This is a genomic window from Chryseobacterium sp. YR221 (assembly GCF_900176315.1).
Classification (GTDB): domain Bacteria; phylum Bacteroidota; class Bacteroidia; order Flavobacteriales; family Weeksellaceae; genus Chryseobacterium; species Chryseobacterium rhizosphaerae.
In genome coordinates, this window is record NZ_FWXM01000003.1 from 576,714 (window position 1) to 692,056 (window position 115,343).

Here is a 115,343-nt window from a genome sequence, read left to right on the forward strand (position 1 = left end):
AGCTCAAAAGCGATGGCAAGTGTATTTTTAATGGTTTCAATTTCGTCCGAAATCGTGAATATCTGAGAAACTTTAATGCCTATATTTTTAAGTTCGGAGGCAATAAAATTAGAATTGGTATCTATTGTATTTCCAGAAAGGATTTCATCACCAATAGTAATCAGAACAGCTTTTTCCATAGATCAGTTTGTTGAAAAAAATTCTCCTGCAAATGACGGAAAAATCTATGGCTGCGGCAACATAAAATGATTTTTTCTATTTTTGATGTCGATTATTTAAAACTATAATTCAAATTATGTCTAAATACGATGACGCCTCATGGCATTATGGCGGTGATTTTCCTGAAGGGCTTCCTGAAAAAAATGGAGCTACCCATACGGGAATGTTCCTGAACTGGTGTATTAATAATGATCTTATTTCTGATGATTTAAAAGAAGATGGTAAGGAAGAAATTGAAAAACTAAAACAGCGGGAAATTACAGGTGCCGAATTTATTATGGATTCCTGTGATGGCAAATTTTCTGAGTATGACCTGAATGATTTAGGAAACAGATTTGCAAAAGATTATTATGCAGATGATACCGATTTCGGAAACAGGTTTAGCTCATTTGCTGATGACTATGTTAATATTTTTGATGCGAAGGCTGAAGAGAGTGATTATGAATATGAAACGTTCTACCACATTGAAGATACTTATGAAAACTACGATCTGATGAGACAGGTTATTGATCATCGTTTTGAAGAATGGAAAGACTATTCTAAAAAATAAAGAGAAAAGAGGCCATCACTTGATAGCCTCTTTTTATGTTATTGATTATGTTTTACCCAGATAAGTTCTTCGGTATTATATCCGAGTTTCTTTGCTTTTTCTATAAATCGCTGGCGCATACTTTCAGGAATATTGGGAGTTCGGGATAAAATCCAGAGGTATTTTAAGCTGCTTCCTGCTACCAGGGCATACTGATATTCTTCATCAATATCAATCACATTATAACCCGCCCAAAACGGCTTGAAAAATGCCACTTTCAGCCGGGCTTCTGTTTTATCTTTTACAAATCTGGCTTCACCAATGGCTTCTTTCCATTCTTTTTTCACGTAATTATAGCCCTTATTATTGACCCTTACTGTTCCATCCGGGTTTTCTGAATATTCTGCGGTGACATTATCCATATTCTTCTCGAAACGGTAATCAAAACGGGCTATTTCATACCATCTTCCGAGATATTTTTTGACATCAAAATTCTTTACAACTTTAGCTCCTTTGGGAACTCCTACTGAATAGGAATTGAACATGATCAATCCGAGTGCTCCCAGCGAAACGGGAAGTATAATTTTGTGAAGAGTTTTCATAACAGAAATTTTGTGTGGTTCTTATAAAAACTTCAAAAATAGTGCCTTTACGTTGTTAAAGAGTGGTAAATTCTATGAAAAAACTTTCAGAAAACCATCTTTAAAACTACCGGAAACCTCAATCTCTGTATCATCAGAAAGCATTACTGTTCCACTTTTATGATAAGATTTCACAAAAGCAGTATTGATAATATGGGAACGGTGTACTCTTACAAAAGGATTTTCCAACAAGTCATCAAAGTGTTTTAAAAAACGGCAAACCATTTTTTTGGAACCATCGGTAAGATATACCTGAGTAAAATTGCCATCTGCCTGAAGCCGGACAATATCCTCAGTTTTCACCACATCAAACCCTTGTAAAGTTGGAAGTATGAGCTGTTGCTTCTCGGGTTTCAGTTTTAAATTTTCAAGCAGAATCTTATTCCTGTTGAGCTCATCTTTTTTCTCAAGGCTCTCAACAACTTTGTTTACCGCCAGAATGAGTTCCTGAATATCAATAGGTTTTAAAATGTAATAACTTGCTGACTTATTTAAAGCCTGTAATGAATATTGTGAGAATGCCGTAATAAAAACGGTTTCATAGGAAAATTCTTTAGTTGCTTCCAGAACATCAAAAGCATTTCCAAAAGGCATTTCTACGTCTAAAAATACCAATTCGGGCTGTTTCTCAGCAATCAGAGGAACAGCTTGTTTTATATTTTCTGCTTCGCCAAGAATTTCCACCTGCGGACAATATTTCGTGATATAATTTCTCAGTACTTCTCTGGCTATAAGTTCATCGTCTACGATTACGGCTTTTATTTTCATAGGATAGGTTTTTGGGTAATAGGTGGCAGGTGATAGTTTGAATATCACAACCGCTCAACTGTTTTTAAAACAGATTAATTTTTATAATCACCAGCACTCCACTATTGTTTTCTTTGTCTTTGACAGCACAGGTTATATTTTTTTTATACAGATCATTCAGCAACTGTATTCTTTCCAGTGTATTTTTCATTCCTCTGCCCTCTCTTGTCTTTTGATGCTGAGTTTTCTGTTTTTTACTTTCTTCAATTCCTATTCCATTATCTTCAATGGTTACCTTTAAATACTGCTCTTCTTTTTCAAAACTCAGTTTTAAAAATCCTTTTTCAGTTCTGTAACGTAATCCGTGCCAGATCGCATTTTCAAGGAATGGCTGTACCAGCATTCCGGGTACCTGCTGGCTATGTACATTGAGGTTTTCATCTACATCCACTTCATAATCAAATTTGTCTGCAAACCGTGTTTTTTCAAGCGCAAGATAGTTCTGAAGAAGATCTAGCTCCTGTTGAAAAGGGATAAAATCTTCTGTAGAGTTTTCCATTACCCCCCGCATCAGCTTAGAGAATTTTGTCAGATACTGATTAGCTTCCAGTTCATTATTGGTGGCTATAAAATGGTTTACGCTATTCAGACTGTTAAAAATAAAATGAGGATTCATCTCTCTTCTGAGCGACTGAAGGGCAATTTTTTTATTTTTTATCTGAACTTTTTTCAAGGTTCTGAAAATAAAAATGACAAGTCCGGTCAACAGGATTAAAGCTCCAATCAGTCCATAATTGAATACATTTTTCTTGCGGATCAGCTCATCTTTCAGTTCTCTTTCTTTTTCAAGCTGAGAAATACGCTGTTCTGTATCTTCCAGAATTTTATTGTCTACCAGACTTCTGTCTTTAGAAACCAGATCAGGCAGTTTTCCTAAAAAATCCCTGTACAATGACACTGAAGCATCTGTATTTCCTGATATATTGTAAAGGCTGTCCAGCTTTTTCACACTTCTCTGTGCTTCCAGTGTATGTCCTTTATCTAAAGCAATTCCATAGGCATTTTTTAATAAGGTTACAGCTTCCTCTTTATCGTTCTTCTTTATATAAATATCTGCCAGCTCCTGAATCTGATTAACTTTCTCCTGAGAATCATCTTTTACAAAGTCTTCTTTCATCACCTTCTTTTTGGCTTCTATCGCTTTATCGAATTTTTTATTTTCAACATACAGATTCGCCAATCTCTGATTAATTTCCAATGCCTGCTGTGGGGCTTCTTTTTTTGAAATTTTGTAGGCAGCATTCAGGTTATCTTCTGCTTTAGATACCTCGTTCTGTTGTATATTGACATCTGCCAACTGGCTGTAGCCTTCTGCTAAACCGGTCTGTTCTTTTTCTTTTCTAATGATATTAATATTACTCTGGATGGCTTCAGTTTTCTGCTCAGGTGTAGGAGAAGAAAGCCTGGCTACATCATTGGAATTGACGGCCCTGCTTTTTTCAGAATACCCCACTTGGGCTGCCATACTGTAATTGCTGATGGCAGGTGATATTTTATTCTGCTTTTCCTGAGATTGGGCCAATCTTCGGGTTACTTTTTCAATATTGGGTTTATCATTGACCTTTTCATAGATCTTTTTAGCTTTTGTATAATATTCCTCGCTTTTCGGAAAGTTCCCGTCATTGAAAAACGTTTCCCCAATATTATAGTAAGAATCGGCCTGAGCAGGTTCGTTTTTGGTATCAATAGCTTTTTTCAGCTTCTTGGTTTCTACCTGAACTTCTTCCACAGCCTTAGTACTGCTTTGAGAATAGGTGATATTTCCCAAAATCATGAGTAAAAGGGTCGTAAAAAGTTTAAGTATTTTCATAAAACAAAGATATACATATATACAGTCTGCTCAAAAACTATTCACCAAGTGAAGCTGCCCGTTCACCAAGTTGAGCTTTCTATGGCCACATGACCAGATTAAGTTATTAATAATGCTGATCCCAAGGAATACAGTATATTATGAATCTCAGTGTAAAATATGCTTAACCATCAAGCGATACAGCGTTCATTAAAAAACACAAAACATTATCATTCAATTCAATAAGGCTTTATTATATTTGCACCATCACCTCACCATATAAAGATCATGAAAAAATTTCAAATAGCATTAGCCATTATCCTCTGTTTCAATGGTATTCGGGCCCAGGTCTATATTCAAAATGTTACCATCGCAGATGTCATTCATAAGAAAATGATTCCCGCTCAGACTATTATTATAAATAACGGAAAGATTACCAAAATAAAGCCTAGCAAACAAATCAAGATACCTCAGAATTCTCATGTGATCAACGGTGAAGGGAAGTATCTGATCCCGGGAATGACGGACTCCCATATTCATTTTTTTCAAAGTGGAGGGTTATATACAAGACCTGATGCACTCGATTTGAGAAAGCATGTTCCGTATGAGGAAGAGATCAGCTGGGGACATCATAATATGGAAAATCTTCTTCAGTATTATCTTAAAGCCGGAATAACTTCTGTGATTGATCCCGGGGCCACCTATCATTTTCTTCTTCTCAGGGATTCTTTAAAAAGGAATGAAAGATTACCTTCTGTCTATATGTCCGGACCTCTTATTACCACCTATGAGCCTGAAGTTTTTAAAAACCTCAACAAGGATGAACCTTTCAAGCTGGCGCTAACGGCAGAAGACGCCAGAAAATGGGTACAGGAACAGCTTCCTTATAAACCGGACTTTATCAAGATATGGTATATTGTTTTGGGAGATGCCAAAAAAAAGAAAGAGGAAGCTCAAAAACTTGAACCTGTAATAAAGGCTACTATTGAAGAAGCCCACAAAAACAATCTTAAAGTAGCAGTACATGCTACGGAACGTTTTACAGCAGAAACAGCGGTGATGAACGGTGCTAATTATCTTGTACACAATATAGAAGACGAAGTGGTTTCAGATGATTTTGTAAAACTTTTGCAGTCTAAAAAAGTGATCTTATGCCCTACCCTGACCGTAATGGACAATTATTATGACACCTATGCACAGAAGAAACATTACAATACCTATGAGCTTGAGCATTCCAATCCGAAAAGTATTGGTTCTATGTATGATTTAAAGCATCTGGAAGACACCTCAGATTCTGCAATGATAAAGAAATATAAACTAAGATTCAATTCTCCTCAGATAAAAGCCTATACTTCAAAAACTGATTCTATCAGAAGAATTAATCTCAAAAAACTGACCGATGGCGGAGTAACGATCGCTGCCGGTACAGATGCCGGAAATATTGGAACTCAGCATGGCACTTCTTTTATCACAGAACTTAAAGCTATGAAAGAAAGTGGTATGAACAGCTGGCAAATTCTCCAGTCTGCAACTATCAACCCAGCTAAAATTCTGAACAAAGAAGCACAATATGGCAGCATAGAAGAAGGAAAGGTTGCAGATCTGATTCTGTTGAATGCCAACCCTATTGAAAATCTGGAAAACCTTACCCAGATTGATACCGTTATCAAAAACGGGCAGCCTCTTAATCCCAATACAATAGCGGAAACAACAAATGAAATGCTGGTTCAGCAACAGGTAAATGGTTATAATGCCAGAAATATAGATGCCTTTCTGGAGCCTTATGCAGAAGATGTGGAGCTGTATTCATTTCCTTCTAAATTATTAAGTAAAGGAAAAGAAGCCATGAGAAAGAGCTATGAGAAGTTTTTTGCCGATCATCCTGACCTTCATTGTGAAGTCAGACAGAGAATCACCAACCTAAATACCATTATTGATAGAGAAAGTGTTTCCGGGGTGAAACCGGATAAAAAGATAGAAGCTACCGCTATTTACGAGATCAAAAATAATAAAATAGCAAAGGTTTATTTTCTGTATTAATCTAGTTTTCTCTCTTTTTATAAGCTGATATAATAACTTAACAGTTTAGTAATTTAAAGCAATCTTATGAAGAGATTGCTTTTTTGTAACCCTTCACCAAGTGAAAGTTCCTTTTCACCAAGTCTCCCGTTTTTCAGTTTCAGATCTCCCTAATTTTACTTCAGAATTTAAAATTATTTACAATTAAAAAAACAGGAAATTATGAAATTGAAACATTTTTTATTAATCGGAATTTTAACTTTGGGGAGCTTTGTAAATGCTCAGGAAGTAAAGAAAAATGCAATTGAAGTAACCGGTGTTGCCGAAATGGAAATAGAACCCGATGAAATCATTTTCAGTATCGGAATAAAGGCAGACAACAAAAATGAACTGGCAGACAATGAAAAGAAATTGTTCGAAACCTTAAAGAATGCCGGGGTAAAGAATGAAGACATCAAATTTAAATCGATGTACCAGAATATATACTCTAAAACGGCCAAGTTTACTAAAAACTACCAGTTTAAAGCCAATACAAAATCAAACATCAGTAAGATTTTTGAGGACCTTAATCAGAAATGGGTAAGCAACCTGAATATTGCAGAGGTAAAGAATACCAAGATTGCAGACTTCAGAAAAACAGTAAAAATCAATGCTTTAAAAGCAGCCAAAGAAAAGGCAGATTACCTGTTGGAAAGCATGGGTAAAAAAACTGGAAATGCTATTGAAATCATAGAAATAGAAGATTATACCAGTGATACTATAATGCCTGTTGCTTACAAAGGCAGAATGAACAGTGTACAATTGGAAATGGCAGACGCTGCAGTAGATTATTCTTTTGACAATATCGAAAATATCAAACTGAAATACAGTATCAAAACAAGATACGAAATCCTTTAGAAATAACAGATTTAAGAAGACAGCCTCAAAAGGGCTGTTCTTCTTTTTTATGCACTTTCAGATTGACCAAGTGAAACCTGCACTTCACCAAGTCTCCCAAATTTCAACCTTAAATAGGGATAATTTTACACTAGAAATTCAAAATAATAAACGATGAAACATTACTTTTTACTATTAATGACATTTTCAGTTGTTTTTTTAAAAGCACAGGAAATCAAGAAAGAAATTGATGTAAAGCAGGCTACCGTATTTCTGCAAGGTGCCAAAGTCTTTGGAAATACTAATGTGAGTCTTCAAAAGGGAATAAATAAGGTAAGAATTATCAATCTTCCCAATAATCTGGATGAGAATACCTATAAAATCAATCTTGAAAAAAATACGACACTGCTTTCTATCACCCCTCAAAATAATTTTTTGAAAGATGATGAGCTGTCTGAAGGGGAAAAGAAACTGGAAGATGACCGAAAAAAACTTCAGCGACAGGTTAATCTTTTGAATATTCAGGTGAAGAACCTTACGGGAGAGCAGCACATCATCAATGATAATTTAAAGGTATCGGCCAATGATAAATCTACTCCTCAGGAACAGCTTATTAAGCTCACTGAATTTTACAGAAAGCGAATGCTGGAAATTGACAACCAGGTCTTTTTACTGAATGAGCAGAAAGAGGTTCTTGATGAAAGTATTGCCAAACTTAATAAACAGTCTGCTGAGGAACAAACACACAAAAATACCAACAGAAAAGAGCTCCTGCTTGAAATTCTTGCTGATCATGAAACCAGCCTGAATTTAGGGGTAAGCTATATTGTTTCTGATGCCGGCTGGATTCCTTCTTATGATTTGCGTGCAGAATCTGTAAAGAAGCCGCTTGAAATGATTTATAAAGGAAAAATCTATCAGAAAACAGGTCAGGACTGGAAAAACATCAAACTGTTTGTTTCCACATATAGGCCTTCCTATAACCAAAACAGGCCCATTTTATCTCCACTGTATGTTGCTGAATATACGCCTTACAATCCTCAAATAGAAGTAGCCGGTTATCAAATTAAAAAAGAAGCAGCAGCAGTAAATGCCTATCAGATGAGAGAAGATAAAGCAATAACCCCAAGCCAAGTTCCTATAGCTTCTGTCTCTGACAGCCAAATGAATGTGATTTATGAACTTAATTACAATCAGACCATTGTAAGTCAGGAAAAAGAACAGTATGTTATCCTTGATAAAAAGCAGATTGATGCCACTTACAAATACCATACAGTTCCGAAAGTTAACAACCAGGTATTCCTGATGGCTTTTGTAAAAAACTGGCAGCATCTCAACCTTATTACAGGAGAAGCGAATATCTATTTTGAAGATAATTATATTGGAAAAACAACCATCACTAGTAATTATGTAAAAGATGAATTCCCTATTTCCCTGGGAGTAGATGAAAGAATCACAGTAAAAAGGATTAAACTGGAAGATAAGACATCACAAAAAGCAATGAATTCCAATAAATGGGAAACAGAATCTTATCAGATCAGTATCCGAAACAATACCAAAGAAAGTATTGAACTGGAAATTCTGGATCAGCTACCGATCAGTGAGAATTCTAAAATTTCTGTTAAGGCAATAGATACCGGAGGCGGAAATCTTGATGAAAAAACAGGAAGTATTCTATGGAACAAAAACATCAGCTCGGGAGGTTCAGAAAAAATCAACTTCTCTTATGAAGTAAAGTATCCGAAAGATATGCAAATCCAGTATTACAGCAGGTAATTTTAAAACCGATGACTAAATTGTAGTCATCGGTTTTTTATTATGAAACAGCTTACTTTATTACAACCACAAATCGAAGATTATCTCCTTTCAGTCGATGAATGTTATTTCAACGTAGTCAAGAGGTATAAAAGCTTCTTGAACACTTAAGTTATTTTAAGTGACAAGCTTTGCGTATAAGAAGTACGCTTAAGTTCTGAAAATCTGCGATTTTTATGGAGATCATGATGAATATTACGATGGGAGACGTGATATTCCCCTCCTCCGGAGGGGTGGCAAAAATTCTTTGAATTTTTGACGGGGTGGTCTTACAACAATTGACCTCCCTTATTACCGTCCAAATTTAAAATAGCGCGATAAGGCATGTTTTTTATTTTTCATAAACAGAGAAGCCATTTCCATTCCTGTTACAGAAAAGGTGATTCCATTTCCACCAAATCCCAGAACAAAATAGGAGTTCCTGAACTTTTTATGTTCCCCAATATAGGGAAGTCCGTCTTTGGTTTCCCCAAAAGTTCCGGCCCAAACGAAATCCGTATAAAAATGATAATCCGGTTTTATTTTCTTTAGGGTTTTCAGTATTTCTTTTTCTTTTTTATTCAATATTGCATCTCTTTTTCCGGCATCATAAAAATCTTCATCTCCACCTCCTATTAAGAGTCTCCCGTCATCAGTAGTCCTCATATACAGATAAGGATCATCAGTATTCCAGACTAATGTATTCCTGATATTTTTAAATTTATCTGTGTCAACTTCTGAAACCACGGCATATGTACTTTTCAGGTTTACAAAATTTTCCTTTATCATACTTTTGCTTTCATAACCGATACAGTAGATGATTTTCTTTGCTTTGATCTGACATCCACTATCGACAGTAACCAGGTTAAACCCTTTATGATAGTCTACTTTTACCATTTCAGTTTTATCAAATATTTTCAGTCCTTTTTTTACATTGTGGCTGAATAATTCATGGGCAAAGTGAAAAGCATCGAAGCTGGCTCCTTGTTTTGATACAATTCCTCCAAAGGTATTTTCAAATCCGAATTCTTCCAATACCTGGGCTCCGCTTACCCATTTCACTTCAAAACCGGCCTTTTTTCTGGTTTTATACTCTTTTTGCAGCCATTCGACATCTTTCTTTCTGGAAGCAAAATACAGTGATTTTTTCCGTTTGAATCCTGCATCTGATTTTATTAATGAGGAAAGCATCTCAAGAGTATCAATAGCATCAGAGCAAGCTTTGTAACTTAAAACTGCCCCCTTTTCTCCTATCTTGTCTATTAATTCAAAAAGAGGTACATCTATTTCATACTGCAGCATTGAAGTAGTAGCTGAAGTACTCCCGTTACACAGCTCCCGTTTATCAATAAGGAGGGTATCGTATCCGTCTCTTACCATCTGATGGGCTATAAGGCTTCCCGTAATTCCACCACCAATAATAAGAACATCACATTTTTCATCTGATTTCAGAGAGGGATATGATGTCATTAATCCATTCTTTAAAAGCCAAAAAGGCTCATTTGATTTGAGATCCATATTAATATTTTACATTAAAAATAACAATATTTGTGCGAATTTTAACAACTTATTGGCAACTTATGGTTTAATTATTGTTCTTTCACTTAAAATCAAACCACCATAAAATATTTTACTATGATAACAATTATTCCAGAAGCTCCGGAGAATGTTGCGGCATTCAATGCAACGGGAGAAGTGACGAGAGAGGATTTTGAAAGACTGGTAATTCCGCGTGTCAAAGAGAAAGTAGATCAATTTGGCGAGCTTAATTATTTACTGTACCTGGATACTGATCTGGATAAATTTACCATAGGGGCATGGCTTGAAGATGCTCTTTTAGGATTAAAAAACCTCACCAAATGGAATCGTACAGCTATTGTCACAGACAAGGAAGGTGTACAGAACTTTACAGACATTTTCAGTGTCGTTATGCCGGGAGAATTTAAATCTTTTCCAAAAGAAAACTTATACAATGCGCTCTACTGGTGTAAAAACGGAGATGAGGTAGAGGTATAAACCTATTGTAAACAAAAAGCTGTTTCCATCTGGAAACAGCTTTTTTTGTATAAAGAATAAAATCTTTTCTTTTTATTTGTCACATGAAACGCATTCTGTAACGGCTTCTTCTTCAGCAGGTGTCCTACCGTACAAATACATATATCTTACGCTTACGACAACACCTATAAAGGTCATTCCCACCCCTACCAGGGCAGGATAATTGAAAGGCAAGCCATATTCTAATGGAATTCCTCCAAAGAAAGCGCCCATAGCATTGGCAATATTAAAACCGGCCTGCATAAAAGCTGCAGCCATCATTTCACTATTGGGTGCCGCTTTCATCATCATAATATTGATGGGTGAAGCAATAGACATTGACAACGCTCCACACATGAAAGTCAGTACAAGAGCTATATTCTGATGCTCGGAAAGGAAAAAGACTCCTGTTAAAGAGATCATCATCAGGAAAATCAATAATGCACAGGTTTTCTCCGGACCAAGCTTATCTGAAACTACACCGCCCACAAGGTTACCTACTACCATTCCGGCTCCGGCAAGGACCATTACATAAGCCATCTGACTGCTTTGGATCCCCGAGACAACCGTCATTAAAGGAGTAATGTAGCTAAGCCATGTGAAAAGCCCTCCAAATCCAATCGCTGTAATGGTAAGGACCAACCACGACTGTTTATTCTTAAGGAATTTTAATTCCTCCAGGAAATGGGTATTCTGATTGGATTCCATTGCGGGAAGCCACAGTTTTAAAAATAATATGGCAAAAAGCCCGATCACAGCTACAATAGCAAAATACAGCCTCCAATGGAATGTATGTCCAATATACGTCACCAGAGGAACCATGACGAGATTCGCTACGGTAAGTCCCGTAAACATCATCGATATATAAAATGCTTCTTTGCCCTTCCCAGCCATTTTAGCTGCCACTACTGTTCCCACTCCGAAGAATGCTCCATGCGGAAGTCCGGACATGAATCTTATAATCAGCATGGTAGTATAGTTTGGAGCTATAGCAGAAAGTCCGTTGAATAAAGTAAACAGAATCATAAAGGCCATCAATACCTTTTTCGGGGGGAATTTCACCGAATATCCAATAAGAATAGGGGCACCAATAACCACACCCATTGCATAGGCAGAAATTAAATGTCCCGCCTGAGGAATCGTAATTTCCAATGTCTTTGCAATATCCGGCAGTAATCCCATCACGGTAAACTCCGTCGTTCCTATTCCTAATCCACCAATCGCTAACGGGATTATCCTTTTATCAATCTTCATTATATGTTCTTTTTTCTGAAATTATTTTTTAGAAATTAAAAATGGTATTCCATCTTTACTTATGAAAGTGCAAAAATCGAAAGAAATATTGAATTTTACCTCTCTTGAAATGATAAAAATTTGCTCCATATTAACCTTTTTGTTTAATTTTAAATCGAGAAACAATCAAATCAGAACAAAATGAAAATCCAGAAAGAAATTATAGCGTTTGATAAAGGGAAATCTTTCAAGCTTTTTTCACCTTCTTTGAAAAATTGTTTTTTCTGGCATTATCACCCTGAAATAGAGCTTGTTTATGTAGAAGCAAACAATGGAATCCGACATGTGGGAAAGGATATTTCCGCCTTTACAGAAAGTGATTTGCTGTTGATAGGTTCCAATGTACCTCATCTTAATTTTGATTACGGTATTCAGACAGAATGCAAGCAGCTGGTACTGCAAATGCGCGAAAATTTTCTTCAGGATATTATTCTGCCTGTTCCTGAATTTGAAAGCATCAGAAATCTGTTGGAGAGATCTTATCTTGGATTATCCTTTTCAGGGGAAACGAAAAAAATAATCGTAGAAAAACTTCAGGCCATGAAAGAAAAAAATTCTTTTTCATCGCTTATCGGGTTGATAGAAATTCTACAAGTCCTTGCAGATTCTACAGATGTAAAAGAACTCAATAAAGAAGATACCAGAATCAAATGGTTTTTGAATGACAAGATCAGAATGGGAACCATTTACGATTACATCCATGAAAACCATGACAGGAAACCTAATGTGAATGAAATTGCAAAAATAGTAAGCCTGAGCACCCCTGCTTTCTGTCGTTATTTTAAAAAGCAAACAAACATGACCTTCACGGATTTTGTGAATAATTACAGAATCAACCAGGCCAAAATATTTCTGCTGAAAGATTATTCTGTAACGGAAGTTTGTTTTCAGGTAGGGTTTGAGAGCCTTTCTTATTTTAATAAATTATTTAAACAGCATACCGGAGAAACACCGTCTGAGTTTAAAAAAAAACAATTTAAACCTATTGAAATTAATGGAAGGATCGGAATTATTACCAAGGAATCTTCATGTAATAAATAATTCCGAGGGTTTTCAGGTTTCGGCTAAAGCCGAATGGGCTGGGTAATCTTTTTAAAAACGGGCTAAAGCCCGTTCCTATTGAATTTTAATAACAACATGTTCATGCTTTATTATTCTTTATTCTAAAAAAATAAATAACCCATATTATTCACCCCGATAGCCTAAACCCTACTCCCTATTATCTGCCACCTTCTCTATAAAAAAACCGCTCATTTCTGAGCGGCTGTATATTGTCTAGTGAATATGTTTCTCTGCGTGATAAGAACTTCTTACAAGAGGTGAACTTTCAACGTGTCTGAACCCTAAGCTTCTTGCAAAATCTCCAAACTCATCAAACTCTTCCGGAGTAATGAATTTTTTTACAGGAAGGTGTTTCTTAGTAGGCTGCAGGTATTGTCCAAGAGTAATGACGTCTACATTTGCATTTCTGATGTCTTCAATCGTTTGAAAAACCTCGTCTCTGGTTTCTCCCAACCCAAGCATTACACCGGTTTTGGTTCTTCTCTGTCCTGCTTCCTTCAGATATCTTAAAACCTCAAGACTTCTTTCATATTTTGCCTGAATTCTCACTTCTCGGGTTAAACGTTTTACAGTTTCCATATTATGAGAAATTACTTCAGGAGCTACATCCACTAATCTGTCAAGATGCTTGGTAAGTCCCTGGAAGTCCGGAATTAATGTTTCCATTGTGGTTCCCGGAGAAATTCTTCTTACGGCATTTACAGTTTCACCCCAAAGGATTGATCCCATATCTTTCAAATCGTCACGGTCTACAGAGGTAAGAACAGCGTGTTTGATTTTCATTAATTTGATGGAACGGGCAACTTTTTCAGGTTCATCCCAGTTTACATCAAGTGGTTTTCCTGTTTTTACTCCACAAAATCCGCAGCTTCTGGTACAGATATTTCCCAAAATCATGAAAGTAGCGGTACCTTCTCCCCAGCATTCTCCCATATTGGGACAGCTTCCGCTTTGGCAAATTGTGTTGAGTTTATATTTATCAACCAAAGTTCTAAGTTCCCGGTAGTTCTTTCCGGTAGGAAGTTTTACGCGGATCCATTTTGGTTTTTGAACGGTAGTGTCTTGAACTAAATTTTCCATTTCTAAAATTGAAGTTCAAAGTTAAGGATTTTTTAATGGAAACCATCTACCGGAAAAATTGATGAAACTGATAATTCAACAATAAAGTTCTAATTTTCAACAGGAATGACACATTAAAACATTTATTATAATTTGTTTATAATATTATTTTCATACCACAAAACGTCATTTATTATTAATAATATAATTTTTTGGAAAGATTATTGCTGTATTCCCTATATGAAAGAACAGAACTACAGGAATCACAGGAAATTTTATCCACCTCATCATTTTATTTATCTTCCAATATTAATTGTATTGGAGATTTTTGGAATTTATAAAATAACAGATGATCCGGGAAATCAGCTGACCTGGATTTTATTTTCCATTGTAATTTTCCTGCTTTTCTATCTTGCATTTATGACAAGACAGCATTATGCCTTGGGACTTCAGAACAGAATGGTTATTCTGGAGTTTAAGCAGCGGTATTTTGAAATTTTCAATAAAAGATCCGATGAAATTGTTGACCAATTAAAGTTTGATCAAATCGCGGCATTAAGATTCACTTATGATGATGAATTTAAAGAACTTTTAGAAAAAGCTCTCCAGGAAAATATTTCTGGTGATGAAATTAAAAGATCTATAAAAAGATGGAGAGCTGATCTTCTCAGAATCTAACACCCCAAAATATATACTTATGAAAAAATGGAGCATTTACAGTATAGCGATATTAAGCTTGTTAACACTCACAAGTTGTGAAGCAGTAGAAACAATTTTTAAGGCAGGAATGTGGTGGGGAATTATCTTAGTCTGTGCAATAGTAGTGATTCTTTTACTGATTTTTTCGAAGGGTAAAAACTCTTAACCATGTTTTATGGAGAAGAATACAGATTTAGAAATCATTTCTCACCTTAGGCCTTCAAAGATTGTTAAAATCATGAAGGATCCGGAAGCATCTGCAAAGGCGGTACATCTTATATATACCACCGATGCAGAAACTGCCGGAATTACACGTAAAAAGACAGGAAAGAAGTACTCTTATTATATAGACGGAGAAAAAATCAAAGATAAAGAGGAGATTACCAGAATTAATAAGCTGGTTATTCCGCCTGCCTGGGAAAACGTTTGGATCTGTGCGCTGGATAATGGTCATCTTCAGGCTACAGGTTTTGATGTAAAAAAAAGAAAACAATACCGCTACCACCCTCTTTGGAGTGCTTTAAGAAATCACACAAAATTCTATAGAATGCTTCAGTTTGGCTATGCATTGCCGGATATCCGTCTTCAGCTGGAACAGGATCTGGCTTTAAGGAATTTTGAAAAGCGGAAGGTCCTGGCATTAATTGTCAGCCTAATGCAGCGGACCAATATCCGTATCGGCAATAATGTATATGAAAAACTATATGGGTCTTTCGGACTTACCACACTGAAGGATAAACATGTGGAAATAAAAGGGCAAAAAATCAGTTTTTCATTTAAAGGAAAAAAAGGTATTCAGCACCATATTGACCTTAGGAGCAAAAAACTGGCAAGACTCGTCCAGAAATGCAAAGATATTCCGGGAAAGGAACTTTTTCAATATTTTGATGATGAAGGTATCCGTCACTCTATAGACTCCGGAATGGTCAACGAGTATATCAAAGAAATAAGTGGTGAAGATTTTACGGCAAAGGACTTCAGAACATGGTCCGGAACGGTAAGTGCATTAATTGCTTTTAAGGAAATAGGATATGCTGAAAATGATTCTCAATATAAGAAGATGGTAAAAGAAGCACTGGATATCGTTGCCAAATATTTGGGAAATACCGTTGCTGTCTGCAGAAAGTATTACGTACATCCTTTGGTCATCAATCTTTACGAAAACAATACCATAAAAAAATATCTTGATGAGTTAGATGTCATTGAAGAGAATGATGGAAAAGCAGGTCTTACCCAGGAAGAAAAACTTGTTCTTAAAATCCTGGAAAATGAAAAGATGTAAAGGAAATATGTCAATGGTGAATGGTAAGTTTGCTTTGCAGTACATTAGCTCCTAATTTATCTTCATTACAGTTTCCGGATAGGTTCGACATATGGAGACATGAATATTGTCAATTCATCGACTTGCATCGCAAAATGGACCATTGACATTATGGTATGTAAATAATCTTACTCATCAAACCGGAACTCTGTTATTCAAAAACTGTATTCTGTACTCTTTTGGAGTGATGCCTGCAATCTTTTTAAAAAGCTGTGTGAAATGTGATGCTGTATGAAAATTAAGCTCATAGGCTATTTCTGCAATATCTTTACTGGAATGAAGCAATGCTTTGCTATAATTGATATCAATTTCATTGATCCATTGTTTCGGAGATTTCTGGGTTACCCCTTTTACGCATTTATTGAGATAACTTTCTGTCACAGACAGCTTATCAGCATAGAAAGCCACTCTTTTTTCCCCAACATGATATTTAAACAGCAGGTCCCTGAACTGAAGAGACAGCTCCATAGGCCGTGTTGCTGATTTATGATGGGTATCAGAATCTGTACTCAACATTTTGATCAGGATAAGGTGGAGCATGGTCACCACTACATCATTTACATTGAGATTATTCAACCATAATTCCTGCTCCATAATCGGAAGAAGCTGGGTTATGGTTCCATAGGTCAGGCTGTCCAGATTCAGAAAAGGAGTCATGAAAAATATGCTGCTTTTATGTTTGGGTAATTCCTGTTCGGAGAGAATATTATTTTCATAAGCCAGAAAAAAACCTTCAATATCGTCTGACAATTCTACGGTAGCCGTAATTGTTCCCTGCTTGATAAAGATAACTCCGCCTTTTTCGGCATGATACTCTTTATTTTCAAGATACTGCTTAATATGGCCGTTGGTAATGAAAATAATGAAATTAAAGGTGGTACGGTATGGAATCACCGGCATCAAAATCCCCTTAAGATAATTCTCTATCCTATAAAGCTGTATATCAGCATTATTTGCCAATATCTTATCCGTTATCTGGGGTAAAAAGAGCTTTTTATATTGAAAATTGGATAATACTTCCATAATGAATTGTTATTACAAATTTAGTGCTGAAATTGAATATCTGGATATTTTTGTACAATGTCGGATGTATAAAGTATAATGTAGGGTAATGGCTAAAATACAACCCTCATTGCATTATTGAATACTTGGTTATTTTTGTATAATGTCGGATGTATAAAGTATAATGTAGGGTAATGGCTGAAATAATTGTATTATTAATGTATAACTCTTTGCTGTAAAACAGAGCTATACCTCTCCACATTATACATTATACATTATACATTATACATTATACATTATACATTATACATTATACATTATACATTATACATTATACATTATACATTATACATTATACATTATACATTATACATTATACTTTATACTTTATACTTTATACTTTATACATTATACTTTGTACATCAAAACTTATAATACACTCCCACTCTTATCCCAAAAGGACTTCCGGGTGTATAGGTAAGGTCTGTAGTTGGTTCTACTTCTCCTTTTAACTGAGTTTCTGTTGCGAACTGCGCTTCGTTCCATTGTACATTGAAAAGATTGTTGACCTGAAGGTTAGCTCCCCATTTCTGGCGGTTGTAAGCCAATACCAGATCATTTACAAAATAGGCTTTTGTTCTGATACTGTTGTCTTCTACAGCCGGTCTTGTACCAAGATAACGATATTGGAGTCCTAAAGAAAAGCCGTTCAGGAAATCCCAGTTTACCGATCCGGTACTGGTGACAACAGGCGCTAACGGGATATAATCCTGTCCTTTTTCCTCTTCAATAAACCTTGCGTGGGAATAATTGATATCCGCATTCAGGTAAAAGTTTTCAAAGGGCTGAAAACGGATACCCAGATCTGCCCCAAAACGTCTCGACTTCCCGGAAGGTTCTACTACGGCATCATCTCCTACGTATACAAATTCCTGCTGTAGATCCATAAACCAAATAGCCGGTGTAATGATAAGGGACTTAAAAGGATGCAGCCTAAGTCCGAAATCTCCACCAATAGAATATGGCAGTGTTTTTTGACCGTTAGTCGGAACAACAACCCTCAGGTCATTGGAATGGAATCCCATACCCATTTTCAGGAACCACATAATATTATCATTTTGAGCATAGGAGAAATTTAATTTAGGGCTTAGCCTTGTTGCTTCTTTTGATTGTCCGGATGGCAATTGTTCGGCATCCAGCAGATTATGCATATTGAAGATAAAATGATCTACTCTTAAAGCCGGATTGATGGTCCATTTTCCTGTTTTCCACACTAATCCTGAATAGGCATGAAGGTTGGTTTCCGCACCCGTAACATCAGACATTCTGTTCAATAACAGATCTCTGTGATACACATGATTAAGCTGAAGAGTAGTAATATCATCGTTTCTCACCCCTATTCCTGAAATCCAGTTTAATGAGCTGTTGGCAAGAGAAAAGGTTTTGGTATATTTTACTTCTGCTCCATATATATTTCTTCCGTCTGTCTGCTGAATTTCATCACCATGGTCTTTATCTTTTAAATAAAAGGTAAAATCAGAATACAGATTAAAATTATACCTGGAATAAAAAGCCATGGCATCAATCTGCTCAGAAGGAGAAATAATATGCTTAAAATTCATCTGAAGATTTGTTCTGGATGTTTTTCCTCCTTCAGTAGGGTCTATGCTGCCCCATCTTCCAATGATTCCTTCATCTACAGCCCGCTCCGGAATCTGCCCGGAAGCATTCCATGAAGAATTGAACGTTGAAAACTGGATATTGAAATAATCATTATCCGTAAGCCATTGGTTATATTTTCCAAAAATATTGACTCTGTTAAAGTTTTGTTTTACATCAAAAGGACCGTCAGTATAATTATATTCTGCTGCTACATAGGCATTTTTACGCCCCAAATCATCATGCAGAATATTGAACATTCCCAGTACTCTTTTTGAATTAAATGAACCTCCTTCCAGCTTGATCATACTATTTTTCAACCCATTATAAGTTTGAAAATCAACATACCCCGCTGTATTAAAATCTCCACGATCCATATAATACGCTCCTTTTCCGAAATCAATATTATTAACCGTTTCAGGAATCACAAAATGAAGATCAGAATACCCCTGTCCATGGGCGTGTGACACAATATTCACAGGCATTCCGTCTACATTTACGCTTACATCGGTACCGTGATCAGCATCAAAACCTCTTAAAAAAAGCTGCTCAGCCTTTCCTCCTCCTGCATGCTGTGCAATAAACAATCCCGGAACTTTTCTCAGCAGGTCCTGTGCCGAATTCACCGGAAACTTATTCAAATCAACTTTGGTAATCGCCGATAAAAATGAGCTGTGATTTATGGCCACTTCAGAGATCTGAAAAGGTTTATGCTGTAAAAAAATAACCTTGTTTTTATCTTCATCGTTGGCCACTACCCATTTTACCTCATCATATCCCTGACGGCTGATCACCAGTGTATCAGGAAGAGATTGAACAGGAATAGCAAAAGTACCGTCTGTTCCTGTATGAGTATGGCTGTTTCCGTGGTCATATTTTATCAGAACATCTGCAATGGGAAATTTATCATCAGCATCTTTGATCAGCAATTGCTTTTCGGCTTCCTGAGCCGCTAACTTTCCGCTAAAAGCCATTATCAGAAACACTGCTGCTATTTTAGTTATTTTCATTTTTTATCTTTTATAAAAAGTATGTTGTATAATATTAATGGTTGAGACTGGAGATAAGAGATTTGAGACAAGAGACCTTGAGGTGGGAGATTTGGAAGGCTGATCATTCAAAAACATGGGCAACTCTTCAACATTCAAACCCTCTGCCTCTAAAACGTTCTTAGCCTTCCACCCAAAAATCATCAAGCTTTCCGACGTTACGCTCTCGCTTTAAAAAATATCTTTTGAATTAAAAGTGTAATCCAAGTTCCTGCTACAAACGGAAAAGTAAATACCCCTCCCACAGCATCAAGATAATGGTTATCTATTAAAATATCATCGACGACGATTGTTAAAAGAACTGCAATAAGCACCCAGATACCGTCTGTTTTTTTGAATCCTGAAAAAACAATTGCGGAAAGTACTGCATTGAACCCAAAAAGTCCCATATGGATTTCTTTGATAGGTTCACCATTCAACTGTGATAATCCTGCTCCAAGAATAGAAGCTGTAAGCCCGTATAAAGCAGCTATCGGTGAACTGATAAAAACAGCAAGGAAGAAAATCATTCCCGAAAGTACCCCACCTTGAAATATCACTTCTCCAAAACCATTGGTACAGGTAAGAAAATCATCATATTTTGTAGGTACTACTTCACTACTTAGCATAACAGATGGTGGAATGTGGGTAAAATGATGCAGTGTAAATACCAGTACCCATGTAATGATGATGAAAGGAAAAGTAAACACCGGAATTTTCTTTTGGATGAAAAAATGCTGAATAATAGCTGCCAAAGCTCCACCCAATACAATAAGAACCCAAATCAATATTGTTGTTTCGAAGAGAAAAGCCAATGCTACTCCTACCAGTGCTGCACTGAAGCCATATAATCCGGCATTGATTTCAGATTTATTATAATTAAGCTTCATAGCAGTAAAAGTTCCGGCTGCTGTTGAAAGCAATACTGCAACCCCACATTGCCAGCTTCCCATAAAGATACCTATAAGAAACAGAAATCCGGTCCATCTGTTTTCCTGAAGCATGATCTGCCCGATTCCTTTTAAAATATTATCTATAAAAGGGATTTTTTCAAAAAATTTATTCATAGTTAGTTTTGTATAATGTATTTTTTAATAGATGTTAGATTTCAGATTGGAGACACGAGATATGGAGATAGGAGACACGAGACTTTGAGAAGATAAACCAGGAAGGTTGATCATTCAAAAACATGGGTTTACCTCGACTCATGTACGCTAGAAGTTCTACCAACCAAGAAAGACCATTCCGACTCCACAAACTGTTACCACTGCTCCACTTACGACTCCCATATATCTTTCCAGCTTTTCTGTATTGAACAATGTTGAATATCCATAACGTCCCAGCAGAACCATTCCAAGCATTGTTAATACGGTTGTAACGGTAAATGAAGTCACCAATACTGCAATTTCTGACATGGAATGTTTTACTCCTGAATAGAATAACAAAGGAATCAGAGGTTCACTTGGTCCCATTACAAAAATCATAAAAAGAACAAGCGGAGTTACTTTTATTCTTGTTTGAGGCATGACCACTTCACTGTGATTGTGTTCATAGACATACACATCATCCCCCATCACATCAAAATGCTTGTGAGGTTTATTTCTGATGGCCTGGATCAATCCATATATTAAGTAAACTCCTCCAAAAACCAGCAGTGCCCATCCGGAGAAATTTCCTCTTATGTCCTGGAACCACGAGATCTTGTTCAGCTGCCAACCGAGAAACACTCCGATAAATCCTAAAATTAAAGAGCTCAATACATGCCCCAATCCGCAGACTACAGTGAGCACTGCCGTTTTCATTCCACTCCATTTTTTAGATTTTGAGAGGACAATAAAAGGCAGATAATGATCCGGTCCTGAGGCTGTATGTATAAAACTTATTGAAACGGCACTTAAAAGAAGTGCCCAAACTGTACTATCCATTTTTGTTTATCTATTGTTAATTCTTTTTATTAAGTTTTGGCTAAAGCCAGTTGAAAAATATTCTTTAGTTAGCGTGGGCTAAAGCCCACTTCTATTGATAAAATCAACCTACCTAACTTCAATAAGAATTATTTTAATTTTTATTCCAGTGACCAGAGAATTTCCTGAACATGAAGAAAGAAATTATACATCCGTTCTCCACCATGTCCCAAAGCTCTTACGACAAAACCATGATCTTCCATTGCGGAAACACCTACTTCCATTTCTTCACGGTATTGTTCTGCAGCCTCAACAATCTCCTCAATAAGCCTGTTTTTGTCTACCTTCTCCTTTGTGCTATAAAAGATCAAAGTTCCCTGATGGGTATACTGTTCCAGATTTCCTATACTACTGATGGGGATCATGTCAGGCTGAATCACAACATTATCCTTCACTACCAGTTTATTTTCATGATAGATTTCCATAAGGTTTTGAAAACGTTTCAGCTTGAAAACCTCTCCATAGTGTTTTCTTCCACAGGTAATAATCTCACTGATAATAATCTGGCTGTTTTTCCCGATCTGAATATTGGCTTTACTTTTAAAATTGGAATCTTCATGGGGAACGATAGGATGAGGAACGTAGGCAAAGGAAGTTTCATCTTCCATAGTGACATTAAGCTCCTGAACAGCCTTATCTTTCATATTGAAAAGTCTCTGATACGACTGTGACTGCAGCTGAAGTGAAGCCCCTTTTTCCAGGGCTACATCCAAATGGTAATGGTCACCATCTAGAATTCCCGGAGAAGAGCTCATCACCATCTGATAAAGCTTTTTGTCACTTTTTCGCTGCCCTACAGAAACCACTCTGAAAGGAAGTGAGACATAAAGATCTTTCACATAGGACTCCCCTCCCTTGAATCCTGCAATAATATTTAAACGACTCTCCATTTATCTTACCAAATTCGGTTCTTCAATTTCTTCTAAAAGAGCATATTTTTTTATCCAGCCGATTACTTTATCCAGACCTTCATCCGTTTTTAGATTCGTGAATACAAAAGGATTTCCTTTTCTCATTCTTCTGGCATCGTTTTCCATCACTTCAAGGCTTGCTCCTACGTGCGGGGCAAGGTCAATTTTATTAATGATCAACAAGTCTGATCTTGTAATACCGGGACCTCCTTTTCTAGGAATTTTTTCACCTTCAGCAACGTCAATAATGAAAATCGTAACGTCTGCAAGATCGGGGCTGAAAGTTGCTGAAAGATTATCACCTCCACTTTCGATAAGCACCAGTTCGATATCCGGAAAACGGGCGGCCAGCTCATCTACTGCTTCAAGGTTCATACTTGCATCTTCACGGATGGCAGTGTGAGGACATCCTCCTGTTTCCACTCCAATAATTCTTTCATGGGGAAGAAGACTGTTTTTAGCCATAAATTCAGCATCTTCTTTGGTATAAATATCATTGGTAATGACTCCAAGATCATATTTCCCGAATAATTTTCTGCTCAAACGTTCCAATAATGCAGTTTTTCCTGATCCTACAGGTCCTGCCACTCCTACTTTTATATATTTTCTATTTTCCATTTTCTTTAAATTTTACTTTGTTTGTTTCTGTTTTTTAATGCTAAGGGCGCCAGTTTTTTGACTGAGACATTTTAAAATCACAAAAGTGTTTCACGCTCATCATTTAACTTTGCTTTTTCAGCTTATTACGACATATAAAGCCTTGAATACAGTCTCTCATGCTGCATACACCTGATATCAAAAGCCGTATTACACAGTCCCACCATATCTCTATCCAGCTCCATGGTTTCCCATACTGTTTTTTCCATAACCGGATATAGAGAGAAGAGAATATCCTGCCCGTCAAGCTGCCCCAGAGGCACCAGCTTCACAGCATTGGTAATCATTCCGGCTACTGAAGTATAATAGAACCCCAACAGCGCTTCATATAAAGGAATTTTCATTAAAAAAGCATATACCCCAAATACAATACAGTAGTGAGAATTGGCCTCTTTATTTTTAATTGCTTTTTCAAATTCTTCCATAAAAGGAAAGCTTTCTCTTCTTTTGAAAATTTTAATCAGTCTCAATCCCAGTTTTTGGCTGGCCTGGCGGATTTCCTTTGGACATTTTATCGCATTACATTCGTTATCAAGCTGTAACAACAATTGTAAATCTCCATTTTCTGCTGCTTTATATGCCAGTTTTACAAAAGCTCCATCATTGAATTTAAGATTGTACTGAAGCATATTCTGTACAAACTCTTTTGCCGTTGGCAGGTCATGCACAATTCTTTCCTGCACATAAGTTTCAAGTCCGTTGGAATGGGTATAACCACCGATAGGAAGTGTAGGATCTGCTAGATGAAGTAATCCTGACAAAAAGTTTATGTTTATATTATTCATCTTTTGGAGCAGCCATTTTTAAGATTTTGGTAAAAATTGTTGAACCCAGACTTCCGTGTCCGTGAGGTTCAACATTGGATTTAAGAAGGTTCAGCAGTTTTACGGATTGCTTTTCCGGTTTAAACCCACTTGCCTCCAGCCATCTGAACATGGGCATTTCGAAAGGAAGCAATACTTTATCTTCCTGGATAAAGAGAGGAATATGTTTGTTTCCTATTTCGTAGCATACCGTTCCCATTTCCAATAAAGAGCCTGGTACCATTACAATAGCTTCTGTTTCCAGCACATTGACAACTATTACTTTTTCTGTATCTTCGAAAAGAATATCACCTTCACGCAAACGCTGCCCTTCTTTAAGAAATTTAATGGCCACATCGGTTCCCTGTCTGGTCTTTTTACGTTGGATCCTTTTTGTCGTTTCAAACCATTCCAGATCAAGATAATCTATAGGTTTTTCGGTAGGATTTTCGGTGAGATTGCCTATGGTTTGATTAATTATCATCTTTAGCGGATTTTTTTCTGAAGTCAAAGTTTTTAGAAATGCCAACCCCGAATGTTGAACCACTGAGTCCTGCTACATAGCTTTTTGTCCAACCTTCCTGTTTTGTTTTAGTCTGAAGCATTGAAAGCTCAGCAAACTTGAATTTTAAAGCCCAACCTCCACCTAACAATATTCCAATCAAAGGGTAAGCACGAAGACGGAATCCGTTAAAGTTTTGCATAGAATCTGCAGCTCCTGACAATTGTTGTCCCCAGACATAATGTGCATCAACCTGTCCAATCAATACAAAATATTTCCCAAGCATTAATGAGGGACTGTACCAAATTCCGGCTTCATTTTGTTTATACACTACATTGTGGTCAACAGAATTTTGGGAGTATGCATAGTTGACTCCTACAAGGTCATTATTATTGATAAAGTATCCTACGCCAAGCGGAGCACTTGAAACGGTACTGCTGCTGGTGGAAGGAGTAGTAACTTTAGAGTAATCCAATGAACCATACACCATAAATTGCCCTTTTGGTCCCTCTTCATCACTTTTAAGCCTGTGTCCTCCCAGAAACTGAGCGCTTACCTTTCCTGAAAGCATAGTCATTCCGGCTACGGCAAGGGAGCAAACTGTTTTATTTAAATATTTCATTCTAAACTTAGTTCTATAATTATTTTAAATTCTATTGGATAAACTGTTCAACTTTTAAGTAAACCTTATAGGTTTTAGAAGCCTATAAGGTTTTAGTGGTTGGTATGTTTATCTTAGAATAAGTAATACAACTGTGTTAAAGGAAGTTTTTCTGCCGGCTCACAGGTGATATATTCACCATCTACGGTCACTTTGTAGTTTTCAGGATTCACTTCAATGAGTGGAGTCTTATCATTATGGATAAGGTCTTTTTTGGAAATATTTCTACAGTTTTTCACCGGAAGAATCATTTTCTCCAATTTGTAAGAAGCGATCGTTCCATTATCAATAGAAACCTGAGAAACGAAGTTGGCACAAATACCAAACTTAGCTTTTCCGTGAGCACCAAACATATTTCTGTAGATAATAGGCTGAGGTGTGGGAATAGAAGCATTAGGATCTCCCATCTTAGCGGCAATTACAAATCCTCCTTTGACAATCATTTCAGGTTTCACACCAAATAATGCCGGCTTCCAAATCACTAAATCCGCTAATTTTCCTTCTTCAAGAGATCCCACGTATTCTGAGATACCGTGTGCAATAGCGGGGTTGATAGTATATTTAGCCACATATCTTTTGGCACGGTAGTTATCATTTCCCGTTTCTTTATCTTCTTCCAGATCTCCTCTCTGTTCCTTCATTTTGCTGGCTGTCTGCCAGGTTCTGGTAATTACTTCACCCGGTCTACCCATCGCCTGAGAGTCAGAACTCATGATACTGAAAACTCCCATATCATGAAGGATATCTTCTGCTGCAATGGTTTCAGGACGGATACGGGAATCTGCAAAGGCCACATCTTCAGGAATATTCTTGCTCAGGTGATGACATACCATCAACATATCCAAATGCTCATCAATTGTATTGATGGTGTAAGGACGTGTAGGGTTTGTGGAAGCAGGCAGTACATTAGGGTACATCGCTGCTTTAATGATATCGGGAGCGTGCCCTCCACCTGCACCTTCGGTATGGAAGGTGTGGATTACTCTTCCGTTAATCGCTCTCATGGTATCTTCAAGGAAACCCCCTTCATTTAAGGTATCTGTGTGGATAGCCACCTGAACATCATATTTATCGGCTACTTTTAATGCAGCATCAATCGTTGCCGGCGTTGCACCCCAGTCTTCGTGAATCTTTACTCCCAGAGCGCCTGCTTCTACCTGCTCTTCGATAGGTTCTTCTGCAGAACAGTTTCCTTTTCCGAAGAATCCAAGGTTCATAGGATATTCTTCAGCAGCTTCAAGCATTTTCTGCATATTGAATTTCCCCGGAGTTACCGTAGTAGCGTTCGTTCCGTCATTCGGACCCGTTCCACCACCGATCATTGTGGTGATCCCACTGTATAAAGATGTTTCGATCTGTTGTGGGCAGATATAGTGAATATGGGTATCAATCCCTCCCGCTGTTACGATATATCCTTTTCCCCCATGAACTTCTGTAGAGGCTCCAATAATCATATTGGGAGAAACTCCATCCATGGTATCAGGATTTCCTGCTTTTCCGATCCCTACAATCTTACCGTCTTTAATTCCGATATCTCCTTTTACAATTCCCCAGTGATCGATAATTACTGCACCGGTAATACAAAGGTCCAAAACACCTTCATCCCTTTTTGCCGTAACATTCTGTCCCATTCCGTCACGTACGGTTTTTCCACCTCCGAAAACGGCCTCATCTCCGTAATGGGTGAAGTCTTTTTCAATTTCAATGATAATTTCAGTGTCTCCCAGTCTGATTTTATCTCCGGCTGTAGGACCTAATATATTGGCGTATTGTTTTCTGTCTACGTGTAAGCTCATCTTAATGATTTTTAAAGTTTAAATCTTCAACTTTTGCAAGGCTTGCTTTTTTCTGTTCTTCAGAATCTACCTGTCCGTCCACAAGATTATTGAAGCCCATTGCTTTTTTGGTTCCTCCTATTTCTACCAATTCCACTTCTTTTTCTTCTCCCGGTTCAAAACGTACTGCAGTACTTGCTACAATATTGAGTCTTTTTCCGAAAGCTTTTTCACGGTCAAAACTCATCGCTTTGTTTACCTCGAAAAAGTGGAAATGTGAACCTACCTGAATAGGGCGGTCTCCTGTATTGGTTACTTTTATCTTCACAGTTTCTCTGCCTTCATTGCAGATAATTGTGCCTTCTTTTACAAAAATTTCTCCTGGTATCATGATGAAATTGGTATTAACGGATTGGGTTATGTACGGTTACCAGCTTAGTCCCATCAGGGAAAGTCGCTTCAATCTGAACATCGTGGATCATCTCCGCAACGCCCGGCATTACATCCTCTTTTGTAAGAAGGTTTCCACCCTCCTGCATCAGTTCTGCTACTCTTTTTCCATCTCTAGCTCCTTCAAGCAGGAAATGACTGATTAATGCTATGGACTCTGGATAGTTTAATTTAAGGCCTCTTGCCTTTCTTTTTAGAGCGAGCTCGCCTGCCAGAAATAGCATAAGCTTCTCCGTTTCTCTCGGTGTTAAGTGCATTGTTTTTTATTTTAAAATTGGATATACAGTATCTGGTCTGCCTTTCAGAAAAGGCAAATAGAAATACTCAGAAATGTTAAAATGAAGAATGAATCCTTGGGATATGCGTCTTTTACAAGGCAAATCCTTTCATGGGATCATTAAACGTAAAAAAAGAATTAGCAGCCTGCTATTTGCAGAGAATGGTACAGAATGTACCTTGGTGCTGTAATATAAATACGGTTTTGAACGGCCGCTACCTGGTTATTATAGGTATACTCTGCAAAGAAATACTGAAACCACTGCTGTGCAAGTATTGAATAATCAAATTTTACCTTTTCCCAATCATTGGAATCCTGAAGATCCTGTGCATCTGAAAAACTATAAATTTCAGGCTGCGTCTGCTGATCCGATTTTTGCTGAAGAAGATGAATTTTTGATAAGATATCAGAGTATGCTTGAGTTTTCCCCTTATGTGCAAAAAGACCTGCACATAAAGTTGCGAAAAACAACAGAAAAGAGAAAAAGACAACTCTTTTTTTCATACCTTTTAATAATGGTGTAAAATTAGAGTAATCTTAAAAACCGGGCTATCAAAAAGATTATTTAAAATGTTCAAAATCGCGACAAATACAATTTTACACAAAATTCACATTTACACCCAAACTACTCATACACAGCCACTAAAGCTCCTTTATCAACTATGACAAACATTTTATCATCTTTCTTGATATCATAATTAAAATCCAGCTCATATTTTCATCTTATTTAAAATATGAAATAAAATCATTGAAAAATATCATTTTTTCATTATTAAAAAAAGGTATTCTCCTCACATCCTTCAATAATAAAGTTTATTCCATAAAAATCTGCTGTATTTTTTTCTTTCCTTATAATTATCGTAAATTTGTATACACATACTTATTTAATTTAATAAAAATAATAAAACGTAATATGTCAAAAGCAATTTCGCAAGTACCATTAGCGGTAAATGAGCCGGTAAATTCTTATGTACCGGGGTCTCCGGAAGTTAAAAGCCTTATCGACACTTATAAAAAGATGTGGGCTGAGAAGGTAGAAATTCCAATGGTTATCAATGGAAAGGAAGTAAAAACTGATACAAAAGTACAGCTTCAGTCTCCTCAGGATCATGCTCACGACTTCGGATTTTATTACCAAGGTGGTATGCAGCATGTGGATGATGCTATCAACTCAGCATTGGCAGCTAAAGAAGCATGGAATGCTCTAGGTTGGGAACAACGTGCAGCCATTTTCTTAAAGGCAGCTGATCTATTGGCAGGTCCTTACAGAGATGTAATTAATGCAGCTACAATGATCGGACAGTCTAAAAACGTACACCAGGCTGAAATTGATGCGGCTTGTGAGTTCATCGACTTCTTGAGATTCAACGTAGAGTTCATGACAGAAATGTATTCTGAGCAGCCAGTTTCTGACAACGGAATCTGGAACCGTGTAGAGTACAGACCACTAGAAGGGTTCTGTTTTGCAGTAACTCCATTCAACTTTACAGCTATTTCAGGAAACCTTCCTACTTGTATGGCCATGTTAGGAAACGTTGTAGTATGGAAGCCTTCTGATAAGCAGGTTTATTCTGCAAAAGTAATCATGGATGTATTAATTGAAGCTGGTCTTCCTGCTGGGGTTATCAACATGATCTTTACAGATGGTAAAGAAACTGCTGAGAAAGTATTGGCTCACAAAGATTTTGCAGGTCTTCACTTTACGGGTTCTACAAAAGTATTCCAGGGAATGTGGAAAATGATTGGTGACAATATCCACAACTACAGAACATATCCAAGAATCGTTGGAGAAACTGGAGGTAAGGATTTTGTTATTGCTCACCCTTCTGCGAATGTAGAAGCAGTAGCTACAGCTTTAGTAAGAGGTGCTTTCGAATACCAAGGACAAAAATGTTCTGCGGCTTCAAGAGCTTATGTTCCTAAGTCTCTTTGGGCTGATGTGAAAAAAGTAATGGAAGCTCAAATGGCTACTATTAAAATTGGTTCTCCAGTAGATCCATCTAACTTCGTAAATGCTGTAATCGACAAAAATTCTTTCGAAAAATGTAAAGGATATATCACCAGAGCTAACGAATCTTCTGAAGCTACTGTAGCAATTGGTGGTACTTGTGACGATTCTAAAGGATGGTTCGTACACCCAACAGTAATTGAAACTACAAACCCTCAATACGAAAGCATGGTAGAAGAGATTTTCGGCCCAATCTTATCAGTATTCGTATATGAAGATCAGGACTGGAAAGAGACTCTTAAAGTAGTTGATTCTTCTTCTCCATATTCATTAACAGGTTCTGTATTTTCTCAAGACCGTTATGCAATTGCTGAGGCTTACAAAGCGTTAGAAAATGCATCCGGTAACTTCTACATCAACGACAAACCAACAGGTGCCGTAGTAGGACAACAGCCTTTCGGTGGTGGTAGAGCTTCAGGAACAAACGATAAAGCCGGTTCTAAAATGAACCTTCTTAGATGGACGTCTGTAAGAAGTGTGAAAGAAACTTTTGTTTCTCCAAAAGACTACAAATATCCATACCTAGGGTAATTATCAATAATGAGTAATAGGTAATGAGTAATGATTGCCTGTTCTTTTCATACAGCCTCGGAATTTCGGTTTCGGGGCTTTTTTTGGGATACGAGATTCGGGGTACGAGTTGCAGGGTACGCGCAAATTCGAAATTCGAAATGTAGGGTATGATGTTACTGTGGCCGTTTTTATCATAACACTAGCTCCACTCTAATATTCTAATACTCTAATACTCTAATACTCTAATACTCTCCCACTCTCCAAACTACTCACCTAACATTTTTTAACAAACTTTACCTATAATTTACAATTTCATACTACCACTTAGGAATAATTGTTGATTTTTTACAATTACACCCCAAAATAAAATTGTATGAAAAAGTTATTGTTAACAGCCATTGGAGTAGGATTATTTGCAGTGAGCTGTGGAACCAAGGAATCAACAATGTCAACAAGTAATACTGATTCGACCGCAGTAGAACCAACACAAAAAGCTGTACCGGCTACTACTGATACGGTACGTACGAAAGTGGCAAATCCTGACAGTATCAAGATGAAAAAAGATTCTACGGCAGCAACTCCTGCCAAATAAGGTATTATAACGTTTAATTTAGAATGGAAAATCTGCAGCTGAAAGTGCTGCAGATTTTTTTTGATTGAAATAGATGATAAAAGGTGAGAGTCTTTCATGTAGCTATTTTTGACTAAAGCCATGGGAAGGAATATTCTTAAAGACGGATTAAAGTTTACCCCTATTGAATTTTAATATCGGTATCTTTTAACCTTTTAATTAAATCACTATATTTGAGTAAGATCAATCAATAAAAATAGTATTATGAAAAAATTATGGATAGGAGCTATTCTGGGACTTCTCTTTCTTGGAAGCTGTGCTCAAAACAAAGAAAAAAGAGAAGAATTCAAGGATGCTCACAATAAAGATTCTTTAAGAAATAAAATGGGAGATTCTGCTGTTGCCAATTCGGAACCTGTACCCGCAACCCCCGACACTTCAAAAACAAAAACCGACACTACAAAAGCTAAATAAAATCACAAATCCACAGAATATCTGTGGATTTGCACTTAAAAAAACTTGACTGAAAAAAAACCGGGCAATCAACCCCGATTATATTGTATTCCCTAATATTTCGATTAGGTAAATTTCCTACGAAGACAAGACGAGGAATCGTGATTATTTCATGGTGAAGAAATAGGCACGAATCCCAGATTAAAATTTTTGGTTTGATAAAAATTAAGTAGTTTCTCTATTGTAGAAGAAAAAATATTCCCTAAACAACAATAGAGATTAACTGTAGTATAATAGTGATCATTCCCGTTAAGCTGAAGCAAAGATAGGATAGCAACCCTTTGATATAAAACAATAGGTTGTTCATTTTCATGAAAATAGCAATAGTGATTAAAAAAAATTATTCATTTTTAATCATTTTCCCGAAAACGAACATCTTTATCTGCTTGATTTTCAGAATCAAGATGTTTAATATATGCTGATGGGGAGAAGTCAGTCACCGCTTTGAATACTGCAGCGAATTTACTGTGTGAAGAAAAGCCACATTCATCAGCCAGAATACTTATTTTATATTGTCTGTATTTCTCGTCATTGATAATCTTATCCACAATATAATTGATCCTTAAGCGATTAATATAAGATTTAAAGTCAGCACTCTTATGCTGATTGATCACATAGGAAAGATATTTTGTATTGGTATTAAGTTCGCCTGAAAGAAAAGATAACGACATACTTTTACTATTGTAGAGATTCCCTTTTTCAAAATCATCCAACAATTCCAGTAGTTTCAACTCTGTTTCGGAAGTCATCAGAGATTCATTCCTTTTTTTATCGGCATCACTGTCTTTTTCTTCAATTTCTTCTACAGAAATATTTGAAAATTCAATTTCATGAGAGGATTGTTCCAGTCTTTCTTTGGAACCATAAGCCAATTGTTGGCGGGTTCTTATTATACTTCTCAGTTTTGAGCGCTGTTTTTTCTCTTTTGTTCTGAAGAATATAAGTAAGCCTATAATAGATACAAATAATATAATGATAGCCACATTCTTTACAATATTAAGCCCTCCGTTTTTAACTGTTTTATTGATTGTATTTTCAGGGTTTTTAGTGAAAAACTCCTGATTACGGACCGTAATACTGTCATAAGCTCTTACATATTTCACGGCATATAGAGAAGCTTTAAATGTATCTCCTATGTCTTCATAGTAATCATTAATATTAGAATATACAGCCTTTCTGAGTTTAAGACTTCGGGAGGTATCTGCAATTTTTTCCGCTTTTTTAAGATACATCTCAGCTTCTTTCCAGTTTTTCTGTTTTAGACGGATTCCTCCAAGACCATTATAGATTAACCCCAGCGTACAGCTCCCTTTTTTCAGTAATGCTTCTGCTTTTCTATAATAATTTTCAGAAACGAGATAATCATTAAGTTTAAAGTATATATCTCCCAATGCCTGATAAGAAACAGCGATTGTTTTGCTTTTATTGGAGATCTTTGCTTTATCAAAAAATTCCAGAGAAGCTTCAATATCCTGTATAGCATTTGAATAATTACCTAATTCCATTTCATAAAAAGCCATTTCCTGATTCAGCAGACCTGCAGTTTCGTTACTTTTTTGAAAATCGGTAATCAGTTTTGAGGATTCAAGTCCTTTTACAATATATTTTTTTGACCTTTCATACAGCCCAACCTGTCTGTATTGTCTGGCAAGAAGTCTGCAGATATATATCATCTGCTCAGTATCATCGATCTGGCTAATTAAAGAATGTGCACTCTCACTATATCCGATAGCTTTTTTAAAATTCCCTGAATACTGATAAAGTTCTGAAGAAAGAATAAGGCTTTTAATTTTTTCCTGCGATGTTTGTGCAGTTAAATAGAGAGAGTCTGCAGTTTTAAAAGCTGCGGGTAAATTTTTATGAGAAGTGACAACAGTTGTCTTTTCGCAGATCTGATCAAAGCTCGTTTTTTTCTGCGCAAATATCGGAATTGCTGTTGCAAGTAAAAACAAAAGTTGGAGTAAGTTTTTAGGCATAAAAAAACAAATTATTATTCTTATTTTATAATAACTCATCATTTTTTCAACTGGGTGTCTTTTTGTTTTTTACAAAACTACTAATATTTTACTTTTTATTAAAATATTCTCCTGTAATTTAATCATTTAAACCAAATCATCAATTTACATTAATTTTAATAATAAGAACAAAATAATACATGATCATCTTTCATATCAAAACTATGCCTATACTAAAATCAAGATTTAGGTATAATTATTTCTAAAATGATTGACTTAATTGTCATCATATTTATTACATTTGTATGGAACAAAATTAATTTCATGAAAAGATTAGCTATAATTTCATCTTTATTTATAGGAATTTTTGCATTTGCACAGGGTATAAAATTTGAAGACGGCAACTTTGCGTCTGTCCTTGCCAAAGCAAAAAAAGAGAACAAACTCATATTCATTGACGCCTATGCTTCCTGGTGTGCTCCCTGCAAACTGATGGTAAAAAATATTTTTCCTCTTAAAAATGTAGGTGATTACTATAATTCTCACTTCATCAATACTAAAATTGATATGGAAAAAGGAGAAGGGATTGAACTGCAGAAAAAATACAATGTAAAAGTATTTCCTACCTACCTGTTTATTGATCCGAATGGTGAAGCTGTACACCGAACAGTAGGGTATGTAGAAGAAAAAGACTTTATCCAGTTTGCAAAAGATGCTGAAGATCCTAACAAAAAATTGGCGGCATTAAAACAGAAGTTTGAAAGTGGAGAAAAAGATCCGGAATTTTTGAAAAACCTTGCCAACCTTACCCTTTACAGTGATATTGATTTCACTGCAAAAGTTATGGACCGTTATTTTAAACAAAAAACAGAATTAGATAAGGAAGATGTTCAAATGCTTCTTGCAGGAACACAAAGTACGGCAAGTCCTTTATACAAAACTTTTGAGGAAAAGAAAGCCGATGTGATCAAGTTTTTCCCGGAGCAGTATAAAAATATAGAAAAAAACATTAAATTAAATGGAATTGCCCAAAAAGCATATAATGCAGATACCAAAAACTGGGATGAGAATTACTTCCTTACTGAGACTCAAAAATTTTTAAGTAAAGAGGAATCAGAGAAAATCTTTAAAAGAATGAAAGCCAACAGAGCTTTGAAAAACAAGGATGTTTCTTTATATGAAAAACTGATTCTTGAATTGTACCAGGATTATTCTACTGCAAGCTCTGGAGAATTAAACTCACTTGCCTGGAACTTTTTTGAAAATGTAAACAATAAGGCATCGTTAGAAAAAGCTATCGCATGGGCACAGGAATCTGTAAAAAAAGATCAAAGTTATGCCAATACTGATACTTTAGCCAATCTCTATAATAAGGTAGGCGATAAGAAAAATGCAAAAATATGGGCAGAAACTTCTATTGAACTCGCTAAAAGTAAAGGACAAGATCCTTCTGATACAGAAAAATTATTAAAAAGCCTTTAATAGATAAAGCATAAAAACAAAAACCGCAGATTTTATCTGCGGTTTTTTTGTTACAACCTTTCCTCAAATCTAGGGTTCACTATATAGGAAAGGAAATTATCACTTTTCAAAGTGCATTGAAAGATTGTGTATATATGGATACTGCGTCTCTTAGTATTCAAATAAGACACTTCCCCATGTAAATCCACTTCCAAATGCAGAAAGAAGAACCAGGTCTCCCCTTTTTATTTTACCTTCTTCAATGGCTTCACTTAAAGCAATAGGAATAGAAGCCGCCGTTGTATTTCCGTATTTCTGGATGTTATTAAATATTTTATCATCGGGCAATCCGAATTTCTGCTGAACAAACTGAGCAATTCTAAGATTAGCCTGATGAGGAATAAACATATCAAGGTCTTCAACTGTTTTTCCTGCTTTATTTAAGGCTTCTAACATGGTTTCCGGAAACCTTGTTACGGCATGTTTGAATACGAAATTACCGTTCATAATCGGGTAAACTTCTTTATTGGTTACATTTTCCGGCTCTTTTCTCATTCTGTCACTCCATCCGAATTTAGAACCTGGAAACTGTGTACAGAGTTCATCTGCATACTTCCCTTCCGAATGCATATTTACCGCTAAAATATCTCCTGAAGTTTCGTCTTCTGTAGCACAAAGTACCACGGCCCCTGCTCCGTCTCCGAAAATAACGGAAACACCTCTTCCTTCGTCAGAAAAATCCAATCCGAAAGAATGAACCTCTGCTCCAACAACAAGAATATTTTTATAGGTACCGGATTTAATAAAGGCATTGGCCACACTCATAGAATAAACAAATCCGGAACATTGATTTCTCACATCCAATGCTCCAATGGTATCACATCCCAGCATATCCTGAAGCAAAACCCCACATCCAGGAAAGTAATAATCCGGTGAAAGTGTTGCAAAAACGATATAATCAATATCTTTAGCTGTAAGACCTGCTTTTGCAAGTGCTTTTTCAGAAGCTTTAAATCCTAGATAAGCAGCAGTTTCCTGAGAGTCATTCCTGTTCTTACGATGCCTTCTTTCCTTGATTCCTGTCCTTTCTGTAATCCACTCATCATTGGTGGTCATTAATTGGGAAAGATCATCATTGGTAACAACATTATCTGGAACATAAAATCCTACTCCTTTTATGGTACTTTTAATCATATAGTTTTTTAATTTTGGCAAAGATAAAACTTATTTAAAACATAGTATTTCAAAATATTAGTATTTTTACTTTATGCCAATTGATACAATATACAGAAGCTCCCAATGTGAATGGGTAGATGTAGAGGCTCCTACAGCAGAAGACCTTAAATTTCTTCATGAAAGATATGAAATTAACAACCTTCTCCTGGAAGATACCATGGACCCTAACCACCTTCCCAAATATGAAGAGGACGGGAATGTAAAATTCTTTCTCCTCCGTGAAAGTACGGAACTGGAGAGAAAAAACCTGAATACCATCAGTGACATCAGCACCAAGATCGGAGTTTTCTTAGTGGATAATACCATTATCACTATCCACAGGATGAAAACCCGAAGTATTTCTGAGACCAAGAAACAGATTTCAGCAATTCAGGAAGATGTTACTCCTCAAAAAGTTCTTTTAATGATCGCCATATTGATTATGAAAAGTTTTGATGATGAATCCCTGAGCTTATTTGAAACTATGGATAATATTGAAAATGAGATTTTCCTCAAAAATACCAATCATACCAGCCAGATCCGAAGACTTTATAAACTGAAAAGGAAGTCCGGATTGAATTCACGGGTATTGGTTATTTCTACCGATGCTATTGACAAATTTAAACTATTGGACCTTCAGGATTCTGAAATTGTCGATTTAAAAGACAAACATAAGGATGTGGTTGCCGATTTTGACCATTTAAACATACAGATTACCAACCTTATTTCTATGTTTCTTGCACTTTCTGATCAAAAAGCCAATCAGGTCATGAAAGTCTTGGCCATCTATTCTGTTTATTTTTTACCAATCACTTTTATTGCCGGTGTGTATGGGATGAACTTTGATAATATGCCTGAGCTTCACCATAAATATGGCTATTTTATAACAATGGGAATCATGGCTACTGTAGTAATCAGTACATTTATCTATGTAAGGCGTAGACAATGGTAATCTGAAGACCATAAACAGCAGGCAAAAAAATAAAAGAGGAGCAGTGCCATCAGTTCACTGAGAGATCGCTCTATCTTTTCCACCACCACAAAACAAAAGACTATGAAAACTGAGGATCTTAACAAAATTCTGGAAGATGATTCGCTTTCATCAGGATCAAAAGAAAAACTTGCAGCCCTGCATGAAAATATTTCATCCAAGGAATTCTCTGATCTACTCGACCACCAAGGAAATCAGTATGTAGAGTTTGTCCAGGAAGGTGGCGGCGTCTGGGGAAGTGCGTTGGTAGGCTATCTTTATGGCCTGGAAATCTTTGGAATCCGTTTTTTAAAGGTAGCAGGAACCAGTGCCGGAGCTATTAACACGATGTTGATTGCAGCTTGTAAAACGAAAGAGGAAGCCAAAAGTGAGCTTATTAAAGAGATTCTTTTCAGCTGGAATTTTGCAGACTTTATGGATGGAAAAACGTATGTAAAAACAACCCTCCATTCTATGCTGAACAATAAAAACTTCTTTACCATTAATCTCGTTATTGCCGCAGCCCTGTTTATTATCCTGATCAGTATCCCATTCGCAGTTTCATCAGAAACGATACTGAATGCCAAGCTTATGTTTCTGATCCCTCTGATTCCGGCAATTATTCTCTTTTTCTGTATCAAAAAACTCTACAACAATTTCAGAAAAGAAAACAGCGGACTTAACCCCGGAAATGTTTTCACGGATACCATGAAGAACGCGCTCGATAGTTTTGGAATAAAAACTGTTGCCAATCTTAATGAAAAATTTATCCGGAAGGAACACAGCCTCAACCTCAATTACCGCTATGGAAACGGAGAGGAATATTATACGCGGGCTTTGCAGAGTATAGAAAAGATTAAAACTAAAAATCTGGAACATATTGACCAGACCCGATATAGAATTTTCTATGAAAGTGCCCTTAATAATGATTATTATAAAAACAACCCATTTTATCAGTTAAGATCAGAATATATTGTAATCACCACAGATATTAACGCTAAAATAAAGGTAGAGCTTCCCACTATGGCCAATTTGTATTGGTCCGAAGAAGAGCTCAAGCACATCAGCCCTGCTGAATTTGTCAGAGCTTCCATGTCTGTCCCTTTCTTTTTTGAACCTTTTCAAAAAAGGATCAATAAGGATGAAGATTCTGTGAAATATGCCTGGAAATTCTGGATGAACACCCAACAGCAAGATATTAATCCTGTAGGCGTATTTATTGATGGTGGCAGTATCTCCAATTTTCCGATCGATATATTCCATGCAGATGAAGTTTTCTACCCGAGAATGCCTCTTTTTGGAGTACAATTGACCAATGATTCCGATATTCTTTCTGAGAAGGGAAAAACAAGCGAGGAAATTCTTAAAACACCCTTCAGTTATGCAGGAAATATCATCAGTACTTTAAAAGGCTTTAATGACAAAACCTTTCTTACCAAGCATACTTTTTATCATCTGTTCAGTATACAAACCGTCAATTGCGGAAACAGCAGCTGGCTTAACTTCTTTATGAAAAAAGAGGAAAAGGAAGAACTTTTCAACAGAGGTTTTCAGGCAGCCCTCGATTTTCTCAACCAGTTTGACTGGGAGAAATACAAGTATGAAAGAATGATGCTCTCTATGAAAGAGAAAAAGATCCTGAAAGAAGAAGATACCCCTACCGTGGGATAAGGATTTTTAAGTATTTTTGTTAAGCAAAAATAGATTACGAAATATATCTGTGAATGCCGTGGAGAAAATGCTGAGTAAATAAAACCTTTCCAGAAATGAAAAAAAATATTGCACAAAAATTCTCCATTATTCTTTCCGTTTTAATTGTAATATTGATTGTGTTGAGTTTTGTTCATGAGAGTTTCTGGATAAAACAGATGCTCAAAAAACCCAGATATACAGTAGCAGAGGCTACTACAGACTGGCATCAGAAGAATAACAATGGTGTAGGAACAGATTATAAATACCGGGTTAAAGACAAAATATATTTCGCAACTACAAATTGTTCTTACCAAAAAGGGGATCAGTTTCTTATCATTTTTGATTCTCTAAAACCTAAAAATGCAAAGGTCCTTGGTATCTACTCTATTGAAAACTATCTTATCGATTTAAAAATTCCTGTCAATGGTTGGAAGTATGAAGATGTTCCCTTTAAAATAGACAGCAATACCATAAAAAAATATGTACAGGACGGGAACATTGAACCCTTTGAATACGATCAGGAATAACTATCAAGGAGAACAGTAAATTCGGAAAAAAATAAGTTGAGCTTACCTCAGAAAATCCGAAGAAGTCAACTTATTTTTATACCATTATAATGTATCCAAAAAGTCCATATACATCGGAACACTTCTTTCAATCCATTCCTCAGAAGAATTACGTTCTATTCCGTAATATACAAAAGGTTCCTTATACTCTGCTTTGATATAGTCAAAGGTCAATTCATAAGGCTGAAAAAGTTCATTCATCGTATATTTATATTCTCCGGACGCACTATAGCCATCTTCATCAATTCCTGCAGTAACAGCCAAAGACATTTTTTTTCCTCCCAGCTTATAACCGCTGTTGCTTCCATAGGCCCAGCCATACAAAACAACCTCATCCAGCCATTGTTTTAACAGCGGTGGACTGCTAAACCAGTAAAAGGGAAACTGAAATACAATTTTATCATAAGATTCCATCAATTCCTGTTCTTTAGCCACATTAATCTTCCCATCAGGATATGCTTCATACAACTGATGAACAGTATATTTTTCAGGAAATTTTTTGAGTTCTTCAATCCATCTTTTATTGATTACAGATTTTTCAATATCAGGATGAGTGACAATAATTAAGGTTTTCATTCAATTTAAATTTCTATTGCAAAAATACGATACGTAACTTACATTTCGTACATTAGCAACCTATTGTATGGTACTATAAAAAATGTAAGTAATGACTAAAATAAAGGAAACCTCAACTAATTTCGCCAATAAAAAGGCTCTTGCTGATGAATGTCCGGAAATCTATGCTTCCAACCTTATTGGAGGACAGTGGTCTTTGGCTATCTGCTGTTATCTGATCAACGGAAAAATGCGGTTTGGAGAGCTTAGAAAAAAGCTTCAGAATATTACGGAACGTATGCTTACCTTACAGCTTCGGAGGCTTGAGGAAGAGAAAATTATTACCAGAACTGTTTTTGCAGAAGTTCCACCTCGGGTAGAATATGAGCTTACAGAGATTGGGTATAAACTGAAACCTATTATTCTGGAGTTTGAAAAGTGGGGAAATGAGCATAAACAGCTTATGAAAAAAGCAGAACAAAGATAAAAGATTCTTTATTTTATGTACATTTAATCTTTAAACTAATACTATGAAAAACCTACCTTTTCTGATTTCCCTTACAATAAGTGTTCTCTTCGGAACATGGGTCAATGCACAAAAAATTTCCGACGGCCAGCCCCTTGAAGTCAATGGAATGAGCATTACTTTCAATATCCTGAATAAAGAAAGTGTAGAATCTGGTGGAAAATCTTATGACCGTTATAAAGTTTCTGCTTCGGTCAAAAACACTTCAGATAAGTCTTATACGATCAGGCTATCTTCTTTTCCGCAGATTGTGAGCAATATCGGACTTGTAGAATTAGACTGTATCAATGCTACCGGTGCAAGACTGACATCCAAAAAGATTGAACTTAAAATGAAGGCCCAGATGATTAATGTGACCTACTCTGCTTATGACAAATCCGGAAAGTTTATAACCAGTACCATTCCCGTAACCGGCAGTTATTATTTTGATCCCGGAGATACCATCAGTGATAATGCTATTTTTATTGTTCCTCAGGGTGAAAAACCTGATGTTTCCGTAAGAAGTCTAAGATAAAATATGAATTGTGCCGCCTGATATTCTGTCGGCACAACTCATCTTAAAATTATTTTTTATTTTTCTTCAGCCTGTTTCCATAATGGATTATGCTCCAAAACCTTATGATAAACAGGACAGCTTTCTGCATGAGATCCTTTCAGATATCCCGTGCTCATTAAAAACTCATTCACAATCTCTCCACCTGTAAATTTGAATGTTTTTTTGAAAAGCTTCATCCATTCCTGTAATGTCTTAGGATGGTGATGTTCCAGCCATTTCTCAAAAGAACCAAAGTCTTTCTGCAGTCCTACAATAGTTTTGGCATTTTCAATCGCAGCATTAACCTTTAGTTTATTTCTGATAATTCCCGGATCACCTAACAGTCTTTCACGGTCTTCTTCAGTATAAGCGGCCACTTTATGAATATCAAAATTACTGTATGCTTTTCTGAAGCTTTCTTCTTTTTTCAAAACCGTTTCCCAGCTCAGACCTGCCTGATTAATTTCCAGAAGCAGTCTCCCAAACAACTCATTATCATCATGAATCGGAAACCCATAAAAATTATCGTGATAATTTTTATGCAGTTCTTTTCTGCTTTCAGGCTGCATCCCATCTATGGCTAAACAATAACTCATTTAAATATATTTTCTGTTTTCGTTAAAAAATTTTCCAGGGCTACTTTCATATCAATTCCGGTGCGGTCTGCCAATACAATCAGCCACCAGATATTCTCGCCCAGTTTATGTTCCAGTTCTGCAGCTGAATCTTTTTTCAGCCATCTTTTCTGATGAGACATTATATTTCTTCCCACCAATCCTGCATCGGTAAGGTAAGCAAGTGCATCTTCTTCAAGGGTCCATTCCGTTCCATGATGCTGTATTTCAAGCTGATGATACTTTTCTCTGATATCCAGGGAACGTTCTATAATTTTGTCAAAACTGTTTGTATCCATAATCACATGTATTTAAGAGTAGTTACTCTCTATATCAATTATTAGAGGATAAAGATAAGGTAGGGTTGTGACAACTGTTAGTCAGGAGTGGTTTAAATTTTATTTTTACCCTATTGTCCTGCTTTCAATTTTGAAATATACTATAAATTAGATTATTGTAAGCCCGCAGGGCAATATCCCACTATTTCTTTATGGATCAACAGGATGAAATCTTACAATTTATAGAGCTTACATTAAAATAAAGTGTAGTTTTGTAAAAATGTCACACACAGGAATCCATATGAAGACCTATAAAGCCATCATAACGATGCTTATACTGGCATTTTCATTATCGCCCTGTTCTGTAAAAAGGGATGTTCTCGATATTTTTGATATTCAGTACATCAGTGGTTTAAATAAGGTAAAAACAACCTCCGGCTGTGATACCTCTCCTACAACTTCCAGATTTTCAGTTTCAAAAGCTGATGTTAAATTAACCGGTAAAGATTTCTTTTCTCTCAATTTTCCAATAAAAAATACGGAAAGTGAAAGGCTTTCTTTCAACAAATACTCTGGCCATACCACTGGCAACAGCCCTCCAAAGTATATTTTATTTAAAAGATTAAAATTAAGTTTGATTCAGGTTTAAAAACATCAAACTCAATCAGTCTTTTACATAAAATCAATTTTAATGAAACATACCATAAAAAGCCAGTCTTCAGATTTGGCAGGCTTATATACTTTATCCCTCCGAATGGTTATCGGATGGACTTATTTTTCAGCTTTTTGGCGCAGGCTTATCCTTGAAAACAAGCTGACACCCGATGAAAACGGATATATCGGAGAAAAATTCAATCACTTTCTCCCAAATGCTTTAGGAATAAAACCCATTATCGAATATTTAGTTACCCATCCTGATACCTTACAGCAGTCTATGATGATCTTTACCATTATTGAAGCTATAGTAGGTTTATGTATCATACTGGGTTTATTCACCCGGTTCATGAGTATTGGAATCTTCGGGCTGGCATTAGGAATTCTTCTGGGTTCGGGCTGGTTGGGAACAACCTGTCTTGATGAATGGCAGATAGGTGTCTTGGGTATTGCAGGAGGATTTGTTCTTTTCCTCACGGGAAGCGGTCCTTATTCTCTGGACTACTATTTCATGAAGAAAAACAAGGCTTTCACTCAAAAAAAATGGTTTCAATGGTTGGGTTCCGGCGTTTTGCCCATCTCAAAACCGAAAATTATTGTATTGACAGGCTCTTTAGCGATTTTCGGGCTTACCCTTTACACTAACCAATACTTCCATGGCGGGGTCTACGGAACACTACACAATAAATCGGTAAAACCAAAGGTTGAAATTTCCAATATTTCTCATAATAATTCAGATTTAAAATTTGAAGTATACAGAACCGAAGGTGCAGATGTATACGGTTCTTTCCTCATAGGGATCCACATCCTGGACAAAGACGGAAATATTGTGAAAGAACTGAATCATCAGGAGCTTTCAACACTATCGAAAGAAAACATTCACAACCATTATGTAGCTAAGGTAAAGCCGGGAAAACACAGCTTAATAATTCCATTGGGAGCAAAAGCTGATATTATAATTGATATCCGGGATGTTCTTCTGAAAAATAAAGTCCATACCTTAAAACTTATTGATATAAGCGGTATTGAATGGATAGGAGAAATCCAATAATCAGTTTTTACTATACAATTTGTCATTTTTGGTAAACGTAAAAGCCCAAAATATTTTTAGATTATGGCTTGCCTCTTTAAGAGGTATAAGTAATGATCACTTTTTGAGCCATTGCGTTTACCAATATTTGACTTCTTTTAAAAACTATAGTATTAATTATGAGTGGATAGGCCCAGGATTGCAAGGCGAATTTGAAAGATCTGTTTTTAGGTTTTGGCTAAAGCCAAATTGGATGGGTTAAAAAAACAGGCTAAAGCCCGTTCCTATTGATACAGAAAATGGTGTTTACTGATCACATTATACATTATACATTATACATTATACATTATACATTATACATTATACATTATACATTATACATTATACATTATACATTATACATTATACATTATACATTATACAAATCTTATACACACACGAACTATCCGGATTCAGTTCCAGCACCTCCATTTCAAATAAAACATCCAGCCCCATGGCATCGCATACTCCTTGTACGAAAGGTTTGATCACCGGCCATTTTAATAGATGGGCAATCTCAAACTCTTGTGTTATTCTATGGTAGCGATCCACTCCTTGTATCAACATTTCAATTTTATGGTCATTCAATTCTTTAAATTCAAAACTATATTCGGGACTGGATGTAAAAATTGCTCCTATAAGTATTTTTGCTACTGCTGGAATTCCGGTCTTTAAACCGGGTTTAACGGCAAGGTTTCTCAAAGCCATTTTCGATCCCAGATCATACATAAAGCTATTGGAAAGGAGTTCAATTGCTTCAGTGCCAAAAAGTTTTCCTGCTTGCTTGAGCATTCCTCCGTAAAAAGCTCCTGTAATATCTGAAAGTCGCTGAACCAGCTCTCTAAATGTTCCGGGAAAATAATCCGAAATAATCTGATCCATATCCATTTCAGGGAGATAAATATCATTTTTTCTGAAATCGGATAATGCGACAAACGTTTCCGGCAGTTGTACGTTATTATTCATGATAAAAAGTTTTTAATATCTTGAAATAGTATACCTGTTTTTTGAAACAAAAGCAGAATTCCTTATTTCAATGAAAATAAACACAGGAATACCATACAATGAGGGTTTGATACAGTCAAAAGATATAGCTAGCAGCTATTCTTCAGATAGAAGTATATTGTAATACTCCGGAATTCCTCTATTGAAAAGGGAAAGTATTGGTAAGGGAACTTATTCATATTTTTTCATTTTGTACAGTAAAGTTAAAGAAAATAAATAAATTCTCCAACAGGTGATATTGTTTTATAAAAAGCAGTAATCATTTAATTACAAAACATTTACATCAGCAATAAAAAATATCCCTCATACACTTTGTTTAAAATAGTCCATAAAAAAACCTCCGGAAAATCCGGAGGTTTATATTGTATATCTACATTTAGTGCATCGCTTCACTTAAATCTATCTTTTCTTTACTTTTTCTTTCTTTTATAAATAAGATAAACGGAATACATATCAGGAATATGACTCCCAGGTAAAGAAATACATCCATGTAGGACAACACAGTTGCCTGTTTGGTTACAGATAAATCAAGCATTTTATAAGCCGCATTCAAGGCAGCATCAGGTGTCATTCCTTTGGATATAAAACTGGCCTTTAATGTATTTATTCTTTGCTGAACTTCAAAATCCGTTGAATCCAGGTGAGTAATCAAATTCACTCTGTATTTCTGGCTTGCGTTAGCAATAAAAGTAGTAATAGCTGCAATACCAAAAGATCCTCCCAACTGTCTCATCATCCCTGTAAAGGCAGCACCTTGTCCAATTTCCTGGCCTTTCAGAGTACTTAATGATAAGGATGTAATCGGGATAAACAATAGTCCGAGCCCGGCACCTCTTACAATCAGCATCCAGAAAAAGGCATCTTTACTGGTATCCGGTGTCAGGATTTTATATCCCCAGAAACTATACACAAAGAAAATGAACAGTCCCAAAGACACCAAAATCTGTTGTTTTGCCCCTTTTGCCAGCAATCTACCAATAATAGGCATCATGAATGCTGTTGTTAATGCTGCCGGAATCATCAATGCTCCCGACTGCAATGCCGTCCATCCCAAAATACTTTGTGTATACAGAGGAACAATAAATGTGGAACCATATAACCCGAATCCTAGCACAAATGACATCATTGTCCCGATCCTCAAATTACTATTTTTAAGTACTCTAAGTTCAACTATCGGGTACTTAAAGGTAAGCTCCCGCCATAGAAACAATATAAATCCTAGAACAGCAGCTATTGTAAATGCGACAATCATTCCGCTTTCAAACCAATCCTCTTCATGACCTCTCTCTAAAATGAACTGTAATGAACCCACCGTCACTGCCAGTAACCCAATACCAATCCAGTCTACATCGGATACCTTACGTTTTTCAGCATATTTCGGACTTCTTACAAACTGAAGTGTCATCAAAGTGGCCGCAATTCCAATGGGAATATTGATATAGAAGATATAAGGCCAACTGAAATTATCAACAATATACCCTCCTAATGGCGGACCTAAGGTAGGGCCTATAATTACCCCTAATCCATAAATGGCCTGAGCCATACTTCTTTTCTCAATCGGATAAGATTCCGTGATGATCGTTTGTGAAGTTACCAATAGTGCTCCCCCACCAATTCCCTGCATTAATCTGAAAAATACCAATTCCCAAATATTCGTAGCGTTTCCGCATAAGAATGAAAAAATGGTAAATATAATGATGGAAGCAGCAAAATAGTTTCTACGTCCAAACTGCTGTGAAAGCCAGCTCGTCATCGGTACGACAATTACGTTACCTATTGCATAAGCCGTAATTACCCAACCTACTTCAGAAAGTGTGGCTCCAAGATTACCCTTCATCTCATTCAAGGCAACATTTACAATCGTGGAGTCCACAATTTCAAGCAGAGCACAAAGAATTGCCGTAATCGTGATGATTACTCTTCGGGCTCCATATTCTACTAATGAATCTTGCATATATTTTTAATAGGTACAATGTAAAAAGTATAATATAAAATGTCTTTTTAAACTACATGGATATACTTTGTACTTCCTATATTGTACATTGTATAAATTATTTCAAAGAAACCTCTGCTTTCACGTTCATTCCTGTTCTTAATCTTTTTGCAATATTTTTATCAAGATTTACAAAATCAATTTTTATAGGAAGTCTTTGAACTACTTTTACAAAGTTACCACTCGCATTATCCGGAGGCAAAATGGAAAATGTAGCACCTGTGGCCGGAGAAAATGAACTTACCACTCCTTCAAATTCTTTGTCAGGAAAAGCATCGATTTCAATTTTCACTTTTTGTCCTTCAACCATTTTATCTACCTGCGTTTCTTTGAAGTTGGCCACTACCCATTTTTGGTCATTCTTTACCAAAGCAAACAGCTGCGCTCCTGCCTGAAGATACTGACCCACCTGAGTAGGCACTTTTCCTACGTAGCCATCTTCTGCAGCAAGAATTACAGTATATGAAAGGTTTAATTTCGCATTTTCAACATCCACTTCTCTTTGCTTTGCTACAGAACCTGCAACACTGATTTGTTGTGAACTCGCAGCGGTTTGAGAAGATGCAATATTCGTTTGCTGAGCAATTTGATTTCTCTGATCCACCAAGACCTGTAACTGCTTATCTGCAGATTGTTTTGCGGCTAAAGCCTGCTCATATTGCTGCTCTGTAATAGAATGGTCTTTTACAAGGTTAGCATATCTTTTTAAATCCTGGGAAGTTTTCCACACATTTACTTTCGCTGCCTCGATTTGTGCATTGGCAGTAACTACCGCTGCTTCAGAAGAGCTGATATTTTTTGAAGTGGCTGTTGTAGTAGCTTCGGCATTTGAAATATTGCTTTTAGCAGTAGATAAAGCAGCCTGAGCCTGCTCAAGAGCCATTTTCTGGTCTCTGTTATCTAAAATAACCAACGTATCTCCTTTTTTTACGAACTGATTATCTTTTACTTTCACCTCAGTGATATATCCTGAAATTTTGGAAATCACCGGAGTCATATTAGAAGCAATCTGAGCATCATCTGTTTCTTCATGATATTGTCCATAAGTAAATGCTCTGTAACCATAGATTCCTCCTCCGATTACTACAGCTGCTAAAATGATAGGAAAGACTAAACTTTTTTTCTTTTTAGGCTCAACTGCTTGTGTATTATTATTTTCCATGTGGGTTCGATCTGATTATTTAATTGTTAAAGTTCCTGTTGTCTGTAATAGTTTTCTATATGCTAATGCGGCGTCTGCTTTTGCATTGATTACGCCCACGTTTGCGGCAATCTGAGCGGCATCTGCATCCAGTAATTCGGTCATGGTTGCCAGCCCGTTGTCATATTTGTTTTTTGTGATCCTGTAATTTTCATTAGCCTGCTCAGCCGATTTTTCAAAAACAGCGATTCTCTTCTTTGAGTAATCAGTGTTTTGATACTCTCTGTTGACATCAAGCTTAATATTGTCATTTAACAACTCATCAGTGGCTGCCAACTGCTTCTCTCTCGCCTGTGATTGCTTCAAAGATGAATTCTCTTTCCAGATGTTTGACAAATTATAAGAAATTCCGATTCCTACATTCACGGCATTGTATACGGTAAGGAATTTAGGAATATCTGCCGCTACATAACCTCCGGTAAATGCCAGTGATGGAAGGTTTTCTGCTTTAGCAGCTTTTGACCCCAGTTCGGCAGCTTTTCTTTGCTGAGCTAAAGCCTGTAAATCTTTACGGTTTTCTCTGGCTTCATTTACATAGAAAACAACCGGTTTTACCTCAGACCCTTCTTCTATATAGTTTTGATCCACTTCAAGCTCTGTCGTTTCAGAAAGTCCCAGAAGCAAATCCATATTGATATTGGCAATATTGTAATTATTTTTGGCTTCCAGTAGCTGAAGTTCAATATTTGAAGTCTGAAGGTTTGCTTTCAATCTGTCGTTTCTGGCAATCAATCCATTGTTCTCCATTTTCAGAAATGTTTCATCTCTTTTTTGAGAAGCAGCAAGATTTTCTTCAAAAACTTTGATAGACTGATTGGCCTTAAACAGATTGTTGTAAGCCTGGGCAACATTATAAGCAATTGCAATTTTATCGTTTTCAGTGCTTAATTTGGATGCTTCCACCAGGTATTTTGCAGACTGAATCCCATACTTGATCCTTCCTCCACTGTAAATGGGAACGCTAAGATTAGCCGACCCGTAAAGAACCTGATGTATTTCTGGCCCTCCTGCCCCTCCGGAAAGCCCCGGAAGTTTGATATCAACATTCGGTTTTATCGGAAGGTACATATAGCTTCCAGAAACTTTCAATTCAGGAAGCTGCTTGTTTTTAGCTTCCAAAAGATCAGCTGTAGCCTCCTCGATCTTGGCTGCGTCGATCTTGAGATTCTTGCTGTTCTGGATTCCCAGCTGCACAGCTTCGTCAAGAGAAAGTGTTTTTTTCTCCTGAGCATTTGCATTTGCTACTCCTACGAATAGTGATAATGCAATCACTGAGTTATTTATTCTCTTCATAACCTAAAAGGTCTTTTAGTAAATGTTTTATATGTTTATTAAGTTCAGTATAGTATTTTTCGTCAAAAACACTCTCTTCTTCTGTGTCATTAAGGAATTCTTTATACATATCTTTAGCATTGAATGCATAAAACAAAGTTCCGCTGATGGTTGAGTGAAACAGATAAATTGGAGGATTTTTCGTGAAAATCCCCTTCTCCAGCCCACGTTCCAGTATTTGAGAATACATGGAAAGAAATCCCATTTTAGTTTGTTTTAAAAACTCTACAATCTGTGGATTTTCAGTGTGAAGCTGCTCCCTCTGCATAATCCTGTAAAAGCATTTCTGGGTTCTTATCCTATCGGAAAACTGGTCTATTATCTTTTCGATCTTCTGCCATTCATTAAGGTCTGTTCTTTCTACGATATCTTTTGAGAAAAACTGTCCTTCATTCATTCTGTATTCAACCAGTTTTTCATAAAGCTTTTCTTTAGAGCCAAAATAGTAAGAGATCATAGAGATATTCACATTTGCAGCCTTGGAAATTTCTCTGGTAGAAGTTCCATCAAAACCTTTTTCTGCAAAAAGTTTTTCAGCAGCAAATAATATATTTTCTTCTTTTGAAATCATATCACTTCCATTTTCAGGGCGCAAATTTACATAAGTTTTTCACAAAATCAAACGATTGATTGATTTTTTAATATAGATTTAATTTATCTGCAACATAAGACCGTTTCTATTAATATAATAAATATAAATAACTACAATAAAAGACAGTAATGCAGTATTCACTTGAATCACCTTAAAAATCAACAGTTAGACAGAAAGTGCAATACCGGCTTGTTCCGAATAGATGATGCTCAGGAAGAACCAAGCAGGCAGCTGTTTGTATAGAAAGGAAATAAAAAAACATTCCGGCCTGTTGGCCGGAATTGTATTTATGAGTTTTTATGAATATATCTTGATAGCTTTATCCCAAGATCTGTCCAGACAATTTTAGGATTTCCGTTTCTTGTCAGATGAAGATCAGCAGTATTGATTTCCTCTAAAATACTTTCAATATTGGCACCGCTGATAAATTTTGAAAATCCTGACCAGTTGAACCCATCAGCATTGATCTTTTTATAGACAAGATCCTCAGACTGATAGTTCTGAAGGAGTGCCAGTCTGAAAATTTCAGAACAATAATTTAAAAAATTCTTCTGTTTTTCTCTGTTCCACCCGGCTATTTCCCTTGCCCAGAAAATAATACTTTTAAGGTAAGCAGGTTTTTTCTTTACCATAAATGCATCCCGGACCCACTGCACAAATAATTTTTCAAATTCATTAGTCTTATCTCCGGAGTTTAAAAGTTTGATAGCATCATTTAGATCTCCCTGTGCTTCATGGATAACCTCTCTGATCTTTTCCCCGGAAATGGAAAATTTCTTTTCCAGATAGTCTTTAAGATCTTCATCATTAATTCTTGGAATTTCTACGATCTGGGTTCTGGAAAGAATCGTAGGAAGTATATCATTTGTACTTTCTGTAGTAAGGAGAATAATAGTTTTGGCCGGCGGCTCTTCCAGGAATTTTAAAAATTTGTTTGAGGCCGCAATATTCATTTTATCAGCTCTCCAGACAATAAGGATCTTCGTTCCTCCTTCAAAGCTTTTCAAGGAAAACTTCTGATTCTGGTCATCCACTTCATCTGCGGAGATAAAAAGCTGCTTGTTTTCTGATTCTAAAAAGGCAGTCCAGTCATCATAGCTCGCATAAGGAGAGGCCATGATCATCTCTCTGAATTCTTCAAACTTATTTTTACTTAAAGAATTTTTATTATCTGTAAAAACAGGAAAGCTAAAATGAAGATCCAAGTGATTCAGGTGCTCTACCTTTAAGGCAGCATGCTCGTTTTCCCGACTTAGTATCTCTCTGGCATATGCCAACACCATAGGTAATGTTCCATATCCTTCTTTCCCTACAAAAAGCTGGGCATGGCTTACTCTGTTTTCAGCAATACTTTCTCTAAGAAGTTTTTTCAGGTTTTCCTGACCGGCTATGTTCTCCCAATTCATGTTCCAAAGATAAAAAATCTTATCTCAATTTATAAAATTAAGTCTGTTTAATCTATCACGAAATCCTTTATATGCATTTTAACAGGACCCAACCTTATATTATAGGTAGCATCAATAATATAATTAGAATAAATTTTAAATTAAATTGCGCGCAATTTAATTTTCAACAATATATTTGCATTGCGAATTTTAACTTAACTTACTTATAAAATTCCAGACTATTTTGAATCCTTAAAATCAATATACAATGAACAAAGAATCAGAACAAAAAATAAGAGACGTTTTTCAGCAACAGAAAGCTTTTTTCAAAACCAATCAGACCAAAGATATTGAATTCAGGAAAGCCCAACTGAGAAAATTCCGCGAAGTATTTTTACATCACACAGATGCTCTTTGCGATGCTTTATATATAGATTTGGGGAAAAGCAGAAAAGAAGCGGAATATGTGGAAATTCAGATTGTGATCAGTGAACTTGATTATTTTCTGGAGAATATTGATGAATGGGCAAAACCAACTCCCGTTCCTTCCAAACCACATCCGACAGGAGCTGAAGTCATAAGTAAAATAATATATGAGCCGTATGGGGTAAGTTATATTATCGGACCATTCAACTATCCTGTTCAACTGACATTCAGTCCACTTATCGGAGCTTTGGTTGCAGGAAATACTGCCATTTTGAAACCATCAGAAAATACACCTCACGTTGCTAAAGTTCTTGAAGATATCGTAAAGGAATCTTTTGACGAATCTTACGTAGCTGTATTTCAGGGAGCTATTGAAGAAAATACTTTATTATTAAGCCTGCCTTTTGATTATATTTTCTTTACAGGAAGCCCCAATGTGGGAAAAATTGTAATGAAAGCTGCTGCAGAGCAATTAATTCCTTTGGCATTGGAGCTTGGAGGAAAATCTCCTACAATAGTTCACAAAGATGCAGATCTCGATAAAGCAGTGGCAAGAATATCTTACGGAAAATGGATTAACTGTGGGCAAACCTGTGTGGCGCCAGACTATATTTATATTCATGAGTCTGTAAAGGATGCATTTATTGAAAAATTCAAAGCGCATTTAAAGACAGCCTATAACGATGAATCTTTAGGAAAAATAGGAAAGATTGTAAGTCAGAATCAAATTAAACATCTTGCAGGATATCTGGAGGCTGCTCCTGAAAAAGTTATCTATGGAGGTAAGTATGATCTTGAGAGCCGATATTTTGAGGCTACTTTAATGGACACCATAACCTGGAATGATCAGGTAATGCAACAGGAAATTTTCGGTCCTATCCTACCCATTATGACCTACCACGACATTAATGAAGCACTGGAAGAAATAAATAACCGTCCAAAACCATTGGCATTATATGTTTTCTCAGAAGATCAGGAATTTGCAGATCATGTTCTAAGCCATACAACAAGTGGTGATGCAGAAATTAACAGTACTATTATTCATGTTGGTTCTCATTATTTACCTTTTGGAGGGGTGGGAACTTCGGGAATGGGAAAATACCATGGAAAATATAGTTTTGAAAGTTTTAGTCACAGCCGATCTGTACTTCAGGTAAAATAATTTTACAGGCTATCCTGTTAAAAAAAAGACCGTTATCAAATAAAAAACGGTCTTTTTCGTATAATAGAATTAGTAATTTTATGAATAAAAATTTGCAGTTTTCTTTTGAAGAAAGGCCCTTAACAAACTTTAACCACATATAATTTTTACAATTCATTAATATTTAAGATATTTGCGCATTGTTTTAAAAATAAAGAATGAAAAAAATCTTTGTAGTATCATTCATATCAGCTGGATACTTCCTGAATGCACAGAGTCTAGGTAACTCGCCCTATGCAACGTATGGAATTGGAGATGTAAAATATGATAATACGATCGAAACTGCTTCAATGGGAGGTATATCAACTGCTTTTATAAGTGATTTCACCAGTAGTTTCAATTTTGCAAACCCTGCAAACAACGCCAATTTCGAACTTACAAGTATCAGACTGGAGGCTACCAATGAAAACAATTATTTCAAATCGAATTATAACGATATGAAATCTACAAAGCATTCTACGTATCTTTCCAATATTGCTTTGGCATTCCCTTTATCTCCAAAGGTAAAGATGGGACTTTCTTATCAGCCTTACAGTTCTAAAAGTTATGATATTTTAAGCACTGAAACAAGAGACGGAATTGCTTACAATAATAGATTTAAAGGAAGTGGTACTTTAAATACAGCACAGGTAGCTGTTTCTTACAAAATAGATCAGCAATTTTCTGTTGGAGCAAGAGCCAATCTTTATTTTGGTGACTTATATGATCTGAACGAATTCGGCACCTCAACTTCTGAGTACGTTAATGGATATGAAACTAAAAATAAAGTAAGAAACTTTAACTTTACACTTGGTACCAGCTATCAGACTCTAAATACCCGTACTGATAAAAAATTAACAATTGGAGCTACTGCTACTTTTGGAAATACCAGCAATATGACTACTGAGTACATCAACAGTACTTACAGATTTGCTGATGCAGCAGGAACTAAAACTGATGAAAAAACTATAGAGCAGAAAAATACAAGCTCCAAGAATCTTCTTCCTTTACAAGCCTCTTTAGGGGTAGGATATGGAAGTGAAAATCATTGGTTCTTCTCAGGACAGATTGACTATAAAAAAGGAGAGGATGTCTCTTATTTTGGAAAAACTTTCGATTTCCAGGATACCTATAGAATTTCTGCCGGTGGATGGTACTTGCCTAACTACAATAACTTCAGAAATTATTTCTCAAGAGTAATTTACAGATATGGAGCTTTCTATGAAAGAGGAAATCTTAAACTAGAGGGTAACAGCATTAACAAATTTGGTATTTCTGCCGGAGTAATGCTTCCATTCAAGACCAGCAGCATCACCAGAATGAGCGGACTTGAAATAGGAGTAGAAATAGGTAAGAGAGGAACTCTTAATGATAACCTGATCAATCAGAACTTCATTAATTTTAGAATCGGCTTTAATTTTGCTGATAAATGGTTTAGAAAGACTCTTTATAACTAGAATGAATTTTTCAAAAAAAATATCATATAAAAATATAGCATGCCTTTTTAGTTGTGCTATATTTTTTATATTGACATCATGTGAAGAGGATCTCACCAAAAATAAAGGTAGCCAAAGTAAAAACTTCCCCTCACAAATCATTAATAACGCCAATATTGTACAGCGTGATTCCGGTTTTGTCACTTTAAAGGCCAAAGCTCCTATCATTGAAAAATATGAACTTATAGACAGTCCGTATGTGGTAGCAAGAAAAGGGATCAATATAGAGTTCTTTGATAAAAAGAAACCGAAAATTCCCGGAAAGATCACAGCCAAATATGCCCGTATTTTTGAATACAAAAAATTCTACGAAGCAAAGGGTGATGTAAGGATTACCACCAATGAAGGACAAAGGTTTGCCATGCAGAGTATTTATTGGGATCAGAAAAAGAACAGGATTTATACCAAAGATACAGTGTATGTAACTATGGAAGACGGATCTACATTGGTAGGCGCTAATGGAATGACTGCTAAAGATGATTTTTCTGAATATACCTTTTATAACAACTCGGGAGACTTTAGTTCAAAAAGGATTTCTGAAAATAAAAAATAAATCCTATCATCATGAAAACTCTTGCAATTGGCCTTATGTCCGGGACAAGTCTGGACGGTTTGGATATTTGCTTTGCTGAATTTGAAAAGCAAGATACATGGACCTTTAAGATCCTGAAAGCAGAAACCCTACCCTATTCTAAGGAGTGGGAAAATAAACTCAGAAGTTCCATTCATTTATCAGCGGAAGATTTATTAGAACTGCATTCGGAATATGGTTTTTACCTCGGTCAGCAGGTTAAAGAGTTTATCCGAAAATATCAGCTTGAAAACATCAGTCTTATCGCTTCTCACGGCCACACTGTTTTTCACCAGCCTCAAAAAAAATTCACTCTTCAAATAGGAGATGGCAGAGCGATCAAACTGGAAACAGGGTTACCTGTAGTCTATGATTTCAGAAGCCAGGATGTACTGATGAAAGGAAACGGAGCCCCATTAGTTCCCATAGGTGATGCGCTTCTTTTTTCAGACTATGATGCATGTCTTAATTTGGGTGGGTTTTCGAATATTTCTTTACAGCTCAATGGTCAAAGAATAGCTTTTGACATTGCTCCTGTTAATATCATTCTGAATCAATTAGCCCAAAAATTAAACCTCAGCTTTGATGAAAACGGAAATCTGGCAAGAGAAGGAAAAATAAATGAGGAACTGTTAAGCCGACTCAATTCATTAGATTTCTATCAGAAGCCCCACCCCAAGTCTTTAGGGGTAGAATGGTGTAATGAGTATGTATTTCCAATGCTTGAGAATATAGAAACAGCAAGTTTGCTGGCAACGGTTACAGAGCATATTGCCCAGCAAATTTCCAATGTCATCAATAAAAATAATATCAGGAATATTCTTTTTACCGGTGGAGGTGCTTATAACACATTTTTAATTGAAAAAATAAAAGCTAAAACAACCTCTGAAATCATTATCCCGTTCAAGGAAATCATTGATTACAAAGAAGCCCTTATTTTTGCCTTTATGGGTGTTTTGAAAATGAATAGTGAGATCAACGTCCTTTCTTCGGCTACAGGGAGTACAGCCGATCATAGTTCAGGTATCATTGTTTAGAGAGACAAAAAATAATACAACATAAAAAAACCTTCAAAAATGAAGGTTTTTATTTATTTGTAAGCTTCGATCTTATCAGTCAATGCATTAATGAAATTTTGTAACGGCTTTTCTACCATCATCTTGATGAATGGATTAAACTTCCCTTCAAAAAGCATTTGTACTTCTGTCTGATTTTCATTAATAGGGTTTAAAGTTGCTGTTAATGTAAAGTCTAAACTTGAACTTGCTGATTTCAAGATTGCTTTCTGGTCATTAACTTCATCTATTTTCAATGCAATTTCCGGCATTCCCTGTAATCCGAATTTAAAACCGTTGTCTCTTGTTTCAAATTTCTGAAGACCATCCGGCATAAATTCTTTATAATTTTCTGGAGACTTCAATAATTCTGACAGCTCTTTAGATGATTTATTAACAATAATCTTTCGTCCTTCTAAATTCATTTTTTATTTTTGTATTTAAATTCTTAATTCTTACAAATGTATAAAGTTTTTGTGAACGAAAAAAAATTATTAGTATCTAAGCATCCCGAGGAACTTGAAAAAAGTATTGGGTACGAAAGTTTCACAACTTTAGAGATTGCATTAGATATTTTAGAGAATACTTCTGTAAAAGAACTCAATGTTTTCGGTGAGAATATTGATGAGATCTGGAAGGAATTTCAAAAGCTATTCAGGATCATTGAAGCAGCGGGAGGAATTGTAAGCAATCCTGAAGGTGAAATTCTTTTCATCAAAAGGCTGGGTAAATGGGATCTTCCTAAAGGTAAAATGGAGAAAGGTGAATCTCAGGAGGAATCTGCAGTAAGAGAAATTGAAGAGGAGACCGGTCTTAAAGACGTAGAACTCGTACAGTTCATTAATACCACTTACCATATTTATGTGGAAAGAAACGGTGAAAAAATACTAAAATGCACCCACTGGTTTGAGATGAATTTTAGTGGAGAAGATACGTTTAAACCTCAAGCGGAAGAAGGGATTACTGAAGTGGCATGGAAAAAAAGACAGCAAATAGAAAACGAAGTGTTTCCAAGCACTTTCAAAAATATTAAACTGATTGTAAAAGATTTTTGGAATTCGAAAAATCTGTAGCCCTGAAAGAAATAAAAAGGCTGGAAGTTATTAAACTTAAACTTCCAGCCTTTTTTGTTTTTTTATCAGACTATATAAAGTCGATCACCTTTTCTAGCGCTATCCCTCTGGATCCTTTTAGAAGAATATTTTCAGACTGAATCGGAGTCTGCTTCAGGTATTCAATTAATGATGATGTATCTTCAAAAGCAAGATTTGAAGAATTCACTGCTTTAAAGTGTTTTCCTACCGTAATGATTTCATCAAAATTTAAATCCTGGGCCAGTTTTAAGATGTTCTGATGCTCCTTTTCGCTTTCAGCACCCAATTCCAGCATATCTCCAATAATAATGGTTTTACGCCCCTCAAAGCTGATGAAATTATTCAGGGATACTGTCATAGAACTTGGGTTAGCATTATAAGTATCCAATACCAATGTTTTATTCTCTTTTTTTACCACCTGTGAACGCATGTTCGTCGGGGTATACTGCTCAATAGCATGTTTTATTTTTTCAAAGCCAATTCCGAAATGAAGCCCAAAGCATGCCGCTACACAAAGATTGGTGAAGTTATAATCTCCTGTCAGTTTTGAAAGAGCTTTGACATTCTGATAAGACAAACCTACAAAGTGTTCCTCTGAGAAAGATTCAAAGTTATAATCTGACCCTTCATTTCCAAAAGTGATGGTAGATGGGTAGTTTTGCGTTTTTTCGATCTGGATAGGATCATTTTCATTAACGATAATGGTCCGTTGGTTTGATGTAAGATAATCGTAAAGTTCAGACTTTCCTTTGATCACTCCTTCAAAACCTCCAAATCCTTCCAGATGGGCTTTTCCAAAATTGGTAATATACCCGAAATCCGGCTGTGCAATAGTACACAGGAGTTCTATTTCCTTTTGATGGTTGGCTCCCATTTCTATAACCGCGATCTCATGTTCGGGTTTGATAGAAAGAATAGTCAGAGGAACACCAATATGATTATTCAGGTTTCCATAGGTATACTGAACATTGAACTTTTCTGACAGCACCGCATGTATCAGTTCTTTTGTTGTAGTCTTCCCATTGCTTCCTGTAAGCCCTATAAAAGGTATGCTAAGCTTATTTCTGTGGTATATTGCTAATTGCTGTAAAAACTCAAGAGTAGATGGAACATAGAAAATATTCTTATCTCTGTTTTCAAATTCCGGCAGTTCTACGATTACTGCCAAAGCACCATCGTCTATAGCTTTTTCTGCTAAAGTTGCGGCATTGAAATTTTCGCCGGAAAAGGCAAAGAAAATATCATTCTCTGCTATTTTTCTACTATCTATCGTTACTTTACCTGCCTGTAAAACTAAAGGATAAAATTGTTCTATATTCATGTGGAAATATATATATATTTTTTTAAGAGGTCACATGCAATCGCCAAATCTATATGAGTATTTCAGACTTTTTAACCAAAGCGATTTCATGATTCAAAAATAAAAAAACCTTCCGGAAATCCGGAAGGTTTTTTTTAAGTATTTTTTGATAAATATATTATCTTCTAGTTCTGTTCTTATCGTTTGTTCTTGCATCCTGTGCAACACGGAATCCAATCCAACCATAAGCTTTGCCTTGGTTTTTATATCTTCTCTGACCCGGGTCCAGCCAGTATGCAGTATCCTGCCAAGATCCTCCTTTTACAACTCTTACGTCATTAGAGATTCCTGAAGTTCTGTCTTTACCGTCTTTCAGCATTTTCACTTTACCTCCTGCATCTACAATGAAACTCTGACGAGGTGCATTATACATATCGAATGATGAAGCTGAGTCTGATTCTCTTCTGTATTCTAAAGAAGATTGTCTGTCACCGTCTCTGTAGTTTCTGTAGTCAGCAATTGTCTGTCTTTCGAACTGTCCAGGAAGTCCTTTATACACTAATCTACCGTCAGATAAAGTATCGTACTTAATAGTCCCTTCGTCAATCATTTTATAAGTTCCGTCACCGTTTCTTACAATAGCCTGAGGCATATTACCTCTGTAATAATTGAAGTCGTTGTAATCTTCATCAATAATAGGTCTGTAAACATCCGCTGTCCATTCAGCAACGTTACCGTACATACCATATACTCCTAAATCATTAGATGGATATTGTCTTACATCTGAAGTTTGTGCAGATCCGTCATTTTTCCATCCTGCGATACCGGAATAGTCACCTTTACCCATTTTAAAGTTTTCAAGGAACATTCCTCTTTCTTTTCCTTTGGTACCTCTTAATCTTTCGATTTCAGGTTTTTTACCTAAGTATTGGTTATATTCTCTGTTCTTAGCCATACCAAGAGCAGCATATTCCCATTCTACTTCAGTAGGAAGTCTGAACTTCTGTACCATGGCAGAATTTGGAGCTCTGTTTGCAGAAAGAAGTCTCTGGTTTGTTGTTTTAAGACCAGTTTTTTGCTGCATTCTCTGCTCATTGATGTAACCCTGCATTTCAGGATCATTCGCTTTGAATTTATCCATATTGAAGGCTGTTCCTCCCTGGTTATTAGATTCGTTGATATACAAATCTTTAGCAATAATACCAGCGCTCATCAAAGCTTTTTCGTTTGCTCTGTCTGTCAGCCACTCACAATATCTGTTTGCCTGAGTCCATGAAACTCCTACTACAGGATAGTAGTCGAATTCCGGAGAACGCAGATACGTTTCATTATAATCGTTTCTAGCTAGTTTGTTGTCCCATAATAAGGTATCCGGTAGAGCACCGTTATAGATTTCCTTAAAACTAGGGTCACTTGGTGGGAATACATACTTCAACCATGTCAGGTATTCGCGGTATTCATAGTTTGTAATCTCAGTTTCTCCGATAAAGAATGAACTTACCTGCATTCTGCGAGGTGTGTTATTCCAATCGTGCATAACATCATCTTTCACTAATCCCATTGTAAAAGTTCCACCTTCTACATATACCATTCCAGGCCACCCCTTCTGCTTCTGTTGCTTTCCTGCAAAAAACCAACCCTGTTTTTCGTTTGGCTTCCAACCTGTTTTACTGACAAATTTTTTGGTACCACCACCTTTGCTGGTTCCTGACCCGCCACAACTGGTTAATGCAAGTGTAGAACTTAATGCTATTAATGAAAACAACTTTAGTTTTTTCATAGTCGATATAAATATTTTCAAGAGTACAAAGAAAAAATAAATTATTCAATAAATCAAATAAAGATTTGATTTTTTTGAAAAACGTTAACAAATTAATTTTATTGTATCGCAATTTAATTATAAAATTTTCATTTATTTTGTAATTTAGCAATTTCAATAATAAACATGAGACAAAAAATCACTATTTTATTTCTATTCTCTTTTGTATCAGTACTTTGGGCCCAAAGAAACACCATAGAATGGGATGGTTCAAAAATTCAGGATTTTGGTGATACAAAATTAATTCTTCCAAATTTCAAAAATGATGGTTTTTCGTTTAGCCAAAATAACATTTTTATCATAACTAAACAAAAAATAGGGGAAAAACAGCTGAGAGTTTCTGACCTTATTTGGGAGAATGTTTCCAACAAGGATTTATTTGAATTGGACAAAGGCAGCCTACCCGATTATGATATTGCGAATGTTTCATATTATACCCTAGAGGGAGAAAGCTATGCCAGTATTAATGTTGCTTTATTTAAAAATGTAAAAGGACGGGTTCAAAGATTATCTTCATTTAATGTTTCTGAAGCCTCTGCTCTGAACACTACAAATAATGTAAACAAAATAGGATCTACAGCCAACCCTCTTTCAAATGGAAGCTTCTATAAGATAAAGGTAGATAAATCGGGAATTTTTAAGATCACCTCTCAATTTTTAAAAGATAACGGGATCAACCCAGCATCTGTGAATCCTAAGAATTTCAGAATATATGGAAACGGAGGTCTTATGCTTCCGGAATTTAATCAGGATCCAAGATACAGTGCATTGCAGGAAAATGCCGTTCAGGTGGTAGGTGAAGATGATGGTGTATGGAATGACAGTGATTTTGCTCTTTTCTACGCTCAGGGACCGGATGGCTATAACCTTTATAATAGAGGTAATGGTAATGGTTATAAAAGAACAGATACCCGTTATGACAGAAGTGATAATGTCAAAAATATATATGAAGACTTTTCATATTACTATATTACCTTTGACAAAGGTCCGGGTAAAAGGGTTCCGACTATCGACGGAGATCTTCCTAACCAGCTGATCACAAGATATGATGACTACCAGGTGATCAACAATGATCAGAAAAATCTTATGAAAGTAGGTAGAGTGTGGTTAGAAGATGCCCCTTTCACTACCGAAAAAACAATAACCTTTACTACCAAATCCCCTATACAACCTTCGGATGTTATAAGGTACAGAACCAGAGTGGCTGGATACAGGGCACAAAAAAATACAATTGATTATAAAATCAATGATGTGAACCCTGCATCAGGGGCAGTTCCTGAAGACACTTCCAATTTCCAGTATAATCTTTATTTCCTGCTTCCCTACAACGGAACAGTAAGCAACCTGAGTGGAAATCAAATTACCTTTAAGTACAATCCCAATATTTCTATCAATCCTAACGGATCATTCTATATAGATTATACTGAAGTACAATATAAAGAGAATCTTGTATACAATGGTTCACAAATGAATTTCAGAGATTTCTCTCTGGTAAGCGGAAGTAATACCAACTATGGTTTCAGCATTTCCAATGCTTCCAATATAGAACAGGTATGGGATGTAACAGATATTACCAATGCTAATAGAAGAGTAAATAAAGCGGGTGCCGGAAGTTTCAATTTTGCTTATATAGCTGCTGATCAAAACTTCAATAATGAGTTTGTTGCTTTTAGAGCGGATGCTGCTTTTTCTCCACAGTTTGTAGAGAGAATTGGTAATCAAAATCTTTCTGCCTTACAAAATATCGATTATCTGATCTTAACGGTTCCTCAAATGATGGGGCAGGCACAAAGACTTGCCAGCTATCACCAGACAAAAAACAATTATAATGTAGAAATTGTAGATGTCAATAAGGTATATCAGGAATTTGGAAGTGGAAGCAGAGATCTTACAGCTATAAGAGATTTTGTGACAAAACTGAATACTCCTCAGGGAAGACTTAAATATGTATTTATTCTGGGAGATACATCCTATGATTATAAAAATAAAGTTTCAAATAATTCCAATGTTGTTTCCAGCTACCAAAGTGAGCAGTCTTCAGACTATGTAGGTTCTTTTGTTACGGACGATTATATTGTCATGACGAAACCGCAAACAGCAAATATTATTGAAAGTAACCTGCCGGATATACCGGTAGGAAGAATTCCTGCATCAAATGCTTCTGAAGCCGGAGATATGATCAGCAAAACACTGGCTTATTATAATGCATTGCCTGGGCAATCCAGTCCGTTTGGAGAATGGCGTATGAGGTTAGACTTTGTGGTAGATGATGACAATGACGACGGCCCTCCTTTTCACAATGTTATGAACACTACGCTGGTCAATGTATTTGAGCAGCCGGGACAGCAGCAGCTGAAAGAATATAATGTTAAGAAATTATACCTGGACTCTTTCACTGCTCAGAGTACAGCAGCAGGACAAAGATACCCACAGGTTAATCAGGCTATTTCCAATGCTATCGGAAACAGTATGTATCTGTTCTATTTCGGACATGGAGGGATCAACGGTTGGGCACAGGAAAGAGTATTAACCAGTACAGAAATCCAAAATTCCAATAACTTCTCTAATGTTTACAGCAGATTCCCATTTGTTTCTACAATTACCTGTGAATTTACCTTATGGGATGAACCTGCCACTAATTCTGCAGGAGAACAGTTCATTAAGCTAAAACAGGGCGGTGCTGCAGCCATGATTACCTCAAGCCGTGCTATTGGAGTAATCTACGGACGTCAGTTTACAGATACCTACACTAAAAATATCTTTAAATTGACTAATGATGACTTCGAAACATTAGGAAATGCTCATTTAACGGCAAAGAAACAAAGAGGAGCTGACCTTAACCATTTAAAGGTAAATCTTTTGGGTGATCCCGCTATGAAACTGAGCAGACCTCAGAGACTTTTGGTAATTGATAATATTGAAACTCCTGTTCCAGGTCTGATCAGAGGTTTGGATTTTGTGAAAGTGAAAGGACATATCAATAATTCGAACGGAACATTAAACAATACTTTTAACGGAAGAGTTACTATTAATATTTTCGATAAGAGAATCAATAAAAAAACATTAAATAATGATGGACACCTTAGTCCTATATTAGAATATACAGAAGAAGGAAGCCCTATTGTAAAAGCTTCGGGTGTTGCTGTAAACGGAGTTTTCACTGCCGAATTCTATGTGCCTAAAGATATTAATTATACTGTAGGACAGGGAAGAATATTAGGATATGCTGATAATAAGGTCATGGATGTTTTCAACAATCAGGCTGTACAGGTAGGAGATCTTAACCCTAACGGAGTTAATGATAACCAGCCTCCAAAAGTAAAGCTGTATATGAATAACACCAATTTTGCTGATGGCGGTATCACCAATCAAAACCCTACCCTTCTGGCTTGTCTTACCGATGATACAGGAATCAACTCTACAGGTTCAGGTGTGGGTCACGATATCACCGTATATCTGGACGGACAAATTATCAACACTATTATTTTAAATGATTTTTATGCTGCAGGAGAAGGAAACGGATGTTTAAATCCAAGTCTTGCCGAATACCAAAAAGGAAATGTAACTTACCCTTTCAGGAATTTAGCTATAGGCCAGCACCAATTATTATTTAAAGTTTGGGACATAAACAATAATTCGACAACTGCCACGTTAAATTTTGAGGTTAAAGATGAATCTGATCAACATTTGGTAATCAACCGTCCATTAAACTGGCCTAATCCTTTTACCAATAAAACTTATATCCAGTTTGAGCACAACTGTTCTGATATTCTGGATGTGAATGTACAGATTTACACGATAACAGGAAGATTGGTAAGAACTTTATCTCAGCCAGTAGTTGCAGAACCGTTCCTACAGGGCTTTAGAACACCTCGCCAGGCAATAGAATGGGACGGAAGAGATGATTTTGGAGCAACAGTAGCAAAAGGTACGTATATTTTTAAGATATTTGCAAAAAGCCAGAATCAGGAAAAATGCAAAGGAAGTGCTACAGCTGTAGAAAAAATGGTACTTTTGAAATAATTAGATAATACATAGATAATAATATTAATAAAAAACTGATAATATATAAAAGACAACATATGAATTTAACTACTAAACTGCTTTTAGGATTTGGGTTAAGTGCTGGTTTTCTAGGATATTCACAAGATCTAGGTAAAGTAGGTCCTGTATTAACCGGAGCACCTTTCCTAAGAATTGCACCAGATGCCAGATCAGGAGGTATGGGAGACCAGGGGGTTGTAACCTCTCCGGATGCATTTTCACAATTCTGGAATGCTGCAAAATATCCTTTTAGCAGAACAAGTTCTTCCATCGGTCTTAACTACACGCCGTATATGGGAAAACTTACTAACGATGTATTTTTACTATATGGAGCTTTCCATAAATTTTTGGGACAAGACGAAAGATCTACTATTTCCGCGAGTATTTATTATTTCAATATGGGTCAGGTGGACCTTACTCAGCTGGTAGGTACTGAAATTGCTTCCATGGGTACATCAAAACCAAATGAATTCTCTCTAGACGTTGCCTATGCTTTGAAGCTATCCGATTCATACTCAATGGCTGTAACAGGTAGATTTATCCGTTCAGACTTAGCCGGTGGATTCAATACAGATACAACCCTTAAGGCTGCTAACTCTTTTGCAGTAGATATTTCAGGATATTACAGCTCACCAAAATTCACAGGATTAGGAGGAAATGACGGTAAAATTAATGCCGGTTTTGCAGTTCAGAACCTAGGTCCTAAACTGGATTATACAGGAAATGAAGAATCGAGATCTTATCTTCCTACGATGGCAAGATTAGGGGTTGGATATGACATGTACCTGGATGATATGAACAGAGTGGGAATTAGTGTGGAAGGTTCAAAACTTTTGGTTCCGGGATCTGAATATGTTGGAATTGATCCTAACACAAGACAGCCACGATATGAAATTCCAAATGTAGGTCCAATGGCCGGTATTGGAAAATCTTTCAAAAATAAAAACAGTATCATGTATAGTGGTGCTATTGAATATTCATACGACAATGCTTTTTCTGTAAGAGGAGGTTATTTTCATGAAAGTGAAGAACAGGGAGCAAGACAATTTGCTACAGCTGGTATCGGATTGAATTACCGTTCTTTCGGACTTGATCTTTCTTATCTGATTAATATGTCTAAAATTAACAGTGCTTTAGATAACACTCTTCGTTTCGGTCTTACCTGGAACATTGGAGATGAAACATCTAATAACGACCGTTAACAGCAACATCAATATAATACAAAAGCCTCATCTGTATGAGGCTTTTTTTATTGAAACAGAAGAAGGGCTTATTATCAGTCATGAATACGCTTCGCTTGTCTCATTTTTTTTCTGTCAATCCACCATTCACTTTATAACGCAAAAATGAACTGCCGGCAAGGCTTCTCTCCTACTATTAAAAAAATATAACATTTAAGTTTACAAAAGTCTCATCATTATAACTATTTTCTTAAATTCAATAGCTATTTTTGTAGTATGAACTATTCAGCAGAGCTAAAAAAATTTGTAACCAGTCAATATGTATATTCTGCCATTAGAATTACATTAGCTACTGTTCTGCCCTGTTTAGTCCTTGCCCACTTTGGGATTTTAAAGGAATATTTCCTCTTTCCTCTCGGAACCAGTTTTGTAGCTCTTACAGACCAACCGGGACCTTTCATCCGAAGGAGAAATGCACTCACTTTTGCCATCTGCTGTTTTGTCTTTGTAGCCCTTATTGCCAGCTTGGTGATGGACCTTAAACTATTAGTGCTCCTCGAAATCATTGTATTTGGAATGTTTTTCTCCCTGATCGGAGTTTATGGCCAGAGATTGGCTGCTGTAGGTTCCCTATCACTGGTTGTACTCGCCATCTTTATTGACGGCCATCTCACGGGAAGCAATATTTTAAAAAGCTTACTGATCTTTGCCTGTGGCTGTATATGGTTTTTACTCATCTTCCTTGTTGTAACCACCATCCGCCCCTATAAACTGGCTGGCCAGATGATTGGAGAAAACTATCTTCAACTGGCAGAATTTTTAAAGATTAAGGCTAATTATTATCAGAAAAATCCTGATTTTGATAAACTGACCACTCAGGTTATCGCTAAACAGATTGAAATAAAAAACCTTCAGGAAGACACCCGGGAAACTGTTTTTAAAACAAGAACCATCGTTAATGAATCTACAACGACCAGTCGTTTGCTGATGTTGATGTTCCTGAACTCTATGGACCTTCATGAAAAACTGATGACCTCCGAGAGTGATTATCAAAAGCTACAGCAGAGTTTCGAGGACAGTATGATCCTGGTTAACATTCATGATTATCTGAATCTTTTGGCCGAAGAAATCACCAATATCGGAATTGCCCTCCAAAGTGGAACACGAGCAAAATCCATATTTAACCTGGAGCTTGAATTAAAGAACCTTAATTACAATTACTTCGAACTCAGAAATAAACAATTAAGCTCAGAAAATCTGGAAAATTTCATGATCCTACGTCAGATCCTGATGCGTATCAATGAAATTACCAAAGAGATCAATGAGATTTATAAAGTATTTTCCCAGGATGTCAAGCTGGCAAAAAGTTTATCTACCGGTCTGGATCTGAAAAAATTTATGCCGAATGAGCCTAAGCTTAATGCTAAAGTGCTAAGGAATAACATTTCATTATCATCCTCTCATTTTCGCCATGCCATAAGAATTACTACCGCTCTGCTGGTGGGATACCTTTTCTCTATGTTTGATTTTCTGGGGCTGGGACATACCTACTGGATATTAATTACCATTACTGCGATCCTAAAGCCGGCCTATTCCATTACAAAGCAAAGAAACCTGCTTCGTCTCTACGGAACCATTACCGGAGCAACCATAGCGTATATCATTCTGCATTTTATACACATCAACGGTGTTTTATTTGCCATCCTGCTTATAAGCATGATCATGTGTTTCAGCTTTTTAAAAGGACGGTACTTTTGGGCCGTATTATTCATGACGATCTATGTTTTCCTCAGTTTTAATTTCTTAAATCCTGGAAAGATAGATGTTATTTTCAAAGACAGAGTGGTGGATACAGCTATTGCCGGAATTATCGCTTTTGCAGTATCTTATATTGTATTGCCGGTTTGGGAACACACCCAGAATTTAGATTTGATGAAAAAGTCTGCTGCGGATAACCTCATCTATTTCCAGAGCGTGATTTCTAAATTCCTTGAAGGAAATTTTGACCTTGAAGATTATAAGGTAAAGCGAAAAAATGCAATTATTTCTTTGGCCAATCTTTCAGATAATTTTCAGCGAATGATTTCTGATCCTAAAAACCAACAGAAAAAACTGGAAGTAGTACATCAGTTTGTGGCGACCTCACACCTTGTCACAGCCTATACAGCTTCTCTTTCTCAGTACTCCAAAAGCAATGAGCAGTATCCTGAAATAGACGCCGAAAGCTGGAGCAGAAAAATTGAGGCTGAGATGCAGCAGACTTCCACCCTGCTCAACGGTAATGATATCAGCGAAGCTCTTAAAATGGAAAGCCGTCTTGAGCCGGAAGATTCTTCCATTGAAGACCTGCTCTTGAAAAGAAAAACGGAGATCGAAGAAAATGAGATTATCGACAGAAGAGATCCCGATAAAATTTCACATTTAACGGAACTTAAAAACATCCATGATATCCTGGAACTGATTTATGATGTAGCCAAGGAACAGAGAAAAGTTATTGAAAAATACAGAATTGAGAAGCATGCTACTGCTACTCCTCCACAATCGTAAAGCAATAATCGTCAAAAAATTCTACTCTTGCCTTAAACTCATCTGAAAACTGTTCGTCATACACACGGCAGCTAATCTTATGAAGATGTTTAAGCTCAAAGGGCTTCACCTCATAGTTTTTTTTCAGAGACCAATATTTTGAATGGTGGATTTTATACATACTTTCTTTTACACTCCATATAATAGTATAAAAAGTATCTGCCTTATCTTCAGGAATGAATCCTCTTTCATTTTCATAAGTGAATTTATCAATCACCCTTAAAATTTTAGGATTGAATTTTTCAACGTCAATACCTATTTTGTTTTTAGAAATGGCAATAGCTGCAAAAGGGAAAGAATGGGTAATGGAAATTTCCGCATCATGAGGAGAAAGAAAAGGTTCTCTTTCTTTATATAGAATTTTGGAAGATGGCTTTAGTCCTTTCAAAAGTTTACGTACCATCAGAACTTCCAATAGTTTTTTGGGATGGTAATCCTTTACTTTTTCAGCATTTTCAGGCTCCAGAAGCTCGTGGATATCAAGTTCTTCGCTTTCGTCATACTTCCAAACAAGGATTGTGGCATTATCATCTGAAAAATCTCGGTAAAGGGGCATTCTTTTTTTATTGGGTAAAAATAGTGAAAAGAAGCGGAAATAGAAACAGGTGCAAACCGGAAGATAAAGAATCAAAATTATTACAAGTTGCTCCCACAATTTACAGCAAAAGCATCAGGAAGATGAATCTTATAAAAACACCTGTTTTTCTACTATTGATTCCCAAACTAAAAGTGGTAAATTTGTTCTTATTCTTAAAAGTATAATTTTGGAAAAAATTGCTGTTATCGGAGGACTTGGCACTTTGTCGGGAGGTGACTTATTTTTTAAATTACTTAAAAACCAACGGGTATTAAAAAATCAATTACAGTATCACTTTGTATTTGAACAGCAACCTTATAGCCAAATCAATCTACCATTATATCATGAAGAAGATATAAAGTCTAGAAAGTATTACACCTATAATGTCTGCAAAAAATTTGAAGCCCAGTCTTTAACCAAAGTACTTCTTCCCTGTTTTGCCAGCCATTCGTTTTTAGAAGAACTTCAAAAAGAAATCTCTATTCCGATCGTTAATATTTTCAAAGCATTAGCAGAATATATCAACTCAAGATTTAAAACTCCAATAAAAATAGGAGTATTAACATCTGATTATGTCAAAGAAAGCCATATGCTGAGCCAATATATTCCGGATCATGAATTAATATTTCCTTCCCATCAGGAAAGGTTAATGGAAGCTATTTATGGAGATCAGGGCATCAAAAATGGTTATTTTGACGGGCTTTCTTTAGAATATATCTACCAAGCTTGTACGGAACTCAATAGCAATGGCTGTGACATTATCCTGCCGGGAATCACAGAGCTTTCTCTGATTGTAGAACAGCTATGGAAGCGGGGAATATCCATTCTTGATGTAAACCAGATCTATGCTGATTATGCTTTAGAACATGATAGCAATATAACCGCAAAACCATTTAAACTTGGCATATTAGGAGGTGTAGGTCCTTCAGCTACCGTAGATTTCATGAACAAAATTATCAAGAATACACCTGCACAAAAGGATCAGGACCATATTAAGATGGTTGTTGAGCAAAACCCTCAGATTCCCGATAGAACAGCCCATCTGATCTATCATGAAACAGATCCGAGTATAGCCCTGTTTTCCACTTGCAGACGTTTGGAAGCCGAAGGAGTTGACGCCATTGCTATTCCTTGCAATACGGCCCATGCTTTTGTACAAGATATTCAGGAACATTTAAGTATTCCGATCATCAATATGCTGACAACAACGGCTGAATACATTCGTGAAAGCTTTGGAGAATCAGTGAAAGTAGGATTACTGGCCACCAGTGGAACTATTGAAAGTAAAGTCTACCATAATATCCTGGAAGAATTTGGATTTGATGTTGTTATTCCCAATCAGGAACATCAAAATAATGTCATGGAAAGTATCTATGGTAAATTTGGAGTAAAGGCAGGGTTTACTGAGGGACTTTGTAAAGAGAGCCTTCTTAAAGCAGCAGATTTCCTCATCAATAGCGGTGCCGAGGTTATTATACTCGGTTGTACAGAACTCCCTCTCCTATTTCCTATAGAAACTAAGATTGTCAAAAACGGAAAAAACATTCCTTTGATTGACCCAACCTTAATTCTTGCAAAAAAAATAGTCCTGATTACAAAAAATGAAAGCAGCAACAAATAGAGAAAATGTTGGAAGATGGAAGTTTGTATTTGACAATAAAAACAAAGGCAAACTTATTTAGAAAATCCATGCAAAAAAATACCCTTGGCAAGGTTTGAAACCTTGCCAAGGGTAATCAAATTTCATCCCTCTTCTTATTTATTTAGACTGATGGTTCACATCATTTCTATGCTCAATAATTTCAAGATTGGAATCTACAAAGTAAGCACTTCCGAACCCGTTTACATAAGATCCTTTTACCGGTTGTAAAGCAATCAAAATAAAGTCACCCATTTCAGAAATGACATCCACTACTTTTCCGTGAGCTTCTTTCAATTTTGTAACTACATTATTCCATGTTTCAGAGTCTCTTTCTATCTGAGAAGTTGTAGCTTCAATAGTCAGACGTTCTCTGGCATATATTTGTTTGGTAGCAGATTCATCTTCAATAAACATCATTGAGGTTTTTCTTCCTTCTGCAAGATTTTTGGTATGTCTCGCCATAAAAGATACCAGAATATAGAATGTATGACCATCCTGTACAAAAGGGGCATAGCTGGAATTAGGATTTCCTTCCGCATCTACGGTGGCCAGAACTACACTTTTACTTCTTTCTATAAGCTCTTTTACTTTTGGAGCAACGGGTTTTGCTTTTCTTTGAGATTCGTCTTGGGTATTGGTATGATTCATTAAGGTATTATTTATGAGATAAAAATAGTTATTTATATTAAGACTAAATAATTTTAAGCCATGTTTAATCTCATAAATCCGAACTCAGGCTGCCGTTTTTTTATCTTAATTATTAATTGTAATTTTGCATTTCATTATCAATTGAATTTAAAAACTATTCATTACATATGAGTACTACAACACAATACGTTCCTTATAAAGTTAAGGACATTTCCCTAGCAGAATGGGGAAGAAAAGAAATTACTCTTGCAGAAGCAGAAATGCCAGGCCTGATGTCTATCCGTGAAGAATACGGACCATCTCAGCCACTTAAAGGAGCAAGAATTGCAGGATGTCTTCACATGACAATCCAAACAGCTGTGCTTATCGAGACATTAGTAGCTTTAGGAGCTGAAGTTACCTGGTCTTCTTGTAATATTTTCTCTACTCAGGATCACGCTGCTGCTGCTATTGCTGCTGCAGGAATTCCGGTATATGCTTGGAAAGGATTAAATGAGGAGGAATTTGACTGGTGTATTGAGCAGACTTTATTCTTTGGAGAAGACAGAAAACCATTAAACATGATTCTGGATGATGGTGGAGATTTAACCAATATGGTTTTTGATAAATACCCTGAATTCACAAAAGATATCAAAGGACTTTCTGAAGAAACAACTACCGGAGTACACAGATTGTACGAAAGAATGAAGAACGGAACTTTAGTAATGCCTGCTATCAACGTAAACGATTCAGTAACTAAATCTAAATTCGACAACAAATACGGATGTAAAGAATCTGCAGTAGATGCTGTAAGAAGAGCTACTGACGTTATGTTAGCTGGAAAAAGAGTGGTAGTTTGTGGATACGGAGACGTAGGTAAAGGTACTGCTGCTTCTTTCAGAGGAGCTGGTTCTATTGTTACGGTTACTGAAATTGACCCTATCTGTGCACTTCAGGCTGCTATGGATGGATATGAAGTAAAAAGATTAGATACTGTAGTAGATAATGCAGATATCATCATTACTACAACCGGTAATTTTAACATCGTAAGAGGAGAGCACTTCCTTAAAATGAAAGACAAAGCTATCGTTTGTAACATCGGACACTTCGATAACGAAATCGATATGGCTTGGTTAAACAAAAACTACGGTCAGACTAAATCTGAAGTGAAACCTCAGGTTGATATCTATACTATCGAAGGAAAAGAAGTTATTATCTTAGCAGAAGGAAGACTGGTAAACCTTGGATGTGCAACAGGGCACCCAAGTTTTGTAATGTCTAACTCTTTCTCTAACCAGACTTTGGCTCAGATCGAATTATGGAACAACGCTGCGGCTTACAAAAACGAAGTATACATGCTTCCTAAGCACTTAGATGAGAAAGTAGCTGCTTTACACCTTAAAAAATTAAGCGTAGAGCTTGAAACTCTTTCTACAGAACAAGCTGAGTACATCGGTGTGGACGTAAAAGGACCATTCAAACCTGAGTACTACAGATACTAAGAGTTACATCAAAATATAATATGATCCCACTATTCCAAATAGTGGGATTTTTTATTTAGACCTCCTGAGCATTCCTTATTTTTGCAAGCAAAAAGTACTGTATAATGACTCAGGATTACCTGTATAAGTTATAGGAAAAGGGTCAGATGGAAATCTTTTCGTTCAGTACCATTATAAATATATCACTCAATAAGATAAGAGCTCTCCAATTTGGGGAGTTTTTTATGAGGTGTGAATTATGGAGTGTGGGATTCAGGGTTAAATAATCCTTATAAATATTCAATAGGAACGGACTTTAGTCCGTTTTCACGATAGAATAAAATCAAACTGGCTTTAGCCAAAACATAAAAATTAATGAATGTATTTCACCGTATTTTGCCCATATTTTCTCTCTCCTAGAGCTCTGTTTATAAAAAATGAATATCTTAGCCTTCTTAAATAAAACATTAATCTATGAAAAAACAAAAAGTCTCGAATGCATTCATCGCTGCATCCTGGGTAGCATTGGGAGCAGGAATGGTCGGCTATATTGTAGGCCTTGCAAGAGCTGAAATGCTGTTGAACGAAAAAGGATATTATTTCACAATCCTGCTCTATGGCCTATTTGCGGTTGTTTCTCTTCAGAAAGCAGTCCGTGACAGATTAGAGAATATTCAGGTAACAGATATTTATTACGGGATCTGTTGGTTTGCAACACTATCATCTATTGTATTACTGGCGGTAGGACTTTGGAATGCCACCATACTTCCAAGTGAAAAAGGGTTCTATGCCTTTGCGTTTCTACTGGCACTTTTTGGAGCCATCTCCGTCCAGAAAAATACAAGAGACAATATGGTTCAGGACTAATAAAAACTCTCCATTTTTATGTGGAAAGTATTTTATTTATCTTTTTTGATGTATACCTGATTCACGCAATCTCATTATCAAAAAAAATTCTACAGTTCATTAAAAATGACACTGTTTCTTCAAAAACTTATTAAAAAACAAAAAGCCTTACTTTTCAGTGAGGCTTTTGAATATTATAAGTCCGTTACAACTATTGATCAAAATGATTAGGATGCTGTGCTTTGATATCATCTACAGTTCCCAGTACTTTATCTTTCAAAGAATCCTGATATTTCTGAAGATTTTCAGCTATCTGAGCATCTGCACTTCCTAAAATCTTTGCCGCTAAAATCCCTGCATTTAAAGCCCCGTTTAAGGCTACAGTGGCTACCGGAATTCCACCAGGCATCTGAAGGATAGACAGTACAGAATCCCATCCGTCAATAGAATTACTGGATAAAATAGGAACTCCTATTACCGGAAGTGTGGTACAGCTTGCTACCATTCCGGGAAGGTGTGCAGCACCTCCTGCACCGGCAACAATTACTTTCAGGCCTCTTTCTTTAGCCGTCTTCGCATACTCAAACATTCTTTCCGGTGTTCTATGTGCCGAAACAACGGTCAGTTCATATGGAATATCCAGACTTTTCAGAAAATTTGCAGCTTGTTCCATGATTGGCAGATCACTCTGACTGCCCATAATAATTCCTACCATCTTCAATTTTATTAGATCCTCAAAGATAAAAAATTAAAACCTCTTGTTAAAATTTAAGTCATCAGCCAATAATAAAAAAATATAAATCAAAAAGAATTAATTACTCCCTATTCATCATATTCAACATTTAAAATAGAGGCAGAAATTCATTAAATACAGATCTGTATCAGTAAAAATTACACTAACTGTGCCCATCCCGTTTATTTAAAAACCGGTAAATTTGTCAATCACACCTTATTTACCCTTGAAAGATTATAAACTCATTTTTGCCGTTTTTACTGTTGCTATTGTTTGGGGAACTACATTTTTAGCCATTCGTGTCGCAGTAGAAACTATTCCCGCGTGGTTTGTTGCAGGAATCCGTCAACTTTTTGCTTCTATTATCATGCTATTTATTCTCCTTTCCCGAAAGGAATTTAAGTGGATTGGATGGAAAAATCTGGGGTATCAAGTTATTTTCGCTTCCCTAATGCTGGTTATAGCCAATGGAATGGTTACAGTAGCTGAAGAAAGTGTTACCAGCAGTCTGGCTTCTCTAATTAGTGCTTGTGCTCCTATTCTGGTATTTTTAGGAAGTCTTGCCATTGGCCTGCAAAAATTCAGTTTTAGGGCTATGGCTGGTGTTTTGATATGTTTCAGCGGTATACTTTTTGTGTTCTGGGACGGCCTTAAAGATCTTGCCAACCCCCAATACAGGACAGGAATGATTTTCCTTTTCTGTGCTATTTCAGGATGGGCTTCGGGAACAATCTTTACCAAAAAAATGAATATTCAAAGCGGAAATATCACCCTGAACCTATTTTATCAGTTTCTCTTTGCGGGAGTTGTTCAGATCATTTTCGCCTTTATTTTTTCAGAAAATTACAACTTTGAAAACTGGACTTTAAAGAGCATCTCTGCTATGTTATACCTCTCTGTTTTTGGCTCGGTAGCTGCCTTTTTTGCATTCCATTATGCATTAACAAAGATCTCTCCGGTACAGGTTTCTATTATTGCCTATATCAATACTATTATTGCTATTTTCTTAGGATGGCTGATTATGGATGAAAAGATTTCTTTTAAATTTATTATTGCAACGGCCTTAATTATCTGTGGTGTCTTTATTATCAATTACAGACCTGAAATGTTTAAAAAGAAAAAGATAGAAAAAGCGGCAAGCATCTAATGGTCTCCATTTTTTAAAAACCCATTTATTTTTAGCCAGTTTAAAAAGAATTTCGGCCATTCTTCAGTATTAGTCCCTTTTTTACCTAACCCCCAACCGTGGCCCCCTGACTGGAATAAATGCATTTCTGCAGGAACTTTATTATTTTTCAGTGCCTGATACATGAGAATACTGTTTTCTACCGGAGAAATAGGATCGTCTTCAGATTGTGCTAAAAAGGTCATCGGCGTCTGAGGTCCCACTTGTTTTTCAACTGAAAGTTTGGCTTCGCTCTCTGCATCACTATTCTTTCCTAATAAAGATTTAAATGAATGGGTATTATTGTTAGGCGGCAACATAGATACGATGGGATAAATCATACCCGTGAAATTAGGTCGTGCCGAAACTAAATCCATAGCATCCTGTGGCGAATAATACGCTGTATTAAACGTAGAGGAAATATATCCTGCCAAATGTCCTCCCGCAGAAAATCCCAGTACCCCTATTTTATTGGGATCAATTTTATATTTGTCCGCATTGCTTCTGATTATTCTTAACGCGCGCTGAGCATCCTGAAATGGGACCATATTACTTGTCCATCCTTCTCCGGGAAGCCTGTATTCCAATTCAAATGCTGTAATTCCCAGTGACTTCAGCCACTCTCCGGTCGGATAACCTTCTGATCCTGATTCAATATGGGCATAACCTCCCCCACTTATCACCAATATGGCAATTCCATTGGGATTTGTTGGTTCATGAATGATTAATTGGGGAACAGCAATATGAGTTAATGAACCTTTTGGGGATACTTTATTTTCACCTGCTGGGCCTGGTCCATCCGGAATTTTTTTCCAAAGCAAAACAGATTGCAGCTTATCCTTAGCGGAGCTTGCTTCCTGTGCCAATAGCATATTGACTGCACAGAAAAGGAAAAGAAAAATATTTTTCATTTTTTAAATTTTTAGTTCCTAAATCAAATAATTCCCATTACTCAAAAGTAATAACTATTATGAACAAATAATGACAGGGAAACCACCAATGTTTTATTTATTATATTGTAAGGAAGCCATCTTTTACCTGAGGATATTTTTCACATTTCCCCTTTTTTCCTTATATTGTTATACTCAACCTACACAATATGCTAAAAAACACATTTTTTGTCCTTCTGGCAGCCTCTTTACTTTTGATCAGCTGTGACTTTAAAGAAAAAGAAAAAAATCTGACAGACCGAGAAAAACAATTGCTCGAAAAGGAGAAGATATTCGCAAAAAAAGAATCCGAATATCAGTCACTTCTTAAAATGAGAGACAGTGTTTTTGCTAAAAAGGATTCGGTAAAAATAGCAGTATGGCCGGCAGAAATTTCAGGATCATGGAACGGAAAAGTAATCTGTACAGAATCCAACTGCAGTGATTATGCGGTAGGTGATCAGCGTACAGATATCTGGGAATTCGATAATGATTCTACCCAGCCGATCACAAAAATTATCAACAATAACAATCTGGTAAGACTTTATGCCGGTAAGTTTGAAAATAATGAGATCAAATTATCTTTTAAGACAGATTCTACGGCAAAAAAGAATGTAGAAATGAATGTCCTTCTTAACGATATTTCCGATAACAAAATCAAGGGAACCAGAACCATTACTTCTGATGGCTGCAGTGCCAAGTTCTCTGTTGAGTTAGTACGTTCCACAAAATAAGCACCTATGATGTTATTGAGTATACATAATCTGAGTCTTCCTATAGAAGATCCGGTACTGAAGTTCCTGTTGGTACTGGTCATTATCCTTGCAGCGCCACTATTATTGAATAAAATTAAAGTTCCACATCTGCTGGGGCTTATCATTGCCGGAGCCATAATAGGACCTAATGGTTTCAATGTACTGTCCAGGGACAGCAGCATTGTAGTTACGGGAACTACCGGACTCCTCTACATCATGTTTCTGGCCGGACTGGAGATCGACATGGGTGATTTTAAAAAGAACAAATGGAAAAGCCTTACTTTTGGACTTTATACCTTTACTGTTCCATTTGTTTTAGGATATTTAGGCGGTTATTATCTCCTTCATTTCTCGATGCTGACTTCGATATTATTTGCCAGTCTTTTTTCTTCTCATACCCTTATCGCCTATCCATTGGTAAGTAAATTGGGGATTGCAAAAAATAAGGCCGTTAATATTACCGTTGGAGGAACAATGATTACAGACATTCTGGCTTTATTGGTTCTTGCTGTAATCGTTGGAATGTCACAGGGAGATGTAGGCACTGAATTTTGGGTGAAACTATCAGTTTCTTTTGTGGTTTTTGCCCTTATTGTACTTATTGTATTCCCTATTATCGGACGTTGGTTTTTCAAAAGGGTGGATGATAAAATCTCGCAATATATTTTTGTACTGGTCATGATTTATCTGGCCGCTATGCTTGCTGAGCTAGCCGGTGTAGAAGCTATTATCGGTGCATTCTTTGCCGGATTGGCATTAAACAGGCTTATCCCTCACACCTCTTCTTTGATGAACAGAGTTGAATTTGTAGGAAATGCGATCTTCATTCCGTTCTTCCTGATCAGTGTTGGAATGCTGATCGACTTTAAGGTTTTCTTTAAAAGCTGGGAAACGCTGGAGGTAGCCGGAATTATGCTTGTAGCCTCCATTGGAGGAAAATATCTTTCCGCTGTAGCCACTCAAAAAACTTTCAGACTGACTAAAGAAGAAGGAAAACTGATCTTCGGACTAAGTTCTGCTTCAGCGGCCGCCACACTGGCATCGGTAATGGTAGGTTATAACATTATCCTCTCCGAAACCGAGACTGGAGAACCCGTAAGATTATTGAACGAGCATGTACTGAACGGAAGTATTTTACTGATTCTTATTTCCTGTACCATTTCCTCTTTCATTTCTATGGCAAGTGCCCAGAAAATTGCAGAAACGGATAATGAAGATACCGTTTCAGGGAACAGCCATGAAGATGAAAATATACTGTTAGCCATCAACCATGAAGAAACTGTTGAAAGAATGGTCAATCTTGGAATCCTCATAAAAGCCCACTCTAACACGGAAGACCTGTTTGCTTTAAATGTAATTAATGAAGATAAGAATGAATCTTCTGTAAAAAATGCGGAAAAACTTCTTCATCAGGCTACAGATGCGGCAGCAGCGGCAGATGTGAAATTACAGGCTTTAAAAAGGTACGACAATGATGTTATCAATGGGGTCAACAACGTAATTAAAGAACAGAAGATTACAGATCTTATTATTGGATTAGAAGATGAGAAGGGATTCTCCCCGTCTTTTGTCTATAATCTATACAATGGTTACCTTCAGAATGATGATGTGAATATATTGGTATACCATGCAGCACAGCCTCTCTCTACAATCAAAAGGTATGCTGTGATGATTCCTGAAAATGCCCATAAAGATGCTGGATTCTTCCATGCACTTTTAAGGGTTTGGAATATTGCCAGAAATTCCGGGGCAACAATGGTTTTTTATGCCCCTGAAAACATTATTGATATTCTTCAGAAAATCATGAAGAAAGCCAGTATAGAAGCAGAATTCATTATCATGAGCACATGGCAGGACGGTGAAAAAACAGCTGCCCAGCTTAAAGATGATGAAGCTTTAATTATCTTGATGGCCAAACGCGGTATGAAGTCTTATATTCCGAGAATGAGATTAATTCCTGAACTTTTAAACAGAAATCTGAGTGACAATAATTATCTTTTGATTTTTCCATTCTCAGAATATGATAAAAACAGCCCCGAAATACGCTCCGTAGGAAACCATGGAGACTTTGTGGAAATAGGAAATGTGATTCAGAATATCTTTAAATAATACCAGCTAGTTTAGCCATGCTTTTAGTCTTTAAAACAATATTGAAAACAAAGAAGATAATCCTTTTAACAGCAACCTTAGGGGTACAGCTTTCTTTTGCGCAGTTTGCAAAGATTGTAGATAAGGACGGCTATGTAAATGTAAGGGAAAATGCAGATGCCAACAGTAAAATCATTGGAAAGATCAATTCGGATGAAATCGTCTATATATTTGAAGATGACAATAAGAATTGGGCTAATGTAAGCAATGGTTACATTCACAATTCAAGACTGAAATATATAAAATCTTATCAGGCTGTTCCCCCCACTGTACGTGATGCAAACAAAGCAATCTTTAAGTCAGGAAATATTAAAGTAAATATTGTTTCCGGAACATTTAATTTTAAGGAAAATGAAAAAGATTTTTCTTCAACACTGTATGGAGATTTCTATAAAGAGCAGCAAATTTGGGGAATAGACGGTACCATTCCTAAGACACACTATATTTCTATTACTGCACAAATGGGAAACAAAATCATTCAAATTCCTGCAAAAGAGATTGAGAATCTGTTCGAGATCAATAATAAATCTACAACCTGTTATTATGACCGTACCAATGATATTTTATACATATCCATGTTAAATTCTGATGGTGCCGGTACTTATGTAGCCCTTTTCACTATTGAGAAAGGGGAATATAAAGGAAGAACTTTGGAGATTCCTTTTTAATGAATCCATTATAGATTTAGACGGTAAAAATCCATTCCTATTGAATGCATTGTGTTCAACACGATGATTTCCCAGGTCATAAGAGCACTTAGAACTAAAAGAAAAAAGGAAGCAATTTCAAAGATAGAAATCGCTTCCTTTTTATATTTTTTGAGACTTAAGTTATTCTGAAATCACTCTCACCATTCCTTTCACCATGACAAGCTTTTCCATAAGCTCTTCTCTGGAATCTGCCAACACATTGATGTGTCCCATTTTTCTTCCAGGTTTGGTTTCGGTTTTTCCATATAAATGGATGTAGGTTTCTGGTAACTTAAGGACATCTTCCATTCCTTCGTATACTACTTTTCCTTCATATCCTTCTGCTCCTACCAGATTCAGCATACCACTATAGGTAATAGCATCTGTATCCGCCAATGGTAAGTTCTTTACCACACGGTACATTTGCTCAAACTGTGAATTGGTATTTCCTTCCTGACTCTGGTGTCCCGAGTTGTGCAGTCTTGGAGCCGTTTCATTAACCCAAATTTTTCCTTCTTTATCTAAGAACAATTCAATAGCAAATAATCCCGGAGAATTAACAGCATTTAAAAATTTCTCAGTAATAGAATCAATCTGAGATTGAACATCTTCAGTAAGAAGAACCGGACATACATTAAAATCCAATAGATTCAACTTGGGATCAGCAACCATTTCCGTTACAGGAAAAATATTGGTTTCTCCTTTTTCATTTCTGGCTACAATTACAGATAATTCTTTATCAATATCCACAAGGCTTTCGATCACAGAGGCATCCTTCCATAGATGCTGGTAATCATCTTCCGTTTTGATCACCTGTACCCCTTTTCCATCATAACCTCCCGTATTCATTTTCTGAACAAACGGTAAGGGCATTATGATTTTTTCATCATTGTTCCACACAATCTGAAATTCAGGGCTTGGGATATCGTAAGCTTTATAAAATTCTTTCTGAAGGATTTTTTGCTGGATGGTTTTGATAATACTCGCATTAGGAACTACTTTTATTCCCTGCTTTTCAAGTTCTGCCAAAGCATCCGCATTCACATGTTCTATTTCAATGGTAACCACATCTTTATCTTTTCCGAAGTTCAGAACCGTTTCATAATCATTGAAGTTTCCCTGTGTGAAATATGAAATATTATGACATGGTGCATCAGATGCAGGATCCAATGTATAAAACTCATCATCATATTTCAGAGCACTCTGTATCAACATTCTTCCCAGCTGTCCGCCTCCCAGAATTCCTATTTTCATTTTTTATTTTTATTAGATTTATTCTTATTGAACTTTATCAATTTTTAAGTATCCAAGTCCCATTGGGTTTTCCTGATTCTCTGCCTCAGTTTTTTTAAGAACTATAGAATATTTTTCTTTCATTTTCAGAGGAAGGATATCATTCACATTGAAGATATCATCGATATCTACTCCATGTTTATCATCTACATGGCTTACAGCTCCTTCAAATCCCATCGTCTGATAAAATTCGGTGGCTTTTGCCCTCTTAATAATCTCTCCCATAGATGAGCCAACCATCAGATGCTGTTCATGAAATTCTTCAAAAAAACCTTTCTTATATCCTCCTAAATTAAGAAAATACAATTGTTCTTCAGATGCCTTTTCTCCTTTCTCAACAATCTGTAGTTCATATCCATCTGCAAACTTAACCTCCTGATGACAATCAATATGTATCTTACCTTCTGCTTCCTTCCAGAAGTCTTTCATATCCGGAACCAAATCTTTAAGGCTTTCGGCAATTCCGAAAAATACATCGTGTTGTTCAATGTTTCTTCCTTTAGGCGTAGCCCCCAGGATAACATAAAATAATTTCAATTCATTTTTCATGCATACAAAAATACGTTAAATTTATCTTTTTCAAATGTTTGGCAGACTACTACAATAATTTTATATTTGTAACATTAATTGTAGTATGTCAGAAATCATCATACTCTTCCTTGGCGCAATTTCCGCTGGTCTTTTAGGTTCACTTACGGGTTTAGGAGGGGGAGTTATCATCATTCCTTTATTAACGCTGGGTTTTGGCGTTCCAATGCATTATGCCATCGGCGCTTCCCTCATTTCGGTGATCGGGACTTCTTCCGGTGCAGCAGTAGCCTTTGTAAAAGAAGGTTTTACCAACATGAGAATCGGGATGTTCCTCGAAATTGCCACCACGGCAGGGGCTATTATCGGAGCCTTAGTTTCAGGAATGCTTAATCCCAATACCATTGGAATTATTTTCGCAAGTATTCTGCTTCTGACGGTTGTTTTAAATCTTAAAGGAAAACCTGACCACCAGGAACCACTCATAAAAGGAAGTCTCGAAGACAAGTTAAAACTTTACGGAACTTTTCCTGATAAAGGAATCTTAAAAAGCTATTCTGCAAGAAATACAGTTCCTGGATTTTTGATGATGATGTTTGCGGGCGCCATGTCCGGACTTTTAGGAATAGGTTCCGGAGCTTTGAAAGTTTTGGCTATGGACAATATGATGAAACTGCCTTTCAAAGTTTCTACAACCACCAGTAATTTTATGATTGGAGTAACGGCAGTAGCCAGTGCCCTGATTTATTTTCAAAGAGGAGAAATCATCCCGGTTATCGTAGCTCCCGTACTGATAGGTGTGGTCATAGGAAGTTTTATTGGTTCAAAAACATTGATGGTTTCAAAAACTAAAAAACTAAAAGTATTTTTTGCCATTGTGATTACGATCCTTTCCATTTATATGATGTATAACGGTATCAATAAAAGCTTCAGATAATGAAAAAGAATTTTACAGACGTAGATCTGAACCGTTCCGTAGGAAATCTTCTAAGACTAGGTGTTATTCTATCTGTGGCTACTTCATTGGTCGGTTTCATCAAGCTTTTTACCGAAGGTTTTGAAATGCCCAAAAAATACACCTCTCTGGATATTGGCAACTCTTCAGAAAAGGTATGGGGACATTTTTGGACTTCTTTATGCAAAGGGGAAGGAATGGCTATTATTCAGCTGGGAATCCTTTTGTTGATCTTTACTCCTTTAATGAGGATCGTCTTCGCTTTAATAGGTTACCTAAAAGAAAAAGACTACGTATATGTAGTCATTTCCTCTATTGTTTTGGCCATAATGGCTGTAAGCTTTTTTGCAGGGTACGCTCACTAATCTTTATATTTCATAAAACTCCAGTGGCAGCTGGTCCGGATCCTGGGTAAAGAAAAATTCTTTTCCTGTGAATTCATCGATCCTGATCTCTTCACAATTTAATCCTTTATGTACTAATTCATTACGCTTTTCTGTAACATTCTCAACAGAGAAGGCAAGATGTCTCAGGCCACAAGCTTCAGGGCGTGAAGGGCGCTGGGGCGGATCAGGAAAAGAGAACAGCTCAATAACGTAATGATCTCCAATCGCCAGATCAAGTTTGTAAGACTGTCTTTCTTCACGATAGACTTCCCTGATGATATTTAAATTTAAAATTTCCGTATAAAACTTCTTTGAAACGGAATAATCTGAACAGATAATTGCAATATGATGGATCTTCATCTTCATTTATATTTTTTAATCGTTGTATAATTAGGCTTTATTATTTTATTTCTCTGCAATTGTCTTTTCTTCTTGTATCGATAACATACTGAATCTTCCAGTCGCTATTTTGTTTTACGAGCTGAAAACTATTGGCTCCGCAATGGGAAAATTTGCCTTTCAGGTAGAAAGAATAAGGGGTGAATACACTTGCCAGATTTCCATCTGTATGCACAGCATCTACTAGAATCCTTTCCTCCAGGTCTCCTGTTGAAAATTTAGAAACAGATGCTATAAAATCCTGAATACTTTCATTTTTTACGGTTCCGTCTTTGGCTATCGTCTGAAGAACTGCATTTTCTGAAAAGGCAGATTTCAGCAGCTCAGGATCCGCATTCTTCATGCCAAGAAACAAATTTCGGATAGGTTTCTCAATGTCCTGATTCTGTTGACCAAAACAAAAAGTACTGATTACCAAAAGAATTAAGGCTATTTTATTTTTCATAATAATTTGATAAGATAAAACGAACAAATAAAAATATGAAAAAAAAGCATCTTATCCACAAAGTTTAAATGTGCAGCACTTGTTTTCTTCAAAAAATAAATTAATTTTATCCGTTGATTTTTACTATGTGGATTGTTTATATAATTTTAGCCATACTTTTAGTCGTTCTAACCCTACTTCCAAAGATTCAAAACTCTCATTGGATATTTCGGGTTCCTGAGTTTGCTAAAATACAGATAACTTATCTTATATCCATCACATTCATAATGGGTTTCCTGATTGAGTCGTCAGAATATTTCTTGTACTACCAGGGACTTTTAGTGCTTTTATTTATTCATCACAGCCATACATTAATTAAATACACACCACTTTATCCCGTAAAGAAGCACAGACAGCGCCGTGTATCTTCTGAAAAGCTACATTTTATCTCTGCCAATGTATATCAGTTCAATAAAGAATACAACAGATTTCTAGGCCTTATTAAAAAATACAGTCCGGATTTTTTCATGACAATGGAAAGTAATGGAGACTGGGAAAAAGCTATGAGGACTCTTGAAGAAGATTATCCCTACCAACATAAAGTAACTCTTGAAAATACTTACGGAATGCATTTCTACTCCAAAGTTGAAATAAAACATGCAGAAACCCATTATTTTGTAGCCGATGATATTCCCAGTATTGAAATTCATATGACCACTGATAATGGCTTTTCCTTTGTGTTCTTTGGTGTTCATCCACCACCACCTAGCCCTACGGAAGAAGAAACATCAAAAGAAAGAGACGGCGATCTTCTCAGCACGGCACAGTGTGTGAAAGACATTCAAAAGCCCGTAATTGTAGTGGGTGATTTTAATAATGTTGCATGGTCAAAATCGTCCATACTTTTTAGAAAAACAAGTCATCTGATTGATCCGAGAATCGGACATTCTTTTGTTTCTACTTTTCATGCAAAATATCGTCTTTTGAGATTCCCCATAGACCTGATGTTCCATAGTGAAGATATTTTCATCAAGGATCTTAAAACTTTGGAAAATTTCGGATCTGACCATCTTCCTGTGTATTGTGAATTTTTTATTGATCATCACAATGATGAACAAGAAGAGCTTATAGAGACTGCTACTTCCGATGAACAAACTGAAGCTAAAAAAATGATACAGGAAGGAATAAAAGAGAATGGAGATCGTGATACAATTGTAACGGAGGACTAATTATAAAAAGCCTCAAAAATAAAATTAACAGGGTTTTGCACAATTCTATTTTTGAGGCTGATTTTTATCAATATTGTATTTCGGTTCTAAAACCTCATCACATCCTTTACTACTCCATTCTTCTGGGTGTGCTGCAGCAGCTCTTCTTCAATGAATGTTTTTATTTTATCTTCAGTTCCGTTATTTGGGAATAAAAGGTGAACATTGGCCCCGGCATCCAGCGTAAAGAATAAAGATAATCCGGTTTCTTTTCTAAAATCCCAAATCTTATTGATCACTTCCAGTGTTCCGGTTCTCATCAGAATAAAAGCAGGATCACTCATCATCATCATCGCATGAAGAGTAAGCGCTTCATGTTCAACCAATTTAATAAACTGGTCCATGTTTCCACTTTTCAGGATCTCTTTCATCGGAACAAAATTTTCTCTTGCTTCCTGAAATCTTCTTTCTGCATATGGATTGGTCTTCATTAAACCGTGTCCCACTGTAGAAGAAACACTTTTCTGCCCCTCATGGATTAATAAAACCCAGTCATTAAAGCTTTTGAAAGTATCGTGAATCTCATGATCCGGATAAGGTACAGCAAATAGATCAGAACTATTCTCAACCTCATCTGTTTCTCCCCAAACCACCAATCCGTTATATAGGCTTCTGCATGCGCTTCCGCTTCCTAACCTGGCTAAGAATGAAGCCTTTCTTAAGGATCCTTCTTCAGAAGTTTTTCCTGTAAACATTTCATCCATTGTCATCAGGCATTTAGCAATAGCTCCAAATCCTGAAGCTGAACTCGCTATTCCTGAACTGTGCGGGAATGTATTTTCTGTTCTGATAATATATTTTCCTTTTAAGATCCAAGGTAAATACTGCTCAATATTTTTGAAATATTTTTCAATTTTTTCGGCAAACTTCACTTCCTCATTTCCTGCCAGAAAAGTCTGCACAGAAAAAGGCTCAGCAGCTACAAACTCCATGGAAGTATTCGTTTTACAGTGGTTTAAAGTATAACTGATACTCGGATTAGCAGGAATCTGATTCTCATATTTTCCCCAATACTTAATCAGGGCAATATTAGATGGACAGCTTTCTGAAACAGTTTGTGATTGAATCGTAAAGTTTGGATTTCCTATAAATTCTTGTGTTGTCATCGTTTATTTTAAGTAATAAGACTTGATTTTTCTAACGCTTCCGTCAAATCCTCGATTTGTCCCCTTTTCAGAGAAGGAAAATTCTTACGCCTCTCATTAGGATATACGTGAAAACCAGGGATTTTTGAAAAATAAAGTATCTATACAATTAATACATTTTCTCAATAATATCTGCATATTTTTTAAGGACTACATTCCTTTTGACTTTCAATGTAGGTGTAATTTCTCCTGTATTGATGTCAAATTCCGCCGGCATTAAGGTGAATTTTTTCACTTTCTCATAGTCGGCAAGATGGCTTTGCAATTCTTTCACTTTATCTTTATAAAAATTAATCACCTTTTCGTTGGTTACTATCTCTCCCCAGCTTGTAAAAGGAATATTATTATTCTTGATAAAGTCCTGCAGGAATTCAAAATTTGGAACAATCAATGCGGAAACAAACTGTCTTCCCTCTGCAACCAGCATGATCTGCTGTATAAAGTTATTATTGGTCAGAAGATTTTCAATCTGTTGTGGAGCAATATATTTTCCATTGGACGTCTTCATCAGATCTTTGATTCGGTCTGTGATGATCAGGTTTCCTTTGTCATCAAGTTTCCCGGCATCACCCGTTTTGAACCATCCGTCGTTGGTAAAAACTTTCTGAGTCTCTTCAGGTCTGTTGTAATACCCCTTCATGATTCCGTTTCCTTTAGCCTGAATTTCATCGCTTTCTCCAATTCTGAGCTCTACTCCAGGCAATGGTTTCCCACTGGTACCATGCTCGAAATGAGTCAAAGGGAAGAGTGTTAAAGTAGCGGTCGTTTCTGTCAGTCCATACCCTACTGTTACATGGATTCCTACAGACTCAAAGAATTTGGTTACTTCAGGGGATAAGGAAGCACCTCCACAAGGCAGAAACCACAATCGGCCACCCATTTTCTCTTTTATTTTACTGAAGACCAGCATATCTGCAACAGATTCCTTACATTTCAGCACAAAAGGAATACTTTTTTCATTTCTTCTCAATTCTGCAGTTTCCCATCCTGTTTTCAAGGCCCAGTCAAAGATTTTTTTCTTAAATGATGAACCTTCCTCTGCTTTTTCCAATACTCCGGCATATACTTTCTGGAAAAACCTCGGTACCGCACACATGGTGGTAGGTTTCACTTCTTCCAGTGCTTTAGCAACATTTTTCGGGTCTTCAAGGAAATAGACCCTTGCACCTCCATAAAGGCACAGCAGGCTCCAGCTTCTTTCAAAAACATGACTTAAAGGTAAAAATGCCAATGAAAGTTCTTCTTCAAAGTTTTTAAACTTAAAAAACTCAAAGTGTGAGTCAAAGGCTTTGATAAAATTTCCATGGGTAAGCATTACGCCTTTAGGTGTTCCGGTTGTTCCGGAAGTATAGATCAGCGTAGCTGTATCTTCATATTCTCTTTTACATATTTCCAGTGTCGGAGAAGCTTTCGCTATAAAATCCTCAAGGTAAAAACTATTGAATTCTTTCTTGATCCACACCGATTTTTTGGAAATGATAATGGTATCAAGATGATTCTCTTCTTTATGCAGAATCTCCAGACAGGCGTCATACTGAGCCTGGTTTCCTACTAAGACAACCTTAGCACCGGAATCATTAATGATATATTCAGCCTGTTCGGCGTTGTTTGTTGAATAAATGGGAACCGTCACCGCTCCGATGGACATTGCTGCCAAATCGCAGATCATCCATTCAGAAGAATTGTCTGAATAAATAGCCACTTTATCGTCTTCCTGAACTCCTGCTTCTTTCAGAGCATTGGCTGTTTTAAAAATAATTTCACTGAATTTCTGCCAGCTCAGCTCTTTCCAGGCCTCATCTTTCTTTTTAAAGCCTATAGCAGCTTTTATAGGATGTTTTTCTACATTTTTAAGGATAATTGCCTCTGCCAGATTCATTTCTTCAGCTTTTTGTCGTTAATATAATTGTTCAGGTGAAAGTCTATACTTTCTTGTACAGGAATAAACTGATACTTCAGTTTATCTTTTATTTTTTCATTGGAAATAGTGTTGAATGAGGATATCGCTTCAATATTTGATTTGGTCACCATCTTCAGCTTGGGAATCAGCCATCCGAGAAGTATATTAGCTATTCTTCCAAGATTCAATAGCGATTCCTGAATTACTTTAGCATCTTTAAGACCTAGCCTTGTTCTGATTTGTTTCGCAAGATCCGTAAATCTTTTATTCTCAGAAACAATGATAAACCGTTCTCCAAAAATATTATTCTCAAGCAATTCTATAGCAATATTTGCCACATCTCTTACATCTACATAAGCTGAACCTCCTGCAAAGGTAAAACCATTATCAGCAAAGGTAGAAAAAAGCTCTCCACTGCTTTGGTTCCAGTTTCCGCTTCCAATGATCATTCCCGGATTGAGGATAGCTACATTGAGTCCTTCTGCAGAAGCTCTCCAGGCTTCCATTTCAGATAGATGTTTGGAAATAGCATAAGCAGAATGTTCAATTTTCGGATTAAAATCAGAATCTTCATCCAGCTCCCCTTTTTCATTAAAATTATCCAAAACGGCAACAGAACTTACGTGCAGAAATTTTTTCACATCAGATCCTTCACAGGTAAACAACAGGTTTTCTGTCCCTTTGATATTGGTATGGTACATTTCTTTTTCATCTTTGGGATGAAAGCTTACTTTTGCGGCACAGTGATACACTTCTTCTACTCCTTTTAAAGCGGCCTGAAGCGTATTGAGATCATTAAAATCTACATCTATCCATTCGATCTTATTAAAAAAATCATCAGGATTCTCAGTATAAAAGCTATATGAATGCCTTACTTCGTTTAAATTGCTGCCCGGTCTTTTGGAAGCTCTTACGTTCTTACCTCTTTTAAGAAGTTCCAACACAAGTATTCTCCCCAGAATTCCGGTAGCACCCGTTACAAAAACCATTAATTATGTTACTTGATTGCTGACTAAAATATGACAATATTTTCTATCCGGCAATTCTTCATTCTTCTGCAAAAATGTTTTGAAAAACCGCTTCTGCAAATTTGCGATTTTTAAAGCATAATTCAACTTAATTTAACCAATATTATCATTCTGGAGATCATAAAAGGACCAAATACCGTTGAATTATTCTCCAAATACAAGGGAGGTAAAAGTCCCGGAAATAAATTGTCATTCCTTAGAAATCCGGATAAGCTATTTTAAAATCTTATAGCTTGGATTTCTAAGGAATGACAGTTATTGGAAAAATATCTCTTTTTTTTATGCCGTAACCATATTATTTCTTCTTGGAGCTTTGTCGCAGAGAACATCTGCTATGCTTTTAGAGATAAGGTTTTCTTCTGTAAGATTATCCAGCCAGAAAAACTCTCCAGCTGCATTGATTTCGATAAAGAAGTACTCATCTTCAGGGGAAACAATAATGTCTATTGCCCCATAGTCAACATTGTATACATCTAAGAGTTCTAATAATTTTTCTTCCACATCTCCCGGAAGTTCCGTTCTCACCCATTTATCAATCAGATTCACACCATCCTTCCTCCAGTCTACTTTTGAATCTTCAAACTGTTGGGAATCTACCTCGAAGGCATACACATCCCTTCCTACAATTGTCACCCTGAGTTCTTTTTTCTTCTCGATCATCTTCTGAAACTGCATTGGGCAATATAAAAGAGAATCCAGCTCTTCCAGTCTGTCTTCACTGACAACATTTGTAAAAACTACATTTTCTACACCGTCTTCGTAGATGGCAAAGCCGGTCTGCATTTTAGCCACTACATTCTGATGTTTAAGAATAAATTTTCTGGCTTCTTCAGGATTATTCGTCAGGCAGGTTTCAGGAATTTTAAGTCCTATTTTATCTGCTACTTTCAACTGTTCTTCTTTACTGTCGAGTCTTCTGTAGACACTTGGTTTACCTAATGAATAGACATCTACAGATTCAATAAAGCCAAAAATAGTATTGCGGATCTCTCCCATTGCAGCTCCGTAAAATTTAGCTTCCAGCTCGTCTCTTAATCCTTTTCCAATATTGTAAGCTCTTCTGTACCAGATTGCGGCAATATCATCCAAACGGTATTTCATATCCTGGGTCTCAAGAATACTTACCCATTCTCCATCCTGAAAAACAGTGGACAGTTTATTTTGTAAAGGATATAAGTCTACATCAAAACGAATGACTTCACAGCCATTTTTCCCGATATATTCTGTTACTTTTTCAATTGAAAAGTTATCTGCAGTATGTGTTATAATTAAAATTTTATCCATGGAAACTGATTCTTTTTATAAGATTATCGGCAATTCTCTGTGCGATGGGAAAGTTCAGTTCTTTCTGCAACATTCCCCATTCTCCCTGTGGATTCACTTCCAGAAAGTAGTAGCTACCATCTCTCCCTTTGATCATATCAATAGCTCCCATATAAAGCCCCATTTCCTGCATCATGGCATGGATATCTTTTTTGATATTTTCCGGTAATTCATAGGCGGACCAAAAATAACTTTCATGAGCGACACGCCAATCCACATTCTCACTGTTGTTAATTTTACCTGTAAAAAACTCTCCATCCACATATATTATTCTCAGCTCATATTCTTTATCGATATAAGGCTGAAAAATCATGGGACAGTACGCAATATCAGAAATATTTATAAGGGTATCTTCTTCAATGATAGTCGTGGAAATCTGGCCTTCGCCACCCATTGCCTTTACCACTACACTATGAAGTTTTGCAATGGCCTTTCCGTTACAGTACTCATGAAAAAAAGCAATGATCTTCTCTTCATCGTTGGAAAATATTGTTTTAGGGATGGTCAGATTATTCTTTTGGGCGATTTTAAGCTGAAACATTTTATTTCCGTCAATTTTTCTTTCTTTTTCAGAAGGGTTGATCCACGGAATATTTTCTAAAACAGTCATCAGATTAAATCGGAGGCTTCCGTATTCTTTCAGGAAAATCTTTTCATAATCTTCATCCAGTTCTTCAGGAACACTTATTTTCCAGGCTTTCCTATGCCAGACCCCTTTCACATCATCAGAGTGAAGAGTATTCCCCGATTCATCTGTCAGTTCGAATGAATTTTCATTGATGCTGATTTTCTGAAAATGATTCATTTTATCAGAATTCAGTCTGAAATAAGGAATATGTTTAGAATTAAGGTATTCAAAAAAGAGATCGATATTATAGAAATCCTGTGAGTGGGTAATACAGAGAATCATGAGCCGGTTTTTATTAAAAGGGGAAACTTAATGTTTTAAGCTTCCCCTTACTATAGTTTTGTTCTGTTCTATTACTTATACTTCTAAAGCATCATCATCACCATCAGAAGGGTATTTCATAGTGTGTTCCATATCCTTCAGTGCAGATGTTACCGTATCGATCACCGGTTTTGTAATCACATCTCTTTCAGGAATTGTAATTTCCAGTCCTCCTTTTACTGTTTCTGGATCTTTAAGTTGTTTTTCTAAGAAAGATGCGAAAAACGGCTTCTTTTTTGAATCTTTGTTATTCATAATGATTTAGTTTTTGGTTTGATATAATGGTTTTGTTTGAATTACAATTCCTCCCCGGCTTCATCGCTATCAGACGGATATTTCATTGTTACGTGATCGTGCCCCGGCAATGTAACACTATCTTCAAGAGCTGCAGTAGTAATATGATCCTTGATCACTGAAGTAACATTATCCAGTTTTACTGAAGTAATAGCCCCTCCTGTCACTGTTTCAGGATCTTTAATCTGTTTTTCTAAGAAAGATGCGAAAAATGGCTTCTTCTTTGAATTCTTGTTTTCCATAAGTTAATAATTTTATTTTTTTGATAAACCAAAGTACAAAAAAATTCAACTCATGGAGAAATAATCCATTATTTTAATAAAATTTTAACATAAACAACGAAAACGATGTAAACTTTTAATTCAATCCAAGAAATTGTTTGACAACTTTTGCAAAATCTACAGGATTCTCTGCCTGCACCCAATGTCCTGCATTTTTGACAGTAACAACCATTGCCTTCGGAAACTGCTGCTTAATACCATATTCATCCTGTGGTAAGATATAATTGGATTTGTCGCCGGCAATAAATAAAGTATCTCCTTCAAAAACCCCAAATTTGACTGCATTAGAAACAAATTCACTATACTTTTCAGATAAAGTCTTTAGATTGAATCTCCAGTTGAGCTTCTTATTATCATCCCAATACAGGTTTTTGGTTAAAAACTGAATAGTAGACTTTTCCGGGATATATTGGCTTAGAACCGCTTCAACATCATTTCTTGAACCTACCGTATCAAAATCTACCGTTTCTAATGCTTTTATTATTCCCTGATGGTGTGGAGGATAAGCTTTTGGAGAAATATCCACCACAATTAATTTCTCTACTCTTTCAGGATATTTTAAGGCAAACTGCATCACGGCTTTTCCTCCTAAAGAATGCCCTAAAACATGAGCTTTCTGAATTCCGTAATGGTCCATATAACGGGCAATATCGTCTGCCAGATCATCATGAGACATACTTTCCGAATGAAAGCTTCGTCCGTGATTTCTAAGATCAATCAGATGTACCGGAAGAAATTCACCAAGGTCTTTTCCAAAGCTTCCCCAGTTATCAAGCATTCCAAACAATCCATGAAATACTAAAAGTGGCGTAGCTGTTAAGTTTTCGCCGAATATTTTTGAGTTTAAGATTTCCATATTTATTAAGATAATAGATTTCAGATTTCAGATTCCAGATAAGCAGCTCAGACACAATATTTTGGTCTAAAATCTCACATCTAGCATCCTGTATCTATTTTTACCACTTAGCCAGTCTCTTTAAGTAAGCCTGAACCGTATTTTCCAATCCCATATAAAGCGCTTCAGAAACTAAAGCATGTCCGATGGAAACTTCCAGGAGGTTCGGAATATTATCTGCAAAATATTTCAGATTATCCAAGCTTAAATCATGTCCGGCATTAATTCCCAGTCCAAATTCTGTAGCTGCAACCGCAGTATCATAATAAGGTTGGATCGCCTGTTCTTTATTGGTTACATAATTTTTAGCATAAGCTTCGGTATACAGTTCAATTCTGTCTGCACCCGTTTTTGCGGCATACGCTACCAATTCAGGTAATGGATCCAGAAAAACAGAGGTACGGATTCCTGCATTTTTAAATTCTGCGATGATCTCTGTAAGAAAATCAAGGTGTTTTTTCGTGTCCCATCCTGCGTTAGAGGTAATAGCATCATCAGCATCAGGAACCAGGGTTACCTGCTCCGGTTTTACTTTCAGCACCATATCAATGAAATCCTGATGTGGATTTCCCTCAATATTAAACTCAGTCGTAACCAGTGGTTTCAAATCATAGACATCTTTTCTTGTAATATGCCTTTCATCCGGCCTTGGGTGGATTGTAATTCCCTGCCCGCCAAATTCCTGGATTTTTATAGCTGCTTCGGTAACACTTGGCGTTTCGCCTCCTCTCGCATTTCTTAATGTCGCAATTTTATTAATGTTTACGCTTAATTTTGTCATTTTTATTTAAGATGTTAGATGTTAGATATCAGAGGTCAGACTAACCTATTATACTAAGGTTGACTTCTCATTCCAACTCTTTATTATATTTTTTCAAGTAAGATTCTAAAAACCAATTGATCAATTTCCAGCTTCTCCTTATTATACTTTAATACTTACCTGCATCACCTGAAGATCAAATTCTTTTGAAGCAACCAGCAAATGGTCAAAAATATCTGCCTGAATCTGTTCGAAACGCTCCCACTTGGAATCATTGGCAAAACAGTAGACCTCAAGAGGAAGCCCCTGTGGAGTTATATCCAGCTGACGAACCATTCTGGTTCCGTTTTTATCAATATCAGGGTCGTTTTCTATGTATTTCTGTGCGTAATATCTGAAAACCCCGATATTGGTAAGCTGTCTTCCATTCACTACTTTATCCTGATGTTCAAGGTTTGAATTTTCCCTTTTGATCTCAGCACTTTTTTCTTCAAGATAGTCGGAAATAAGATTAACTTCTTTCAACCGTTCAATATCCTCCTCTCCCAGAAACTTGAAAGAATTGATATTAAAATAAATAGATTTCTTGATTCTTCTTGTGTTGGACTCAGACATTACCTGCAGATTCTTAATTTCCGTGGTCAGCAGATCATAGGTAGGAATGGTAGAAACCGTTTTATCAAAATTGGTGATTTTTGTTGTTAAGAGGCTTATTTCAGTAATATTCCCTTCAATACTATATTTCGGGATGCTTACCCAATCGCCCACTTTTAAATTTTTAGAAGTCGCTACGTGAAGACCCGTTACAAATCCCAGAATTGTATCTCTGAAAACAAGTACCAGAACAGCTGTGATAGCCCCCAAACTTCCTACAATCGTAGTTCCTTTTATTCCAAAAACTACACAGATCCCTACCACTGTGAATATAAAAATCCCCAGAATTTTAACCGTTTCCGAAAGGGCATTCAGCGCCATTATTTTATAAAAATCCTGCTTGATTGCAAAATAATTCCTGAAGGCAGTGAGCGATCTGTAAAGCATTCCGGCAAGTATCATTACCAGCCCAAGATTCACACATCTTATAATGAAAATTGTTGTTTTCGGAAGAGCACCTTCAGGAAATATAGACCCCTGCAATGCTCCTACAATAATCAGTGCGGCAAAATGAGCTACCGAATTGGTGATTTTAGACTGATATATAGATTTTAAAATCGGGAATTTTGTCTGGTCATGAAATAAACGAAAGATAAAATTGATAACAAATTTTAAAACAAAATCTACAATCAAAAATACAGCGCCAAGCAAAGCCAGTTTTACAATGATATGAACAATCCAGTCTAACCCGGTGGGAGAAATCTGGGTGATATAATTATATAACTGTTCGCTTAATTCCTGCAAATAGTTTTTGGTTTCTTGTAGATCATCTTTCATTGACAGCAAATTTATAAAATAAGAATGACGATTTTTACTATTCATCATCAATTTTCATCCCAAAAAGTATTCTTCAGCAAATATCCGGTAAAAAAAATATCCCAATCAATGCGACAGCAAATATTAAGAAAGCAGGACTTATCCCGGAATATGCTATCTTAAATCTGTAATAAAATTTTTAATTAAAATATAAAGGTGGCTTTTTATAAGGCCACTTTTTTTATCTTGCATCTATATTTTTTAGGAATGGATACTACAATTATTAATATTCTCTGCCTTGTTTTATTGTTTGTCGGGATTTTAGGAACTTTTCTTCCAGTTCTTCCGGGATTGCTGTTAAGTATCTGCGGACTTCTGATTTACAAATTTGGGACCGATGCAGATCTTTCGATGATTTATATCTGGGCATTTGGAATTCTTACTGCTGCGTCAGTGGTATTGAGCTATGTAATTCCTGCAAAAACCAACAGAAAATACGGAGGAACACGCTGGGGAAGTATTGGTTCTGTCATCGGAACTATTGTAGGAATCTTTATTCCTATTCCGTTAGGTTTTCTGATCGGGATGTTTGCCGGAGTATTCATTGGAGAATTGCTTCATGACAGTAAGGATATGAACAAAGCACTGCAATCCACCAAAGGAGCCCTTATTGGGTTCATTTATGGAACGGGTTTTAGTTTTGTAGTGGGTGTGGCAATGTTTTTGGTGGTATTACTTAATATGTTTAATATTATTTAAATAAAAAAAGAAACTATGTTCCATAAAGCCCTTATCTTCAGTCTTGGAATACTCGCATTAACAGGATGCGATGCCCAAAAGAAAACAAAAACAGAAACAAAAACTTCTGAAATGAGTTCCAATACCAAAACTCCGGATCAAAAAGGAGATATTATCTACTTCAATGAAGGGGAAAATAAGTTCCTTAAAGAGTATCAGATGAATGTTACCTTCAAGGGCATTTCAGAAGACAGCCGCTGTCCTGAAGGAGTAAACTGTATCTGGGCCGGGGTTGCTCTTGCACAGGTGGAAGTAATGGGTACTACAACAAGACCCGTGATTTTAAACCTTGCCAGCATGGATCATCCTGCAAGAAACTATCACCAGTCAGCAGATTTTAACGGATACACCATTACATTGCAGGAAGTAACTCCCTATCCTAAAGCGGCAAGCGATGGGTTAAAGGCTGCCATGGGAAAATATAAAATAGGGATCAGCATCAAAACAACCGAAAGCCCATCAGGGACTACCACGAAATAGGCTTTTTACCTTTGGAAACAAGATACTCATTAATTTTTGAGAAAGGCTTGCTTCCAAAAAAACCTCTATAGACAGAAAATGGCGACGGATGTGCCGATTTTAAGATAAAATGTTTAGCCGGATCTATGAGTTCGGCTTTTTTCTGTGCAAAAGCTCCCCACAATACAAAAACTACATTCTCTTTTTTATCTGAAATTTCTTTAATGATAAAATTGGTAAACTTTTCCCAACCCAGATCTTTATGTGAATTGGGAGTATGGGCACGAACAGTCAATGTTGCATTCAGTAACAGCACACCCTGTTTTCCCCAATCATCCAGTTCCTTAGAAGTTCTTACCACTCCTAAATCATCTTTTAATTCGATAAAAATATTTTTAAGGGAAGGCGGAGCAGCCACCTGTTCAGAAACAGAAAAACACAATCCATTAGCCTGATTGTCATTATGATAAGGATCCTGCCCAATGATCACCACTTCAATATCTTCAAACGAGGTCAATTCTAACGCTCTGAAAATTTGATCTTTCGGAGGGAAAACTTTAGTAGTCGCATATTCATTTTTCACCTTTTCCCATAGGGTTTTAAAGTATTCTGTGTTTTTTATCGGGGCTAAAATTTCTGTCCAGGTCATAATTCAATCTGATTATTTGAAAATGAGTTAATTTGATTATTTACATTTGCTGATCTATCAAAAGACATTTCTGATAAACTAGCGGGCTTTTTTCAGACTAAAAATTACATTTTCAAGATTCTTTTCATCTGTTCTGTTTTCTTTTAAAGCAAACTTATGTTTTAAAAGCAATCCCTTAGAACTTTCATTCTGGTGATTGGTAAAAGCCAAAATTTCCTGTAAATTTAAGTCATTAAATCCAAAATTTAAAACAGATTTCAAAGCTTCACTCATAATTCCTTTTTTATGATAATCGGGAAGCAGCTCATATCCTACTTCCGCCGTTTTCCGGTCTTCAGAGAATTTCCAAAGGCAAATGGTTCCGATAAGGTTCTTTTGGTCTTTATAAGAAATTCCCCAGAAAATGATCTCTTTATCCTGAGTTCTTTTCCTGATGCTTAAAATAAATTCTAAAGCGTCATAGTTGGTCTTGGGTGAATTCCTTTTAACATATTGATTGATCAGTTCATTGCTCCGGATCCGTAAAATATCTTCTACGTGACTTTCATTGATTTCCTTTAAAATTAATCGTTCGGTTTCCAGTTTCATTCTTCAAATGTATTAAACTCGTCATCAATTAAAAACTTTTTTGTCCGGAAAACCTTTCTGATTCTCCATTGTGAATTTCTCAAATTAGCTCATTTTCAAATTACCACCGTATTACATTCACATTTTCTCACTAAATTTGCAGTGTGTATATAGATAAAGAAGATTTAGACGAATTAGAGTTTCCGCAATTACTCGCGGAAATCTCCCCCCTTGCGTATTCTCCGAAAACACGAGAGAAAATTCTTCAACTTCGTCCGATGGAAATAGACGAGGCAGAGCTTTCATTGAAAAAAACGTCAGAATATCTGTCGAGTTTTGAAAGTTCAAATGCAATTCCGTTTGATGAATATGAAGATATTGAAAATGAGCTGAAATTAATGCTGATTGAAAATTACCGTCTTGAAAACAGTGCTTTCATTAAAATCAAAACCATCACGGAACAAATCGGAAGGCTTCAGAAGTTCTTCCCTACCATGCCGGAAACCTTCCCTACCCTTATAGAAGATGTTTCTGTACTGGAGTTTAAGAAAGAGATTATTGAGAAGGTAGATAAAGTTTTCAACCGTTTTGGTGAAGTAAAAAGTGAGGCTTCTCCTGCTTTAAAAGGACTGAGAACAGAAATCCAGCATGCTAAAAAAGCCATTCAGGAAAATTTCAACCGTGCCCTTACCACCTATGGACAAAGTGATTTTTTGGACGATATCCGAGAGACCATTATTGATGATCAAAGAGTTCTTGCTGTAAAATCGGGATTTAAAAAGAGAGTTGCCGGCAGAACATTAGGGATTTCAAAAACAGGTTCCATTACGTATATTCAGCCGGACAGTGTTGTAAAACATTACTTCAAACTTCGGGAAAGTGAAGAGGAAGAAAAAAAAGAAATAGACAGGGTTCTCAGAAAACTTACTGGTGAGCTGGCAGAATTTCAACCTCAGCTTTGGAGGTACCAGATTTATATTTTTGATCTTGACCTTACAAGAGCTAAAGCAAAGTTTGCAGACTTAATTAACGGGGTATTACCAAAAATTAACCGCCATAAGACCTTAAAACTAAGGGATGCTTTCCATCCTTTATTATGGCTAAGAAATAAGGTAGAAAACAAAACAATCTATCCTCAAACTCTGGCTTTAACGGAACACAACAGAATTATCTGTATTTCCGGCCCGAATGCGGGAGGAAAATCAATTACGTTAAAAACAGTTGGATTATTACAGCTGATGATTCAGAGTGGTATTCTGGTTCCTGTTCATCCGAAGTCTGAAATGTTTTTCTTTGAGAAAATGATGACCGATATCGGTGATAACCAGTCCATTGAAAACCACCTATCCACCTATTCATCGAGATTAAAAAAAATGTCCGGAATCATCCGCGAGGCTGATGCGAATACTCTTTTACTGATTGATGAGTTTGGAACAGGTTCTGATCCGGAATTGGGAGGTGCTTTGGCTGAAAGTTTCATGGAGTATTTCTACGACAAGAAAAGTTTTGCGATTATTACCACTCACTATACCAACATTAAGCTGGTAATAGAACAGCTTCCCAATGCTGAAAATGCAGCTATGCTGTTTAATGAAGAAACCCTTGAACCCATGTATAAATTGGAAGTGGGACAAGCGGGAAGTTCATTCACATTCGAAGTTGCTGAGAAGAATAGAATTCCAAGATTCATTATTCATTCTGCAAAGAAAAAAGTGGAACATGATATTGTGAATCTTGATAAGACCATTGTGAAGCTGCAGCAGGAAAAATTTGAGGTTGAAAAACTAAAGTCTGACCTTGCGGAAAGAAAAGAGTCTGTAGAAGATAAGCGTGATAACCTTCAGAAGCTGAATGAGCAGCTTCAGCAAAAGCTCTTTAATTTCCAGAAGCTCTATGAAGAAGAACACCGTAAACTTCAGTTTGGAAACAAAATTGAGGCGTTCATAGACAGCTATACAAAAGGGAAATCAAGGAAAGATGTTGTAAAGGACTTTGTAAAGCTTCTGGAACAGGAAAAGTTCAGGAAAATAGGTGCTGACAAAGACGAATCAAAACGTCTTCAGGTAGTCAAAAGGAAGATTACCCAACAGCTTAAAAAGGAAGATGTGATTGAAAAGATTGCTGAAACCAATGAAAAACTGGAGGAGAAACGTAAAAGTGACCGTGCTGTTTGGATGAAAATAGGGCAACGTGTCCGCATCACAGGAAGTACCAGTGTAGGGACCATTGAAAAAATATCCCGAAACAAAGTAATTGTCAATTATGGAACTTTCAAAACGACCATTGACGCGGAGGAACTTGAAAGAATTTAATCAATTGGAGAATGCGTTAATTTGAGAATTTGAAAATTAATCTAAAATAACTAATGGAGAGCATCATGAGATGCTCTCTTTCTTTTTGTACGTTTACCTAAAAAATAAGCTTAAACATCTGATATCTTTTTTTCAATAGGAAAATCAGGTATTTCAGACTCTCATTTAAAGAAAATACAAGATTTAAAAGAACTGCAACAGTATAATTATCTTCCGAAAAGTATTTAATTTATATATTTGGGGATCAAAAATTTATTATAATGATTTCAGTAGGCAAAGCATTCTATCTATCTGCATTTAGTATTTTCTCTTTAGCATTCGTTAAAGGGCAGAATAAAGTTCCTTTTGGAGTGGTAAAAGCTGAAGAAGGATATGCCAATGTACGTGTACACAAGGATAACTACAGGAAGATTGTAGATAAGATCCGTATGCGTAAAGGGGATGTTTTTGTTTATGTAAAGCCGGCACCGGGAGAAACGGAGTGGATATGGATCAAATATCCTGAAAAACAGGATGAGGAAAAGCCTTTTGTAAGGTATGAAACTCTTGAAAAAGAAGGAATGGTAAATAAAGAGCGTATCGCCTATATTGATCAGCTTCCTCAGTATACACCTTCGAAATCCAAGAATGGGAAATCACTGATTTTTACTGATAATTCTGATCCTAAAATCCCTACGGCACAAAGAAGTAAAGTAGTTATTGATATTTACCCATCCAATGCCGGATACCGTAAAAAGGAGAAAGATGCTGACGGAAAACTCCTTAGTATTGACAAGGTGAAACCATGGGGAATCGGTAATGATCTTCCTGAAGGCATGACTGAAATTAAATCAATCAGGGTTCAGCAACCCGGCAGAGGTTCTGTTTTTGTGCGGGAAGCCATCAAAAACATGTTTCAGCCTACCATGGATTTCAATAATGTAGCGGTAACCTCTTTAGACAACGACAATATCTTTCTTTATATGATCAATGGTTCAGGAGAATACAGATATACAAGTCTTTGGACTATAAAAAAAGGAAGAGTGATCAGTCAGATTATTTATCATAATCCGGAATAAATTCATTATTTTTGCCCCCGAAAAAGTTTAACGCTTATTCATCATAGAAATAGGTTCTGCTTAACCGCAGATTAAAAAGGGAATCGTGTGAAAATCACGAACTGTCGCGCAACTGTAAGTAACTGAAGTCTTTTATTAAAGATCCACTGTGCGAGGCATGGGAAGGGGATAAAAGATGTTACGAGTCAGGAGACCTGCCTTTTTCTTAAACAAAAAACTTTCGCGATATGAAGTTTATTGATCTGATGGATTTTTTCAGGAATTTCTTAGATTCCTGGTATTATTCTGTTGTTTGATAATATTTCATTTCGCTTTAATTAATAATGAAATATGACTACAGAAGAAAGAATTGAAGCATCCGAAACCAGAATATTTAAAGCGGTTTTCCCTAACACAACAAATCATTATGATACCCTTTTTGGTGGTACGGCTATGCAGCTGATGGATGAAGTAGCTTTCATTACTGCTACCCGATTCGCAAGAAAAAGAGTGGTCACTGTAAGCAGTGATAAAATTGACTTTAAAAAACCTATTCCTGCCGGAACTATCGTTGAGCTGATCGGAAAGGTTGCCTACGTTGGAAAAACCAGTATGAAGGTCAATGTAGAGATCTACACGGAACAGATGTATTCCTACGAAAGAGAAAAAGCAATCATTGGTGATTTTACTTTTGTTGCCATTGACGAATTCAAAAAACCAATCCAAATCCTATAATTATAAAGTTTCGGGCGGCCTTTGGCCGCCCGAAACTATTTTAGAAAAAAGCGCTAAGCTTTTATTTGATTACTTTTCCGGTTTCCAGATTTCTGGTCAATAACAGTTCAAAAGCCTCCCCCATCTCATCAGAAGCTCTGCAGATGGCATTTTCAAGCATATTTCTAATCTGCTTTTCCGTAACTCCGGCTTCTGTCCAGCTTTTTCCTGAGGTATATGAATTCAGGATAAAAGGAATAATCCTGTCGATAGCACAGGCGAAAATAGCATCCGGTGTTTTTTCCTCTTCAAATTCTATCCATAAATTGAAAAACTCCGAACGTAATGGCTCGTCTAAGATTCCAAAAATCTTTTGGGCAGAAACTTTTTCTCTTTCAAACTTTCCGACCATTGCTTTTTCATCAAAAAGGAAAGTATCTCCTGCCTCAATTTCAACCAGGTCATGGATAGAAAGCATTCTGATAACTCTCAGCAAATCAATGTCAGCACGGTTTTTTGCATAAGGATATAAAATCTGTGCAAGAATAACGATCTGCCATGAATGTTCTGCAGTATTCTCTCTTCTCGAATCATCTGCATTATAATTTCTTCTCTGTACATTTTTCAAAGCATCTACTGCCAGGATAAAATCAATCTCTTTCTGAATCTTCATTATGTTACTTATCTATTATATTGATCTGCCGGATACACCTTGATTTTGGTCACCCATTTATTATTTATTTTTTCTTTGGTCATCACTTTTACACGGTCTTCATTGGTCATATCCTCTTCCCTCTCCAATACCTTTTCTAATCCCTTATTAGGAATTACTCTATATTCCGTAGTAAAAATCATGCAACATCCGGATTTTCCTGTGGCTACAAGACGTTTGCGCTTAGCATCTACCCCAAATAATCCAAAATAACTGGAACCGATTTCCGTAAGTTCCTCACTTTTTACAAAAGCCATTCTCGTACTATTGAATACATAGACATCATAGGATGCACTGCTGTAATTTCCTTTATTTCCATTTCTGACAGCGATATCTTCTGTTCCGTCAAAATTAAAATCATCAATAATAAAAGGGCTTTCTTCATTGGTAAGCTGGATCATTTTTCCAGGCATCAATTTTTGCCCCTCCTTTACATAAAATACAAGATCTTCGGAAGTTAAAGTCTGAACTTTAGTGTTCTTGTTGTCATATAATTCTATTGTTCCTTTGTCTTTACATTGCTCATCAAAGCAATTTTCACTATTGATGATGACATCATAATTCTTTGATGCATTTTTTACTTCAAACTGATATTGTCCAAAACATAAAGGACCCAACAGAATACATGCAGATATACTTCTGTAATAATTCAAAATTTTCATAGTAATAGCAAATGGATTTAGGTGTTTTTTTATAAAATCTTACAACAAAAATACGAATCATAACCTCGACTTCAAAATATCTTTGCCATACAACAACAATGAATTTGATTCAAAACCGAGTATATAATGTCACTCTTTTTTTAAGAAATTCTAAAGAAATACCCTTTTTATCCATTCTCATTTTTTCAGTTTATCTGCATTTATTTAAAATTTTCGGCACTATTTTTACCTTATTCTATTTTTGATCAATTTTAAATTAAAATTTATAATATTGATTTACAATATGTTAACTATTTTATTTTAAAAATTTCACTACTTTGTATTGCATATTACCATTTTAATTACATATCTTTGTAATGTAAAATCGGAATAAGCTCATCTAGCTAGGAGCAATATTCTAACATATAACTAATTAACAAAAACTTATCAAAGATGAATACCGAAAATACCAAAGCGCAAATGCGAAAAGGAATTCTGGAATTCTGTATTCTAAGTCTCATCAATCATCGCGAAATGTATGTTTCCGATCTGATAGATGAACTGAAAAAAGGAAAACTGGATGTTGTGGAAGGAACCCTCTACCCACTTCTGACAAGGCTTAAAAATGGAGAGTTTCTCTCTTACAGATGGGAAGAATCTACAGGAGGTCCACCCAGAAAATATTATCAGATTACTGAAAAAGGAAAACTTTTCCTGAATGAATTACAAAATACCTGGAATGAGCTGACAGCGTCAGTAAGCCAAATCACTCAACAACATTAAAAACAAAGCTATGAACAAGACACTCTCAATAGGACTCGCAGGTTTTTCTTTTACGATAGAAGAACACGCATATATAAAGCTCAGCGATTACCTGAACGCTCTTAGAAGCTCACTGGATGCTTCGGAAGTAGATGAGGTAATGCACGACATAGAAATAAGAATGGTAGAGATCTTCAGAGATTCTCTGGGAAAACGTGAAGTGATTAATGATACTGATGTAGAAAAAGTAATTGCACAGATCGGAACTCCAGAAAAAATCGAAGAACAGGAAGAGGCTTATTTTTCTGAAAAATCAACAAATAAAAATAACTACTCCGGTTCCAACTTTACGGATAAAAAACAATTGTTCCGTGATCCTGAGAAACAAAAGGTTGCAGGAGTTTGTGCTGGGTTAGCCCAGTATGTAGGAATGGATATTACGGCTATGAGAGCCATTTGGTTAGGAATTTTCGTTTTAGGAATCTTTACCGCGGCTATTTCTTCTTCATTGATCGGACTTTTATATGTAATCCTTTGGATCGTTCTTCCAAAAGCTGAAACAGCAGCAGATTTCCTGAAAATGCAGGGAAAGCCTATGAACTTCGACAATCTTAAAAATGAGTCTAATAAATTAGTACAGTTTGCTAATGAATCTACTCAGAGGGTCGGAGAAATATATAATGAGAACAAGCCTTATATCAACAACGCAGGAAGCGGAGCCTGGAATATACTGAAGTATATCGTAGGCGGAATCTTTGTGCTGATGGCTGTGGGAAGTATCATTGGAGTATTTGTAGTCTTTGGACTTTTTGGAATGGATACAGATTTCCCTGGTGCCAATCAAATCAGATTCTATATGGATGATAATGGTCTTGATAAGGTATTAGCAGCTATAATGGTTATCGGAAGCTTAATCCCGGCTATTCTTTTTAGCTTATTAAGTATTAAAATATTCTCTCCAAAAACTAAGCTGAGAAATATCGGATGGGTAATAGGTGGATTATTTCTTCTATTGATCGGATTAGGAACTTACTTTGGATTAAGTATGGCAAAGAAAAACCTGATCTACAGAGGAAGCAAAGAGGATACAGAGAATGTGGCTATCAATACCAATTCTGACACCGTTTATGTAGATGTAAAACAGGTAAGTATTCCACAAAACTTCAAAGCTTATGATGATGATATTTATTCTGATAAGAGATTCGTTTATGAAGAGGATTATATTTCTGTAGATGTAACAAGAAAACCGGATATCAAAACTCCTTATCTGATTATTAAAAAAGAAGGAAACGGCTATAACTTCCCTATTCAGTTAACAGTACCGGTAGAGGTTGTTAATAACAAAGTAATCCTTCCAAACTATGTAAAGTATCCATATGAGCACAGATTCAGAGATTACAGAGTAAATTATGAACTGGTAGTTCCTCAAAAAGCGATTGTTATTCCATTAAAAAAAGACCGTATCAGCTTCGATGGGGATCTGGATGGAGACGGTATCAATGATGATGATCAGGACAGAGATGAGAACCAACATGGTATAAGAATCGAAAAAAATAAAATTACAGTAAACGGTTCTACAATAAGCTATGATCCTAATGATAAAGACAGCGTGATCATTAATGGTAAAAAAGTACCAAACTATCATGTTGAAAAAGTAATTGATTCTGTAACGTCCGACATCAAAAAACTGAACAAAGATGTAGACATTAAGATCAAAGACGGAAAAAACGAAATTTCCATACAAACTAAATAATTAACTTCAGAGAGTGCGAGAAGGTGTGAGTGGATAGCAACCGTTTGAAATTCACACTCTTCTTATCTCAGAAAAGAAAAAAAATCATATTATTTAGTTTCCTATGTAAAAAAAAAGCTTTACTTTCGTACTATTAAAATATAATAACCAACCAACAAAAAACACACACCTATCATGATACAATTTGCCCTAGAATTTGTTATGAAAATCGTAGATTTAATCAACGGTTTGTTTTAAGAGCGATAATATTTCAATATATTTGTAAAGTATAACCAAAGTTTGGTTATACTTTTTTGTTTTAATCCAAGAATTTATGAAAAAACTGATAGGCAAATTAATGCTAAAATTATTAGGTTGGAAAGTCGTTCTGCAGGGCGATGTAAACAGCCTGAACAGGTGTATCCTTGTGGTAGCACCACACACCCATAATATGGAATACATTTTAGGAAACCTTGCCTACTGGTCTTTAGGAAAACCATTAAAGATTATTATTAAAGATGCTCACACCAAAGCATGGTACGGAAGCCTGGTAAGAGGCCTTGGGGGTATCGGTATAGACAGAACTCAAAAAAATGATCTGGTCAATTTTGTAGCCAATCAATTTGCAAAAGAAGATTTCAGTCTGGTTATTACCCCGGAAGGAACAAGAAGCTGGGTTCCGAAATGGAGAAAAGGTTTTTATCATATGGCTTTGGCGGCAAAAGTTCCTATTGTACTGGCAGCCGGAGATTTCAAAAGAAATATTGTTTACCTGGGCTATACTATTCCTTATGAAAGGCTTGCATCAGCTCCTTTTTCAGAGATTATGCAGGAAATTCAGGATTATTACATTAAAAATGATATTGGTCCTAAAATCCCTGCCAACTGGAATCCTAATATCATGGGAGAATAAGTATCATCAACCGTAAATTATCAATCATCATTTATCAACATACAATGAAAGGTCAGAATAAAGAAGAAATATTAGCGTTTTTAAATAACTGGGGAAACGAAACCCTGGCAAAAACCCTGGAAATAAAATTCATCGACATTGATGTCGAAAATGAAACCCTTACTGCCACAATGCCTGTACTTCCAAGGACCCATCAGCCTTTTGGAATCATGCATGGGGGAGCAAGCTGTGTATTGGCTGAAACCTTAGGGTCAAGCCTGTCTAATATTTTTATAGACGGAGATAAATATTATGGTGTGGGAACCAATATCAATTCCAATCATCTGAGAAGTAAGAAAGATGGGGTTGTCACTGCTACCGCCCGCTTTATCAGAAAGGGAAAAACCATGCATGTTTCAGAGATTGAGATCAGAGATGAAAAAGAAGTACTCATCAATCATACTACGATGACGAATAATATTATTCTGAGATAGACTAAAGAGATATCACTAAAAAACAGAAGACTCAAAAAAATTGAGTCTTTTTTTATATACTTGCTGCATTTTTTTAGAGCACCACGGGTATCAAATGAAGAATATTTCCTAAAAAAACTACTCTTTTAATTTTGACATTTTTAAGACTAATAATACCTTTGCAGAAAGGAAAATCAACGTGGGAATTTCCTATCTTATTTCCGGGCGATGATTTTCAAAATCCATCCACAGCTAATGATTTATTTCAAATTTCCTTTTGACGAACAATTATATTCCACAGATCATAATCAGAATATAAATTCCGTAAATTTTTATTCTTTTGACAAACTGAAACAGGTGAGTTTTGAAGGTCGAATTACTTCTGCTGAAGAACAATATATCCCAACCGGTCTCATAAGCAGTCCCCTATTACAGGATCAAACCCATTTTGAAGAAGAAACGAAAGAAGAGTACATGCATAGCCTTCAGAAGGTAATTGGAGTGATTAAAGACAACCAGCTTCCTAAACTGGTTTATTCGAGAAGAAAGATATTCAGGAGCTTTGATGAAATAGACCTTAAAGAAAGCTTTAAAAATCTATGCATCTCTTATCCGAATGCTTTCAGGTATTTGTTTAATGATGGGGATAACGCCTGGATGGGTGCTTTTTCTGAAGTGCTGGGGAAATTCAATAAGGAAACCCATGAATTTGAAACCATGGCACTGGCAGGCACGCTACCTGTTTCTGAAGAATGGACCGAAAAAGAGATTGAAGAACAGAAACCTGTTACCAACTATATTCAGGATATCCTTACCAACTATTCCAGCCATGTAAAGCAGTCAGAAACTTACGATCATATTTCCGGCAACATCAAACACCTCCGTACAGATTTCCGAACGCATATAAAACCTGAGGACCTTGATGCTCTTATCCAGGATCTTCACCCTACTCCGGCAGTATGTGGCATTCCTAAAGATTTTTGCATTGAAAATATTCATAAGTATGAAAAGTTCCCCCGTGAATTCTATGCCGGTTACATTAAAATTGAAACTGAAGAAAGCATACAGTTTTTTGTAAATCTGCGATGTGCAAGGCTTTATCAAGACTCCGTACATGTATTTGTCGGCGGCGGAATTACTGCTCAGAGCACCCCTGAAAAAGAATGGGTTGAAACAGAAATGAAGTCTGAAGCAATTCTTAAAAATCTGGTCACTTCTAACAAGGCATAAAGAACCTCAATAGAAATAAAAAACCTCCTTCAGTCTGAAAGAGGTTTTATTTATTTTAAAATATAAATATCTGGTTATTTCTTTACTCCGATTCTGCTCCACGTATCCATAACGAAAAGCAAAATAAGACCAATAAAAGCTGCTGCTGCAGAAAATACAAACTTCAGGTTATCACTCTCTTCTGATAAAACATCTGACTGCCAATCTATAGCATAAAGATTAATGGCAATGAATACAATAAATAGTACTAAAAATACTTTATAAAACTTCTTCATAATTTCTAAAAATTAACATAATTCAGCACCAACTGGGCGAAATTTGCGGTGAATAATTTAATTGAAATTGCCAGCAGGATAATTCCGAAAACTTTCTGAAGGATCATCAATGTAGCATCCCCTATTTTCCTTTCCAGCCATTTCGCTGATTTAAGCACCAAATATACGAAAATTGTATTAAGAACAATTCCTAAAATAATATTAATATCATGAAATTCCGCTCTGAGAGATAGCGCTGTAGTAAGTGTTCCGGCACCTGCAACCAGCGGAAATGCGATGGGAACAATGGATGCCGCTTTTGCTTCAGTAGTTTTATTAATTTCAATTCCTAAAATCATTTCCAGGGCTATGACAAAAATCACAAAAGCTCCGGCAATGGCAAAGGAATTCACGTCTACTCCAATCAGCTTAAGAATCTTATTTCCTACGAATAGAAAAACAATCATAATAACTCCGGCAGTAATTGCAGCCTTTCCAGCTTCAATTTGCCCGAACTTCTGTTGAAGGCTTACTATAATAGGAACTGACCCGATAATATCAATAACGGCGAAAAGAACCATAAAGCTTGTAACGACCTCTTTAATAGAGAAACCATCAAAAATTTCCATCTCTTTGTAATTAAAAATTTCGCAAAAATATGAAAATAAATTAACTATTTGCTAATTTGTGAATATAAATTAACAATTGTCTTCAAAAGTTCCTCAAGAGCTTCTACAGATTTCACAGGAGAATATTTTTCTATTTGAATTTTCTGCTGAAGTTTTCCATAGTCTTCTGCAAGAGAAGAACCTTTGTGATTTTCAAGAAAAGTCTTAAACTCGCTGACAGAGCCCTGAAAATACTGACCTCTTACTTCCTCATCCAATTCTTCCAGTGTTTCAAAGAACTTTTCATATTCCCCGTTATCTTTAAGATTTTCAAGATAGCTGAAATAGTCATTAATATCTGTTTTCAGCAATTCCTTGATTTCTCTTTCTGTTTCAGCCACTGACCCTAAAGATTTAGACGGTGCATTTTCCCTAACTAATGTACGTTTTTTTTGCCAAGTCTTAAATAACAGATAGGCAACAAATAATCCCAAAAGGATCACAATATTGGTTAACAGAATATTCCAGTGGAATTTGCTTTTTTCTTTTACTTTAAATGAAGTGGTTTTTAAAACCGGGGTATTTACCGTTTCAAGAAGATTATTGGTATATTCATTTACCTTCTCCACTGTAGAACGGGCTTCCAGAACCTGCTCATGAGAAAATGCATTCAAGGCCAAAGTCTCTTGTCCAAGATCAATATATTCTTTGTTTTCAGGATTAAAAAAAGCAAACTGTTCTGTTTTTATAGAAATTGCTCCCGATTTCTTAGGAATAATGACATAGCTGGCTAAGATGACCCCTTTCATACCCGTTGTTCCCGGAGAAACTTTAGAGGTGATTTTAGGAGCAAAAATTTCATAATCCGGAGACGCAGCAATTTTTGGAAGCTCCATATCCGGTAAATTTCCTTCTCCTGAAACTTTTACCACGACATTCATTGGTTTTTTAGCTTCAGGTTTCTCTTTAGTAGCATTATAAACACTTACATTGAAGTTTCCTACTGCATTTTTAAAACAGTCAGGAGCTCCTTCCGGAAGTTTTTTTACATTCAGCTTGATCTTATTGGAAACAATCTTATTCTTACTGGAATGAGAGTTGACAGAGGCTGATACTCCAGGAACTTCTACATATCCTGCTTCATTTGGAAATACCATAAACATCGCCAAAATCTGAGAAGCCATATTTCCGGAATTCGTCGGATCTATTTCAGACCTGTTAAAATTTATAGGATGTACATTGATATTATCCTGCTGTGGAAGATGGATATTTTTCACCTTTCTAAGGTTATCCATATTTCTGGAATACACCTTCAGAACAGCAATGGTAGGTTGATCCTGATATACCTCCCTGTCCTCTATCTCCATATTCAGATAGACATCATTGGAAGTATTCCCGGCTAAAGATTTCTTTTCTACAAATTCTTTGACGTTAACATCAAAAGGTTCTGTTTTGTAGATTTTATTATTGACGGTCACCAGTACCGATCCTATTTTTATTTTCCCTTTTTTCTTAGGTTCAAGGGCTATTCTTGATATTTTTTGAGTAATCAGCGTATTGGTAGCAGGATCAATCACGGTATTGGTAACCGAACCACTTCCGATAATATTGAATTTCGAAAGATCCGGAAGCTGAAATCCTGTTTGCTGTACAAGATCACTTCCGTTAAGTTCTAATACGATTGTAAGATTCACAATATCCTTGCCTGCATATTCGGCTTTATCAGCATCTAGGCTAAGATTTACCTGTCCGTAAGTAATTACGGATGCCAGAGTAAGCAATATGTAAATCAATTTATGCTGCATCACCAATCTTTCTCGTTGCTTTCAGGCATCGAATAAGAATTCTTATTTAAAATTCTTCTGGCGGTTTCTTTTTCTTTTTCGTTTATCTTATCTAGAATTGCATTTTCAAGGTCTTTTGGCATTTTACCCTCATTATTCTGTTTTTGCTGAGGATCATTACCCTGGTCACTTTTACCTTCATTTTGCTGACCACTTCCCTGGTCCTGCTTCTGATCTTTTTTATCGCCTTTCTGATCATCACCTTTATTCTGATCATTACCGCCGCCTCCTTTTCCTGAGTTATTCTGTTGCTGTTTTTGTTGCTGCTCTTTTTCTTTTAATTTGGCAATTTCATAATTTTTTCTGGTGGCCTCACTATACGGATTTTGCTTAAGAGCTTTTTTATAATAATCTGCAGCCTTTTCCGGCTGATTCATCTGCATATAGCTATTGCCTAAATTATGAAGTGCCGCCGCCTTATCAGGAAGTGTCTGCGAAAACTGCTGTGCTTTTTCAAACTCTTCTTTTGCCTCTTCATACTTCTTACTTTTATATAAGGCATTCCCCAAATTATAATGTGCCGTAAAATCTTTGTCATTGGATTTTGCGGCTTCCATATATTTCGAAGAAGCTCCATCATAGTCTTTACCGTCGAATTTTTGGTTCCCTTCATGAACCAAAGTCCTATAGTTTTCCTGCCCAAACAAAATGCCTGAGAATGAAAAAGCAATTATAAACGATAAAAGTAAGATTTTAGTATTCATCCTTTGCAAAATTATTCCTTTAAATGTTAAGAAACAGGGGTTTATTTGTTAAAATTCGGTTAAAGTACCCATTAAAATGCTGTTCCCTTCTCATGAAGACTACACATTGAAATCTTTTTTAGGATTAAAAAGAAAAATTAAAAGAAAAAATAAGATTGATGCTCCCAGAAAATATTGATAGTAATGGTTGGCATTCTGTGACTTCACCATGGTTTCGGATCCGGAAGATTTTTTATTAACAGCATCAATAATTCTGCTTGGCGCTTCATTGATATTATTGCCATCTATATAACTTCCACCGGTAGATTCAGCCATCTTTTTTAAGGCATCCGTCTGTCTTTTTGAAATAACGGTTCCCCCATTCACATCTGTTTTATAGCCCATTAACTGTCCATAAACATATTCAGGAACGGGTGCTCCTTCATCGGACCCCACTCCTACAGAAGTAATACTTATTCCCTCTTTATTGGCTAGTCTTATCGCGGCATTGTCATTCCCCTCGTTATCTTCACCATCACTGAGCAATATCACCTTTCTGGAACCTTTACTTACATTTTTAAACTTATCTACAGCAGCCTGCATTCCATTCAAAAAATCTGTTCCCTGGATCTGCATAGAATTGGTTTCAATTCCGCTGATATAGGTTTCGGCAGAATTATAATCTGTAGTCAGGGGCATGATAGACATGGCCTGTCCCGCAAAAATCACAATACCTACTTTATCATTTTTCATCTTCTGCATAGTACCCAGCATCAGATTTTTAGCCTCAGTAAGGCGGCTTGGGTCTATATCTTCGGCGTTCATTGAATTCGAAACATCAAGCATAAAAATCACATTATTCAGCTTCTGACTGCTTCTCACCTCCTCCGAACCATTAAGAAGATCAATAATTGAAAATATCAAAAATAAAGTTCCTAACAAATACAAGGCAGGGAAAATTTTTATAAATCCCGATTGTTTTTCAAATAAATGATCATGAAACTGGCTGTCGGCAAAAATTTCTTTCTTTCTATTTTTCCATTTCAAAAAACGGATCAAAAAGAAGGCTAACAGCGGCAGAAGCAACAGTAAAAATAAATACCAATAATTTCCTAAAGACCAACTCATCAGCTTAAAATTTTATAAAACACCCATCTCAACAACGCATCTAACACCAGCATTCCTAAAGCAATCCACAGGAAGATTTTAAAATATTCTTCGTAATTGTAAAGCTTGGAAACCTTTACATCAGATTTCTCCAATTGGTTAATCTCATCGTATACTTCTTCAAGGCTGCTGTTTGAAGTAGCCCTGAAATATTTTCCTCCGGTAGTCTGAGCCACTTCCCGTAACGTATTTTCATCAATGGTAACTTCCGTCTCAGTAAAGACAAGGTCTCCAAAGATATCCTGTGATGTAGGCATCAGTGCATATCCATTGGTCCCGATTCCTATGGAATAAACCTTTATATGATTACTTTTAGCCAGTTCGGCAGCAATCTGTGGCGGAATAGCATTCTGAATATTACTAACCCCATCTGTCATCAGGATAATCACCTTGCTTTTCGCTTTGCTTTTAATCAAATGGTTCACGGCTACGGAAAGTCCTTCCCCAATAGCTGTTCCCGGCTCCAGTCCTGCTGAATTAAGATTTTTAATCTCATCAATTACAACCTGATGATCTGAAGTGACAGGTACTTTTGTAAAAGCCTCTGCAGCATAAGCTACAACTCCTATCCGGTCATTAGGACGTTTCTGAACAAATTTTACGGCAATATCTTTCAATGCTGTTATACGGTCCGGGCTTAAATCCTTCGCCAGCATACTGAGAGAGACGTCTATAGACAGCATAATATCCACTCCTTTTGTATCATCTCTATCCTGGGAGACCGTAAAAGTTCTGGGTCTCGCCATAGCAATGATCAGTGCTGCAAGAATGATGTACTTTGATATCTTCAAGACAAAAAGAACAGCACGAATACCACCACTGGAATCCATATTTTTAACGGTAGGGACTTTTATCCCTTTCCTTTTCTGTCTTCCGGCATCTTTAATAAAAAGAGGAATAAACAGTAGAAAAAGCAATAAGAACCATGGACTGTAAAACTCAAAATTAAACATCCTTTCTTAAGTTTTCAAATTCTAAATCTTTCGATGATCTTTTTACAAAATCCCTGATATTGGCAAAATCATTTTCCATGGTATCTTTATCAGGAAAGGTTTTCGCAAATTTCACAAGGTCTCCTCTTAAGAAAACATCTTCTATTATTTTTTCGTTATCCTGAGAAATGGTATTGTTCTTTTTCATGACATCAATAAGGTCATCGGTAAGAAGTACATCTGCAGGAAGATGATATTGTTTGGCTATAAAAGTTCTGGAAATATCGATCAGTTCTACATAGAATGAACGGAAATTACCGCCTTCAATATATTTTTTCTTTTTAAGGGAATCTAACTCTTTTAATGTTTGGTTGGTCGCTACCACCGGTGAACTCTTGGATTTTCTTCCCCATTTCACAATCATGATAATAGCCACAATCAAAGCAATACCTGCTAAAGCTGCCAGAATATAGAATTTATATAGTTCCCAATAATCTTTTGCATCAAGTTTGACTTCTTTATTCTTCATGATATCATTAATCTGGTCAGCCTTTTGAGCTGTATTAATGACATCTATCTCATAAGGAATAGTCTTCAGTATTTTATCTCCCACTTTAAATTCCAGCTCAGGAATGGTAAATTTTCCTTCTTCAAAAACAGCAAACTCTATTTTCCTTTCGTATAAATTGGCATTTTGTCCGATGCTGTCTTTTGTTTCTTCAAAGTGAAAAGGAAGCAATTCATTTTTAGCTGCAGAGATCACCTGCTGATCATGAATATTGTCAATTTTTATAACAAAGTGATTGACTTCACCTAACGCAATAGTTTTCTTCTCTATATTGGAAGATAATATCTGTGAAAAAGCATTGACACAGATAAAAAAAGATAATATTAATAGTGTTTTTTTCAATTTTCAAATAATAAATTCAGGCTCATGCCTACTGTTTTATTTCTCATTCTAATCTATTGGCTACCGTTTTATTTTTTCTGGAAATAGCTATACAGCAGTTTTGAATAATCTGAACCTGTATTGATATTCATAAAACTGGCCGAGCTGTTGGAAAAATCTTCTTCCAGGGCTCTTAACTTCTGTTTTTGCGCTTCCGCAAAAGTATACCGCCATCTGGCGCTGGAAGTATTGGCCCATATTTGTTTTCCTGTTTCTACATCATATAGCAGCGTATATCCCACATCAGGAATTTCATTATCCTTTTCATCATAAATCCGCATTCCCAGCAGCTGGTGTTTTTTTGAAGCCACTCTCAGCATTTTAGAATCATATTCATCTTCAAAATCTGAAAACAGAAATACCAGAGATTTCCTTTTAAAAATTCCCATCATATACTCCAATGCTTTGTCTATTTTAGACTCCGCAGGAACATAATCGGCTGTCAGGATATTGCTGATGATAGAAAGGATATGTTTTCTCCCTTTCTGTGGTGGAATTACTTTATATACTTTGTCAGCAAACAGAATCAGTCCCACCTTATCATTATTTCCGGCGGCCGAAAACCCTAAGCTGGCTGCAATTTCAGCAACATATTCCCTCTTCAGCTGAGTCTTCGTTCCATAATCCATTGAAGCTGAAATATCTACCAGAATCATCATGGTAAGCTCTCTTTCCTCCTCCATTACTTTTACAAACGGTTCACGGAAACGCGCTGTTTTATTCCAGTCGATTCTTCTTATTTCATCTCCAAACTGATAGGGACGGACTTCTGAAAAAGTCATCCCCTGCCCCTTAAAGGCACTGTGATATTGTCCCATCAAAGCAGCCTCCGTCTTTTTTCTGGTACGGATTTCTATCTGCTTTACTTTTTTTACAATATCTTTTATCTGCATATGCTGATGTAAGGTTTAATAATTTACGGGATTTGTATAGCATAATGATACCATTCCACTTCCCATCTTTATCTTTTAATCTTTCAATTCAATGGACACATTCAGCCATTCATTATCAAATTTCGTACTGTACTTTTTGTAGAAATTGATAGCCGGCTCATTCCAGTTCAGTACCTGAAATACCATTCCACTGTAATCATTTAATTTTCCATGCTCCAGTGTTGCATCAAATAATTTTTTTCCAATCTGCATTCCTCTCATTCTTTCGGTTACGACCAAATCTTCAAGATACAGTCTTCTTCCTTTCCAGGTTGAATATCTGTCGTAATACAACGAAATCCCTACAATTTCTCCATTAATTTCAGCGACAAAAGCACCCCAAACCGGAGACGGTCCAAAGCCATCTTCAGTAAACTGAT

114 protein-coding genes and 1 riboswitch (2 of these 115 cut by a window edge) are annotated in these 115,343 nt (G+C 36.3%); of the genes, 49 read left to right on the forward strand and 65 right to left on the reverse strand.

Going from position 1 to position 115,343, the window contains the following annotated elements:
- Positions 1-179, reverse strand: partial view of a CinA family nicotinamide mononucleotide deamidase-related protein gene (locus B8967_RS11660; RefSeq protein ID WP_084086210.1) — the 5' portion only. 1,072 nt of this gene lie to the left of the window's left edge; the window shows 179 of its 1,251 coding nt (coding positions 1-179); its start codon is at positions 177-179; its stop codon lies off the left edge, out of view.
- 116 nt (positions 180-295) lie between these two features.
- Here B8967_RS11660 and B8967_RS11665 point away from each other — a divergent pair, with 116 nt between their 5' ends.
- Complete coding sequence (locus B8967_RS11665) at positions 296-769, forward strand: DUF7832 domain-containing protein (protein ID WP_047487568.1); 474 nt, start codon at positions 296-298, stop codon at positions 767-769.
- A 38-nt stretch (positions 770-807) separates the two neighbouring features.
- Here the strand turns inward: B8967_RS11665 and B8967_RS11670 are convergent, their stop codons facing one another.
- The 3 genes from B8967_RS11670 to B8967_RS11680 form a co-directional block, all read right to left on the reverse strand.
- Positions 808-1,350 (reverse strand): lipocalin family protein, encoded by a 543-nt coding sequence (locus B8967_RS11670; RefSeq protein ID WP_084086211.1) that lies wholly within the window; start codon positions 1,348-1,350, stop codon positions 808-810.
- A gap of 72 nt (positions 1,351-1,422) precedes the next feature.
- Positions 1,423-2,157 carry a LytR/AlgR family response regulator transcription factor gene (locus B8967_RS11675; protein WP_084086311.1) on the reverse strand — a complete coding sequence of 245 codons (735 nt, stop codon included), beginning with the start codon at positions 2,155-2,157 and terminating at the stop codon, positions 1,423-1,425.
- 64 nt (positions 2,158-2,221) lie between these two features.
- Positions 2,222-4,006, reverse strand: a complete 1,785-nt coding sequence (locus tag B8967_RS11680; protein WP_084086212.1) for a histidine kinase — start codon at positions 4,004-4,006, stop codon at positions 2,222-2,224.
- 267 nt (positions 4,007-4,273) lie between these two features.
- Between B8967_RS11680 and B8967_RS11685 the strand changes: the two genes are divergently transcribed.
- The 3 genes from B8967_RS11685 to B8967_RS11695 all read left to right on the forward strand — a co-directional run bounded on the left by B8967_RS11685 (position 4,274) and on the right by B8967_RS11695 (position 8,656).
- Complete coding sequence (locus tag B8967_RS11685) at positions 4,274-6,025, forward strand: amidohydrolase family protein (protein ID WP_084086213.1); 1,752 nt, start codon at positions 4,274-4,276, stop codon at positions 6,023-6,025.
- A 201-nt stretch (positions 6,026-6,226) separates the two neighbouring features.
- Positions 6,227-6,901 carry an SIMPL domain-containing protein gene (locus tag B8967_RS11690; RefSeq protein ID WP_047487552.1) on the forward strand — a complete coding sequence of 225 codons (675 nt, stop codon included), beginning with the start codon at positions 6,227-6,229 and terminating at the stop codon, positions 6,899-6,901.
- A gap of 153 nt (positions 6,902-7,054) precedes the next feature.
- The gene (locus B8967_RS11695) at positions 7,055-8,656 is read left to right on the forward strand and encodes a DUF4139 domain-containing protein (RefSeq protein WP_084086214.1); all 1,602 of its coding nucleotides are present in this window, start codon (positions 7,055-7,057) and stop codon (positions 8,654-8,656) included.
- 330 nt (positions 8,657-8,986) lie between these two features.
- Here the strand turns inward: B8967_RS11695 and B8967_RS11700 are convergent, their stop codons facing one another.
- Entirely contained in the window at positions 8,987-10,192 is a 1,206-nt protein-coding gene (locus tag B8967_RS11700; protein ID WP_084086215.1) for an NAD(P)/FAD-dependent oxidoreductase, read from the reverse strand.
- Between the two features lie 117 nt (positions 10,193-10,309).
- Here B8967_RS11700 and B8967_RS11705 point away from each other — a divergent pair, with 117 nt between their 5' ends.
- Entirely contained in the window at positions 10,310-10,690 is a 381-nt protein-coding gene (locus B8967_RS11705; RefSeq protein WP_084086216.1) for a SpoIIAA family protein, read from the forward strand.
- A 72-nt stretch (positions 10,691-10,762) separates the two neighbouring features.
- Here B8967_RS11705 and B8967_RS11710 read toward each other — a convergent pair whose 3' ends face one another.
- A complete protein-coding gene (locus B8967_RS11710) occupies positions 10,763-11,962 on the reverse strand; it encodes an MFS transporter (RefSeq protein WP_052188571.1) in 1,200 nt (399 codons plus the stop codon).
- A 180-nt stretch (positions 11,963-12,142) separates the two neighbouring features.
- On the opposite strand from B8967_RS11710, the gene B8967_RS11715 reads away from it, so the two are divergent.
- Positions 12,143-13,042, forward strand: a complete 900-nt coding sequence (locus B8967_RS11715) for an AraC family transcriptional regulator (RefSeq protein ID WP_084086217.1) — start codon at positions 12,143-12,145, stop codon at positions 13,040-13,042.
- Between the two features lie 234 nt (positions 13,043-13,276).
- On the opposite strand, the gene lipA is transcribed toward B8967_RS11715, so the two are convergent.
- Entirely contained in the window at positions 13,277-14,143 is an 867-nt protein-coding gene (gene lipA, locus B8967_RS11720; protein ID WP_047487538.1) for a lipoyl synthase, read from the reverse strand.
- Between the two features lie 219 nt (positions 14,144-14,362).
- Between lipA and B8967_RS11725 the strand changes: the two genes are divergently transcribed.
- From B8967_RS11725 to B8967_RS11735, 3 genes are read left to right on the forward strand one after another with little or no spacing between them, the layout of a single operon-like run.
- On the forward strand, positions 14,363-14,800 hold the full coding sequence (locus B8967_RS11725) for a DUF6526 family protein (RefSeq protein WP_084086218.1): 438 nt from the start codon (positions 14,363-14,365) through the stop codon (positions 14,798-14,800).
- Positions 14,801-14,819: 19 nt separating this feature from the next.
- The gene (locus B8967_RS11730; protein WP_081988964.1) at positions 14,820-14,987 is read left to right on the forward strand and encodes a phosphatidate cytidylyltransferase; all 168 of its coding nucleotides are present in this window, start codon (positions 14,820-14,822) and stop codon (positions 14,985-14,987) included.
- Between the two features lie 9 nt (positions 14,988-14,996).
- On the forward strand, positions 14,997-16,103 hold the full coding sequence (locus B8967_RS11735) for a DNA topoisomerase IB (RefSeq protein ID WP_084086219.1): 1,107 nt from the start codon (positions 14,997-14,999) through the stop codon (positions 16,101-16,103).
- Positions 16,104-16,277: 174 nt separating this feature from the next.
- On the opposite strand, the gene B8967_RS11740 is transcribed toward B8967_RS11735, so the two are convergent.
- Complete coding sequence (locus tag B8967_RS11740) at positions 16,278-17,042, reverse strand: AraC family transcriptional regulator (protein WP_374709599.1); 765 nt, start codon at positions 17,040-17,042, stop codon at positions 16,278-16,280.
- Between B8967_RS11740 and B8967_RS22780 the strand changes: the two genes are divergently transcribed.
- Complete coding sequence (locus B8967_RS22780) at positions 16,983-17,126, forward strand: hypothetical protein (RefSeq protein ID WP_410493785.1); 144 nt, start codon at positions 16,983-16,985, stop codon at positions 17,124-17,126. The genes B8967_RS11740 and B8967_RS22780 overlap by 60 nt on opposite strands.
- Before the next feature lie 440 nt (positions 17,127-17,566).
- Here the strand turns inward: B8967_RS22780 and B8967_RS11745 are convergent, their stop codons facing one another.
- The 12 genes from B8967_RS11745 to B8967_RS11805 form a co-directional block, all read right to left on the reverse strand.
- Positions 17,567-19,813 (reverse strand): TonB-dependent receptor, encoded by a 2,247-nt coding sequence (locus B8967_RS11745; RefSeq protein ID WP_084086220.1) that lies wholly within the window; start codon positions 19,811-19,813, stop codon positions 17,567-17,569.
- 197 nt (positions 19,814-20,010) lie between these two features.
- Positions 20,011-20,898: an urea transporter gene (locus B8967_RS11755; protein WP_052188570.1), complete on the reverse strand. Its 888-nt coding sequence runs from the start codon at positions 20,896-20,898 to the stop codon at positions 20,011-20,013.
- Between the two features lie 156 nt (positions 20,899-21,054).
- On the reverse strand, positions 21,055-21,756 hold the full coding sequence (locus tag B8967_RS11760) for a membrane protein (protein ID WP_047487521.1): 702 nt from the start codon (positions 21,754-21,756) through the stop codon (positions 21,055-21,057).
- Between the two features lie 140 nt (positions 21,757-21,896).
- The gene (locus B8967_RS11765; protein WP_084086222.1) at positions 21,897-22,685 is read right to left on the reverse strand and encodes an urease accessory protein UreD; all 789 of its coding nucleotides are present in this window, start codon (positions 22,683-22,685) and stop codon (positions 21,897-21,899) included.
- Positions 22,686-23,324 carry an urease accessory protein UreG gene (ureG, locus tag B8967_RS11770; RefSeq protein WP_047487517.1) on the reverse strand — a complete coding sequence of 213 codons (639 nt, stop codon included), beginning with the start codon at positions 23,322-23,324 and terminating at the stop codon, positions 22,686-22,688.
- Positions 23,325-23,449: 125 nt separating this feature from the next.
- A complete protein-coding gene (locus B8967_RS11775; RefSeq protein ID WP_115918651.1) occupies positions 23,450-24,139 on the reverse strand; it encodes an urease accessory protein UreF in 690 nt (229 codons plus the stop codon).
- Between the two features lies 1 nt (position 24,140).
- Positions 24,141-24,650, reverse strand: a complete 510-nt coding sequence (gene ureE, locus B8967_RS11780) for an urease accessory protein UreE (protein WP_084086224.1) — start codon at positions 24,648-24,650, stop codon at positions 24,141-24,143.
- Positions 24,640-25,290: a hypothetical protein gene (locus B8967_RS11785; protein WP_084086225.1), complete on the reverse strand. Its 651-nt coding sequence runs from the start codon at positions 25,288-25,290 to the stop codon at positions 24,640-24,642. The genes ureE and B8967_RS11785 overlap by 11 nt, the downstream gene beginning before the upstream one ends.
- Positions 25,291-25,403: 113 nt before the next feature.
- A complete protein-coding gene (gene ureC / locus B8967_RS11790; RefSeq protein ID WP_047487504.1) occupies positions 25,404-27,125 on the reverse strand; it encodes an urease subunit alpha in 1,722 nt (573 codons plus the stop codon).
- A gap of 1 nt (position 27,126) precedes the next feature.
- The gene (ureB, locus tag B8967_RS11795; RefSeq protein ID WP_047487501.1) at positions 27,127-27,495 is read right to left on the reverse strand and encodes an urease subunit beta; all 369 of its coding nucleotides are present in this window, start codon (positions 27,493-27,495) and stop codon (positions 27,127-27,129) included.
- A 13-nt stretch (positions 27,496-27,508) separates the two neighbouring features.
- Positions 27,509-27,811 carry an urease subunit gamma gene (ureA, locus tag B8967_RS11800; RefSeq protein ID WP_047487498.1) on the reverse strand — a complete coding sequence of 101 codons (303 nt, stop codon included), beginning with the start codon at positions 27,809-27,811 and terminating at the stop codon, positions 27,509-27,511.
- Positions 27,812-27,969: 158 nt separating this feature from the next.
- Positions 27,970-28,335: a hypothetical protein gene (locus B8967_RS11805; RefSeq protein WP_047487495.1), complete on the reverse strand. Its 366-nt coding sequence runs from the start codon at positions 28,333-28,335 to the stop codon at positions 27,970-27,972.
- Positions 28,336-28,744: 409 nt separating this feature from the next.
- On the opposite strand from B8967_RS11805, the gene pruA reads away from it, so the two are divergent.
- The 3 genes from pruA (at position 28,745) to B8967_RS11820 (ending at position 31,397) form a co-directional block, all read left to right on the forward strand.
- Positions 28,745-30,370, forward strand: a complete 1,626-nt coding sequence (gene pruA / locus B8967_RS11810; protein WP_047487492.1) for an L-glutamate gamma-semialdehyde dehydrogenase — start codon at positions 28,745-28,747, stop codon at positions 30,368-30,370.
- 355 nt (positions 30,371-30,725) lie between these two features.
- Positions 30,726-30,944 carry a cytochrome C551 gene (locus tag B8967_RS11815; protein WP_084086226.1) on the forward strand — a complete coding sequence of 73 codons (219 nt, stop codon included), beginning with the start codon at positions 30,726-30,728 and terminating at the stop codon, positions 30,942-30,944.
- A 243-nt stretch (positions 30,945-31,187) separates the two neighbouring features.
- On the forward strand, positions 31,188-31,397 hold the full coding sequence (locus B8967_RS11820) for a hypothetical protein (RefSeq protein WP_047487487.1): 210 nt from the start codon (positions 31,188-31,190) through the stop codon (positions 31,395-31,397).
- 389 nt (positions 31,398-31,786) lie between these two features.
- Here B8967_RS11820 and B8967_RS11825 read toward each other — a convergent pair whose 3' ends face one another.
- Positions 31,787-33,412, reverse strand: a complete 1,626-nt coding sequence (locus B8967_RS11825; protein WP_179140057.1) for a tetratricopeptide repeat protein — start codon at positions 33,410-33,412, stop codon at positions 31,787-31,789.
- A 303-nt stretch (positions 33,413-33,715) separates the two neighbouring features.
- On the opposite strand from B8967_RS11825, the gene B8967_RS11830 reads away from it, so the two are divergent.
- Positions 33,716-34,873, forward strand: coding sequence for a thioredoxin family protein (locus B8967_RS11830; protein WP_084086228.1), 1,158 nt, complete (start codon positions 33,716-33,718; stop codon positions 34,871-34,873).
- A gap of 150 nt (positions 34,874-35,023) precedes the next feature.
- On the opposite strand, the gene B8967_RS11835 is transcribed toward B8967_RS11830, so the two are convergent.
- A complete protein-coding gene (locus B8967_RS11835; protein ID WP_047487479.1) occupies positions 35,024-36,046 on the reverse strand; it encodes a 3-oxoacyl-ACP synthase III family protein in 1,023 nt (340 codons plus the stop codon).
- Between the two features lie 73 nt (positions 36,047-36,119).
- Between B8967_RS11835 and B8967_RS11840 the strand changes: the two genes are divergently transcribed.
- From B8967_RS11840 to B8967_RS11850, 3 genes are all read left to right on the forward strand, one after another.
- Positions 36,120-37,019: a magnesium transporter CorA family protein gene (locus B8967_RS11840; RefSeq protein ID WP_047487474.1), complete on the forward strand. Its 900-nt coding sequence runs from the start codon at positions 36,120-36,122 to the stop codon at positions 37,017-37,019.
- Positions 37,020-37,121: 102 nt separating this feature from the next.
- Positions 37,122-38,708 (forward strand): patatin-like phospholipase family protein, encoded by a 1,587-nt coding sequence (locus B8967_RS11845; protein WP_084086229.1) that lies wholly within the window; start codon positions 37,122-37,124, stop codon positions 38,706-38,708.
- A 95-nt stretch (positions 38,709-38,803) separates the two neighbouring features.
- Positions 38,804-39,256, forward strand: coding sequence for a hypothetical protein (locus B8967_RS11850; protein ID WP_084086230.1), 453 nt, complete (start codon positions 38,804-38,806; stop codon positions 39,254-39,256).
- 84 nt (positions 39,257-39,340) lie between these two features.
- On the opposite strand, the gene B8967_RS11855 is transcribed toward B8967_RS11850, so the two are convergent.
- Positions 39,341-39,871 (reverse strand): NAD(P)H-dependent oxidoreductase, encoded by a 531-nt coding sequence (locus B8967_RS11855; RefSeq protein ID WP_047487464.1) that lies wholly within the window; start codon positions 39,869-39,871, stop codon positions 39,341-39,343.
- Between the two features lie 91 nt (positions 39,872-39,962).
- On the opposite strand from B8967_RS11855, the gene B8967_RS11860 reads away from it, so the two are divergent.
- Together B8967_RS11860 and B8967_RS11865 are read left to right on the forward strand one after the other, a co-directional pair.
- Complete coding sequence (locus B8967_RS11860; protein ID WP_084086231.1) at positions 39,963-40,337, forward strand: winged helix-turn-helix transcriptional regulator; 375 nt, start codon at positions 39,963-39,965, stop codon at positions 40,335-40,337.
- A 43-nt stretch (positions 40,338-40,380) separates the two neighbouring features.
- Complete coding sequence (locus tag B8967_RS11865) at positions 40,381-40,890, forward strand: hypothetical protein (RefSeq protein ID WP_084086232.1); 510 nt, start codon at positions 40,381-40,383, stop codon at positions 40,888-40,890.
- A 56-nt stretch (positions 40,891-40,946) separates the two neighbouring features.
- Here B8967_RS11865 and B8967_RS11870 read toward each other — a convergent pair whose 3' ends face one another.
- Both B8967_RS11870 and B8967_RS11875 read right to left on the reverse strand, forming a co-directional pair.
- On the reverse strand, positions 40,947-41,507 hold the full coding sequence (locus B8967_RS11870; protein WP_084086233.1) for a DNA-3-methyladenine glycosylase I: 561 nt from the start codon (positions 41,505-41,507) through the stop codon (positions 40,947-40,949).
- Positions 41,504-41,824, reverse strand: coding sequence for a nucleoside triphosphate pyrophosphohydrolase family protein (locus B8967_RS11875; RefSeq protein WP_084086234.1), 321 nt, complete (start codon positions 41,822-41,824; stop codon positions 41,504-41,506). The genes B8967_RS11870 and B8967_RS11875 overlap by 4 nt, the downstream gene beginning before the upstream one ends.
- A 259-nt stretch (positions 41,825-42,083) precedes the next feature.
- On the opposite strand from B8967_RS11875, the gene B8967_RS11880 reads away from it, so the two are divergent.
- Together B8967_RS11880 and B8967_RS11885 are read left to right on the forward strand one after the other, a co-directional pair.
- Positions 42,084-42,452, forward strand: coding sequence for a hypothetical protein (locus B8967_RS11880; RefSeq protein WP_084086235.1), 369 nt, complete (start codon positions 42,084-42,086; stop codon positions 42,450-42,452).
- 42 nt (positions 42,453-42,494) lie between these two features.
- Positions 42,495-43,508, forward strand: a complete 1,014-nt coding sequence (locus B8967_RS11885; RefSeq protein ID WP_084086236.1) for a TQO small subunit DoxD — start codon at positions 42,495-42,497, stop codon at positions 43,506-43,508.
- A gap of 381 nt (positions 43,509-43,889) precedes the next feature.
- On the opposite strand, the gene B8967_RS11890 is transcribed toward B8967_RS11885, so the two are convergent.
- The 6 genes from B8967_RS11890 to B8967_RS11915 all read right to left on the reverse strand — a co-directional run bounded on the left by B8967_RS11890 (position 43,890) and on the right by B8967_RS11915 (position 51,055).
- The gene (locus B8967_RS11890) at positions 43,890-44,492 is read right to left on the reverse strand and encodes a hypothetical protein (protein WP_084086237.1); all 603 of its coding nucleotides are present in this window, start codon (positions 44,490-44,492) and stop codon (positions 43,890-43,892) included.
- Between the two features lie 415 nt (positions 44,493-44,907).
- A complete protein-coding gene (locus B8967_RS11895; RefSeq protein ID WP_084086238.1) occupies positions 44,908-46,485 on the reverse strand; it encodes a DHA2 family efflux MFS transporter permease subunit in 1,578 nt (525 codons plus the stop codon).
- A 97-nt stretch (positions 46,486-46,582) separates the two neighbouring features.
- Positions 46,583-47,686 carry an HlyD family secretion protein gene (locus B8967_RS11900; protein WP_047487437.1) on the reverse strand — a complete coding sequence of 368 codons (1,104 nt, stop codon included), beginning with the start codon at positions 47,684-47,686 and terminating at the stop codon, positions 46,583-46,585.
- Positions 47,687-47,701: 15 nt separating this feature from the next.
- A complete protein-coding gene (locus B8967_RS11905; protein ID WP_084086239.1) occupies positions 47,702-49,018 on the reverse strand; it encodes a TolC family protein in 1,317 nt (438 codons plus the stop codon).
- Positions 49,002-49,628 carry a TetR/AcrR family transcriptional regulator gene (locus B8967_RS11910; protein ID WP_084086240.1) on the reverse strand — a complete coding sequence of 209 codons (627 nt, stop codon included), beginning with the start codon at positions 49,626-49,628 and terminating at the stop codon, positions 49,002-49,004. Before B8967_RS11910 ends, B8967_RS11905 begins: the two co-directional genes overlap by 17 nt.
- A 308-nt stretch (positions 49,629-49,936) precedes the next feature.
- On the reverse strand, positions 49,937-51,055 hold the full coding sequence (locus B8967_RS11915; RefSeq protein ID WP_084086241.1) for a DNA polymerase III subunit: 1,119 nt from the start codon (positions 51,053-51,055) through the stop codon (positions 49,937-49,939).
- Positions 51,056-51,302: 247 nt separating this feature from the next.
- On the opposite strand from B8967_RS11915, the gene mdlD reads away from it, so the two are divergent.
- The 4 genes from mdlD (at position 51,303) to B8967_RS11935 (ending at position 55,744) form a co-directional block, all read left to right on the forward strand.
- Complete coding sequence (gene mdlD, locus B8967_RS11920) at positions 51,303-52,622, forward strand: NAD(P)-dependent benzaldehyde dehydrogenase MdlD (protein ID WP_084086242.1); 1,320 nt, start codon at positions 51,303-51,305, stop codon at positions 52,620-52,622.
- A 197-nt stretch (positions 52,623-52,819) separates the two neighbouring features.
- A complete protein-coding gene (locus B8967_RS11925; protein WP_084086243.1) occupies positions 52,820-54,097 on the forward strand; it encodes a hypothetical protein in 1,278 nt (425 codons plus the stop codon).
- A gap of 1 nt (position 54,098) precedes the next feature.
- Positions 54,099-54,689, forward strand: a complete 591-nt coding sequence (gene lptC, locus B8967_RS11930; RefSeq protein WP_047487427.1) for an LPS export ABC transporter periplasmic protein LptC — start codon at positions 54,099-54,101, stop codon at positions 54,687-54,689.
- Positions 54,690-54,700: 11 nt separating this feature from the next.
- Positions 54,701-55,744, forward strand: coding sequence for an anhydro-N-acetylmuramic acid kinase (locus B8967_RS11935; RefSeq protein WP_084086244.1), 1,044 nt, complete (start codon positions 54,701-54,703; stop codon positions 55,742-55,744).
- Between the two features lie 53 nt (positions 55,745-55,797).
- Here the strand turns inward: B8967_RS11935 and B8967_RS11940 are convergent, their stop codons facing one another.
- A complete protein-coding gene (locus B8967_RS11940) occupies positions 55,798-56,187 on the reverse strand; it encodes a hypothetical protein (RefSeq protein ID WP_047487421.1) in 390 nt (129 codons plus the stop codon).
- Between the two features lie 36 nt (positions 56,188-56,223).
- On the opposite strand from B8967_RS11940, the gene B8967_RS11945 reads away from it, so the two are divergent.
- Positions 56,224-56,835, forward strand: a complete 612-nt coding sequence (locus B8967_RS11945; RefSeq protein ID WP_047487415.1) for an NUDIX hydrolase — start codon at positions 56,224-56,226, stop codon at positions 56,833-56,835.
- A gap of 70 nt (positions 56,836-56,905) precedes the next feature.
- On the opposite strand, the gene B8967_RS11950 is transcribed toward B8967_RS11945, so the two are convergent.
- Together B8967_RS11950 and gldJ are read right to left on the reverse strand one after the other, a co-directional pair.
- Positions 56,906-58,177 carry a UDP-N-acetylmuramoyl-tripeptide--D-alanyl-D-alanine ligase gene (locus B8967_RS11950; RefSeq protein ID WP_084086245.1) on the reverse strand — a complete coding sequence of 424 codons (1,272 nt, stop codon included), beginning with the start codon at positions 58,175-58,177 and terminating at the stop codon, positions 56,906-56,908.
- 157 nt (positions 58,178-58,334) lie between these two features.
- Entirely contained in the window at positions 58,335-59,936 is a 1,602-nt protein-coding gene (gene gldJ, locus B8967_RS11955) for a gliding motility lipoprotein GldJ (protein WP_047487409.1), read from the reverse strand.
- Positions 59,937-60,101: 165 nt separating this feature from the next.
- Between gldJ and porU the strand changes: the two genes are divergently transcribed.
- The 3 genes from porU (at position 60,102) to B8967_RS11970 (ending at position 67,747) form a co-directional block, all read left to right on the forward strand.
- Positions 60,102-63,998 (forward strand): type IX secretion system sortase PorU, encoded by a 3,897-nt coding sequence (gene porU / locus B8967_RS11960; protein ID WP_084086246.1) that lies wholly within the window; start codon positions 60,102-60,104, stop codon positions 63,996-63,998.
- Between the two features lie 59 nt (positions 63,999-64,057).
- A complete protein-coding gene (gene porV, locus B8967_RS11965; RefSeq protein WP_047487403.1) occupies positions 64,058-65,221 on the forward strand; it encodes a type IX secretion system outer membrane channel protein PorV in 1,164 nt (387 codons plus the stop codon).
- Between the two features lie 255 nt (positions 65,222-65,476).
- Complete coding sequence (locus tag B8967_RS11970) at positions 65,477-67,747, forward strand: FUSC family protein (RefSeq protein WP_047487400.1); 2,271 nt, start codon at positions 65,477-65,479, stop codon at positions 67,745-67,747.
- Here B8967_RS11970 and B8967_RS11975 read toward each other — a convergent pair.
- Complete coding sequence (locus B8967_RS11975; RefSeq protein ID WP_084086247.1) at positions 67,728-68,342, reverse strand: 4'-phosphopantetheinyl transferase family protein; 615 nt, start codon at positions 68,340-68,342, stop codon at positions 67,728-67,730. The genes B8967_RS11970 and B8967_RS11975 overlap by 20 nt on opposite strands.
- 208 nt (positions 68,343-68,550) lie before the next feature.
- On the opposite strand from B8967_RS11975, the gene B8967_RS11980 reads away from it, so the two are divergent.
- Entirely contained in the window at positions 68,551-69,984 is a 1,434-nt protein-coding gene (locus B8967_RS11980) for a cysteate racemase (RefSeq protein WP_228406140.1), read from the forward strand.
- Between the two features lie 138 nt (positions 69,985-70,122).
- Here the strand turns inward: B8967_RS11980 and B8967_RS11985 are convergent, their stop codons facing one another.
- Positions 70,123-70,653 (reverse strand): pyridoxamine 5'-phosphate oxidase family protein, encoded by a 531-nt coding sequence (locus tag B8967_RS11985; RefSeq protein ID WP_084086249.1) that lies wholly within the window; start codon positions 70,651-70,653, stop codon positions 70,123-70,125.
- Positions 70,654-70,820: 167 nt separating this feature from the next.
- Between B8967_RS11985 and ahcY the strand changes: the two genes are divergently transcribed.
- Both ahcY and yiaA read left to right on the forward strand, forming a co-directional pair.
- Complete coding sequence (gene ahcY, locus B8967_RS11990) at positions 70,821-72,134, forward strand: adenosylhomocysteinase (RefSeq protein WP_047487392.1); 1,314 nt, start codon at positions 70,821-70,823, stop codon at positions 72,132-72,134.
- 453 nt (positions 72,135-72,587) lie between these two features.
- Positions 72,588-72,980, forward strand: coding sequence for an inner membrane protein YiaA (gene yiaA / locus B8967_RS11995; protein ID WP_084086250.1), 393 nt, complete (start codon positions 72,588-72,590; stop codon positions 72,978-72,980).
- Between the two features lie 190 nt (positions 72,981-73,170).
- On the opposite strand, the gene purE is transcribed toward yiaA, so the two are convergent.
- The gene (purE, locus tag B8967_RS12000; RefSeq protein WP_047487386.1) at positions 73,171-73,674 is read right to left on the reverse strand and encodes a 5-(carboxyamino)imidazole ribonucleotide mutase; all 504 of its coding nucleotides are present in this window, start codon (positions 73,672-73,674) and stop codon (positions 73,171-73,173) included.
- Positions 73,675-73,918: 244 nt separating this feature from the next.
- Between purE and B8967_RS12005 the strand changes: the two genes are divergently transcribed.
- Positions 73,919-74,839, forward strand: coding sequence for a DMT family transporter (locus B8967_RS12005; RefSeq protein ID WP_047487383.1), 921 nt, complete (start codon positions 73,919-73,921; stop codon positions 74,837-74,839).
- Here B8967_RS12005 and B8967_RS12010 read toward each other — a convergent pair.
- A complete protein-coding gene (locus tag B8967_RS12010; RefSeq protein WP_084086251.1) occupies positions 74,836-75,768 on the reverse strand; it encodes an alpha/beta hydrolase in 933 nt (310 codons plus the stop codon). The genes B8967_RS12005 and B8967_RS12010 overlap by 4 nt on opposite strands.
- 188 nt (positions 75,769-75,956) lie before the next feature.
- Between B8967_RS12010 and B8967_RS12015 the strand changes: the two genes are divergently transcribed.
- Genes B8967_RS12015 through B8967_RS12025 form a run of 3 tightly spaced genes read left to right on the forward strand, consistent with a single transcriptional unit; the run spans position 75,957 to position 79,357 of the window.
- Positions 75,957-76,520: a hypothetical protein gene (locus tag B8967_RS12015; protein WP_084086252.1), complete on the forward strand. Its 564-nt coding sequence runs from the start codon at positions 75,957-75,959 to the stop codon at positions 76,518-76,520.
- Between the two features lie 6 nt (positions 76,521-76,526).
- On the forward strand, positions 76,527-78,650 hold the full coding sequence (locus B8967_RS12020; protein WP_047487375.1) for a cation:proton antiporter: 2,124 nt from the start codon (positions 76,527-76,529) through the stop codon (positions 78,648-78,650).
- Between the two features lie 41 nt (positions 78,651-78,691).
- Complete coding sequence (locus B8967_RS12025; protein ID WP_179140058.1) at positions 78,692-79,357, forward strand: SH3 domain-containing protein; 666 nt, start codon at positions 78,692-78,694, stop codon at positions 79,355-79,357.
- Positions 79,358-79,519: 162 nt separating this feature from the next.
- Here B8967_RS12025 and B8967_RS12030 read toward each other — a convergent pair whose 3' ends face one another.
- Together B8967_RS12030 and B8967_RS12035 are read right to left on the reverse strand one after the other, a co-directional pair.
- Positions 79,520-80,632 carry a 5-(carboxyamino)imidazole ribonucleotide synthase gene (locus B8967_RS12030; protein WP_084086254.1) on the reverse strand — a complete coding sequence of 371 codons (1,113 nt, stop codon included), beginning with the start codon at positions 80,630-80,632 and terminating at the stop codon, positions 79,520-79,522.
- A 24-nt stretch (positions 80,633-80,656) separates the two neighbouring features.
- On the reverse strand, positions 80,657-81,220 hold the full coding sequence (locus B8967_RS12035; RefSeq protein ID WP_228406142.1) for a DUF1543 domain-containing protein: 564 nt from the start codon (positions 81,218-81,220) through the stop codon (positions 80,657-80,659).
- A gap of 85 nt (positions 81,221-81,305) precedes the next feature.
- On the opposite strand from B8967_RS12035, the gene B8967_RS12040 reads away from it, so the two are divergent.
- A complete protein-coding gene (locus B8967_RS12040; protein WP_047487368.1) occupies positions 81,306-82,136 on the forward strand; it encodes a sulfite exporter TauE/SafE family protein in 831 nt (276 codons plus the stop codon).
- The gene (locus B8967_RS12045) at positions 82,136-82,519 is read left to right on the forward strand and encodes a DUF1634 domain-containing protein (RefSeq protein ID WP_047487366.1); all 384 of its coding nucleotides are present in this window, start codon (positions 82,136-82,138) and stop codon (positions 82,517-82,519) included. The genes B8967_RS12040 and B8967_RS12045 overlap by 1 nt, the downstream gene beginning before the upstream one ends.
- A 3-nt stretch (positions 82,520-82,522) precedes the next feature.
- Here B8967_RS12045 and B8967_RS12050 read toward each other — a convergent pair whose 3' ends face one another.
- A complete protein-coding gene (locus B8967_RS12050) occupies positions 82,523-82,900 on the reverse strand; it encodes an SMU1112c/YaeR family gloxylase I-like metalloprotein (RefSeq protein ID WP_047487892.1) in 378 nt (125 codons plus the stop codon).
- A gap of 40 nt (positions 82,901-82,940) precedes the next feature.
- Positions 82,941-83,384 (reverse strand): nuclear transport factor 2 family protein, encoded by a 444-nt coding sequence (locus B8967_RS12055; protein WP_084086255.1) that lies wholly within the window; start codon positions 83,382-83,384, stop codon positions 82,941-82,943.
- Positions 83,385-83,650: 266 nt separating this feature from the next.
- Between B8967_RS12055 and B8967_RS12060 the strand changes: the two genes are divergently transcribed.
- Positions 83,651-84,592, forward strand: coding sequence for an endonuclease/exonuclease/phosphatase family protein (locus B8967_RS12060; protein ID WP_228406144.1), 942 nt, complete (start codon positions 83,651-83,653; stop codon positions 84,590-84,592).
- Positions 84,593-84,678: 86 nt separating this feature from the next.
- Here B8967_RS12060 and B8967_RS12065 read toward each other — a convergent pair whose 3' ends face one another.
- From B8967_RS12065 to B8967_RS12110, 10 genes are all read right to left on the reverse strand, one after another.
- The gene (locus B8967_RS12065; protein ID WP_084086257.1) at positions 84,679-85,737 is read right to left on the reverse strand and encodes a diphosphomevalonate decarboxylase; all 1,059 of its coding nucleotides are present in this window, start codon (positions 85,735-85,737) and stop codon (positions 84,679-84,681) included.
- Between the two features lie 148 nt (positions 85,738-85,885).
- Complete coding sequence (locus B8967_RS12070; RefSeq protein ID WP_084086258.1) at positions 85,886-87,655, reverse strand: AMP-dependent synthetase/ligase; 1,770 nt, start codon at positions 87,653-87,655, stop codon at positions 85,886-85,888.
- Positions 87,652-88,665 carry an NAD-dependent epimerase/dehydratase family protein gene (locus tag B8967_RS12075; protein ID WP_084086259.1) on the reverse strand — a complete coding sequence of 338 codons (1,014 nt, stop codon included), beginning with the start codon at positions 88,663-88,665 and terminating at the stop codon, positions 87,652-87,654. The genes B8967_RS12070 and B8967_RS12075 overlap by 4 nt, the downstream gene beginning before the upstream one ends.
- Before the next feature lie 318 nt (positions 88,666-88,983).
- The gene (locus tag B8967_RS12080; RefSeq protein ID WP_084086260.1) at positions 88,984-89,988 is read right to left on the reverse strand and encodes an MvdD family ATP-grasp ribosomal peptide maturase; all 1,005 of its coding nucleotides are present in this window, start codon (positions 89,986-89,988) and stop codon (positions 88,984-88,986) included.
- On the reverse strand, positions 89,981-90,937 hold the full coding sequence (locus B8967_RS12085) for an MvdC/MvdD family ATP grasp protein (protein WP_084086261.1): 957 nt from the start codon (positions 90,935-90,937) through the stop codon (positions 89,981-89,983). The genes B8967_RS12080 and B8967_RS12085 overlap by 8 nt, the downstream gene beginning before the upstream one ends.
- 75 nt (positions 90,938-91,012) lie before the next feature.
- A complete protein-coding gene (locus B8967_RS12090; protein ID WP_047487341.1) occupies positions 91,013-91,231 on the reverse strand; it encodes a microviridin/marinostatin family tricyclic proteinase inhibitor in 219 nt (72 codons plus the stop codon).
- A gap of 41 nt (positions 91,232-91,272) precedes the next feature.
- Complete coding sequence (locus tag B8967_RS12095) at positions 91,273-91,512, reverse strand: microviridin/marinostatin family tricyclic proteinase inhibitor (RefSeq protein WP_084086262.1); 240 nt, start codon at positions 91,510-91,512, stop codon at positions 91,273-91,275.
- A 115-nt stretch (positions 91,513-91,627) separates the two neighbouring features.
- Entirely contained in the window at positions 91,628-92,407 is a 780-nt protein-coding gene (locus tag B8967_RS12100) for an alpha/beta fold hydrolase (RefSeq protein ID WP_084086263.1), read from the reverse strand.
- Between the two features lie 100 nt (positions 92,408-92,507).
- Positions 92,508-93,227, reverse strand: a complete 720-nt coding sequence (locus tag B8967_RS12105) for a pyridoxine 5'-phosphate synthase (RefSeq protein WP_047487330.1) — start codon at positions 93,225-93,227, stop codon at positions 92,508-92,510.
- 141 nt (positions 93,228-93,368) lie between these two features.
- Positions 93,369-94,637, reverse strand: a complete 1,269-nt coding sequence (locus B8967_RS12110; RefSeq protein WP_084086264.1) for a mechanosensitive ion channel family protein — start codon at positions 94,635-94,637, stop codon at positions 93,369-93,371.
- Between the two features lie 246 nt (positions 94,638-94,883).
- Between B8967_RS12110 and B8967_RS12115 the strand changes: the two genes are divergently transcribed.
- Together B8967_RS12115 and B8967_RS12120 are read left to right on the forward strand one after the other, a co-directional pair.
- Positions 94,884-95,375, forward strand: coding sequence for a DUF456 domain-containing protein (locus B8967_RS12115; protein WP_047487323.1), 492 nt, complete (start codon positions 94,884-94,886; stop codon positions 95,373-95,375).
- A 15-nt stretch (positions 95,376-95,390) separates the two neighbouring features.
- On the forward strand, positions 95,391-95,894 hold the full coding sequence (locus B8967_RS12120) for a hypothetical protein (protein WP_084086265.1): 504 nt from the start codon (positions 95,391-95,393) through the stop codon (positions 95,892-95,894).
- Here B8967_RS12120 and B8967_RS12125 read toward each other — a convergent pair.
- Complete coding sequence (locus B8967_RS12125) at positions 95,881-96,522, reverse strand: uracil-DNA glycosylase (RefSeq protein WP_084086266.1); 642 nt, start codon at positions 96,520-96,522, stop codon at positions 95,881-95,883. The genes B8967_RS12120 and B8967_RS12125 overlap by 14 nt on opposite strands.
- 78 nt (positions 96,523-96,600) lie before the next feature.
- On the reverse strand, positions 96,601-97,110 hold the full coding sequence (locus tag B8967_RS12130) for a GNAT family N-acetyltransferase (protein WP_084086267.1): 510 nt from the start codon (positions 97,108-97,110) through the stop codon (positions 96,601-96,603).
- 143 nt (positions 97,111-97,253) lie between these two features.
- On the opposite strand from B8967_RS12130, the gene B8967_RS12135 reads away from it, so the two are divergent.
- The 3 genes from B8967_RS12135 (at position 97,254) to B8967_RS12145 (ending at position 101,173) form a co-directional block, all read left to right on the forward strand.
- The gene (locus B8967_RS12135; protein ID WP_047487312.1) at positions 97,254-99,401 is read left to right on the forward strand and encodes an endonuclease MutS2; all 2,148 of its coding nucleotides are present in this window, start codon (positions 97,254-97,256) and stop codon (positions 99,399-99,401) included.
- Positions 99,402-99,661: 260 nt separating this feature from the next.
- Complete coding sequence (locus tag B8967_RS12140; protein ID WP_228406146.1) at positions 99,662-100,459, forward strand: hypothetical protein; 798 nt, start codon at positions 99,662-99,664, stop codon at positions 100,457-100,459.
- Positions 100,460-100,493: 34 nt separating this feature from the next.
- Positions 100,494-100,676: riboswitch (cobalamin riboswitch) on the forward strand.
- A gap of 113 nt (positions 100,677-100,789) precedes the next feature.
- Positions 100,790-101,173 carry an acyl-CoA thioesterase gene (locus B8967_RS12145; RefSeq protein ID WP_047487307.1) on the forward strand — a complete coding sequence of 128 codons (384 nt, stop codon included), beginning with the start codon at positions 100,790-100,792 and terminating at the stop codon, positions 101,171-101,173.
- Positions 101,174-101,234: 61 nt separating this feature from the next.
- Here B8967_RS12145 and B8967_RS12150 read toward each other — a convergent pair whose 3' ends face one another.
- Together B8967_RS12150 and B8967_RS12155 are read right to left on the reverse strand one after the other, a co-directional pair.
- The gene (locus tag B8967_RS12150) at positions 101,235-101,825 is read right to left on the reverse strand and encodes an HD domain-containing protein (protein WP_047487303.1); all 591 of its coding nucleotides are present in this window, start codon (positions 101,823-101,825) and stop codon (positions 101,235-101,237) included.
- Between the two features lie 8 nt (positions 101,826-101,833).
- Positions 101,834-102,526, reverse strand: coding sequence for an XAC2610-related protein (locus B8967_RS12155; protein ID WP_084086269.1), 693 nt, complete (start codon positions 102,524-102,526; stop codon positions 101,834-101,836).
- A 432-nt stretch (positions 102,527-102,958) separates the two neighbouring features.
- Between B8967_RS12155 and B8967_RS12160 the strand changes: the two genes are divergently transcribed.
- From B8967_RS12160 to B8967_RS12180, 5 genes are all read left to right on the forward strand, one after another.
- A complete protein-coding gene (locus B8967_RS12160) occupies positions 102,959-103,288 on the forward strand; it encodes a PadR family transcriptional regulator (RefSeq protein ID WP_047487297.1) in 330 nt (109 codons plus the stop codon).
- Between the two features lie 10 nt (positions 103,289-103,298).
- Positions 103,299-105,020 carry a PspC domain-containing protein gene (locus tag B8967_RS12165; RefSeq protein WP_084086270.1) on the forward strand — a complete coding sequence of 574 codons (1,722 nt, stop codon included), beginning with the start codon at positions 103,299-103,301 and terminating at the stop codon, positions 105,018-105,020.
- Positions 105,021-105,333: 313 nt separating this feature from the next.
- Positions 105,334-105,912, forward strand: coding sequence for a 1-acyl-sn-glycerol-3-phosphate acyltransferase (locus B8967_RS12170; RefSeq protein WP_084086271.1), 579 nt, complete (start codon positions 105,334-105,336; stop codon positions 105,910-105,912).
- Between the two features lie 44 nt (positions 105,913-105,956).
- Positions 105,957-106,385, forward strand: a complete 429-nt coding sequence (locus B8967_RS12175) for a PaaI family thioesterase (RefSeq protein ID WP_084086272.1) — start codon at positions 105,957-105,959, stop codon at positions 106,383-106,385.
- 234 nt (positions 106,386-106,619) lie between these two features.
- Entirely contained in the window at positions 106,620-107,594 is a 975-nt protein-coding gene (locus B8967_RS12180; RefSeq protein ID WP_084086273.1) for a chorismate-binding protein, read from the forward strand.
- Positions 107,595-107,668: 74 nt separating this feature from the next.
- Here the strand turns inward: B8967_RS12180 and B8967_RS12185 are convergent, their stop codons facing one another.
- The 9 genes from B8967_RS12185 to B8967_RS12225 form a co-directional block, all read right to left on the reverse strand.
- Positions 107,669-107,869: a hypothetical protein gene (locus B8967_RS12185; RefSeq protein ID WP_047487286.1), complete on the reverse strand. Its 201-nt coding sequence runs from the start codon at positions 107,867-107,869 to the stop codon at positions 107,669-107,671.
- A 5-nt stretch (positions 107,870-107,874) separates the two neighbouring features.
- Positions 107,875-108,477 (reverse strand): MarC family protein, encoded by a 603-nt coding sequence (locus tag B8967_RS12190; RefSeq protein WP_047487283.1) that lies wholly within the window; start codon positions 108,475-108,477, stop codon positions 107,875-107,877.
- Positions 108,478-108,521: 44 nt separating this feature from the next.
- Positions 108,522-110,261: a BatD family protein gene (locus tag B8967_RS12195; protein ID WP_084086274.1), complete on the reverse strand. Its 1,740-nt coding sequence runs from the start codon at positions 110,259-110,261 to the stop codon at positions 108,522-108,524.
- Positions 110,261-111,004, reverse strand: coding sequence for a tetratricopeptide repeat protein (locus B8967_RS12200; protein WP_052188568.1), 744 nt, complete (start codon positions 111,002-111,004; stop codon positions 110,261-110,263). The genes B8967_RS12195 and B8967_RS12200 overlap by 1 nt, the downstream gene beginning before the upstream one ends.
- Before the next feature lie 99 nt (positions 111,005-111,103).
- Positions 111,104-112,111: a vWA domain-containing protein gene (locus B8967_RS12205; RefSeq protein WP_084086275.1), complete on the reverse strand. Its 1,008-nt coding sequence runs from the start codon at positions 112,109-112,111 to the stop codon at positions 111,104-111,106.
- Entirely contained in the window at positions 112,111-113,103 is a 993-nt protein-coding gene (locus tag B8967_RS12210) for a VWA domain-containing protein (protein WP_047487274.1), read from the reverse strand. Before B8967_RS12210 ends, B8967_RS12205 begins: the two co-directional genes overlap by 1 nt.
- Positions 113,096-113,992: a BatD family protein gene (locus B8967_RS12215; RefSeq protein WP_084086276.1), complete on the reverse strand. Its 897-nt coding sequence runs from the start codon at positions 113,990-113,992 to the stop codon at positions 113,096-113,098. Before B8967_RS12215 ends, B8967_RS12210 begins: the two co-directional genes overlap by 8 nt.
- A 68-nt stretch (positions 113,993-114,060) precedes the next feature.
- The gene (locus B8967_RS12220) at positions 114,061-114,924 is read right to left on the reverse strand and encodes a DUF58 domain-containing protein (protein WP_047487268.1); all 864 of its coding nucleotides are present in this window, start codon (positions 114,922-114,924) and stop codon (positions 114,061-114,063) included.
- A 75-nt stretch (positions 114,925-114,999) separates the two neighbouring features.
- Positions 115,000-115,343: the 3' portion of a GNAT family N-acetyltransferase gene (locus B8967_RS12225; protein WP_047487267.1), read on the reverse strand. 115 nt of this gene lie beyond the right edge of the window; only the last 344 of its 459 coding nucleotides appear in the window; its start codon lies off the right edge, out of view — the gene reads right to left on this strand; the stop codon is at positions 115,000-115,002.

Coding starts and splice junctions, on each gene's coding strand:
- B8967_RS11740 (WP_374709599.1), bottom strand. CDS start 17,042: ATGCCGGTGATTCCATACCGTACCACCTTTAATTTCATTATTTTCATT.
- B8967_RS12100 (WP_084086263.1), bottom strand. CDS start 92,407: ATGGAAATCTTAAACTCAAAAATATTCGGCGAAAACTTAACAGCTACG.
- B8967_RS11875 (WP_084086234.1), bottom strand. CDS start 41,824: ATGGATACAAACAGTTTTGACAAAATTATAGAACGTTCCCTGGATATC.
- B8967_RS12090 (WP_047487341.1), bottom strand. CDS start 91,231: ATGAATAACAAAGATTCAAAAAAGAAGCCGTTTTTCGCATCTTTCTTA.
- B8967_RS12030 (WP_084086254.1), bottom strand. CDS start 80,632: ATGAAAATAGGAATTCTGGGAGGCGGACAGCTGGGAAGAATGTTGATA.
- B8967_RS12080 (WP_084086260.1), bottom strand. CDS start 89,988: ATGGATAAAATTTTAATTATAACACATACTGCAGATAACTTTTCAATT.
- B8967_RS11815 (WP_084086226.1), top strand. CDS start 30,726: ATGAAAAAGTTATTGTTAACAGCCATTGGAGTAGGATTATTTGCAGTG.
- B8967_RS11985 (WP_084086249.1), bottom strand. CDS start 70,653: ATGAATCATACCAATACCCAAGACGAATCTCAAAGAAAAGCAAAACCC.
- B8967_RS11735 (WP_084086219.1), top strand. CDS start 14,997: ATGGAGAAGAATACAGATTTAGAAATCATTTCTCACCTTAGGCCTTCA.
- B8967_RS12125 (WP_084086266.1), bottom strand. CDS start 96,522: ATGACCTGGACAGAAATTTTAGCCCCGATAAAAAACACAGAATACTTT.
- B8967_RS12190 (WP_047487283.1), bottom strand. CDS start 108,477: ATGGAAATTTTTGATGGTTTCTCTATTAAAGAGGTCGTTACAAGCTTT.
- B8967_RS11900 (WP_047487437.1), bottom strand. CDS start 47,686: ATGGAAAATAATAATACACAAGCAGTTGAGCCTAAAAAGAAAAAAAGT.
- B8967_RS11915 (WP_084086241.1), bottom strand. CDS start 51,055: ATGAATTGGGAGAACATAGCCGGTCAGGAAAACCTGAAAAAACTTCTT.
- B8967_RS12040 (WP_047487368.1), top strand. CDS start 81,306: ATGTCAGAAATCATCATACTCTTCCTTGGCGCAATTTCCGCTGGTCTT.
- B8967_RS11835 (WP_047487479.1), bottom strand. CDS start 36,046: ATGATTAAAAGTACCATAAAAGGAGTAGGATTTTATGTTCCAGATAAT.
- B8967_RS12220 (WP_047487268.1), bottom strand. CDS start 114,924: ATGCAGATAAAAGATATTGTAAAAAAAGTAAAGCAGATAGAAATCCGT.
- B8967_RS12155 (WP_084086269.1), bottom strand. CDS start 102,526: ATGAAAATTTTGAATTATTACAGAAGTATATCTGCATGTATTCTGTTG.
- B8967_RS12130 (WP_084086267.1), bottom strand. CDS start 97,110: ATGAAACTGGAAACCGAACGATTAATTTTAAAGGAAATCAATGAAAGT.
- pruA (WP_047487492.1), top strand. CDS start 28,745: ATGTCAAAAGCAATTTCGCAAGTACCATTAGCGGTAAATGAGCCGGTA.
- ureE (WP_084086224.1), bottom strand. CDS start 24,650: ATGATAATTAATCAAACCATAGGCAATCTCACCGAAAATCCTACCGAA.
- lptC (WP_047487427.1), top strand. CDS start 54,099: ATGAATTTTTCAAAAAAAATATCATATAAAAATATAGCATGCCTTTTT.
- B8967_RS12075 (WP_084086259.1), bottom strand. CDS start 88,665: ATGGTTTTTGTAACGGGTGCTACCGGAATTCTGGGGAGAATACTTGTG.
- B8967_RS12035 (WP_228406142.1), bottom strand. CDS start 81,220: ATGAAAAATGAATTGAAATTATTTTATGTTATCCTGGGGGCTACGCCT.
- B8967_RS11725 (WP_084086218.1), top strand. CDS start 14,363: ATGAAAGAACAGAACTACAGGAATCACAGGAAATTTTATCCACCTCAT.
- porV (WP_047487403.1), top strand. CDS start 64,058: ATGAATTTAACTACTAAACTGCTTTTAGGATTTGGGTTAAGTGCTGGT.
- B8967_RS12010 (WP_084086251.1), bottom strand. CDS start 75,768: ATGAAAAATATTTTTCTTTTCCTTTTCTGTGCAGTCAATATGCTATTG.
- B8967_RS11745 (WP_084086220.1), bottom strand. CDS start 19,813: ATGAAAATAACTAAAATAGCAGCAGTGTTTCTGATAATGGCTTTTAGC.
- B8967_RS12180 (WP_084086273.1), top strand. CDS start 106,620: ATGATTTATTTCAAATTTCCTTTTGACGAACAATTATATTCCACAGAT.
- ahcY (WP_047487392.1), top strand. CDS start 70,821: ATGAGTACTACAACACAATACGTTCCTTATAAAGTTAAGGACATTTCC.
- B8967_RS12060 (WP_228406144.1), top strand. CDS start 83,651: ATGGGTTTCCTGATTGAGTCGTCAGAATATTTCTTGTACTACCAGGGA.
- ureG (WP_047487517.1), bottom strand. CDS start 23,324: ATGGAAAATAGAAAATATATAAAAGTAGGAGTGGCAGGACCTGTAGGA.
- B8967_RS11890 (WP_084086237.1), bottom strand. CDS start 44,492: ATGAATAATAACGTACAACTGCCGGAAACGTTTGTCGCATTATCCGAT.
- B8967_RS11860 (WP_084086231.1), top strand. CDS start 39,963: ATGACTAAAATAAAGGAAACCTCAACTAATTTCGCCAATAAAAAGGCT.
- ureB (WP_047487501.1), bottom strand. CDS start 27,495: ATGATACCAGGAGAAATTTTTGTAAAAGAAGGCACAATTATCTGCAAT.
- B8967_RS11665 (WP_047487568.1), top strand. CDS start 296: ATGTCTAAATACGATGACGCCTCATGGCATTATGGCGGTGATTTTCCT.
- B8967_RS11685 (WP_084086213.1), top strand. CDS start 4,274: ATGAAAAAATTTCAAATAGCATTAGCCATTATCCTCTGTTTCAATGGT.
- B8967_RS12195 (WP_084086274.1), bottom strand. CDS start 110,261: ATGCAGCATAAATTGATTTACATATTGCTTACTCTGGCATCCGTAATT.
- B8967_RS12070 (WP_084086258.1), bottom strand. CDS start 87,655: ATGAATCTGGCAGAGGCAATTATCCTTAAAAATGTAGAAAAACATCCT.
- B8967_RS12170 (WP_084086271.1), top strand. CDS start 105,334: ATGAAAAAACTGATAGGCAAATTAATGCTAAAATTATTAGGTTGGAAA.
- ureC (WP_047487504.1), bottom strand. CDS start 27,125: ATGAGCTTACACGTAGACAGAAAACAATACGCCAATATATTAGGTCCT.
- B8967_RS12150 (WP_047487303.1), bottom strand. CDS start 101,825: ATGAAGATTCAGAAAGAGATTGATTTTATCCTGGCAGTAGATGCTTTG.
- B8967_RS11700 (WP_084086215.1), bottom strand. CDS start 10,192: ATGGATCTCAAATCAAATGAGCCTTTTTGGCTTTTAAAGAATGGATTA.
- B8967_RS12175 (WP_084086272.1), top strand. CDS start 105,957: ATGAAAGGTCAGAATAAAGAAGAAATATTAGCGTTTTTAAATAACTGG.
- B8967_RS12160 (WP_047487297.1), top strand. CDS start 102,959: ATGAATACCGAAAATACCAAAGCGCAAATGCGAAAAGGAATTCTGGAA.
- B8967_RS12205 (WP_084086275.1), bottom strand. CDS start 112,111: ATGAGTTGGTCTTTAGGAAATTATTGGTATTTATTTTTACTGTTGCTT.
- B8967_RS11805 (WP_047487495.1), bottom strand. CDS start 28,335: ATGAAAAAAAGAGTTGTCTTTTTCTCTTTTCTGTTGTTTTTCGCAACT.
- B8967_RS11675 (WP_084086311.1), bottom strand. CDS start 2,157: ATGAAAATAAAAGCCGTAATCGTAGACGATGAACTTATAGCCAGAGAA.
- B8967_RS11970 (WP_047487400.1), top strand. CDS start 65,477: ATGAACTATTCAGCAGAGCTAAAAAAATTTGTAACCAGTCAATATGTA.
- B8967_RS11950 (WP_084086245.1), bottom strand. CDS start 58,177: ATGAATATAGAACAATTTTATCCTTTAGTTTTACAGGCAGGTAAAGTA.
- B8967_RS11845 (WP_084086229.1), top strand. CDS start 37,122: ATGAAAACTGAGGATCTTAACAAAATTCTGGAAGATGATTCGCTTTCA.
- purE (WP_047487386.1), bottom strand. CDS start 73,674: ATGGTAGGAATTATTATGGGCAGTCAGAGTGATCTGCCAATCATGGAA.
- lipA (WP_047487538.1), bottom strand. CDS start 14,143: ATGGAAAATTTAGTTCAAGACACTACCGTTCAAAAACCAAAATGGATC.
- B8967_RS12140 (WP_228406146.1), top strand. CDS start 99,662: ATGATTTCAGTAGGCAAAGCATTCTATCTATCTGCATTTAGTATTTTC.
- B8967_RS11865 (WP_084086232.1), top strand. CDS start 40,381: ATGAAAAACCTACCTTTTCTGATTTCCCTTACAATAAGTGTTCTCTTC.
- B8967_RS11760 (WP_047487521.1), bottom strand. CDS start 21,756: ATGGATAGTACAGTTTGGGCACTTCTTTTAAGTGCCGTTTCAATAAGT.
- B8967_RS11940 (WP_047487421.1), bottom strand. CDS start 56,187: ATGAATTTAGAAGGACGAAAGATTATTGTTAATAAATCATCTAAAGAG.
- B8967_RS11905 (WP_084086239.1), bottom strand. CDS start 49,018: ATGAAGAGAATAAATAACTCAGTGATTGCATTATCACTATTCGTAGGA.
- B8967_RS11945 (WP_047487415.1), top strand. CDS start 56,224: ATGTATAAAGTTTTTGTGAACGAAAAAAAATTATTAGTATCTAAGCAT.
- B8967_RS12065 (WP_084086257.1), bottom strand. CDS start 85,737: ATGACAACACAAGAATTTATAGGAAATCCAAACTTTACGATTCAATCA.
- B8967_RS11710 (WP_052188571.1), bottom strand. CDS start 11,962: ATGAAGATTGATAAAAGGATAATCCCGTTAGCGATTGGTGGATTAGGA.
- B8967_RS11870 (WP_084086233.1), bottom strand. CDS start 41,507: ATGAGTTATTGTTTAGCCATAGATGGGATGCAGCCTGAAAGCAGAAAA.
- B8967_RS11715 (WP_084086217.1), top strand. CDS start 12,143: ATGAAAATCCAGAAAGAAATTATAGCGTTTGATAAAGGGAAATCTTTC.
- B8967_RS12210 (WP_047487274.1), bottom strand. CDS start 113,103: ATGTTTAATTTTGAGTTTTACAGTCCATGGTTCTTATTGCTTTTTCTA.
- B8967_RS12185 (WP_047487286.1), bottom strand. CDS start 107,869: ATGAAGAAGTTTTATAAAGTATTTTTAGTACTATTTATTGTATTCATT.
- mdlD (WP_084086242.1), top strand. CDS start 51,303: ATGAACAAAGAATCAGAACAAAAAATAAGAGACGTTTTTCAGCAACAG.
- B8967_RS12050 (WP_047487892.1), bottom strand. CDS start 82,900: ATGAAGATCCATCATATTGCAATTATCTGTTCAGATTATTCCGTTTCA.
- B8967_RS11680 (WP_084086212.1), bottom strand. CDS start 4,006: ATGAAAATACTTAAACTTTTTACGACCCTTTTACTCATGATTTTGGGA.
- B8967_RS11880 (WP_084086235.1), top strand. CDS start 42,084: ATGTCACACACAGGAATCCATATGAAGACCTATAAAGCCATCATAACG.
- B8967_RS11885 (WP_084086236.1), top strand. CDS start 42,495: ATGAAACATACCATAAAAAGCCAGTCTTCAGATTTGGCAGGCTTATAT.
- B8967_RS12085 (WP_084086261.1), bottom strand. CDS start 90,937: ATGATTCTCTGTATTACCCACTCACAGGATTTCTATAATATCGATCTC.
- B8967_RS11910 (WP_084086240.1), bottom strand. CDS start 49,628: ATGATTTCAAAAGAAGAAAATATATTATTTGCTGCTGAAAAACTTTTT.
- B8967_RS11765 (WP_084086222.1), bottom strand. CDS start 22,685: ATGGAGAGTCGTTTAAATATTATTGCAGGATTCAAGGGAGGGGAGTCC.
- B8967_RS12095 (WP_084086262.1), bottom strand. CDS start 91,512: ATGGAAAACAAGAATTCAAAGAAGAAGCCATTTTTCGCATCTTTCTTA.
- B8967_RS11695 (WP_084086214.1), top strand. CDS start 7,055: ATGAAACATTACTTTTTACTATTAATGACATTTTCAGTTGTTTTTTTA.
- B8967_RS11755 (WP_052188570.1), bottom strand. CDS start 20,898: ATGAATAAATTTTTTGAAAAAATCCCTTTTATAGATAATATTTTAAAA.
- B8967_RS12105 (WP_047487330.1), bottom strand. CDS start 93,227: ATGACAAAATTAAGCGTAAACATTAATAAAATTGCGACATTAAGAAAT.
- B8967_RS11855 (WP_047487464.1), bottom strand. CDS start 39,871: ATGAAAACCTTAATTATTGTCACTCATCCTGATATTGAAAAATCTGTA.
- B8967_RS12055 (WP_084086255.1), bottom strand. CDS start 83,384: ATGAAAAATAAAATAGCCTTAATTCTTTTGGTAATCAGTACTTTTTGT.
- B8967_RS11670 (WP_084086211.1), bottom strand. CDS start 1,350: ATGAAAACTCTTCACAAAATTATACTTCCCGTTTCGCTGGGAGCACTC.
- B8967_RS12015 (WP_084086252.1), top strand. CDS start 75,957: ATGCTAAAAAACACATTTTTTGTCCTTCTGGCAGCCTCTTTACTTTTG.
- B8967_RS12165 (WP_084086270.1), top strand. CDS start 103,299: ATGAACAAGACACTCTCAATAGGACTCGCAGGTTTTTCTTTTACGATA.
- B8967_RS12020 (WP_047487375.1), top strand. CDS start 76,527: ATGATGTTATTGAGTATACATAATCTGAGTCTTCCTATAGAAGATCCG.
- B8967_RS12120 (WP_084086265.1), top strand. CDS start 95,391: ATGTTCCATAAAGCCCTTATCTTCAGTCTTGGAATACTCGCATTAACA.
- B8967_RS12200 (WP_052188568.1), bottom strand. CDS start 111,004: ATGAATACTAAAATCTTACTTTTATCGTTTATAATTGCTTTTTCATTC.
- ureA (WP_047487498.1), bottom strand. CDS start 27,811: ATGCACTTAACACCGAGAGAAACGGAGAAGCTTATGCTATTTCTGGCA.
- B8967_RS11935 (WP_084086244.1), top strand. CDS start 54,701: ATGAAAACTCTTGCAATTGGCCTTATGTCCGGGACAAGTCTGGACGGT.
- gldJ (WP_047487409.1), bottom strand. CDS start 59,936: ATGAAAAAACTAAAGTTGTTTTCATTAATAGCATTAAGTTCTACACTT.
- B8967_RS11850 (WP_084086230.1), top strand. CDS start 38,804: ATGAAAAAAAATATTGCACAAAAATTCTCCATTATTCTTTCCGTTTTA.
- B8967_RS11925 (WP_084086243.1), top strand. CDS start 52,820: ATGAAAAAAATCTTTGTAGTATCATTCATATCAGCTGGATACTTCCTG.
- B8967_RS12115 (WP_047487323.1), top strand. CDS start 94,884: ATGGATACTACAATTATTAATATTCTCTGCCTTGTTTTATTGTTTGTC.
- B8967_RS11785 (WP_084086225.1), bottom strand. CDS start 25,290: ATGAAATATTTAAATAAAACAGTTTGCTCCCTTGCCGTAGCCGGAATG.
- B8967_RS12145 (WP_047487307.1), top strand. CDS start 100,790: ATGACTACAGAAGAAAGAATTGAAGCATCCGAAACCAGAATATTTAAA.
- B8967_RS11730 (WP_081988964.1), top strand. CDS start 14,820: ATGAAAAAATGGAGCATTTACAGTATAGCGATATTAAGCTTGTTAACA.
- B8967_RS11840 (WP_047487474.1), top strand. CDS start 36,120: ATGCCAATTGATACAATATACAGAAGCTCCCAATGTGAATGGGTAGAT.
- B8967_RS11705 (WP_084086216.1), top strand. CDS start 10,310: ATGATAACAATTATTCCAGAAGCTCCGGAGAATGTTGCGGCATTCAAT.
- B8967_RS11820 (WP_047487487.1), top strand. CDS start 31,188: ATGAAAAAATTATGGATAGGAGCTATTCTGGGACTTCTCTTTCTTGGA.
- B8967_RS11830 (WP_084086228.1), top strand. CDS start 33,716: ATGAAAAGATTAGCTATAATTTCATCTTTATTTATAGGAATTTTTGCA.
- B8967_RS12110 (WP_084086264.1), bottom strand. CDS start 94,637: ATGAAAGATGATCTACAAGAAACCAAAAACTATTTGCAGGAATTAAGC.
- B8967_RS12045 (WP_047487366.1), top strand. CDS start 82,136: ATGAAAAAGAATTTTACAGACGTAGATCTGAACCGTTCCGTAGGAAAT.
- B8967_RS11690 (WP_047487552.1), top strand. CDS start 6,227: ATGAAATTGAAACATTTTTTATTAATCGGAATTTTAACTTTGGGGAGC.
- B8967_RS22780 (WP_410493785.1), top strand. CDS start 16,983: ATGGCCGTTGGTAATGAAAATAATGAAATTAAAGGTGGTACGGTATGG.
- B8967_RS11975 (WP_084086247.1), bottom strand. CDS start 68,342: ATGCCCCTTTACCGAGATTTTTCAGATGATAATGCCACAATCCTTGTT.
- yiaA (WP_084086250.1), top strand. CDS start 72,588: ATGAAAAAACAAAAAGTCTCGAATGCATTCATCGCTGCATCCTGGGTA.
- B8967_RS11825 (WP_179140057.1), bottom strand. CDS start 33,412: ATGCCTAAAAACTTACTCCAACTTTTGTTTTTACTTGCAACAGCAATT.
- B8967_RS11895 (WP_084086238.1), bottom strand. CDS start 46,485: ATGCAAGATTCATTAGTAGAATATGGAGCCCGAAGAGTAATCATCACG.
- porU (WP_084086246.1), top strand. CDS start 60,102: ATGAGACAAAAAATCACTATTTTATTTCTATTCTCTTTTGTATCAGTA.